We start from the raw sequence: 115,343 nt of genomic DNA, 5'->3' as shown, positions 1-115,343 counted from the left end.
CCCGTTTTCCCTCTTCTGCATACCAAGAGATGAAGCCATTGGCATACTGAACCTCTCCAAGTGCTTCTTTTAGCGGTTTACCCTGTTCAATTGTCATAATCCGTGCAATATCATGCTTGTTTTCTTCAATTAAATTGAACCATTTCATCAGCAACTTGTAACGCTCTTCCGAAGTTTTCTTCGACCAGATTTTGAAGGCTTTATGGGCTGCATTGACAGCCTTTTCTGCTTCATATGCGCCGCCTGTTGGCACGGCACCAATTACTTCCTTTGTTGCAGGATTGATTATTTCTGTTATAACCTCATAATCACTTCCAACCCATTCTCCGTTAAGATACATGGGATAGATTTGATAATTTTTCTTTACAGTATCCATATTTTATTCCCCTCCAACGTATATGGCAGGATCATTTTTATAAACTGCTTCCATTGCTTCTTCGAGAATTTGTAATCCTTCTTCCAGTTGATCATCAGGGATCGTTATGGGCATGAGCAGGCGAATAACATTGCTATATATCCCCGCGCTAAGTAACATCAAGCCACGTTCCCCTGCAGCTTTTACAATTTTTCCAACCGCTTCTTTATCGGGTGTTTTCGATTGTCTATCCTTGACGATTTCCATCGCACACATGGCACCAAGGCCGCGGACATCACCAATTCCTTCGAAACGTTCCGCAAGGAGGTGCATCTTTTCGAGAACGCGGTCTCCTATATTTCTGGCCCGGTCATTCAGTTGTTCATTTTCAATTATATCTAATACTGTCAGTGCTGCCCGGCATCCGAGCGGACACCCAGCATAGGTTCCACCGATTTCACCAACTTCAGCGGTATTCATAATATCTGCCCTGCCAATCACGCCGCTGATCGGAACACCTGCACCCATTGATTTCGATATCGTAATTAAATCAGGGACGACTCCAAAATGATCGATGGCAAAGTATTTTCCAGTCCGCGCGAACCCGGTTTGGATTTCATCGGCAATAAACAAGATTCCATACTGGGTGCAGATTTCCCTTACACGCTTAACAAAGGCAGTATCAGGCACGATAAAGCCGCCTTCTCCTTGCACAGGTTCCATCACGACAGCAGCAATCGTTTCTGGGGCGACTTCTGCCAGAAGAAACTGTTCAAAATGTTCGATAATCATGGCGCTATATTGCTGCTCATTCATTCCTTCCGGGCGGCGGTACCCATAGGGATATGGCGCCTTATACACCTCTGGTGCGAATGGTCCAAACCCATATTTATACGGCTTTACTTTACTTGTCATTGTCATTGTCATTAACGTCCGGCCATGGAACCCTCTTGTAAACGAAACAATTCCTTGGCGCTTTGTATATTTCCTAGCAATTTTTACAGCGTTCTCAACCGCTTCGGCACCACTGTTAAAAAAAGCAGCCTGCTTGTCAAAATCACCCGGGGCAAGCTGGCAAAGCCGCTCGGCTAGTGCTATATACGATTCATACATCATCACATTAAAGCCCGTGTGGATAAATTGACTAGCTTGTTCTTGAAGAGCTCTAACCACTCTTGGATGTGAATGGCCAACATTTATCGTTCCAATAGCACCAGCAAAATCAATATAACAATTACCGTCCACATCTTCGACCAGGGCTCCTTGCGCCTTTTTAACAAAGGAATGGCAGTTATTACTGATTCCTTTGGGGACATATTTATTTCTACGCTCCAAAATTTCCTTAGACTTCGGCCCAGGTATCTCTGTTTGGAGCTTAACATATTTCTTTTCCACTTCTGTGCCCCCCCTTTTTAAAAATATCGTTAGGCATCTAAATGTTCTAATACATCTTTAAAGGTGCTAACCACTTTATTTACCTCATCATAACTAATGGTCAAAGCTGGCTCGATACGAATGGTTTTTGAATTAATCAAAGTCCCTGCTACTAGGACCCCTCTGTCAAACATTCCTTTTGAAACTTCGTAGCCGATTTCATCTTGATGGAATTCAATTCCAATCATTAAGCCCTGACCTCGGATTTCCTGAACCTTATCTTGATGGCCCTCTGCTGCCTTTTTCAGTTCTGCAAGGAAATAGGCCCCCACTTCCGCTGCTCTTTCTGGTAACTTTTCTTCAATTAACACCCCAATCGTCGCAATCGCAGCCGCACATGCTAACGGATTGCCCCCGAAGGTAGTTGTATGCATAAATGGATTATCAAACCAGCTCCTGAATACATTTTCTGTAGCTACAACAGCACCTGCTGGCATCACTCCGCCGCCAAAGGCTTTTGCTAGACAGATAATATCTGGAACAACCTTATACAATTCAGCAGCAAACATTTTTCCAGTTCGGCCCATTCCTGTTTGCACTTCATCAAATATGAGTAAGGAGCCATATTGATCACAGAGCTCACGAACTTGTTTTAAATAATTTTCCGGTGGAAGGATAATTCCTCCTTCACCTTGAATCGGCTCTAAAAGAACTGCAGCCACATCTTCTCCAACGGAAGCACAGACTTCAAACGTTTTTCTCATCATGTCTATATCGCCAAACGGCACATGACGGAAGCCTGGTATTAACGGTAAGAATGGTTTACGGAACATCCCTTTAGCCGTTCCTGACAACGAGCCTAAACTTTTCCCGTGAAATGCACGAGTAGTAGAAATAAATGTTGTCCGCTCGCTGTACATTTTCGCGAGCTTTAAGGCTGCTTCCACACTTTCTGTCCCGCTGTTGGTAAAAAAGGCATACTTTAAATTGCCTGGAGTGATATCGGCTAAGATTTTTGCTAACATCGCACGAAGCGGATCCAGCAAATCCTGACTATGAAGCGCCTGACGTTTTAATTGGTCCGTTACCGCCTTAACCACCTTAGGGTTGCGATGACCAACATTATAGATGCCAAAGCCGCCAAGACAATCAATGTATTCCTTACCATTAACATCCTTAAAGCATGATCCATTATCAGACCATTCCACTGCAGCAAATTGGCCGCCTTCAGTAACTGTTTTGCGGTATTCTAGGAAGCCTGGGTTGACGTTCTCACGGAAGCCGTCAACGGTTTCTTTCGTAATCCAAGCTGCTTCCGCTTCGTTAATTTCCTCTTTTTCTATTAAACTTAGAACCTTATTAATATATTCACTTACATTTTTATTTTGCTCACTTTTTAATTCTCGTTCTAAATCGATACTCATAATTTATATTCCTCCTAGTAGTAAATTAGTTTGAAAACCAGCCAACCGGCTCAACCTGTAAATTGATATTAATCTGTTTTATTTCTTGAAATTCTTCAAGCCCAAACGTTCCAAGGCTGCGCCCAATCCCACTTTGCTTATAGCCTCCCCATGGTGCTTCGTTATAAGTAGGATGGTAGGAATTTACCCAAGTAATCCCTGCACGCAGCTTTTTAATGACCCGCAAGCCCTTTGCACCATTATTGGTAAACACACCACCGGCTAACCCATATACCGTACCATTTGCAAGTTTTATAGCTTCCGTTTCGTCCTTGAATTTCTGAATCACAACAACAGGACCGAAGATTTCCTCTTGGACAATTCTCATTTCTTGGACCACATCGACAAAAACGGTGGGTTCAACAAAATAACCTTTATCTAACCCGTTGCTAACCATCCGCTTTCCTCCGCAAGCAACTGTCGCACCTTCTTGTTTTCCTATTTCAATATATGAAAGAACTTTTTCTAAGTGTTCCTGACTGACAAGCGGACCCATCTCTGTTCCAGATGCATTTCCTGGTCCTACTTGAATTTGCTTAGCTCGTTCGACAAACCGCTGGACGAATTGATCATAGATGCTTTCCTCGACAAGGATCCTTGAACCAGCTGAACAGACTTGACCGGACCCTGCGAAGATCCCAAATAAGGCATAATCGACTGCCGTTTCAAAATCAGCATCGGCAAAAATGATATTGGGCGATTTACCGCCTAATTCTAATGAAACTTTTTTCATCGTCTCAGCTGCTGTTTTCATAATGTGCTTGCCTGTTTTCGTACCACCGGTAAACGAAATCATATCGACCTCAGGATGGGAAGCGATTTCATTTCCAACAACCGCTCCAGCGCCCATTACCATATTAGCCACCCCTTTTGGCAAACCAACTTCTTCAAAAATTTCAAATAGCTTTTTCGGGGTCACTGGTGTCACTTCAGACGGTTTAAAGACAATTGTATTTCCCGCGGCTAAGGCAGGGGCAATTTTCCAAACACTCATTAACAGCGGATAGTTCCACGGAACAATTAAGCCACAAACCCCCACCGGCTCGCGGACAACCATAGCCTGCATAGGATCGGCGACATGATAGGTCTGTCCATCAGGCTTTGTAATCAGGCCGGCATAATAACGGAAGCAAGCAGCTGCGTCACCGACATCAAAGCCTGCTTCTCTCAATGGTTTCCCGTTATCCATCGTTTCCAACTGGGTTAATTCATCGGCATATTCATCAATTTTGTCAGCAATTTTTAATAAATAAGAGGCTCTTTCTTGAACGGAAATCCCGGACCAAACACCTTCTTCGAACGCTCTTCGTGCTGCATAAATTGCAGTACGAGCATCAGTGATCGTTCCTTCAGGTGCATATGAAATAACCTCACCAGTTGCAGGATTAATTACTGGACGTGTTTCTTGATTTTCGGCATCTTTCCACTCACCATCAATAAACATCTTCAGGTTAACAACTCGGTTTTTTATCTCGACCATTTAAATTCCTCCTTTATTCACCCTCAATAACTAATATTGCAAGAACCGTGCCAAAGAATAAAACCTATCAAAATAGTTATCTTTCAAAACATCCGAGTATATACTATTCAATTTTGCATAACCCTATGAATAATTGAATAGAAAAAAGCTGCTTCAGATCATCGAGATCTAAAACAGCTTTGCATTAAAAGGTAGATAAGTTTTCGATTTTAATATTTTTTTCTGTTAATATTTTTTGATACTTTCTGCTTACAGATGACTGGCTGATGCCTAAGGCTTTGGCGGCTTTTGTGGTCGTTTTATATTGATTCATTGCCATCACAATTAACTGCTCCTCAACATGATCAATAGCCTCTTGCAATGGAATGACCCTTGTAATTACTGGCTTCATCATTTTATGTTCCAAGCCGATGGATAAAAATTGGCTGACGAATTCAGCATCAATCGTAGGGTGTTCGGCAGTGACTACTAATCTTTCAATAATGTTTTGAAGTTCCCTGACGTTACCCGGCCATGGATAAAACTCTAGAACATTAATTGCATCAGGGGTTAGATGATAATTCCGCTCATATTTCTCATTCAATTGCTGAAGGAAATGAAAGGCGAGCAGCGAAATATCCTCCGTCCGTTCTCTTAATGGCGGAATGTGGATCGGAATGACATTCAAGCGATAAAACAAATCCTCGCGGAAGGTACCCTCTTCAACCATTTTCTCTAATTTTTTATTGGTGGCAGCGATAATCTGCACATCCACCTTTATTGGTGTTGTAGTTCCAATAGGAATTACTTCCTGCTCCTGCAGTACACGTAACAATTTTACCTGTAGATGGATTGCCATCTCACCGATTTCGTCCAGAAACAAAATACCGCCATCAGCCTGTTTAAAGTATCCTTCTTTCCCATTCTTATCCGCTCCGGTAAATGACCCTTTCGCATAACCGAATAGTTCACTTTCAAGTAAATTTTCTGGGATCGCCCCGCAGTTTAATTTAAGAAATGGCTTTGTCGAGCGTCTGCCTAATTGATGGATCGCCTGAGCAATTACTTCTTTTCCAACTCCAGATTCCCCGTTAAGAAGGACTGTCGAAGAAAAGTCAGCAATTTTCTTGGCTTGATTGATAATCTTCTCCATTTTCGGACTACAGTAAATAAGCTTTTTCAAAAAGCGGTCCTTACTTTTAAAATCGTCCAATTCCTTCTTATATTGTTCTGATATCTTTTTAATTTCTTGCAGTTCATTTTTTAATCGTGTAGTTTCGGTAATATCGCGTGATGCAATGATAATCCGGTCGAGTTCATTTTTTTCATTAAAGACCGGATTTCCGACGGCAAGAATTTTTCTTCCAGCTTTTGTTTCTTGAACAACAGAGACTTTTTTTCCTTTTTCTAAAACAAGTCTTGTGACCGAAGGTGTAAACAGCCCTTGGTCCTCAAGTTCGAGAATATTCTTACCAATCAGTTCTTTTAAATCTACTTTCCAGAAATCTTGAATGATGTTTTCACTGAACCTAATTAGTTCCCCTTTGTCATTCACCACGAGGATTTCATCATATATACTAGACAAAATCGCATGGAGGTCCTTATTTAAATCCTTAATATATTCAATTTCCATGGCCATTTCTTCGACCATAGGCAAATCCTGGGCAACAATGATGATGCCATCGACTTCATTCTCATAGTTTAAGATGGGGCTATAATCGACAAGAATCCCGATTTCATTTTTGATGACCAGATGATTAAGAAGCGTCTTACCGGTTGTAAATACCTGTTCAAGATGGGTGCGGCTAAAAATGTCTCCTGCAGGAAGATTCATAACCTTATCAGCTGTTGAACGAATCATTTTTAATCCGGCTTCATTATAATTAATAATTCGTTTTTCCTTATCCAATACAAAAATCCCCATCGGAATCGAAGTTAGAATAATTTTAAGTAAGTCGACACTTTTATTTTCCTGCTTAAAAAGCTCTGCTAGAACGTCCTCTCTGCGAATATAGCCTGCTGGAATACCATCCTCACCTCTAATGATCGCAAAGGGTTCACCAATTATTTGGAACAAAGCAGGCAAGGAAATTTGTTCGCTAAGATGGCAGATGCTTTCTAGCGATTTCGCTTGTTCAAGTAGAGATGCAATCGAAGCATGCTCTTTTTTATGGTTTTCAAGCAGTACATAAGCAAATAAGTGATTTTGTTTTATTAAAAACAAAAAGGGTTCTTTAAGGTTATTTAAGGTAGATCGAAAAACTTCTTCACTTTCATCCACGTCTACTGAAATAATTGGTTTCACTTTTTCTTTGGCAACGGAAAACATCTTTTACTTCCCCCTTAACACCTTATCAATCTAATACTATCACTTTATTTGCAATATTTTAAATTAAATATGGCAAAAAAAAAGAAGATGTGCGTACCATCTTCTTTTCCTAGCAATTAATCATTACCATTAACAAATAAATCTTCTTTAATATAAGCGAGGACCATCCCTGGAATAACTTTATCACCTTCCTGCACTTCAAGCGATTCAACTTCGCCGCTCAAACTAGTCTGAACCGTTTCTAATTTGCCTGATTCTGTTTTGATCATAAATAAGGTTTCCCACTCATAAATTCTTGACTCGCCCTTAATCGAAATCCTTGCCACCTTTCCATAACAAGGGCTAAGAACTACACCATAATACATGAACATCCCTCTCCCTTATGGTTTAATACTGCTCTTGAAAAGGCCGTGTCTGTAATACTAAACTGAAGAATTCTTGAAATTCAGGGATATCCTCTGCTTGGATTCCCAGTCTTTCTGCCCAATGATCGTCTGAATAGGTGTCCTCTTGGCAAAGTAACACCATTTTCCCAGACTGAATCGAAGTGACCATCGCTTTCCCAAAAAACTGCTCTGAATAACCAATCGTCAAATCATAACGGTGGTTATTTGAAATTAAACAAAAGTAGTGTAACAGCTGCTGTTCTTTTTGTTCAGATAATATATCTAGCTTCATACAAAATGGCCTCCTCTTATTTCAATTGATTTTTTAATATTTCAACCATCCTCTAAGCCTTGAAGCCTCTGCAAGCTTTTGACTTCCTTCAATATAAGCAGCAATTTTCATATTTACACCATACCGTTTAGAGGTATGATAAACCTTTAAAAAGCTGGCTGTCATTTTTTCCTTGAGCCGCTCATCTACGGTTTCCTCCGTCCAGTAATAGCCTTGATTGTTTTGACACCATTCAAAATAAGAGACAATGACACCGCCGGAATTGGCAAGTATATCAGGGACAACCAAGATCTCCCGTTCATCTAGTATTTTAAGCGCATCTTTTGTGGTTGGTCCATTGGCGGCTTCAATGATAATATTACAGTTAAGTTTACTTGCATTATATTTATTGATTACTCCGGAGATTGCTGCTGGAATGAGGATATCACATTCCTTTTCTAATAAATCCTGGTTTGAAATTGAACTATTAAAGCGATTTGACACAATGCCAAATGAATCTCTATTTTCCAAGAGATATGGTATATCTAGCCCCTTTTCATCATATAAACCGCCGAGCATATCTCCAATCCCAATTACTTTTGCGCCAATCTCATATAAATACTGGGCAAGGAAACTACCGACATTCCCAAACCCTTGAATGATGACACGGGTATCTTTTAATTGCAATTTCCTTAATTCACATACCATTTGCAGCGTATATAAAACACCTTTTGATGTCGCTGTTTCCCTGCCCTTCGATCCCCCAAGTGCAATTGGCTTTCCCGTGATAAAACCGGGGGAGTCGAATTCACGGATATGGTCATATTCATCGAGCATCCACGCCATAATTTGCGAGTTCGTATACATATCAGGCGCTGGAATATCCTTTGTTGGACCGACCAGCTGGCTAACCGCTCTAACGTAACCCCGGCTCAACTTTTCCAATTCATCTAAACTCATTTTACGAGGATCGCAGATGATCCCGCCCTTTGCACCACCATAGGGAAGGTCGGTAATCCCGCACTTTAAGCTCATCCAGCCGGCCAATGCTTTTACCTCATCTGCCGTGACGTCTGGATGAAACCGGATTCCTCCTTTGGTTGGACCTGACGCATCATTATGCTGAGCCCGGTACCCCTGAAATATTTCTGTTTGTCCGTTGTCCATTCGAACAGGAATACTAACTTCTAAAAATCTCATCGGCTTCTTTAGAAATTCGAATACTTGGGGTGGGTAGTTCAGGATGTTCACAGCTTCTTTTAACGTTTCTTGAAACTCAAGAAGGGAATTATCCTGTTCTCTTCCTTTCGTATTCTTCGTGTCTAGAGATTTGACTGCCATTCTAACACCTCATTTTTTATTGTTACTTAAGGTTAAAGCAAGTTTCGTGCCAACTAATAAATAGCGTTTTCAATACAGTGATCTAGTAAAGAGGAGCTGAACACTATGTAAAAATGATTGAATTATTCATTGCTGCATACCTTTCAAACCATCATCCTAATAAAATAAAAAAGCCAGGCGATTAGCCTGGCTCAGGTAACTTTCTTTGTTAAAGGGAAGAGGTCTTTTCAGCGTCATCAATATTTAAATCAGCAATTTTGATTTTAAAGAATCTTGTTTGGAAAAGCATATAAATCACACCAATTCCGATCCAAACAATCCCGCCAATGAGTGCATCAAATTGTAAGTTTGCCCACAAAATTCCCGTTAATCCAGCTCCAATGATCGGCATAATTAAATAGGAGAAAATATCTTTAGCTGTTTTATATCTCTTCTGGCGAAAAACGAAATGAGCAATGACTGATAAGTTGACGAAAGTAAAAGCAATTAACGCACCAAAGTTAATAAAGGAGGAAATCAACTCAAGACTTGGGGCAATTGCAAGCAGTGAAACAACCCCGACTAAGATGACATTAAAAACCGGAGTCCGGAATTTTGGATGGACATAACCGAACGTTTTTTTAGGCAGGACCCCATTTCGTCCCATTACGTACAAAAGTCTTGAAACACTTGCATGTGAGGCTAGTCCTGAAGCTACTGTTGCTGCAAAAGCACCTGAGAGGAATATCAGTTTAAAAAGTGTTCCACCCACAAACAATCCGATTTCAGGTAATGTATCATCAGTTACTTTGAAACCTGAAACATCTGGAAATAAGGCTTGGGCGAAATAGCTACAGACGAAAAAGATGGCACCGCCAATAAAGACCGTCAACATAATCGCTCTCGGCATCGTTTTTTGGTCAATTGCTTCCTCTGCATACATAGTTACGGCATCAAATCCGATAAAGGAGAAACAAACCACTGTTGCCCCTGTCAAAATTGCTCCGAGGTGGATATCTGAATGAAAAAGCGGTGTTGTTGTTAAAATCGTGCCTTGTCCCATTCCTTTGGAAAGCTGGACAAGGGCAAGGACAATAAATGCTGCAATTAAGACCACTTCAAAAATAACGAGCAGGGCATTTAAATTAGAGGTTTTCCCCATACTCCAAGCATTAATCGCAGTGACGATCGCAACATAAGCGACAACCCAAATCCAGGCTGGCACCTCCGGAAATACAGATACCATATAAATACGAATAATCAATGCATTTACCATCGGAAGCAATATATAATCAAGCAACGCTGCCCAGCCGACTATGAATCCGAGATGAGGACTCATGGTCTCTCGAGTATACGTATAGGCAGATCCAGCACTTGGAAAAACCCGTACCATTTTTCCATAACTTATAGCGGTAAATACCATAACAACCAATGCTGCTAGATATGCTAATGGGACCACACCATTTGTTTCTTCAGAGACAATCCCAAAGGTATCAAATACTATGGTTGGTGTCATATAACCCAATCCAAGCATAACGATCGCCCATAGCCCAAGTGAGCGTTTAAGAGTCGTATTCTCCAATTTAACCATCTCTCCTTTTATATCCGGATATTTGTTTATTAAAAATTAATTATAAGCATTTACATTTTGTTCTAGCATTGATGAAATAATTAATCTTAAAAAAAACAACTTACTAATCGTAGATCAGCTCCTCCTTCCATTGTACTAAAATCTTATTATTTTAAATAATTGCAATTTTCGTGCCAATTAAATTTCTTCCTTATTAAAATATACTTTTACTTTTCAGGACCAAAAAATTGGCATTACGACTTTTAATCAAATTTGCAATCTATCAAATGAAACTATTATTTTTATGAAAAAATGCATAACCTACTCAGGTTTGCATAAAATTGACGCAATCGACAAAAAAAAGCAGTGGATTCTTCTCGTAGAATCCACTGCTTCCTTAAAAAATAATTCGATTATGCTTCCTCAGCTTTAAATTGCGGTGGTGCTATTCTGAATGCTTTCGTTAGGAAAATTAAGTAAGTAAATCCAACAGCAAACCAAATAACTCCCATAATCAAGGAACTAACCTCAAGATTAATCCAAAGTATCCCAACCGCCCCCGCACCAATTAAAGGCATTATAACGTAATCAAAAAAACCTTTAGGTGTCCTGTGCATTTTTTGACGAACGGCATAGTGATTAATTACAGAAAGATTAACAAACGTAAAGGCCATTAAAGCACCGAAATTAATTAAAGAAGTTGCTGTAACTAGGTCAAAGAACCAGGCCGACAAGGAGATTACTCCAACAAATAACACATTAAACGCAGGTGTTCGCCATTTTGGATGAACGTATCCAAACCATTTTTCTGGGAATACCTTGTCACGCCCCATAACATACAAGAGTCGTGAAACACTAGCATGTGAAGCAAGTCCGGAAGCTAGTGTATTGACAAAGGTTGTACACAAGAAAATCGATTGAAACAGCTTTCCACCAACATATAGTGCAATTTCTGGAAGTGCAGCGTCAGGTTCTTTGAACCTAGATATGTCTGGAAAAAAGGATTGAATAAAAAACGATGTGGTAATAAAAATAACCCCGCCCCATAAAGCTGTAAGCATAATCGCTTTTGGAATTGTCTTTTCCGGATTAGGCGTTTCTTCAGCTAGCGTCGTAACAGCATCAAAACCAAGGAACGAAAAGCAGAGAATCGTTGCACCAGTAATGAGAACCGGCATGTTCATACCTTCAACAAAGAACGGTTGTAAACTAAAAACAGTACCTGTTCCCTCACCTGCGTTTAATCCTTTAACAACTAGTATTATAAAGACAATCATGATGAGAATTTGAATTAAAACAAATAATGTATTGAAATTTGCTAGGATATTTACGCTACGTAGGTTTAGGAAGGTAACAATTCCAACAAACACTAATACCCAAATAAAATCTGGAACTGCTGGAAACAAAGCATTCAGGTACAGTTTTGTTAATAAAGCGTTAACCATCGGCAAAAACAAATAATCAAGTAGAGAAGACCAGCCAACTAGAAAACCTAGATGCTTGTTTATTGCTTTTTGGGTATAAGTATAGGCTGAGCCTGCTTGAGGGAAAACCTTTACAAGCTTCCCATAACTCGCTGCAGTGAATAACATCCCAATCAATGCAATAATATATGCTGTTGGTACATGACCTTTCGTTATACCAGAAACAATTCCAAATGTGTCAAAAACCACCATAGGTGTCATATAAGCTAGTCCCATGATAACGACCTGCCACAGCTTTAACGATCTTTTCAGCTTTACGCCATTTTCCACATATCATACCTCCTCTTTAATTAAAACGCTTTTATTACCGGATAATCCCTTTGATTTCTATAGATTATTACTCCTCCTTAGATTTTGGAAATTCAGAATGTAATCTCGCAATTTTTGTGCCAAGCTATATTCTTGTAAAATTTCACCTTATTACTTATGCAATCCTTAAAGGAAGGTATTTGAAGTTAAATTTATAATTTTTTTAAATCTCCAAAATTATTCATTTGCGCATACATTATTCCAAATTAAGTAGAATTTGTCACATACATTAAGACGATCCGCTTTATTCTTTATTGGCACAAAACTTGCAAAACTAATTATATAAATAAATATGTGGGGGAATTTTAGATGCAATATCCATTATCACCAGATGTCAAACCAGAATTTTGTACCACCGGGACCTTTATGCGATTACCTTCACAAAGAGAAAATGTGAAATTGGCAATCGTTGGTGTGCCGTTTGATACAGCAGCCTCATTCCGTGTTGGGGCTCGGTTCGCACCTCAAGCCATCCGTCAAGCTTCAATGACCTTATTTCCTTATCATCCGATTCACAAGGTCTATCCTTTTGATGCTTGCAATGCGATTGATATTGGTGATGTTTCCGTCATTCCCCATAATATCCATCGAAGCTATGAGATAATTGAAAAGGCAATGATGGACCTAATGGAAAAGGGGATAATCCCAATTGGGCTTGGAGGGGATCATTCCGTTACATTAGCCAATCTTCGTGCTGCTGCAAAAATACATGGTCCTGTAGCCTTAATCCATTTTGATTCCCATACAGATACATGGGATACGTATTATGAAGAAAAATATTGGCATGGTTCCCCATTCATCCGTGCATATGAAGAGAATCTCCTCATTCCAGATAAAGTTTTTCAGGTAGGAATTCGAGGAACCCTAAATCATCCAGGAGATATCGATGCAAGCACAGATCTGGGATATCATGTTATTACAACCCCTGAGCTAAAGGAACGGGGCATAGGAAATGTAATAGCTGAAATAAAAGAAAAAATTGGTGACACCCCTTGTTTCCTTAGCTTTGATATCGATTTTGTTGATCCATCATGTGCTCCTGGAACGGGTACACTAGAAGTCGGTGGTTTAAATAGCTTTGAAACATTGCAAATTATCCGCTCGTTAACTGATTTTAATTTTATCGGTTTTGACTTAGTAGAGGTGTTGCCTCCCTATGATCCAACTCAAATTACTTCCTTACTTGCTGCTACCATCATTCATGAATTTGCCAGCCTCGTAGCACTTAAAATTAATAAAGATTCATTAATTCCTAGTTCGACCAACAATAATTCCTTGTAAAAGCAAAAAGCAGTGGGTTCCATTTTAGGAATCCACTGCTTTTGTGTAAACAATTATTTTTTGGGAAAGCTAGTTTTAATAATTACTTCGCGAAACGGTGGTTACCAATCGTTACCGTTACTTCACGTGAAAAGATCCACTTACTAACAGCTGTTTTTGGATTATAGAAGAATAATGATCCTTTGCCTTGCCCTCTGAAAGCAAGTGCTTCATTTACAGCTCTTTTCGAAGCAGCATCAGCCGCTTGGTTAATCGTACCATTTTTGACAGGCGTGAATGCATAATAGCCATTAGACTTCTGATATACTACTCCATTAACAGTGTTTGGGAAATCAGGGCTGGCTACACGGTTAAGAATAACCGTTGCTACTGCTACTTTACCAGCATACGGCTCACCTACTGCCTCAGCACGGACTAGTCTAGCAATCAAGTCTTTTTCTGCTGCTGTAATAGCAGAGTTCGGGATTACTAGATTTGTTCCTGCATATAAAAGACTGCCAGTTTTATTGTTTGCTTTTAATAGACTATTAACAGGTACACCGTACTTCGCTGCAATTTTCCAATAGGTTTCACCCGATTGTACTTTATGCGTGCTTGTTGCCGCTTCTGTTGTTCCATTTAACGTAAAGGCTGACATTGATAAGATTAGGCCGGTAGCAATTATTAGCTTTTTAAGTTTATTCATATTAATACCTCCAATTTTTGTGTGCGCTTCTCTACTATTAAGGCTAACAGGTGTAACATTCCAATTCATTAACCAAAAAGTGGTAAGGTATTTTTGGCTAAGACAGCGCCCACCATGAAGGTATTTCTCTACCAAATGGAATAATCTTCTATTTCTTAACACTTTCCACTAAATGGACTTGATGGATATGATAGGATTTATTATTACAATCTGTTTCAGGCATGTAACATTCATAAAAGGGCATAACGTCCTTTAACAACGGTTATTCACCAAATTGACATTATATCCCTTGAATTCATACAGGATTTCACACCTAACTTTGGTAATAATATAAGAGAGGTTAATAAAAGGAGGCTATTTTATATGGAAAATCAGTTAGTCAGCATACTTAACAAACAAATTGCAAACTGGTCTGTCATGTATACGAAGTTACATAACTATCATTGGTATGTAAAAGGTGGACAATTTTTCACATTACATGTCAAATTTGAAGAGTTTTATAATGAAGCTGGCCTGCATGTTGATGAATTAGCCGAACGATTGCTAGCAATCGGTGGAAAACCGGCAGCTACGATGAAAGAGTACTTAGAAATTTCATCTATTAAGGAAGCAACAGGTAATGAAACCGCTGATGAAATGGTTGAATCAGTCATCAATGACTTCTCTATTATCATTGGCGAACTTAAAGAAGGCATGAGCTTTGCTGATGAGAGGAACGATGAAACAACAGGAGACATGCTGCTTGCGATTCATTCGGAGCTTGAGAAGCATGTATGGATGCTAACTGCATTCTTAGGAAGATCCATTTAATTTTCATATGAGAAGCAAACAGTCCAACAATTTGTTGGACTGTTTTGTTATTTATAATAATTATTAAAAACTATTGACTTTTATTTAGTAATTACACTATTATTAAATTAAAGATACTTACAAATTGGAGGTTTCCTAAATGTCAACACCTGAAATTATCGTTTATAGCAGCACCGGCTGCCCCTATTGTGAAAAAGTAAAAACATTCCTAAAATATCAAGGCTTTGCATATGAAGAGCGAAATGCTTCCATACATAAGGAATATTTTGATCAATTAAAGGAACGTAAAATTTATGGAACTCCTGCAACACTCATTAATGGAAAGCTGGTCCTTGGCTTTCAAGAGAAAAAATTCAATAAGCTGCTTGGATTATCCGAAGACTTTGCTCCCGCCGTGAGCAATTCAAAACCAGAAACCAGTGAAGAAAGTGCAGATACTATTTTCCAACCAGTTAATGAAAAAATTCTTGAAGACGTTCATGATTTTGTCACCATCGGCGGCGGACCCGCAGGTGCTTCTGCTGCTGTTTATGCTGCACGTGGGAAATTAAAAACACTTGTCATTGATAAAGCTCCAAAAGCAGGCACCCTAGCAATTACTCATAAAATTGCGAACTACCCTGGTGTGCGCGAAGAAGTTACAGGGCTTGAACTGTTAACAAGAATGCAAGCACAAGCAAAGGATTTTGGCGCAGACTTCATCCGTTCCACCGTTCTATCGGTTGATTTTTCGGATGAAATCAAAAAAATTGAATTAGCTGAAGGTACCATCAAAGCTAAAAGTGTCTTCATTGGCGTTGGTGCAAAAGCTCCTTCTGGCAAGATTAAAGGCGAAGAGGAATTTACTGGACGGGGTGTAAGCTATTGTTCAACCTGCGATGCCGCCTTTTATCAAGACCGAGTTGTCGCGGTTGTTGGAGATAATGATGAAGCGATCCACGAGGCCGAAACATTGGCCAAGTATTGTAAAACAGTGAAATTGTTAATTCCAACTGAACTAAAAGGGGACGTGGATCTTTCTCAATTAGAAAATAACTCAAAAGTTGAAATTTATAAACGTCACCGTGTAAGAGAAATTATTGGGACTGATAGTGTTGAGAAAATTGTCGTCCTTACTGATAAAAAGGAGGAACAGGTATGGGATGTCGATGGAATTTTCTTATACCTCGGCGGGATGATGCCAGGAACGGACTTCTTAAAAGGTGCAGTTATGCGCGATGAAGAAGGCTATGTGATCGTAGATGAGTACCTTCGCACCAATATTGACGGCGTCTTTGCGGGCGGTGACGCTAGAAGAACACCAATTAAACAAGCAGTTATTTCAGCAGCTGATGGGGCGATTGCGGCTTTAAGTGCTGAGCAGCACGTCAATAAACGCACCAAACTTCGTCCCCAATATAGTTAATCTTTCAGGAAAAAGACGGCGGCTGCCGTCTTTTTTTCCCGATATTATTAGACTAGAATTGTCTCTTTAACAACTCCATTGATAACATAAGAAGGCGCTTCGCCGTTTAATACCTTAACAATGTTTCCCGCTGCCATATTCGCCATGGCATCTCGTGCTTCAAAGGTAGCATTACCAATGTGTGGAGTTAATACAACGTTCTTCAGATTTTTCAATCCCTCACTAATTTCAGGTTCAAATTCAAATACGTCAATCCCTGCTCCTTCAATCTGTTTCTCTTCTAACGCTTTTATAAGTGCGGCTTCATCAACGATTGGTCCTCGTGCACAGTTAATTAAATAAGCTGTTGATTTCATCATTTCAAATTGACTTGTGCTAAACATGTGTTTCATGGTTGGATTATAGGAACAATTTATGGTAATGAAATCAGATTCAGCAACTAAATCTTCAAAAGATACATATGTCGCGTTTAGTGCATTCTCAACTTGAGTACTTTTTCGACTTGGACTCGTATATAGAACCTTCATATCAAAAGCGGCGGCTCTTTTCGCAACAGCTTGGCCAATTTGACCAAATCCGACAATCCCGATTGTTTTTCCAGATACTTCACGACCGCGAAAATAAAGAGGAGCCCATCCATTGAATCCAACAGTACGGCATACTTCATCTCCTTCAACCACTCTTCTTGCTGATGCTAATAAAAGGGAAAACGTTAGGTCAGCGGTAGCAGCTGTCGATGCTATTGGTGTATTGGTGGTTGGTATTCCTTTGGAAGCTGCATAATCAAAATCAATATTATTATATCCGGCTCCATAGTTCGCAATGATTTTTAAATGGGGTGCTTGGTCAATTACTTCCTTCGTTACAGAGGTAGATAATAAACTTAGAAGGGCATCCTTATCTTTGATGCGCTCTTTTAATTCTGCTTCAGTAATCAATTTCTCTCCTGTAAATACTTCAACCAAGTGATCCTTCGATAATAGTTCTAACCCCTTTTGGGGAATCTCACCTGCTACTAAAATTTTTGCCATTGCCTATCACCACTCCTGAGTAAAATGACTGCCTTTTCCAATAATCCAAATAACTGTATATTATTATACTACAATAAAAAGTCCTATAAAATTATTTATTTATTTATTAAAATTCTGCAAACAAGCTATGCGATATTAAATTAACCCATCATTTTTTCTAGTAGTCAACGTTTGTCCATTTCACTTGCAATGCTTCATGCATACATTGTTATTAAACAACTGAGGGAGGTGATTTCTATGGGACATGGCGGAAGTAACAACTTCGCGTTAATTGTTGTGTTGTTTATTTTATTGATCATTGTTGGAGCATCTTTTATGTACTAATTAAGTAGACACTTTAGAGGCTCTAAAGCAGAAAAGAGCGGGAAACCATTGGTTTCACCGCTCTTTTTTATGGAAGTAAGGATCTACTTTTTGCTGCGAGCTAAAATAATTAAGCTTACAGTAATAATCGTAAAAGCAATCAATGCTAATAACGGAATGGTAATAAAGCCAAGCCAGTTAATATAATCCTTTGAGCAAGGCACTCCGCTTGTACACATTTCAAACTGTTGTAAATAGGGGATTTTTTGTAATAACGTATGGTATCCTGCGATCAGCATCCCGATAATTGACAATGGCAGCGCATATCTAAATATTCCTTTATCATTCCGGTAGACGGCAACCCCTAAGATGATTGCCAGCGGGTACATAAAGATCCTTTGGTACCAGCAAAGTGTACAAGGAATAAAATGCATAACCTCACTAAAATATAAACTGCCAAGTGTAGCTATGATGGCAGCAATCCAAGAGAGAAGTAAGGATTTATTCATACTATTCACCTTTTGCGGCTTTCGCTACCATTTCTTTTAAGTCATCAATGGTTTGTCCCTCGAACTTTTCTCCATTAACAAAAATAGTTGGGGTTCCAGTAACACCTAGTTTTTCAGCGTAATCCATATCCTTATCCCAAGCCTTATCAGACTTCTTGTCCTGGAAGTTTTTCACAACCTTATCGACGTCACGATCGCTAGCTACTTCCTTCAATGTATCAACTAGGAAGCCTTCAGTAAAAAGATCCACTTTTTCATATTTGGTATCTTCCGGCTGCTTTTCGAATAATAGGTCATGGAATTTCCAAAACGTTTCATTACCCAGCTCTTGAAAAACTGATTCAGCAAACTTAGCTGAACGGGTAGAGTCCACATTGATGAACGAATCATTCATGAAATAAAATTTTGCCTTGCCGGTATCAACCAATTCCTGTTGGATGATTGGTACCACATTCTTGTCAAAATTTTTACAATTAGGGCATTTATAATCGCCAAATTCAATAATCGAGACGGGTGCAGATTTCTCTCCAAGGAATGGCTGATTGCTATAATCTATTTCAGTTCCTTTTGTTTCATCTTGTTGTTTTGAATGGTTGCCCAAGAAAATGAAAGCCAAAATGAAAACCGCTACCAATCCGACGACCCAAAAGGTGAATGTAGTTGATGATGATTTTGCTTGATTTTTCTTATTGTTTTTGTTTTTTGCCATGATAATCCCCTTTATATATTAAGGTAAGAATAGAACTTTTAATTCTAGATAGTATAAATATCACTTATCCTATTGAATAATGCAAATAAAAGGATTTTCTTTTATGTAATAAGTAAAAAAGAGAACTGCACTATCTTAAGTACAGTTCTCTATATCTGACTATTTATCCCACTTCTAAAGATTTATGCTGTGATTGATGCAGTTTCCAATAGTAACTCTTGCGACTCATTAATTCTTTATGGGATCCATCCTCTATGATTCTACCTTTATCAATAACAAGAATACGGGTTGCATTTTGAATAGTAGAAAGACGATGAGCAATAATAAAGGATGTTCTGCCCGACAGTAAAGTCTCAAGTCCCTTTTGTAATGCAAGCTCGGTTTCCGTGTCAATCGATGAGGTAGCCTCATCGAGGATTAGTATTTTCGGATTGGCTAAAAGTGCACGGGCAAAGGAGATCAGCTGTCTCTGCCCAGTCGAAAGTCTTGTACCCCTTTCGTTGACCTCTGTTTGATATCCATCTGACAACCCGCTAATAAACGGATGAGCCTGCACCGCTTTCGCCGCTTCAATCACTTCTTCGTCCGTAGCATCAAGCCGTCCATAACGGATATTATCCATAATCGTACCAGAAAAAATAAACGGGTCTTGAAGCATGACACCCATTTGCTTCCTAAGGGATGGGATGGTAACTGTGTTAATATCAACACCGTCTATTTCAATTCGCCCTCTGCTCACATCATAAAAACGGCTAAGCAAACTGACGATCGTTGTCTTCCCCGATCCTGTTGCACCGACAAGAGCAATGGTTTCACCAGGATTTACGCTGAAATTAATGTTATTAAGGATGTTTCCCCCTTCATCATATCCAAAAATAACATCTTGAAACTCCACTTTTCCTTTGATTAAAGGAAGTTCTCCAGCATTGGGACAATTTTTTACTGTCGGTTGTTCATCCATCATTTCAAAAATTCTTTCCAAATATGCGGTCGCATTAATGATTGCATTGTAAAAATTCCCGATATTCGCAATTGGTGCCCAAAACATCCCTATATACCCAACAAAAGCAACTAAAGCCCCAACTGTTACACCATCACCAATAAGAGATATACCGACAACATATATTAAAGACGTCGTGAGGACTGATATATTTTCAATCGAAGGCCAAAGCAAGAATTGAATTCGTACAGCCTTCATCCACGAGCTTCGATAGCTTTCAGATACTTCACTAAAAATGCGTTTATTTTCTTCTTCCCTCGTAAATGCTTGGGTCACTTTGATGCCGTTGATACTTTCATGAATATATGCATTCATATTGGATTGCTTGTTACTTAAATTTTGCCATGCTTTCCGCTGGGCATTTTTAATAAGCAGGATGACCGCAGCAAGAATTGGGAAACCAAGCATTGCCATAAGAGTTAACTTTACGTCAATGGCTAACATAAAACCTATAATAACGAAAAGGCTGAAAAGGTCCGTAATCAAGTTAATTAAGCCATTCGATAATAAATCACTTAAGGAGTTTACATAGTTAACCACTCTCACTAAAATCTTCCCATGCGGCCTGCTGTCATAAAATGAGAATGATAGCCTTTGTAAATGTGTAAACAAGTCTTTTCTAATCTGGAGAATGACACTCTGGCCAATCTGAGACATCATTCTAATCTTATATTTCATACAAATCCCGGTAATAACGAGGGCGATTAAGTAAATTCCGGCAAGTACCCATAAACCTCCAACATCTTTGCTAGGAATTTCCTCATCAATAGCTTTTTTAATCAAATAGGGCCCGATTAAATTTGCACCACTGGCAATTAACATGATAAAAACAGTAAAAAGTATTTTTTTTCTGTAGGGTTTTAAATAAACCAACATCCGCTTAAGATGAATAAAACTGAATGGTGATTCCAACTCTTCATCGACATCAAATTTATTGCGCGCCATTGAGATAGATCACATCCTCACCATCGTGCTGACCATCAAAATTCCCATTTTGGTTTCTAAACACTTTATAGTAATATCCTTTTTTTGCAAGCAGTTCTTTATGCTTTCCTCTTTCAATAATCGTGCCATTTTCCAGGACCAGAATTAAATCTGCCTCTTTTACAGAAGAAATCCGATGGGCAATAATAAAACAGGTTTTCTCCTTTAACATCGACTTTAATGTTCGTTGGATTCTTAGCTCCATTTCCATATCAACAGCTGATGTTGTATCGTCTAGGATAAGAATGGATGGATTTTTTAGAATCGCCCGTGCTAGAGCAATCCTTTGACGTTGACCTCCTGAAAGACCTACTCCTCGTTCGCCAATAATGGTATCGTAACCATCTGGCAATTTGGAAATAAAATCGTGGGCCTCTGCCATTTTGGCCGCAGATTGAACTACTTCAAAGGAGGCCTCAGGATTCCCATACGCAATATTCCCTTCAATGGTATCCGAAAAAAGAAATATATCCTGCATAACCATGGCCATACTATCTCTCAATTTATGAATATCCCAATCCTTTACATTGAGTCCATCCAGCCTTATCCCCCCGCTGGTCACATCATAAAATCTGCTGAGAAGATTTACTAATGTTGATTTACCTGCACCAGTTGGTCCGATAATGCCCACCGTTTGTCCCGGCAGGACTTTAAAGCAGATATCCCTCAAAACAGGTTCGTCACCATAGCTAAAGGAAACATTATTGAAATCCACTACCCCCTTGAAGTGTTTCACATTGAAGCTTTTTACTTCATTGGTTATCTCAGGTCTTGTATTTAACAAATCTTCTACTTTTTCAGCTGAAGCAATAAACCTTTGAACATCATTGATTAACCATCCAGCCATACGCATCGGATTATTTAATGCCCAAATTAAGGAATTAAACGTGACTAATTCACCCAATGAAAGAGAACGATTAATTACCATACTGCCTCCAACTAAAATCATCACAACTGTTAATACTCCTGCTAATGAATCGAGCACCGGTAAATACTTTTCCCAAACTCTTGCGGAGGCAAGATTCTTTTCCTTGAATGCCTCATTTTCTCCTGAAAACTTCTCAATTTCGTAGTCTTCCTTTGCAAAAGCCTTTACCACTCGATTTCCGCTAATGTTTTCCTGCACGACTGAATTTAACCTTGCAAATTGTCCTCTGATTGCAGAAAAAGTGGGTTTGACAGTAAAGGATAAACGAGCAGCAAAATAACCAATAAGTGGTGTCACCACAAGCATAGCTAAAGCTAACGGGGGATGGATATAGAACATAAACCCAATAGCAAAAATTAAAATGGTAAGATTTTCAAAGATCATATAAATAACCCAGGAGGTAAAATGCCTAACAGCTTCCAAATCCCCGGTCATTCGAGCCATAATATCTCCTGTTTTTGTACGATCGAAAAAACTAAAATCTAATTGGTGAAGCCGATCATACAACTGATCTCTAATTTTGAATATAACACTTTGTGAAACCCGTTCGAAGATTAGTTGATAATTATATCGTATAACCGTTTTGATCACAGTTATCCCAATCATGGCCCCCAAAACGGGCCATAACAAACCATCTTGATGACCATAGATAACCTTATCGACGATTTTTCCTGCAAAATATGGATTCAGCATATTTAATACAGAAACCAGTAAGGCTAGAAAAAGGCCGCTAAATAATCTAATCCTAAAGCTCCTTATATACCCCCACAACCAACGTATGCTTCGCATGATATACTTCCTCCTTCCCAATCTGCATTAAACATAAATACATATTATTATCGTTACTTCTCTTATATGTATGGACAAAAGAATAATAGGCCGATTGTAGGTGTAGAAGTTTCAATCCAAATTATCGTGTAATATTCTTTAAAATTAAAAATGGAATATCTAAAAAAGATACTCCATTTTTAAAACTACTCTAGACATAGTTGTTATTTTCATTTACATATTTCCATTCTTTTTTCGATACTCACGTGGAGATAGCCCCGTATACCTTTTAAATTGCTTATTGAAGGCACTTAATGACTGAAATCCGCTTGCAAAGGCGAGATCGATCATACTTTTATTCGTAGAACGAAGTAAATCACTTGCACTTTGTATCCGCAATCGGTTGAGAAACTCATTAGGAGTCAGTCCTGTCAACATACGGAACTCTTTAAAAAACATCGTTCTCCCCAGTCCTACCTTCCACGACAGTTTTTCGATATCTAAAGGCTCGTGGTAATGATCAAGCATGTATCCCACGGCTTCAACTATTTCAGAAGGTGGTAACTTAAGGTTATTCGTAGAAGAGGTTTCTTTAACAAACTGATTCACCTGTAACAAAATATCAATAAAATACATGAATTGATGAGTCGTCCAAGTATCTGTCATTTGCTCCTGAGCTTCCATCGCTAAAGTCGCAGCCTTTCTTATTGCTTTTGCGTAAATCGTGTGAGCAGGTATTAAAGGCTGTAAACCTTGCGCAGTATAGAAGGGCTTAAGCAACTGGTTTCCATCTGGAATTTTATGTACAGCAGAGGGTGTGAACAGAACTAGAATACATTCAAACGGTTTATCAGGCTTAGAAAAACTCCAATGCGGCTCAAAAGGACGGCAGAGGAACACATCTCCTGGCCGGCCGAGGTAGGTATGATCATTGAACCTATATTCCAGCTCGTTTTTAAGCACAATTCCAATTTCTAAACAATCATGAACATGCAAATCATGCTCTTCATCTGAGCCCCAGACTCGGCAAAATGCAAACGATCGCTGCAAATGTAAATGTTCTACGTACATTTTTTCACCCCCTAATCTATTTTATCAAATTTTTCATTGTACAAAATGATGAGTTTTAATCTTATTTTGAGGAGAATCTAATTTTTTGAATGTGGTAGAGTTTAACTATTATTGATAACAGAGGTGAGAATTTTGAGACTATATATAATTGGTGCGGGCGTTATCGGCCGTACACATGCAGAAGCAGCTAGTAAACTTTTAGAACCGATTAAATTGAGAGTGGCCGATATGAATCCTAATGCACTAGCTGCTTTTTGTAATCAGTTCCCTGATGCCATTGGTTTTACTGATATTGGAGAAATGCTCAATTTTGAAACAGCAAAAGAGGATGATATCGTAATCGTCAGTACCCCCCCATTGGCACATTTAGATCCAACAAAGTTGGCACTCGAGTCTGGTCGTCATGTCCTATGCGAGAAACCTCTTGCTATGAATTTGTCACAAGCCGAAGAGATAGTTCAGCTCGCGGAAAAGCATGATCGGTTATTAGGATGTTGCAGCGTCCGTTTTAAAGGTATGCCGCACATGGAAGCAGTTAAAGAAGTCATTCGCTCTGGCCGTCTCGGGGACATTTATCATGTTACCTTTGTAAACAAATGGGAACGAAGTCGTTCCGGGATTGAATATCAACCTGCCAGCCGCTGGTTCCTTGATTCAACCCAAAGCGGCGGAGGTGTCCTAATGGATTGGGGGCCTTACGACTTTGCCACGTTGAACGACATACTTAATCCGAATGTAATAGAAGTAAATTCTGCTTGGATGGCTAAACCAATTACAGAAATTGACCCCACCGATACACCATTTGATGTTGAAACACATGTTGGGGCATCCATGACGTACATCTGCGATAACCATCCGGTCCATGTTCATTACGAACGTGCTTCATGTGCTCATGGTGAGGAGTACGTAAGGGCGGAAATCGAAGGGACACTAGGCTCAGTTAGATGGACTCCCTTTGATTCACGCCAGCCTGTCTTTAGTCGATACGATAAGCAGGGACAAATTGTTGAAGAGCAGGTTGAAACTGGTCCACGGAGTGAGTTCACCATTTTTGATAACCCTCTTGTTCACTTTTACCGGCAAGTGAGAGGCCTAGACTCACACGCTAACGTGAATCAACAAGTTCTAAATAACTTTCAATGCATAACCTCTCTATATACTGCCGCAAAAATAAGTGAAAAACAAACGATCGACCTCGTTCAGAAGGGAGTAATTATTTGAACATTCAAGGATTTTCCTCAAACATGTATGGCTGGGCTGAGCGTTGGAAAAGGGACGGCAAAAAACCTGAATGGGAGGAACTATTCCAGGCCTGCGCAGAAGCTGGTCTAGATGCTGTCGAGATCGATGCGGATACAGAAAAACTTAAAATAGCTCGTTCCTATGGATTGGCCGTCTCAGCCTCCTATATTGGTCTCCCTTTACATGTTCCATTCAACGATCTTGAAGTGGAGCAATCTGTGCTGCCATTTGCTGAACGGTTAGCCGCAGCTGAAGGTTCTGATTTGCTGTTAAATGCTGATCCAATCAATTGGAAACATGTCATTGCCAAGTCGGAGGATCAGTTTAAGCAGCAAGGTGAAAACTTATTTCGTATTTCTGAACTTGTTGCCCCAATGGGGTTAAAGGTTTGCTTGCATAATCATGCCGCTGACAACCACAATGCATTAGGAGACCTGCGATCGGTCATCCAATATGCAGATCATTCTGTAGGACTTTGCGTTGATACCAGTTGGGCCCATGTATCTGGGTGCAATCCGATTGAGTGGGTTAATACCTATCCTGATCGAATTCACGCCTTTCATTTACGTAACCAACAGGGGAACGTGCCATCCGAAGACCTGCTTGAAGGAGATATTAATTTCTCCGCCCTTATGGCTTCAGCCGCGTCAATTCACTATAACGGCTGGCTGGCCCTCGAACTATGGCATCCTGAAAGTATTCAGCCTTGTCGGACGATGGGTGAGGATGTTCAACGATCAATAAACTATTTACGGAGTTTTCTTACTTAAATTAAAGGCATGAATCCATTTAGATGGATTCATGCCTTTAGTGTCGAGAAACCCATATCTTAGGTCCGATTATATACTATCTTTCCATTTACAATTGTCCACAAAACCTCGAATTGGTCATTCATCAGAACTAAATCAGCGTCGGCGCCGGGTTCAATCCTGCCTTTATTAGACATGCCCAGTATATCTGCCGGTGTCTGAGTTGCCATTATAACAGCGTCTTTTAAAGGAATTCCCGACTTAACCGCTTTCTCTAATGCTTCATTCATTGTGACGGTGCTTGATGCAAGTGTACCGTCACTTAATTTAGCAACCCCGTGACTCACCTTAACTTCATGGCCGCCGAATAAATAGGTTCCATCACCCATTCCCATCGCCTGAAGAGCATCTGTAATAAGGACCATTTTATCTGGTCCCTTTTCCCGATAGATCAGCCTTACGATCGCTGGGTGAAGATGTACATCATCCACTATAGCTTGTACACTAACGGAGCTTTCCTCAAATGCAGCGATGACCACTCCTGGGTCACGATGATGAATGGGCCGCATTCCATTAAAACAATGGGTAACATGGCTGGCACCACTCTGAAATGCTAGTTTTGCCTCTTCGTAGGTTGCGTCAGAATGAGCAATCGCCGCAATGATTCCTTTTTCCTTTAAAAAACGGATCATTTCAAGACCACCAGGTAACTCTGGTGCCAATGTCACCATTTTGAGGAGCGAACCGGAAGTCTCTATAATCGATTTCATTTCATCCAGATCAGGATGCCTCAAATAGCGCTCGTTTTGCATCCCTTTCCGTTTCACATTTAGATATGGCCCTTCTATGTGGAGGCCAATTAGCTGAGCCCCAGGTTCTTTACCTGCTACCTCTTTTACATTTTTAATCATTTTTAGAAGGTCATCTAATGTGGATGATACAGATGTAGCTAAGAACGACGTACATCCTGTTCGAGCGCAGGCTCTGGAAACGGCTTCCACACTTTGGATGGTGCCATCCATCATGTCAAACCCTTCTGCTCCATGTATATGTACATCGATCATTCCAGGGATAAGGATTTGCCCATCTCCATCGATAACGGTATCAGCTTTAATTACAAAGGATTCCTCATCATTATGGACTGATTCTATTTGTCCATTCCGAATAAGGAGGCATCGAAGCTTCGGTTCAGCATCGGATAAGAAACGAACGTTACGAATTAAAATAGTATCCATGATTTACTCCCCCCTTTTTTATGGTTTAATATTACTCATTTTTACTTCTTTCAATATCTATACATAATTTAAGCCTTCAGGGAATGGAAGCGGTATCGGAAAAATATCGTTTAAATAACCGTCTAGCTTTGGATCTCCTTGAAGGATTAACTTTTCTAAGGAAATGTTATCTAAGATGATTGACTTTTGATTAAAAATTAGTTTTTTGCTGCTGTTATCCACATCTACTATTTTGACTTTTCCACGGAAGAAAGGCTCTGCTTGATTTAACAACAAATCCAGGTTAGTAATTTTAATCGTCCCTGGGTACGGAGCATCTGTTTTTTCTAAAGAGTTCAGTAGTTTGTTAATCTCTTTTTCATGCATAGGAAATGAACATTTTAGTGATTTTATTCCACACTGGAAAGAATTCACTAAAATGGTTTGGATCGCTTGCGGTTCCCCGCCCCATTCAATGACCCGCGCTAGCTGATCACCAGAACCTAACGAAGAATTAGGAACCGCCAAAATTACAAATCCCTTTATTGCATTTTCAGATTCAGCAACTAATATCTTGTGTTTCATCTTATGAATACTAGCAAATCCAGCTGCCATATATAGGACGGAAAAATCATAAATACTTTGTTCAACATAAACAGGACGAGCATGAAGTAATTTTCGTAAATAAAACCAATCAAACGGGGATAATTCCCTAACAAAGTAGCCTTCAGTACCTAGTAAATCTCCCTTATTTATTTCGTATTTATTTAATTTGCCATAGTAAGAACAGCCTGCTTTTAGATACATTGGTAAATTGCCGGATACAAACAAGATAGATGCTTCAGATTTCTGAACATGGGTCAAAATCTTATCTAAAAGCAAGCTGGCATAACCTTTCTTACGATGATTCGGGTGTGTACAAATAGCTCCAATCGAATAGGCTTGAATCTCCGCATCTCCTAGATGGATGATAGAAGGCACTAAGCCAATATAGGAAACCAGTTCATCATTTATAAAAGCGCCATAGGATTGATTTAGTTCAGGTGAGAATACTTGGGGGAAGGCTTCCCCCATCGATCTATGCTCCACATCCCGGAATACTTTATCAGCTAATTGGATTGCTTGTTCAAACTCGAACTCCGATTTTAGTAATCTAAATTCTACCATCTTGTTCTCCATTCTATTAATGTTGCCCCTTTATCAGTTATCATTATTCCCTACCTGCAAACGTTCATTTTCTGAGTACCGAATATCCCCTTTTAATGCTGGTGGTAACCAAGACTCAGCATGCTTTGGCGATGGTGTTAATCCATTCCTAGTCTGCGGGATATCCTTCCATGTCCGTCCCTCACCATTAAATTGTGGTAACTAAGGAGCAAGTGCTTCAAACATTTCGTCCACCATTCTCCACACTTCCTCCGGGTTACAAACAGCGGCAGTTAAGGGATCGTGTAGAATGGCAAGCTTTACAAGTTCACGGTTTCCCGTTAATGCTGCTTCTACCGCCATTTCTTGAACACTAATACTTGCTCGGCAAGTCGCTGCACATTGCAAAGGTAAATCACCAATATATGTTGGATGGATGCCGGTGCGATCCACATAACATGGAATTTCGATTGTACATCCGTTTGGCAGATTTCTAATTAAACCTTTATTTTCAATATTAAAATGCCCACGATATTGGCGGCCTGTTTCTAAAGCTTCAATAATATAGGAGCCATGCTCTTCTGAGCGATTACCAAGTTGAATATACTCCACTTCTCCACTTATCCATTTTGGATACATTACTCGATATTCGTCGTTCTTCTTTAGACAATGATCAAGATAGCCTGCTGTTAATCCACCAATCCAATCCTCGGAATAAATCCAACGGTCTAATTCATTGTTTCGCTTTCGATACCAAGGTAAATACTCACTTAAATGTCCATTCGATTCAGTTGAGTAATAGCCAAACCGTTTCAGTACGTCTATGCGGCATGGTTCCGTTTTCGATAATTGAGGATGTTTTTCAAAGGCCTCTAGGAGATAAGGCAGCATATCCTTGCCTTGATGTTTAACTTCTATATACCAGGTTTGATGGTTAATTCCAGCACATACAAAATCAACTTCTTCCTTAGACAGTCCTAGGGCGCTAGCGATTTGGCGGTGTCCACCTTGTACTCCATGGCATAATCCTACAACCCGAATACCCCCCGCACGTCTCAAAGCCCAAGTATTCATTGCCATTGGATTTGAATAGTTAAATAGAAGGGCATTTGGACAAACTTCACGCATATTCTCTGCAAGGTCCAATAACACCGGTATTGTACGTAATGCGAAAAAGACTCCGCCTGGTCCTAAGGTATCCCCTACACACTGGTTTACCCCATACTTCAAAGGAATGTCTATATCATGTTTAAATGCTTCTAACCCACCTACACGAACGGTACAAAAAACATAATCAACACCTAATAATGCTTCTTTACGATCGGTGGTTGCGATAATCTTTGCTGGCAATTGGTTCAATTGAATCATCTGTTGACACAAGTTTGTTACCATTTCAAGGTTTTTTTTGTTAATATCCATAAAATGAAATTCTGTATCTTGGAATTCCTTTACTGCTAGAATATCCATCATCAATCTTCGAGTGAAACCAATACTACCAGCACCAATCATTGCAATTTTCAACATAGAACGATTGCCTCCATTATTTTCTCTAGTTTAGCTAACACCATAAATGTATTTTATGGTGTTAGCTATTCTATTTAGTTAGAACCAGATTTTAAATGTCTTAATTTCATATGGAGAGACAGAGAAAGTAAGGGTTTGATTCTGATAGTCCGCTTCCTTTTCTTCTTCTTCTATTAAGTTGCATTCGATCGCTTTTTTTATTGGGTTTGCAAATGTAACATTGGTTGTATTTCTAAATTGCTTATATTCATAGAAACGTACGATGATTGCATCATCGTCTTCTGCTTTTTTGACCGTTTCTAATAGAACATTATCATTATCTATTTCTGCAAATTGATTTGTTGCTGGTAAGCTTCCATTCTGATTAGCTTTAAGTTCACCTACTAATAATGGAACATTTAAATTGTAGGCTTCTTTAACAATATTTCCCTCGCGCCAATCCCCTTTATGCGGCACTAAGCTATACGTAAATTCATGAATGCCGCGATCAGCTGTCTCGTCAGGGCTAATTGCAGATTTGATTAATGTTAAGCGTAAAACATTGTCTTTGACATCGTGACCATATTTACAGTCATTTAATAAACTAACCCCGAAGTTCCCTTCGGACATGTCCACCCATTTATGGCCGACCACTTCAAACCGAGCATGGTCCCAGCTTGTGTTCCAATGAGTTGGACGTTCTATATTCCCAAACTGGATATCATAGGTTGCTTTTGTTGAACGAATATTAACAGGGAACGCGACTTTTAATAGGGTCTGTTTCTCCTGCCAATCCACCACCGTGCGGAAATCAATTCTTGGTGAATTTTTATAAACACTGATATATTGCGTGATCGTAGAATCATAGAATTCCCAGGTGAATTTTAAGCTTCCGCGAATTGGACCTTCTTCATGCACCTCTACTGATGCCAAACGATCAACCTCACGCATTTTTTCTTGGTAATAGAGGTCAATATCCCAAGCATCAAAATTCATCGGTTTATCTTCAAATGTCTGAAGGACGTTCCCCCTTGCCCCTTTAGCAAGGACTTCTCTGGCAAAACGCTTATCAAACAAAGAAGTAATCTGACCTTTTTCATTGAAACGAATTTGATAAAAATCATTTTCGATATAATCCTTTTTCACAACAAATCCGGACTCTGAAACTGAACTTTTACTTAGTTTAAATGTTTTATATCCTAATGCAGGTACGTTTTTAGCTTGAATTAACACCTTTGGGCTATTCTCAGCTTGGATTACTTGTGCTGGTAAAGTATTTCCAACTTCATCAACAATGGTGGTTGTCTCCGTAAAAATTGGCGACACAGGCACTTCAATGAAACCGTCCCGTTCATATGAAAGTGAATTGTAAACAACTATGCCGTCCTGCTCCATTTGAATGTTTTGTTCAATGGAACTTTTTGCTTCATTAAGAACCTTCTCCCCAATGGTTTGCACAGCGGCATAATCCCTGCGTGCATCCTCATTTACTTGGCGAATCGATGAACCCGGCAAGATGTCATGGAATTGATTAAGGAGTAATATTTCCCAGCCTTCATTTAAAGTAGCATGTGGATAATTTGACTGAGCTGTTAATTGATCAGACAGCACACTGAGCCATTCAGCATTATGATAGATAAATTCCGCTTTACGATTTGCCCGTTTTAACGCTGCTTGAGATGTATAGGTCCCCCGGTGGTACTCTAAATATAATTCCCCATCCCAAACTGGTAAGGTTTTATCTTTCACACGGTCTCTTAACCGTTCAAAATAGGGTTCTGCCTTATCCATTTGGACTCTTGGAAGCCCCGGTAGATTTTTCATGGCCTCAGCCGATTCAATCATGTCTTTTGTTGGTCCACCGCCGCCATCACCCCAGCCAAAAGCAAGTAATAGCTCATCATTTACTTCCTTCTGCTGGTAGGCATCCCAAATCCCTTTCACACTGGCCGGTTCAACCATGCCGTTATATGTGTACTGCTTTGCTCCCTCTTCAGGAGTCGTAATAAAATGCGTGAACATTTCGGTTCCATCGATGCCGCGCCAATTAAACGTATCAAATGGGAATCTATTATATTGGCTCCAACTAATTTTTGTAGTCATAAAAGAGTCAATTCCACTCTTTTTCATAATTTGCGGCAGTGCCCATGAATATCCAAACACATCTGGAAGCCACACAACCCTTGTATCCACTCCAAACTCTTCTTTCATAAACCTTTTCCCAAACTGGATTTGGCGAATTAACGACTCTCCATTTGGGACATTTGTGTCAGGCTCAATCCACATACCACCCGTAATTTCCCATTCACCAGTTGCTATCTTGTCTTTTACTTTCTCAAATATTTCAGGATAGTCTTCTTTTAAATATTTGTATAATTGCGGGGATGTATGGATGTATCTGTAATCAGGATATTGGCGCATTAAATGTAATACCGTTGAAAATGTCCGCGATGCTTTTTCACGGGAATGAACTAAACGCCATAACCATGCCATGTCAATATGTGAATGGCCAAGTGCGGTTACTAAAGGTTTTAATTCATCCATTTCCCCAAATTGATCGACCTTTGATTTAAGGAATTTATATGCTTCATGGATGGATTGATAAAAGAATTCTGAACCGGGTTTTAAGAAATCAATTTTTAAAATAGATTCATTTAATAATTGAAGCATCTTTGTTCTTCTTAAGTCATTTTCATCAAGAACTTTTACTGTATTTGCTAGTGTGTGAGCTAAATAGTAGTATTTTTCGGTTGTTACATCTACACAGGCAAGCCTTGCTGTTTTAAATCTTCGGCGGTCAGGTGGATTTAATACACCGCTCCATGCTTTTATCGCAATGTGAATCTCATCATTTTGCAGAAACTCTGGCGGCAGCCATGCTTCTTCATGCCATACATCAATGCCTTGTAATGGAGTGCCATTAACGTATAATAATGATTCTGCCGTTGATCCCCCGCCGTCACGAGGGCCAACTAAAAAGTGTAATACTAATCGTTCATTCTTCCACTCTTCTGGTATTGAAACCGTTGTTCGGAACCAAGCAGATTTATCATAGCCGCCCCAGGACTCACCTTTCTGGAAGTTTTTCCAGTTTCGGTCATCAAAATCAGGTGTATAGGCGTATTTATCCTCTTCACCAAATTCCCATTCTTTATATTGAAAAGCTGGAATTTCTTTTGTTTCTTTGTATATATAATCCTTCAATTCTGCTAAATTTTTCTCGATTTTTTCAACTGTAAAATACAACTTAAACACTCCCTAGTAAGTGGTTTTTAGTCCTTGTGCAAATTGATTGAATCGAATAATTGGCTCTTGTCTATTTATTTGATCTTCTTTTAAGAATCCACCTGCTGCTTTTGGAGCGCAATGAATGGTAAAGTTTTTTGACTCTCCTGGAAATAAAGTGACAAAACTATCATCAGCTTCCATCCAAAAGCCATTTGTTTCTTCCATTGGATGAATATGAAGGGCGACATTTTCTCCAGCATTCGTTACACAATACACTCGATTCCATTCTGAGCCAACCTTATTCCATTGAGTAGTTGACTTAACCGTTAACCTAGAATCAGGTAATGTTAAGGAAGGTGAATATATAGTTTCTTCCTTTGTTGAAAACGTATAGACATTTTCATGGAAAACCTTTTCATTTTCGAGGAGTTGTAAGCGAATGAAAAATAATTCTCCATGTTCTTTTGAGACAGTAAACTCTATTTCGGAGAGCTTGCATGCTTTAAATGGAACCATTTCAAATTTCACGGTTTCTTCCTTTAATAACGACCCTTTGGTTGTAATTATTTGACTCCTTACTACCACTTGTTTACTTTCACCATTTCCATGAATATAAATGGGTGCTGTAAATGAATCTCCGATTTTATAGTTTAGGCTCCTGTAATCGAGCGATACATGAATAGGGGCAAAAGATTTTCGAGCCCAATGAAAGGCCATTTTTTCTTCCCCATAATAATCGACCACATTTGTGCATGAAGCATTTGGCCATGGTTCATTTAACTGCCATATTAAACTGCCGCTATTCTGAAACTCTCTTCTTCGATTTGCTTCTAAAATGAATCGTAGTCCTTCTGCTTGCATCCATTGACTGCAATCAACAAATAGTGAAATATCATGAATAGGACCGAAAATTTCTTGATCCCGGTTATATGTTCCCCACCATTCACCATGGTGACGCCACACGATATGGTCGGACATGGTAGTTGGATAAAGGTTTTCTTCACTCAAAAATTTCCTTAAACTTTTAAGGGAACTAACCCCATCCGTACCAAATTCACTATGAAATAACGAATCTGACTCCCCAAATAGTTTATAATGGGCTGGGTTTCCAGCATATTGCCAATGTCCATGGATATCGTGACTAATACCCTTTTTCTCAGTTACAAATTCCACGGGTCCCGATGCTGAAGTGGGTAAAAAAAATCGCGCTGGATCGTATGTTTCGACAAGCTTTTTTAAGAGGGCGATATTTTCATCTTCATACGTTGATGGTTTAAAATTTTCATCCATCAGCTCATTTCCACCGCTCCAAAATGTTAAAGAAACATGATTTCGCTTTTCTTTAATGGCAGTAATGGCTGTCCTTTTTAACAAGTCTAGAAATTCCGGACGTTTTGAAGGGATATTATCAATTCCAGAACTAGATTGGATAAATTCCTGCCAAACCATTATGCCATGTTTGTCACATAGGTCGTAGAATATTTCTTTCTCAATAATTCCTCCGCCCCAGACACGAACCATGTTTCCATTTGCTCTTTTTACCTTTTTAATTAAGAACTCATAATGCTCCCTTGTTACATTTCCATACAGATGGTCTAACGGGGTAATATTAAACCCTTTTATATAAATTCTTTTACCATTAATGACCACTGTATATGGCAAAGCATCTTTTGGACTATTATCGTTCTTGATGTAGGAAAGTTTGCGAATTCCCACTTGATATTGCTTTTGATTGAAAATCGTATTTTCATCCTTAATCCGTATTAGAAGGGTATAAAGCGGCTGTTCTCCATGTCCGTTTGGAAACCATAATTCAGGGTCAACGATTGTTAATCGCAGATCACTCCGCCCCTCTCCTATTTGTAAAGGGACTTCTTTTCTGAAGGCTTGATCACCTTTCGGATCATAACCCATCACCTCTAGAAATAATAAATCAGAATCACACTTGTTATATTCAATCTCGGCTGAAAGGTTTATCACCCCAAGCCCATCCGTAACATCCGTTACGAGCGAAACATCACCAATCATTGCCTTTTGATGAATAATTAGGTTAATATCGTCCCAAAAACCAATATTTACAAGCCGTGTTGAAAAGTCCCACTTATAATTGAATCGACTCTTTTGAGTCAATGTGTTTGAGGTTTTTCCAATCTGGCCCATTTCATCCGGGGGATGTTTAAACACAACAATTAACTCAAATTGCTCACTTGCTGATATGTAGGATGAAATATCAAATTTGGCAGGATGAAACATTCCTTTATGTTCGCCTAAAAACTTACCATTTAAATAAAAAAGGGCTTCGTAGTCTATGCCTTTAAAGACAAGCTCAAACTTTTCCCCTGTTTCTTTTGGCTTTTCAAAAGTGGTTTTGTACATCCACCAACGATTTTCAATCCATTCACACTTTAAGCTGTTCATTTCAAAATACGGATGCTCAATGAGACCTGCACGGTACAAGTCATAGTGGACTCCCCCAGGAACCGTTGCTGGAATCCAATCCGTTGTTCCAATTAACTTTTTTCCCGTTTCCATACTTTTATCTTTTAACGGTACCCATGGCCAATATCCTTTCAAAAACCATGGCCCCGTTGAAAGGGATATTTCCATTTGACTTTCTCTCCTTGGAATAGTGATATGAATCATGGCAGAAGAACTCTTCCGGTTTCAGCTACTTTGACTCCTGTTATCCTTTTTCAGCAAAGGTCAGCTTTTTACCCTCATTAATTTCACGAATAATATTGAGGTCAACCTTTGGCTTGCGGTCATAGGTTAATAGTCCATTAATTTCTTGCTCGACGTCTGTGATTTGCGTATAACAGAATCCCTGTACAAGTGGTGACTCTAGTAAACTAGAAACAACATTATAGTAGCGTTCAATAAAATCATCATCGTTCGACGCTGAAGTATAGCCCCAACCCTGCCTTGCGCTTTTCTTATAGGCGATTCCACCAAACTCCGTCACCATAATAGGTTCATCATGATATTGAAAACCTTTTACATATAAAGACCGATCTGCTGGAGTAAACTTTAAGACACTCTCAAGTTCTGAATAACGGTCCGTCAAAACATCCTTTTCGCCTGCATAGTCATGGATTGTCAGGATATCTGAAATCGTATGCTCCCAGCCATCATTTGAAATTACTAAACGGGAGGAATCGATTGATTTTGTTAAATAATACATGCTTACTAAATGATTGGCCTGGCGTGGATCCCGTTTTAATCGCGGCACTCCCCAGCTCTCATTTAGCGGCACCCAGGCAACGATTGACGGATGGTTATAATCCCGTTCAATGGCTTCCTGCCATTCCGATGTCATTCTTTTTACTGACTGATCTGTAAATGTATGACTGTTTGCCATTTCACCCCATACGAGCAGCCCTAGTTGATCAGCCCAGTATAAGTACCGCGGTTCCTCGATCTTTTGATGTTTCCTGACCCCATTAAAACCCATTTCCTTCGTTAACTCGATGTCTCTTTTTAAATCTTCATCTGTTGGAGCAGTCAGCAGTCCTTCAGGATAATACCCCTGATCAAGGACAAGCTTCATATAATATGGCTGATTATTGAGCTCGATTTTCCCATCACGTATCGTTATTCTTCTCATCCCAAAATAGCTGTGCACTTTATCTAAAATGACATCATCTTCTTTTAGACAGAAATTTACATGATAAAGGTTTGGAGCTTCTGGACTCCATAGCTTTCCTTCGCCGTTTGCAAAATCCTTTAGAGAAACACTGTGCTTATTTTTCCGCTGAACCGGATGGACCGGGGCTGTTTCATTGGCTATCATTTGGCCATCATAAGAAATTTCTATTGCGAGTTCTTGTTTGCCCGTTCTATTTTGAACGAGGTATTCTATCGATACTTCACCTGTATCAATATTTGGTGTAAGCTTTACTCGGTCAAGGAAGGATGGACTTACCGGCTCAAGCCAAACAGTTTGCCAAACGCCTGTTGTTCTGGTGTAGAAGATTCCGTCCGATTCCACTTCCCAGTATTGTTTTCCACGCGGCTGTTCCAAATCAGTCGAGCGATCCTCTGCTCTGACCACTACTCTATTTTCTCCGTTTATAAGTGCTTCGGTTATGTCGGCATAAAACGATGTATGTCCACCCTCATGGGTCCGAACAAATCTTCCATTAACCCAGACGGTTGCTTGGTAATCAACCGCTCCAAAATGAAGATGAATCTTTTTCTCCTGCCATGCTTCCGGAATGGTGAAGCACCGTTCATACCAAACAACATCATGGAATTCTATTGTATCAATACCACTTAATTTCGATTGAAATGCATATGGAACGGTAATTTTTTGTGAATAATCGTGATGTAAATACCATCCTTCTCTTAACCCGCTATTGTTATTATCAAACTGAAAGTTCCATTGTCCGTTAAGATTTAGCCATTCGTTTCTTGTGAAGTCTGGTCTTGGATATTCCGAACGAGGAGTTACTTTTGTCATTTTATCGAACCTCCGCTAGAAATGTTTAAGAATTAACTTTTTGGGTGAATTAAAATGAGAGATTGCAATCGACTTTTGGGAACGTTCCCAAAAAAACCTTTTTCTGCATCTTTCTATACAGAAAATAATTGTAAACCTATTTTTACTCATGTAAATGCAACCCTTTTTTTAAAAGAAGCGGTTAAAGTTAATTAACCGCTTCTCTTTTCTGAATGCACCAATTAAACAGTTACATTTTCACTTATTTTAATTGCCTCGCCCTTTTCGGCCGACTCATAAAGCCCATTAATGATTTTCTGAAGGTAGACACCTTGTATACCTGTACTTAAAGGTGTTGGTCCTTCTAAACACGCGTCTACAAATCTCTCAAGCTCAGTTTCATACCAGTCTTTCTTTGACAAGTGAGATGGAGTAATATCTATTAATGTATCATGCTTTTCTTGATAGATTTTCAGCGGAAAAACATCTGCCCCCCCTTTATCCCCCATTAAGGAAACATTCATCACATCATGTTTTTCCACATTCGCGGCAAAAGCAGTTTCTAATAGGATCGAAGCTCCATTTTTAAAAGTGATCATCCCACGGGCCATATCCTCGATTGTGAAGTTTTCCCAATCCCATGCTCCCAGGAGACCTACTCCTTTTTTGTTCCCAAGCTTTTGGTATGTTACACCAAATACAGTATCTGGTTCAGGATAACCCATCAAATATAAAGCAGTATCCAGCATGTGTACCCCAATATCAATTAATGGTCCCCCACCCTGAAGCTCTTTGTTTGTAAACACACCCCAGCCTGGAATTCCCCGTCGTCTCATTGCTGTTACGCGTGCAGCATATATATCCCCAAGTTCTCCCCCATCAATAAAGCGCTTTAACACTTCTACATGTGGAGCATGACGGAAATGAAAACCGTAGGTTAAGATTTTTCCAGACTTTAGTGCTGCATCTGCCATTTCCTCTGCTTCTTTTACAGTCATAGCCGGCGGCTTCTCACATAAAACGTGACAACCTTCATTTAAGGCGGCCATTGTGGCAGGGTAATGGACTTTATTAGGTGTACAAATACTCACTGCATCTAGTTGAATGTTTTCAAGCATTTCTTCATAGCTTGAAAAAACATGAGGTATGTTGAATTCTGTTGCTAATTTGTCTGCCTTTTCTTTGATAACATCACATATTGCTACAATCTCTACCTTTTCTCCGCATTTTAAATAATTCGGAATATGTGCAGCTGTTGCAATCCCACCGGCTCCAATAATGCCCACTCTTAATTTTTTCAACATGTTTCCCCCCTGATTTTAACCTTGAATTATTTATTGAATATTTCTGCCGTTTCTACCCTTCGCCCTTGAGCTTGGGATAGTAGTGCGGCCTGATTTATTAACGTTAATCCTTGAACATCATTTTCTGTAATTGTTGGAACTTTCCCTTCAATAATGGAGTTTACCCATTGTTCCATTGGCAGGGGAAGCGCAGCTGGCAGCGCTTCAGGAGTATTCCAGCCCTCACCTAGCTGTTTAGATTTTAAGCGAATCTTATTATCTTCTATTAATAATGCCCCTTCTGTTCCATACAGTTCTAGTTGAAAAGGACTTCCAGCAGAAAGAAACCCTGTTTCAATTGTTCCTAAAGCGCCATTTTCATAATCAATGATTGCAACTGAATTAACATCAATTTCATCCCCTGATTGTGGCACAAAACGAGCTGTCACTGCTTTTACTGGTCCTGCCAAGCGATTTGTTAAGTAAATCGGATGTGCACCTAGGTCAATAAATGCACCTCCACCGCACTCCTCTTTATCAAAAAAGTGTTTAGGTAGCCATCCATTTGGACTCCCCTCAATAGGAACCGCACCATTATGTGCTAGTCGGCAACGAATAGAGGTTAGTTTCCCTAATAGACCTTCACTCAGGATTTGCTCTGCATATAAATAGTAATTCTCAGTTAGCCTAGGTAATGAAACCATTAATTTTACATTATTCTTTTTTACTGCATCAAAAATCTCATTACAATCTTTCACTGTAAAAGCGAGTACTTTTTCAGTAAAAATGTGCTTTTTATTCTCAGCAGAAAGAATAATAATCTCTTTATGAAGGTTTGTGGGTGTATCTACAATGACAGCCTCAATCTCTGGGTTGGTTAATACTTTCTTTAAGTCTTGTTCAAAGGGTACAGCAAGTTTTTTGGCCCATTCTTGACCGCGTTCAACATTTTCATCCCAGACTACTTTGATCTTAATTTGTCCATTATCCTTAGCTTGACGTGCGTAATCGTCCGCATGCACATGCCATTTGCTTAGCAAAGCAACATTAATCATTGGATCCCCTCACTTTTGGTCTTAAAATTCATTTATCTCGTCTGATACAGGTACAACAAGAACTTCCACACCTCTTTTTTCAATTTCCTTAAGAATCTCTTTATCGGCGAGTTCACTAGTAATAAATATATCTGTCTCATCAAAATTACAAAAAGAGGTTAAGCCCGCCTTTTGAAGTTTACTATGGTCAGCTACTACAACAATCTTTTGTCCCGAAGAAACCATCGCACGTTTGATTTCTGCTTCATACAAATCAGAACTTGTAAAACCATGACGCAGTGAAATACCTGATGTTCCAAGGAACACATAATCCGCATTATAATTTCGCAATTCAACTTCTGCCTGTGGACCAACGAGACTCATTGAATTTCGTCTTAATTTCCCGCCTAATAAGTAAATAGAGGCCGTTTCATCCTTGCTGCATTCTTCGGCTACATCAATAGCATTGGAAATGATCGTTAAATGACTGTTATCCGGCAAGTTTTTCCCCACATACCAGGTTGTCGACCCTGCATCAAAAATGATAATTTGTCCTTCTTTTACCAATTGGGCTGCTGCTTTCCCAATTGAATCCTTTTCACGTGAATATTGTAATTTTCGTTTATTTACTGGAGGAATCAAGGAATGGTTCTGGTCTTCTTCAATCAGGATGGCTCCTCCGTAGTTTTTCTCGGCAATTCCTTCTTTTCCGAGCTGGGTGAGGTCCCGTCTGATCGTTTCCTCTGATACATGCAATAAATCGACAAGATCAGAAACTTTGACACTTTTATTTTTTATTAATAGTTCTTTAATAACCTTCCTTCGCTCTGCCACAATCATTTTGAAATACCCCTTCTTGCTCAAATAAGCTTTTTTCTTAATCTTCCCATTCCAGTAAATTGTTTTCAACTATTGATTTGGATTGATCTTTTGGGATCCGGAATGTTTTTATTTCTGATGGTTTAAACTCTGTATTTATCGTTCGATCCCATTTTGGAAGACTAATAACGGCAGTAGTCGCTTCATTGGATGTTTCATAGGCACGCACAATGAGATCCTCATTGCCCTCTGCTTGCTTGATAACACTTACAATGACATTTTCAACATCAACAGACAAGAAGGAATCTCTCTGTGGAAGTGATCCTTTATGATAGGTTTCAATGATACTAATAGGTTTTTGGTTTAATTCAGCAGCACGTTTTACGGTACCTGCTGTTTCCCAATTTCCTGAATGCGGCAGAAGGGAGTATGTGAATCTTTGAATTCCCTGGTCAATAAATGAATAAGATCCGTTCTCCTCCGGAACGATTGGATCATGATGTGCATAGATTGGGCTGCGAAGAACAGTCATACTCATTTCCTTGTTATGTATATCAAAGCTGTACTTGCCATCATTTAATAAGCTTATTCCGTATCCTTCCCCTGTTGAAGGATGAGATCCAGAGGTATCAATCCAATTTTGGCCTGGTTCTTCTTCACCATTCCCCTCTCTGACAATATGTCCGTACGGAGTTTCATAGGTTGATTTTCTAAAAATAAGATTGACAGGAAACTTCAGTTTTAGTGCTTTAAATTGTTCCTGCCAGTTTAATGAGCAATGGACATCAATCTGGTCAAGCTCCTTGTACATAGTAAAGTCCTGAACGAGAGTTGATTTACCAAATTCACTGACAACACGGATCACCGATTTTACTGGCCCATGTTCCACTAACTTCACGCTGACTGCTTTGAATGTCCCCGCTTCTTCATTAAAACGGAGCACATTGTGGGACCATGTGTCGCTCTTATCGTTGATGACGACAGGTCTTGCAGCTGGTCCGCTTAATACTTCCAGGTTATTTTGTTTATCAAATAAGCTAGTGACGAAACCGGTTTGTGAATCTATTTCAACCCGGAAATGGTCATTTTCTAAGATTGTTTCACTTGCTTTGAGTGTTGTGAATTCTTTAATCGCATGACGGCGGACAATTTTATAAACCCGGTATCCCATTGAAGGAAGCTCGGCAATGAAGCTGACACGGGATCGACCCCCTGCTGTTGCTTGTGATTGAACCGTTTGCATTGGAACTTGATTTCCCTCTTCATCTACTAAAATATCTCCTGACTGTAATCCACCTACTTCTTGTTCAACATTTACTTTGCTATTCCAGGAATGAGGATTAAAGATAACGAGAGGTTTCATTCCTTCTTCTTCTTCAATATTAATCCTCCATGATAACGATTGAATCGCGTAGTTTACACCTCTTTTGGCAATCGACATCGCTTCTCCGTGCATATCCCGTGCATCATCATAGGCCACTTCTAAACTTGTACCAGCCAATATGTCATGAAACTGATTGAATAATACATTTTTCCATGCCAGTCCGTATTCAGAAACCGGATATTTTTGTCCTGTCGTCCAATTTGCAAGAGCGGAGAATTTCTCTGCTTTTATCAGTGCATTTTCTGCTTCCCGGTTCCATTTTTTAATTCCGGAATGAACGGCGTAGCACCCACTTGCATGATGCTGAAGATCATCATGCACCACTGGAAACGGAAGATTCTTTTTCATGAGTTCATCAAAAAATTTATTTGGTGTGCTGAATACGAGCTTTGGAAATGATGAGTCTTCATTTAATTGTTTAATGCTTTCGATATTTTCCTTCGTCGGGCCGCCGCCGTGGTTGCCAACCCCGTAAAAGGTCATTAAATCATTAAAAGGTGCTTTTAATTCATTGGCATTTCGACGTATATGTTTCTCAAGTTCCTTGCCCCATGTGCAATATTCAAATGGAATACGGTACGTTAATACACGAGATCCGTCATCTGATTCCCACCAGAATAACCTTCCAGGAAGTCCTTTTTCCTGCGGACTTGGGCGCATGAAGATATAATAATCCATGCCGCTTTTCTTTAAAATTTGTGGAAGCATTCCATGATGTCCAAAGCTGTCGACATTATAGCCAACCTTTGCCGTCACCCCAAATTTCTCTTGGAAATAATGTTGGCCATACAATCCCTGGCGTACAAACGATTCTCCGCTTGGTATATTACAATCAGGCTGGACCCACCAGCCACCGACAATTTCCCAGCGGCCTTCTTTAATACGCTGTTTAATTTCTTCAAACATTTCCGGTTCGTTGTTTTCAATCCATTCATAGTTAGCGGCAGAACTATTCGTGAACACGAATTCAGGATACTCGTTCATCCTGTCGAGTGCAGAGCGAAATGTTGCTTTTGTTTCCTGGAACCCTTCCTGCCATTGCCATAGCCAAACTGGATCTAGATGAGCATTTCCAATCATATGTAAAGTTTTCTCTTTTGTTTTCGGCAATTGTTTTTCTTTTGTAGCAATCGTTTTCTCAGTCATCATTTGTCCCCTCCTAAAATCGTTACAAGAGCTTCAGCATGCTGCCCAAAATGATGTTCCCCAACGGTAAGATCAACAGCAATTCGTTCTCTATAGCCAGTAGTTCCTAGAGGAACTGTAATGTATGTTGTAAATTGTGTTGTTTCCATACTAGTAAATTTAGCTTTGAACTCGCCTTTATCGACGGACCAGTCCATCGGCGTGATCATTTTTGCAAAAACCTCTTTTTCTTCATGAAACGGGTTCTTTATTTCCACGGTTACTGAAAAAGTTTTTCCTGGTTCAACCTCTGTCTGGTAGGGGTGGAAGCTGGCTCCAAAGCCTTCAGCCCCTAAGTCTAACTCATTTAAAGGCAAAAGATCTCGATGGAGTTGTTCAAGTTCCTTCCCTTTTTCTTCAATTCGACGAAGAAACTCCTCTGTAACAATTACCGGTTCCCAATGGCCGGAAATAAGAATGTCTGGATTAACAGTTTTATAGAGCTTTGCACTATCAATGTAATCCCAAATCCTGAACTTGTTATGATACACATAATTGAATTGGCCGTCGTCCTCTTGATACTGATCTCCTATCGCGAGAACTCGTTTCCCATCGACGGTAAATTCAATCGCTGCCGAAAAGAGCGTATGTCCTGCCTGCTCATAAATAGTGAATTCAAATTCTTCCCATTTAATTTTTTGCTTTAACGGCAACTGTCGATCACTTTGATTGGGTCGTACCACAAACAAGGTAAATCATATTTTTGAGGATTTTCTAGGACGTCTGAAAAGTTTTCTGGACACCAAACTTCAGTTCCTTCTATTTCCCTCAATAGATTTATTCCAGCCACATGGTCATCATGGTAATGAGTCGGGATGACAACATCAATCCTTTCCACCCCATATTGTTCTTTTAACTTCGAAAGCGTATATAACCAAGGTCTTCTTGAAGCTCTGTCACTCCCAGCTGCAATCCCGCCTATAAAATCGTATCCAAAGTCAATGAACAGGGCTTTCCCACTTTCCGACAGTACGACATAGGCATTGGACATACTTGTATTATTTTTTAACAAATGAGGTGTTATGGCTTCATATGGATTTTCTCTCAATTTGAATAGCCTTGGGTTTTGCATTCTTTGTTCCATTAGTGCTGCAAACCGCTCAATAAGGAGGTCCATAGCTTTTGATGGGGCCTCCATTATTTGTCCATGTGAAGGTAATAGCTGATCTGGACTTTGCTCTTTTATATCCAAAAGGGAAAGGACACTTAACGCGATACCCTCCCCTCCATTGTATGACCATTGTGTAGCCGCAAGTGACCAAACTTTCCCTGGGGCATAAATAAGATCTCCTGTAAATGCTGTCTTCTTACCATCGATTTCTGCAATGATAGTGATTGAACCAATGCTATGGCCTGGAGTAGGAATAATCGTTAAAGGGATCCCGTTAATAACATGTGTCGAATAATCCTTCAATGTTCCGTATACAGTTACAGATTGGAGAAGAGAAAAACGATCCTGGCGCATATTGTAGTTGTTAGTGATTTCCCTGGCCTTCCAATGTTCATTTATATGATTAAATAAGTCTTGTTCAGTGTGGGGCACCCAAATACGAATCCCTTCCTGAACTGCAATAGGCAGCCCCTGGCCCTGGTCCCTGTGGTGATGGGTCATAAAAATATCCGTCACCTTTTCCACCCCGATCGAGTCCAGGTGTTGAAGAACCTTCCCATCGCCAAAGTCAATTAAGACCGCAGTTTCTCCGGCCTTGATCACATACACATTACATGTATCTTCAAATAAGAAAAGATTGGTTGAAATTTTCCTCATCCCTTGGTACAACTCCGATCATTATCTTCAATTAAAGATATTTACGTATTCCTTTTCCTCATCAACTTTCGACTCAACATACTCAATCAGTGGAAGTAGTATGTTTCCTGCATATCGCTTTGGATGTTTCCGTACTTCACTGACCGATTCCTTCAGCCAATTGAGAGGAGCAGATATATCCTCGTTTTTTTCCAAAGCCCTTAAAACTATAATGGCCCTTCTCCCTGCCCAAGCCCAACTTTCCATCAGTTCAATCCATTGAACAAGATTATTACGCAAGGCGTAATTAGACATTCTGTATTTAAGATGGTACCCAGCTTCATCAAGCGAATCCAGGTAATCAAACAACTTTTGGACCTCCTCACTAACGGATGCGGTTTCACCTGAATGTAGGCTAATAAGTGCCTTTTTGGCTAACTGCTCCAAAGATGCTGCTTCATGATAATCTAGACAGGAATACAAAGAATTCTCAGCAAAGAGCTTTAAAGCTTTGTAGTTTTCCTTTCCGCCCACCGTTTTCAGCGCATTTTCCCATGATGACCATGGTTCATAGCCATCTGGATTTTTGAAATAATCGGCGAAGGTCAGCAAAGCTATTTTTGAAGCCTCGGCCTGGATCATCGTATTGACGATAAACCCTTTACACACATTAGGTAGGCTAGATTGACGTCCGGTTATTGGACCGATATGCATCTCACTCGTCATTGCCAAATCATTAGCTGGATAATTATCCCAAATAATCGGTTTTCTCTTGACTGCTTCTGCAAAGTCAGCGGTATCCTTTTCCGATATGGTTTTAGAACAGATCTCCGGTCCTGTATAGAAGATATCAATCTCCTGGTCTAATCCTTTTCCTAGTTCATGAATATAATCACTAAATGGAGCCCTCCCATGGTAATCAGTTGGACAAAGTGATAATTTGCATGATTTATCGAGCGATTTCAACCAATGGAACAATCTGTTTGCAGTATAAACATGTGCTCCAGCATAACTGTTAAACATTAACCGTTCTTCTTGATGATGAAATTCGGGAGCAATGTCATCGAGCATAATCATAAAATGTCTGACTCCAATATCATAAAACGCTTTATACTTGGAGGTAATCAAGTCGAAATCTGCTTCGGATGCATAATTGATTGAAACACCAGATCCGATAGAGTAGCAGAATTCTACTCCTAGATTCATAGAGTGAGCCACTGTTTCAGCAAACATTTTCATAATGAAATCTGGATAAGGTTCCCGCCAGCGGGCACGATGCTGGCGATCATTTTTGGGTCCGTAAATGTAAAGATTAAAGCCATGATCTGCAATAAAAGAGATTAAATCATCTCGTTCGGGAGCCATGTAGAACAAACCATAAAATCCTTCAATGATCCCTCTTACTGGAAAATGGGATGATCCTGTCATCTAATACCTCCCTTATTAAGTGATTAATCTTTTCCTCTATTTAAGCCTGAAAGCTTTCTGCCTGATTCGCACTTCCCAGAAAGTTCTGAACTTTTTCGATTACTGTTACCTCAACAGCGTTTTGCGCGATTTCTAACTGCTCCGTAGAAAGGGATTTGCATTCCTCGTTCGTCATCCGTTCTTCTTTTCCAAGGGCATTTAGAAGGGAAATCTCTAAATCTGTTGCGATATTAACTTTACTTACACCGCCATTTGGAAGCTTAGTGGCTTCGATGATCATTTCAGCCGGAACACCAGATCCACCATGAAGAACTAAATGAACCGGAGTTAACTTCCGGATTGCCTTTAATCGATCGATGTCCACCTTAGGTTGTCTAACAAGATAGACACCATGGGCTGTTCCACATGAAACCGCCAATGCATCACATCCCGTTTCATTTACAAACTGCAAAGCTTCATCCGGATCCGTATAAAGCTCCTCATCCTTGTCAGTTTCCACAAAATCGGTTGTTCCGATTTTCCCCAACTCCGCTTCAACCGAAACACCTTTTGCATGGGCATAGTCAACAACTTTTTTACTGATAGATATATTTTCTGCAAACTCATGTTCAGAGGCATCTATCATAACGGAGGTAAATCCAGCCTCAATAGCATCCTCAAGCACAGAGATTTGCTTTGTATGGTCAAGGTGAAGTACGACAGGAACCGTAATTTGCTCCTCTTCTACTGCTGTGTAAAATTCTTCTGCAAATTCAAACGGGGTAATCCCATACCGTTCCAATTCTTTTTGTGAAATTTGGACAATCAACGGTGATTTTGTCTTTTCACCCGCACGTAAAACAGGGCGAATCATTGGAGTATATCTTGGGGAGAAAGAGCCGATTGCATAGCCTTTTTTTTCCGCCTCTTCTAAAGCTTCTTTTAGCGTCAGTACATTGATTAAATCGAATTTAGTTGTCATCATTATGGGCTCCTTTAATTAACTTATTATCTTTTTTCTTTTCATTCATTCGCCTGAGGACGATGGAAATCTGCGATAAAAGTTCCGTAATTGTTCCTGAAGGCCCATATAGCCTTCTTCATACAAGCATTTATATTCTTGATGGAAATCCTGATTTGGTACTATTTCCTGGGAGTGTAAAAATTGAATTGCCGAAACGGCTTCCTCCTCGCACTTATAAACTCCGGTACCAATTCCTGCCGTTATAGCCGCACCAAGCAGGGTTGCTTCATTAATTTCCGGAATGGTTAACTGACAGTTTGTAATGTCTGATTTTATTTGCAGCCAATATTTGTTTTTCGTCCCCCCGCCAACTGAAATCATTCGATTGATCCGATGTCCAGATATTCTTTCTGCTGATCTGCGAATGGATTCCAGTTCAAACGCTGTACCCTCCATCATTGCTTTCAAAAGATCTTTACGTTGATGAGATGCCTTGAGACCAATGAAAGCTCCTCTTGCGTATGGGTCGGGCTGTGGTGAGCCACTTCCAGATAAGTAGGGGTAATATAAAATACGTGATGGACCCTCTTTCACATCTGTGCAGAGAGACGTAATATCTTCATAGGACATTTTCTGATTAGAAAACTGTTCCCTGAACCATTCAATTGAACCTCCCGAGGCTGATATTCCTCCCATCCAAAAATAGCGGTCCCTCACGATATGGCAGCCGAACGTCATACCAGAAGCGTAATCCATTTCTGTAAGTTGCTTCTTTTCAAATGCACCTACCATGGTTTCAGCCGTTCCGATAGAATCGAAAACGATTCCTGGGTTTATCGCACCAACGGCAAGGGCTGCAACGAGGTGGTCATGACCTGCAATAGCAACAGGAATCCCAGGGGATATTCCTAGTTCAGTAAGATCTTTTGTTTGGGTAACACCCATTTTGCTTCCGCTCGGCAATGCTTCTGGAAACAATTGTTCCGGTAAGTCAAAATGCTTCATCCAGGGCTGGTCCCATGTTAGTTGATCAATTCGAAATGCATAGGTTCTTGCAGCCAAAGAATAATCAGTAGCAAAATTCCCTGTAAGCCTGTAAGCAATATAATCGGATGCAGACAGCCAAACTGCCCCCTCCAAAATACCTTCATTCTGCTTTTTTATGTGCAATATTTTTGCAAGCCCATATTTGTAGCTATTATGAAGGCCGGTTTTTTGAAAGCGCTGAAAGGAGCTATCCTCTTTCGATATTTCCTCCGCTTCGGCTTCCGCACAACGGCTGAACCATGGAATGAAATTGGTCCTTGGCCTTCCTGTTTGTCTGTCCAGCAGCAGTCCAGTTTCAGCCATACTCGTAATTCCGATTGCCGAAATCTGTTCCTCACACCCAAGTAAGATTTCCTGTATGCAGCTTGCAATATTTCCCCATATTTCTTCGGGAGAAAAAAACGGTTCACCTTGTTGGTTATAATGTTTATTGGTTGGACGAACAGCTATTTTAATGGCTGACCCATTTTCATGAAAAAAACCAGCCTTACAATGAGTTGTCCCAATATCAATACCAAGTAATGCCATTGCTTAAACCATTCCTTCCATGGATTCCTTGTTCAGCATTATCCTTTAGACCCAGCTGTTAAATTCATTCCTTCGATAAAATAACGTTGGAAGAAGAAGAAAAGCATGATAACCGGAAGCAATACCATGAGAGAACCAGCCATCAAAAAGTTCCATTGCGTGTCATTTTGACCTTTAAATATTTGCAATCCTAATTGCAGCGTAAACAGAGACTCATCATTTATGAACAGCAGCGGACCAAGAAAATCATTCCAGGCTCCATTAAAAGATAAAATCGCAACCGTGGCTATCGCCGGTTTTGAGAGTGGAACAAAAATTTTCCACCAGATAATTAAATGATTAGCCCCATCTATTTTAGCTGCTTCAATTAATTCATTTGGTATTGTTAAAAAGAATTGTCTAAGCAAGAAAATGAAAAAAGCACTTCCAAAGAACGCAGGGAGGATTAACGGTATATACGTATTCAACCAGCCCAATTTTGCGTAGAGAACATATTGCGGGATTAATGTAACGAATCCAGGTATCATCATTGTTGCAAGGACGATACCAAACAAAACATTCCGGCCTTGAAACTGGATTTTCGCAAATCCATAGGCAATGAACGAGTTTGCGAAAACATTCCCCAGTACAACAAGAGAGGTTATAAAAAGCGTGTTCATGGTGTATTTCAAAAATGGACCTTTTTGAAGAGTGGTTAAATAGTTTTCCCAATGCCATTCCTTTGGAATAAAGGTTGGCGGGTATGTCATAATTTCTTTCATATCCTTCAAAGAAGTGGCTATCATCCACCAGATTGGAGATAAAATTAACAGGCTTCCCGCAATGAGGACGATCAGTACAATGGATTGGCCCATTTTTTTCTTGAACTTTACACTTTCAAAATAATTATTCTGCTTTTGGGCTTTTACACTCATTTCCGATCCTCCCCTTCATAATGTACCCAGCGCGGGGCAAGCTTTAGGTTGATTACCGTTAACACAAGGATGATGATGAATAAAACCCAGGACATAGCCATCGCATAGCCCATATCAAAAACCTTGAATGCCTTATTCCACATATGCAAATTGAAGAATACCAATGAATTAGCTGGTCCACCTTCTCCATTCTTACTCATTACGTAGGCTTCCTGAAAAATTTGGAAGGCTCCGATTGTACTTGTCACGATATCAAAAAAGATGACTGGGGAAATCATTGGCAAGGTTATATGAAAAAACTTTCGAAACGAACTTGCGCCATCAATCTCAGCTGCTTCATACAAAGACGGTGATACACCTTGAAGGCTTGCAAGGTACAAAAGCATACCTCCACCGACACTCCACATTTTCATAAAAATTAAAGCGTTCTTTGTCCAAGAAGGATCTGTCAGCCAAGCAGGACCATCAATTCCTATAAAGCTCAGCAAAGTATTTACCAATCCTGAAGATGGGCTTAAAAGCTGCATCCAAAGCAAATACACGCCCACACCGGAAAGAACAGCCGGTAAATAATAAATTGTTCGAAATACTCGCATTCCCCGTATTCCCTGATTTAATAGAACGGCAAGCACGACAGCCCCAGCCGTTGTTAAAGGCACAGAGACGGCAACAAAATAAAGCGTATTTCGTAGTGAGAGCCATATGATTGGGTCATTAGTAAACATTTTTTTGAAGTTATCAATGCCGATAAAATCCATCGTCGAAGTAATGTTGAAATTGGTAAAACTGCCATAGAGGGAAAATAACAGTGGTCCAGCCATGAAAAACAGAAACCCAATGATCCATGGTGCAATAAAAAGGTAACCTTGCAATCCTTCTTTTCGCTGTAACGAGGCCTTTACTTTTGATTTTTTTAATTTTTTTGTAATTACTGGTTTGCCTGAAATCATTCTTTCCATCTCGTTCATCCCTTCTTTCAAGGTTAAACAATCAGGGAGCGAAATGAAGTCACTCCCTGAACAATTTACTATCATTATTTGTTACTTTTAACCAACTCTTCCACTGCCTTTTGTGCAGCATCCAATCCTTGTTTCGGTGACTTTTTCCCTAATAGAACCAACTCAAGCTCAGGTTTAATTAAATTGACATAGTCAGGTGCTTCAATTGGCGTTGGCGTTAGCAAGGTTTGTTTCATGTTTTCATTTGCTGACGAATACACCATCTTGCCATCCTCTGTAAAATCTGCACTGCCAGAGGCTTTTTCTGCTGCTTCTTTGTTTGCAACAATATCAAAGTTTTTCACAGCCCAGTATTCTTGTGCTTGAACATCTGTTAAATACTTTAGGAATTCCCATGCTTCATCAGGATGTTTTGCTCCTTTAGGAATTTCAGCCACAAATCCACCGCCCCAGCTTGAATTTCCAGTTCCTGGTTCCATTTCAGGTAATGGAGCAACGCCGAAGTTCATCCCTTGACCATAATCTCTTATTTTCGTGAAGAAATTTGCATTATCAGTAGTCATTGCTAATTTACCAGCAACAAATGGATCTGCCGTTTGCTCACCAAATTCTGCCTTAAAGCTATTAATCGTTTTATCACCGTAATAGTCATAATACTTTTTCATCCATGTTAAAGCTTTTACGTTTGTTTCATCATTGATAACCGGTTTATTTGCATCAAAATCCCAGTAGCCTTTTCCATCTGCATTGATCATCCAGACATCTGATTCAATTCCATAGTTTGGCAGATAACCGATTCTTTCGAATTTATTCCCCTTCTTCACATCTAGCTTTTTACCCATTTCTTCTAACTCTGCCCATGTTTTTGGTGGTGTATTAGGATCAAGGCCAGCTTCTTTAAACATATCTTTATTCCAGAATAAAAGACGTGTATCTGTGTTGAATGGCAAAGCGTATGTTTCCCCTTTGTACTGAGTAGAATTATATAATTCTGGGAAGAAGCGGTCCTTTACTTCTGGGTCCTTCTTCAAATATTTTTCAAGATTCGTAATTTGATTGTTTTTCGCCCGGCTTCCAACTGCGTTTATGTCGTTAATTATTATGTCAGCTGGATTTCCAGCGGCGATTGAAGCTAAGTTTTTCGTCCAAATATCTCCAAATGGCAGATATGTATGTTTTACTTCAATTCTGTCCTGAGATTTATTGAAATCATCAATAATTTTTTCTATGATTGGACGGCGGATCTCAGATCCCCAAAAAGTCCAAAAATCGATGACAACTTTTTCGCCGTTCTTAGATTTGCTGCTATTTTCATTTGCACCAGATTCTTTGCTTGAACAACCAGTCAGGATTAATGAGAAGCTCATTGCTAGCATTAACAGCATCATTAATGTTTTTCTTACTGTTTTCATTCAATTTCCCCCTAGAATATTTTATAATCGGTCACAACCTCACAAACTATTAATATATTTTTATAGTTTTACTCTCCTTCCAATGTTTTCCCTCATATACCTATGGTATTATGACTAATCTTGTGGAATTAATTACTGATTATGTGAGGTTTTGTGGACTTATCACTATTATTATATGAATGCGTTTACATGTCAACAACTTTTGAATATTCTATCAATTTAATTTTGAGATGTCCTTGAAAAGTTGGCACAAAGGGGAGGGAACCGATTAGGCAGCCCCTTGTGAACTTAATTTAGGCAAGCTATTAATGATATAATGAGCAGAAGTAGTACTGATTAAGGCAATTAAACTTGCAAACAGTAATATTCCAATCCCGGTAACAAACAAAAGCAGTAATATAATCAACAAAAAGCCACACGATATTAAGAATGTGACGACAGGTCTACGCACTCCGAGCATAAATGAAAAAAATAGTGTTTTATACCATGGGAATTCGTAGCGCAGAAAAACAGGAAAACTATAGGATATGGCAATTAAAAATAACAAGCTAATTGCTAATACTGCAACCCGAATAATTTCAGCCTTATCAGAAATTGCATTTCTTAGTATCATTAGATCCAAAACTAGCAACCCGCCAATAATCACTATTGAAAGTCCAAGTGGATAGCTTTTTAGAAATAATCTTTTAAACTCACGGAAAAAGACCTTAAAGTCTGGCTCGTCGTCATCCTCTCTCACCAATCGGTCCATTACTCCAAACATAGCCGCAGTTGCTGGAATAATCGTAAAAATGGGCAGTGAAAATAAGAGCCAAATTGCGTTCAGATATAATAGTCTCCACAGCCACTCCATTATAAACATTAGTGATCTACGCATAATAACGCTCTCCTTAAAATGACTTAATCATAATGGAAGACCAAGGATGCCTCAAAATAGCATGACACCCCTAGCCATTCTAAACTATTTATCTAGTTATTTTTGTACTAACTTCGAGTGCATCCATTGCTTTTAGAGCAACTGAAAGAGATTGAATACTGTCTTTATAGGTTGAGAGTACCAATTCAGGATTCTTTTCTTTGATTGCTTTTGCAAACGCCGCTAACTCAAGCTGGTAAAGTGCATTTTCTTCCGTTTGAAAAGCAATCGTTTCTCCCTCCACCTTCCCGGTTACACTTCCCTTTACAAGGTCAAGCGTTAAGTGAAGTTGGTCGGAAATAAGTTCAATTTGTGTAAAAACATCTGGATAGGACCAAGTATGAGTATGGTTTTGTAAAATTCCGTTTTGATATTTCATCGAAAGATTAAAGCTATCCTCAACCGTAAAGTCTCCACCCTTTGGAACAACGAGATTGTCTTGAAAACCAGTTACTCGCTCTACCTCGCCAAGCAGGTAACGGGATAAATCAAAGATATGAATCGCCTGATCAAATACAGGCCCTCCCGATATTTCTTTATTAAAGAACCAGCGCGGCCAATTCGGACGAAGTGCTAACCCATCGAGCATGGCACTGCGAACCAAGGCAATTCTTCTGCCTTTAATCAGCTCTTTTAAATAGGCAACAGCAGGACTGTACCTGTACATAAAACCCACACTATTAATGACACCAGTTCGGTCTAATATCTCTTCAACCTTTTTCGCCATTTCCAGACTTTTTGCAGGCGGCTTTTCAATAAAACAATGGATGCCCCGCTCCGCTGCTTCACGTACAAGAAATTCCCGGACCTCTGGCGGTGTACAGATAATGACCCCGTCGGGTTTGCTTTCCTCGAGCATTTCCACATAGTCTGTAAAACCCTTTACTGCAAATTTATTCGCAGCTTTTAAGAGGGTTTCTTCATTTAATTCACAAACACCTACCACTTCAATTTCTGGCATTTTCTTCATCGTACTTAAATGCCCTTGGCCTTGCCAGCCGGTGCCAACCACTGCAATTCGAACCATTATTTCATTCCTCCTCATTATTATTTATATGTAAACCTAAACAAAGCTCTATAGCCCTGAAATCGGCTGGCTCTCCTTAAGTAAACTCTTTACCCATACAAGAGCTTTAGCGCAGTCATTGGTTGGATCATGTTTTCCTGCTTCATGTTCGATTGATACTGTCCGATCATAGCCGATTTCTTTTAGGGCTTGTACACAATCAGCAATACCAGCAATTCCTGTTCCGAGCGCAACGGGATTATGCTCCCCTATTTCCCTGACATCTTTAAGATGAACATTAAGTAAATAATCCTTTAATTGCCAGATTGCTTCGGCTGCTGAAAAGCCCTGCGTCCCATACCAGCCTGTATCGACGGTCGCACCAAGTAAGTCACCATAATCCCCTATGGCAGCCTTTATCTCGTCTGGGTGCTTTTCTGGATGGTTCTCAACACCAACCTTCATTCCATATTCATTACAAAGGCTATTAATAACTGGAGCTGATTCTTTGGTAATTCCGCTAGTAATTAACTCAATTCCAAGCATTTTGGCTGTTTCAAAACAAAGACGGGTCCATCTTGGATATCGAACGGGATCACCAAGCGAACATGAATATGAATAGACACTTAATCCATGACTCTTCCAAATTTTCTGTAATTCCTCTGCAAAAAAAGGAGTCATAAATTTAGGAAAGGAATGTCCCATCCAGAGTTCGATATCCTGAAACCCTGCACCTTGAATATCCCCGCAAATACGGTCAAATTCAGCTAGGTTAAAGGTCTCAATTACTTTCCGTTCAGCTTCTCCCCACATATCCATACTAGTCTGGTAGTTAGTTGCACGGGCAAAATAGTTTGCCGTTTGAAAGCCAATTATCATCATCAACACCCCTATTCTATTGCTATTTTGCAAGCTACTTATACAGAGAATCCTCCTGCTGTTACTATTCGATGGTATGAATTTCTTCCTAAAGCACCTTCAGGCATCTTCCATGGCGCATCAAAGAAAAGACGTTCTTCCTCTAATTCTTCGATTCTGCTAATGCTTCCATCAAGCCATTGGTGCAGGCGATATTCCACTGTTTCTAATCGAGATAATATCCCTCCGTAGCGAATATCGATTACTTCCCAGCCAAAAGGCTTCAAGGTTATAAACCATAAGGAGCGGTGTAGTTTCCGCAGTTCATCTACCTTGCAGCGTAATAATGGAAGCTGGTCCTTTAAGTGTGTTAACTCCTGTTTATCCACTTGATCATAAGCAGCTTTTAAATGGATGCCAAACTCTGCTTTTATACTTAGTACACGGGCAAGTTGGGTATAAAAAGAAAACAGCTCTGACCAGTTTTCATTCCGTTCATTTGCTTTTTCCATGCGTGAAGCTAAGTTTAAATAATGTTCGTTTAACGGTAAATCGCGTATATTTTCATCATATAAACCGAGTAAAACATCCTGCCATAACAAAAATTTAGATGGATGTGATTCATGAAGATTATCCTTTGAAACACCCGGGGTTTCATCAAACTCATTTAGGGCAAGGAAGTCGTCCCAATTTCCACCGGTACAAAATGAAAAACGTTTTGCTAATCTCTCTTCACTCACTTCCATTCCATATCCATGTTCAGCATATAGCTGCAGTCCAGCCAAACCAGCAAATGGATGTGTTTCTGCCCCGTTATCGCCCCACATGGTAGCGAATACCTCGGTGATTCCTTCTTTTTTACATGCTTCCAAAGCAGCATTTGTAGTTGCTATTGTTTTTCCATAGTTTGGGGCAATCCCATTCCAAGTCCACACGCCGCCTGCAAAGATCGGCTCAGAGCCAAATTCTTTATGCTTTTGCAAGAACGTTCGGTAAAATCCCTCATCTGTATGGTAATAATCCCAATAAACCATCTGGACATCTTTCGGCATTGAATCAATGACATCCGCTGGTATATGGGCATTTAGGTCGTAATAATTTCCTGTTTTCGAGCCAAGTCGAAAATACATATCGCTCCAAATCATTGGTTTTAACGAGTGCTTCTCTGCAAGTGCCACAACCTTATGAAGATGTTCATTCATAATCGAGAATCGTTTTTGATAACCATGCTGCTCCAAATATTTTCCTAAGCCAAGCTGATGTGCTTCATCCATACCTATATGAATACGTTTGCTTCGAAATGGCTTTGAAGCAGACTTCAATAACTCCTCAATAAATTCGTAGGTCTCCTCATTACCAACCAATAAGATATCGCTCGTATCTTTTATGGTCGAAGCATAATTCCATTTCAGTGCCTCGGTTAAATGGGCGAGTGTTTGGATGCAGGGTATCATTTCAATGCCAAAGTAATTAGCATAGTCATCACATGCCCGTAATTCCTCATCACTATATCTCCCACGCATATACCCGAAATAGGGGTACTTTTCGACTGTAAATGTATCCTCTGTATACATCATGACGACATTTAGGCCCATTAAAGCCATTTTTCGTAGAAGATTTTGAATCCCATCTACGGTCATAACCGCATTTCGAGAAACATCGACCATAACACCATTGGTTTTAAATTGAGGCTCTTCACTTACCTGGAAGTCAATGCTTTCCTTAAATTCTTGTATCCACAATCCTAATGCTCGAAAAAAGTGAATTTTCTCTTGAAAAAAAATTCCGCCGCGTTCCGGCTGGCAGTTTACTGTTAACGAACCATCCTGTTGTTTCACATTAATAGGAAACCCTTGTTCACTTTGTTCAATCTTTAGCTCGTTACAAATGATTGCTAATCCTTGTTCAAGACCTTGGATATCGCCGTAAAAGTGAATTTTCATTGGGAAACTACACCTCAAACCAATAGTTTTGATTCAACTTGCTGTACCAATAATAGCTGTCTTTCTTTGTTCTTTTTAATGTTTGATAGTCGACATGAACAAGACCGAAACGCATGCTATAGCCGTATGACCATTCATAATTATCCATCAATGACCAGATACAATAGCCCTTTAAATTAACACCAGAGCTTAGAGCACGACTAATTTGCGTTAAGTGCTGCTTCAAGTATTTGATACGTTTATCATCATGAACACGTCCATCTACTGGTTCTTGGTTGTACGTTGCTCCATTTTCGGTAATGTAGATTGGGACATCACCGTATTTATTTTTAATGTCCATTAGTACTTTATAAAAGCCTTCTGGATAGATCGTGAAATCAATATCCGTATGATCAAATCCGATATCAATGTGTTCACAATCAAACGTTCCTTGACCTTCTTTATATCTGGAAACCGTTCCAGTATAATAATTGATCCCTAAAATATCGATAGGCTGAGCAATGATTTCCATATCGCCTTCCTCGATGTTGACCTTTGCACCTTTTTTTGCAAACCAATCAACTAATATTTGTGGATAGCTGCCTTTAAAGACAGGGTCGAAAAACCATTCCATGAACCAGGCAGATATACGATTGCAAGCCTCAATATCTTCTGGTCGGTTACTAAAAGGTTCATACCAAGTAACGTTAGGTGCAAAACCAATTTCTCCTGGAATTCCAAGCTCTTTAAAACGTTTTACCGTTTTCCCATGGGCAAGTAATAAGTGATGTGCGACATCAAGGGCTGATTGGAGATTTTTTTCACCCGGCGCTTGCTCTCCAATGAAATATCCTAAGAATGAAACACACCATGGCTCATTGATGGTTAACCATGATTTAATTTTTCCAGAAAACTCATGGAACAATAATTCAGAGTACTCCACAAATGCCTCTATGGTTTGGCGATTTTTCCAGCCGCCTTCATCTTGAAGTGCTTGGGGCAGGTCCCAATGATAAATAGTGCATAGCGGTTCAATTCCGTTTTCTAACAACTTATCAACAAATTCATGGTAGTGATCGAGACCTTTTTGATTGACTTCTCCTCGTCCATTTGGAAAAATTCTCGGCCAGGCAATTGAGAAGCGGTATGTGTTTACACCTAATTCTTTTAATAAGGCAATATCTTCATCGATTCGATGGTAACTATCACAAGCGATATCGCCATTGTCTCCGTTTCTGACTTTTCCCGGAATCCGACTAAAGGTATCCCAGATGGACATGCCTCTGCCGTCTTCGTTATAGGCACCTTCTATTTGATAAGCTGCGGTGGAAACACCAAAGCGAAAATCTTTTGGGAAAGTAATAATTGACACGATTGTTAACCCCTTTCGATAAGTTACTTAGTCGCTTTAAGGAAGGCTTAGACACGCTTCCAAAAATGGAGGGAGTAGTGCTGCCTTACCTAATAGACTATAAAGTTATTTTTCTTAGAATCGTTTCATTGTTGTCACAAGGATCTGTATGTACAATATATGGTTGTGGTTTTAAACAAGCTTTTTCACTCTCAAGCCAATCGCTCCAAGCCTTTTTATCCTTATGAAGTAGAAGGGCACTTAACCGCTTTAATTCTGTAAGAGCCTGCTTGCTAAGTAAGGAACGGACATCATCCAGATAGTTGATTAGAATTTCATACCCTTTTGCACTACCGCACCGCGCCAAGGCCCTGCCAATGGCTAATTCCAGAAGTGCTCGTCTTTCAAGGAAAAAGTCTGCTTGATGGCCCTGATAACATTGCTGATTGTTCACATATGGGATGTGTAGTATTTGCTTTAGCACTGGGACCGCATCCACATCACCTAATCGTTCAGCACCAGCACTAAGGGCATGGATATAGTAGAAAATTCCCCACATCGTATCTTTAAAATCTTCTTCTGTTGGATGTAATAAATCAGCCACCCGCTGCCAAACCTTAATACTTCGTTTATCGCTTGTAAGTCCTAATGAGTAGAGTAAGTAACAAGCATCTGACATTGCACCGTGGTCAGGCGGCATCGTTACATACAAAATATCCGCTGTCCGTTTAGGCAATTGTTCTCCTTGAAGCATGGTCATGATTTCAAAGATTAAGGTTGGTACACCTGAATTTGACCCATACATGGCCAATGCTTGTGCGATTCGTACCTTACGAATTCCGTCTGCATCCGTATATGCTTGTTCGAGAAATGGGATGATTCTCTCTCCCGCTGTACAGATTTCAACGAACGGTATCCGCTTTTGATAGATTTCATTCATCCGCATATTAGAGTATTCGTACAGAGGCTCATTCACCTCAATCGAATCAACTAATCTCTTTAATTCCTCCTCCGTATATTGAATAGCCTCCATTTTTCTCTTTAAAATACCTTCAGGCATTAAGCCTTCTTTCACGATTCTTTCCTGTAAAAGCCGGTAATCTATTTGTCTAGGATACTGTTTTCCTTTTACAGCCATCGCAGCAGCAAGTGCTGCAATACCCCCTAAGTTTTCCAAATCCGATTGCATTCGAATAGCTGGCAGGGCATCATGCGTTGCTGATACCGCCTTGCCGACCACTAATATTCCGTCCAGCCCTTTTGGTAATAGCATTCGATAGGGGATTTCGATTTCAAGGTTTGGCGGGATCAAGCCGGCATTTACCCAGTTTGCCTCACTAATTCCCTTCATATCATGGTTGCTAAAATGAATGTTTATACAGTCTTCCCAGCTTCGATGTAACAATTGATCACTCATATTCATGACCACATCACCAATGATATGACGACTTTCCCGAGGGGCTACATAAATGCCGTGGTCATGACATCCATCCACATCAGCGCTCCACCTTCTTCTCCCGGCAAGGATTGCCCTAGTATAGTCTTGGACATCCGACACATTTACCATACTTGTAAAGTTATTTTGTAATTTACCTGGTTCTTTATACTGAGCAAGCGAATACCACATCACCACATGGTCACGAACAGAACCATATTCAAATTCCGCTCCCGCAAATGCCGCAAGATCACCATCACCAGTTGCATCAATCACACAGTCGCCCCATAAGGTACCTGCTCCCCATTTAGTTGCCACCAGACTGCCGCACACCTTGGTTCCTTTTGTGATTGCCCAAAACGTAATCGTGTTAAATAACAATTCAATCCCTAGTCGGTCAGCCATCTCTAACAGAGCAAACTTTTTTGCTTCAATATTCCATTTATGACCTTTGTACTTGATTCTTTTCTGCACATCATGGACGAGTTTCGTAATTCTCTCAGCATATCCATGTCGCTTCCCAAACCAATAGCTGTCCACTCCGCCAAAAGTACCTGTCCCGCCAAGACCTGGGTTCAGGTCCACAAGAATAGTATCGATTTCTTCTTGGGCAGAAACGATTGCTGCTGATGCACCACTAGAACCGCCTCCGGCAACGAGCACCCCTGCTGTTTTAGACAAGAAAATTTCCTGCGCCGGAACAAACCGATAGTCAACATTACGATCTAATAAATCAACAGGGATCCTCATTTCATAACTGGTATCCTCAATTGAGACCTGAGCATTCGTGTGTCTTGAACTCTGCTGATTAAAAGTAAGTTCATTTACTAATTCTGCAAACTGTTCGCCTAATGAAGCGGCTTTGACAGGGTCAAGCCAGTCCGTATTGCCATGCTCATAAAGATCTTGATAAAAACTCCATGTATTTGGATAATTTACTGCTAATTTATCAATTTGAATCTCCTGGTGAGTTTGATTCACTTCATTTTCTTGAAATGGCCCTTTTAGTTCATAGGAGCTGGCACATAACAATGCTTTATTGAAGGCAGGGATGTGATGAACCAAATATTCTGCAAGAGCAATTCCTGCCTTTTGTGCTGTTAATTCACGCTGCTGATTTTCTTCTAGTCGATTATCTGCATTGAATAACATTTGATATTCAACATAGACATGTCCTTTTCCATGATAGCCATTGTAGAGATGAACCTTGTTTTCTTTGATTACTAATTCTGAGGGAACAGGTAATTCTGTTTGGTCTATCTTTTGGACATTGGTAAACTCTAAAACTCGTTTAAAGTAAGCTTTTTTTACTTTCCACAGTTGATTTCAATGCTTCACCGTTTAAAAAGGTAGCGATAGCAGTTTCTGTTGCATCAACAATTCCTTGGCATTGAATCAATTGTCTGCCTGATTTATTGGCAATTATTAAACCATTACAATTGTCAGCAATCCTCGTGATACCAATCGGTAGCGAGGCATACAATAATCGGACACCCGCAGCAAGCAATACTTCTTCCAGGTGTAATTTCAATCGATCGACATGAAAGACAATCGATTGAGAATTACCATTGCTAAAAGTTTTTCCACAAGCGTTTACACAAGCTTCAATTAGTCTTGGCATTGTTGCTTGTGATGAGGTAATCCAAGGACTGAGCGTTGCGGTTAATTCACTGCCTAAATAGGTTCTTGATTCAACCAGCATTACCCGTTTGCCCTGCTTGGCAAATTTTAAGGCACTTGCTAAGCCAGCAAAGGTCCCTCCTATAATGACGACATCTACTTCCGCCAAAATCGGGATGTCTTGAGCAGGTAATCGATGATTTTCCACAATGAAAGCCCCTTCAAATTAGTTCACTTTTTTTATCTCAAGAAACACTTCGCCTTCCACATCGCTGCAATCAATTGTGAAAAGCTGCTCGTTTATAGGATCTTGGTGAATTAATACCAATTCACCATTAACGGTTGCTTCTACAGGGTTTCCTTCAGATAAGAAAGCAAAAACTCCGCCTTCTCTTAAGATTACCTTCATTTCCTTTTCCAGGTTCCAAACCCTTACGATCCCATCATTGCAAATGAGCTTATTTAAAAGACCAATTGGCGTAAATTGCTTTTGAACTGGAATGATTAAAAAGAGGGAAGCCACGTTTTCAGCAATTTCGATACTAATCTTTTCTTCTTTGCTCACAACCGAGTGGTTTTTCCTTAATACATCAAAGATAACAAACGTCTCACCCGCTAGATTTGGAACATCACTTGGGCTGATGGAGCCATGTATCGTTCCAGTTCCTTCATTAATATTAAACGCTGCCACAACTCCAGCACCCTTGCATGAATTCCAAATTTTTAACGGCGTTTTCGCTTGAGTTGGATCAATAAAGAGGCAATCCTCTGTTGGTACTCCAGGCTGTTCACAACGAATGATTTTTCCATCATTATAAATTAACGGCCAAATCATATCGGGATTTGTTTGGTCTACCGCATCACTAAAATAAATCGGTCCACCGCTAACTACCCGTAAAATCATGTTTTGCAGGTCATCATGGTTTTTCGTCCAGTACATATCCCAATCGCCCCAATAGAACGCACCATGGTAAAGTGAGTTATAGGCATTTTGCAAGGCATGTTCTTTGAAGCCGCTCTCTTCTTGTGGGACAAAGTCATCACTATTACGAGAAACGGCTGAGTATGGACGATGCCAAATATTTTCCTCTGCCATTCCCATACAGTTGATCACCGTATTATCAAAATGTAAGGAACAAGATGCTTCGAGTGCTGTATGGGCCCCGCTTGCTGCTTCGCCGACAGCTTGGTTATTGGCCGTAAAGTTTGAGATGGCACTTTGGCTGTCAACTTTCACAAAGTCGATTCCGTCTTTCTTTAATTTGGAATGCCATGCATGCCAAAAACCAAATCCCTCTTCCGCATTTGGTGATGGAATTAAGCTGCCGTTTTTTGCTTTATATAAATGGCTTTCTAATGACTTAGCTAAGGGACCATTGGGTGAAATTCCTTCCCAATAACCTGCAAGGGTATGCCAAACTCCTACCCAATTCACGCTATAGTTATTCTTAAGTGATGAAACGGTATTGGCTAAACCATGGGGAAATTTCTCCTGGTCAGCATCAAAGGAGTGAAGCTTATTATTATCCACTTCGGACCAGCCATCATCAATCATCATCCATTTAACAGGAAGTTTTTTCTGTTTGAGCTCTTCAGCTTTTGATAGGATTCCTTCCTCATTAACGGCATGATAAAAAGCATCCCAGCTGCACCAGCCTAAGTAATCTAAAATCTCTGGATATTTTTTTTCTTCTCTAGGCATAATGCTTTGTCCACAAACAGTTGTCGCTTTCTTAACATTTTTATTCACTAAAGAGAATGGATTATTCCCAGTACCTAAAATGAAGGCAAATGTTGATAAATGATTAAAGCCACCATGGAAAGGGGAAATGGAGATTTGCAAGCCCTCTTTAGTACCTGCTAAATCTGTCCGCGATACTTCATCACAAACAGGCAGTATATGAAAATATTCTTTTTCACTTCTTAATAATAACGATTGTGTCCGTTCTGGCACTTCTTGGATGTTATTCGTGAAAAATGGCCGCGTCCACCAGTCCTTATGTTGATAGTTCACCATAACCTCATACTCTTCCATCATGTTGTTAATGGTTATGTTGATGGCACGCTGCGGAGCAAAAAAGGATTGCTTTTTAAACAATTCTTCATTATTAATATCCGCATCCACAAAGGCGGTGATAAATGAATCGTAACACCTGAATTTTAGATTCATATTCACTGTCTCGGCATGATCACTAAATTCGGAACGATATTCTGTATAAAAACCAAGATGATCTTCTCCAGTACTCTCATCTAGGGTTTTTAACTCTAGTAATTGAATTGATTGATTATCTAGATTCGTAGACACTTGGATTCCGGAAAGAACCATTTTATTATTCAACAGACAATGCAGCTCGTTTTGATTTTGCTGAAATTGAAACATAGTTTCGCTCCTTTAGTTCTTTTTTTGTTCATACGCTTATCCTTCGATTTCAAGGCCATACTTGGCAACAGAGAGTGCAGCCAAATCACCAACACTTTCTCCTAAGCCGGAAGGAACCACAGTACAAACATCGAGGGAATACGAAAGTGCTTCTTTTCGAAGCTCTTCCATTACAACTGGCTTTAGCAATGCTTCTTGTCGCAAATAAATGCTGCCGATGACAATTTTTTCTGGATTTAGCATGTCCACTAACAGTGCCAGACCTCGACCTAATTTCTGCCCAACAATGTTGTATATCTCTTTCGCGAAAACATCTCCTGCCTGGGCAGCTTCTCCAACTGTTTTCGCCGTAATTGCCGCTATCTCATCACGATTAGAACAAATAGAAGTCATTTTCCCTTGAGCTAACCACTCATCCGCCTTCATTTGTGCCAAGCGGGCGATCCCGCCTCCACTACAGAAGCCTTCAAATGAGCCTGCTTTTCCATATCCGATTGGACCAATATTCTCTAACCGAACATGTCCGACTTCTCCAGCCATATCATTTATTCCGGTGTATAATCGTCCATCTAAAATGAGGCCTGCTCCCATTCCTGTACCAAACGTTAGAAAAATCATATTATTCGTGCCTTTTCCTGCTCCCCATTTCCATTCAGCCAACGCACAAGCATTGGCATCGTTTTGGACGGAAACGGGGACATGAAAACGATCTCTGAAAGGTGACAACACATCGATACGATCCCAGTTTGGCAAATTTGGAGGAGACAAAATCAGACCCTTTTTACTATCCAGCGGGCCGCCGCAGCTGATTCCAATTGCTTTTAGTTCAAGTCCTTTTCGTTCTAACAATAATTTTTCTAACTCACTCATCATCAATAAAAGGGCTAAATCAGGCGTGTCCGGAGTGGGAAAACTTTGTTTTGCAACTAAAGTAATCCCTTTTTCATCTTCAACTCCTAATACAACGGCACACTTTGTTCCGCCAATATCTAAACCTGCCAACACGGGAATCATTCGAAGAACGCCTCCTCTAATAAAATGCACAGGGTATGGTAAATCGGGAGATGTCTTTCTTGTATATCAGGTGTGGAATCAAAGGGAACCGAAATCGTTACGTCACATAACCTTTTCATTTCTCCGCCACTCTTACCAGTAAACCCGATCGTTACTAACCCTAGGGCCTTGGCCACTTTTATGGCATGATTAATATTTTTGGAGTTACCCGATGTGCTAAAGCCGATAAACACATCGCCTGCTTTTCCGTATCCAAACACTTGTTGAGCAAAAACCATATCCGGGGCCACATCATTAGAGAATGCTGTCATAAGTGCTGAATGACTTACAAGCGAGATGGCAGGGAGCGCACCTTGTAAATGTTCACCCAGGTAGTCATCTCCACCAGAAACTGAGGTTAATTTATCTTTCATCTCTTGTGCCAATGGACGTTTTGACATAAATCCTTTCATTAATTCGCCCACTACATGCTCACAATCCGCAGCACTGCCGCCATTACCTGCTAATAACAGTTTTCTGCCAGACTGATAAGCCTGGTTAATCGCTTCAAAGGCTTCGACAATACTTGTTTGACATTCTACTAATTCCGGATATTTTCCAAATAGTTTTTCTAAATTAGCATTCATTGCTACATCCCCTATTACAATCGTTAGATTAATTTTCCTTCAGGTGATCAATCGCCTTTGCAAAGAAATCCTTACTTCCAAAGCTTCCTGACTTCAGTACAAGCATCCGCGGTGTTGAATCTAAGCTAATACATGATGGAAGACCTGGTTCGATTTCTTTCCATACTGCGAGTCCTTCAATGCCGAGCCTGCTGCAAACAGAAGCAGATGTTTCTCCACCCGCTAATAACAAACGGTTAACTTTTGTCCTTTTTAAGGTCTCATCCACTACAAACGCTAATGATTCAGATACCATCCTTGAAATCGACGTATTTGTATAGCCTAATCTAGTACCCAGTTGTTTTGTTTCCTTGACTACATCTTGGGTGTTCGAAGAGTGAACAAGAACATCCTTACCATCATTTAATAGCGTGGTGAGATTCATAATAAGTTCCTCTAAATGAGCAGCCTTTTGATCCGAAAATAAGATCACTGTTTTCATTTCGAATACAGGCAGCCCACGCTGTTTCATTTCTTCCACTTGATTAAAGGTCTGCGGCATTAAACTACCTGCCGCGCATAAAATTCCTGCTTCTAATTTTGGTAGTGTAATAGACCGAGTTCCATTTTGATCTTTATTCATTACCAGTGCTAATTCTTCAGCAATCCCTGAGGCACCACAAATAATCTTTTCATCCTTTATTGCTCTAGCAATTATTTGTAAGGAAGACTGATCTTTGACATCAACAATTAAGTACTGACACTGCGATCGCATCTGAGAAATTTCTTGCTTTAGCTTTTCACTGCCTTGTTCAACAATTTCATGATCGACAAGAGCAACTTTCCTCTTTGTTTGAGCTTGTAAAATATCAACCAAATCCGAGTGCAGCATTGGATGAACAGGATCATTACGGAACTCAGAATCTGCTAATTTCTTACCATGAACATAGTGTTGACCATACATGGTAGTTCTTCCGTTTTTCGGAAAACCAAGCACAACCACTGCAAATTCATTCTCGAGTGCATCGAGCATGGCATCAAATTCTGCACCAATATTTCCTCTAAAAACGGAACAGGTTTTATTGAAGAATTGTTCACATCCTAATGCCTGGAGACTTTTGGTACTCGCAAATACTTTCTCATAGGCTTCTTCATATCGATCAAGACGTGAATTTGTATCCATAATCAATACATTAGGTGGGAACGTTCCCATTTTGTTGTAAAGTGGATAGGGAAAAACTTCTGTCTGCCAATCTGCTTTAGCAAACATGATTCCAATATCATTTGCACCAGTAATATCATCCGCGACAATTCCAATCAATTTTCCCACATCCTCCTTGGCTTATATCCTGATTCATGTAGAAAGCTATGTACCTCTTTCTCAGAAAGCTCTTGTAAAACAACACCTGCTTTTTGAGAGATTAATAGCATTCGACAAGCCATTTCTAATGTTTGCAGTGCCATTTTCGCTTCTTTTAAGGACGTATCATAAACAAGGACGCCATGATTTTCTAATAAAAGGATATTCGCCTTTTTCGCCTTTTCTCTAACAAGGTCGCCAAGTTCCATTGAACCTGGGTTTGCATAAGGAACTCGCTCAATCTTTTCTAAATAGTACATACTTTCAACAAACCAAGCCGAAGGGATATCAATGTTAGAAGAAGCAATCAGTGTGCTATATAAAGGTGAAGCATGTAATACTGCACCAATCTCAGGACGAGTTTCATAGATAGCGAGATGCATCGGAACCTCTTTAGAAGGTTTTCTGCCACTATTTATACTCTTACCTGATTCGATCGAGCACTCGGCAAAATCCTCTACATCCAAATCTCCTAAATAGGTTCCGCTTGCTGTGATCAGAAAAGAATTTTCCGCGGTTTTTGCACTGATATTCCCTGAATTCCCCCATGCGAGGTCATATTGCATCATATATTTTCCTGTTTCCCGTAATTGCTTTTTCAGCTCTTGTTTTCTATCCAAAATCATTTTACTCATCCCATTCAATCAAATTTGTTTTCCTGACAGGTTCATCAACATTTTTGGGAACACGGAAGGTTTTAATTTCAGATGCTTTAAAGACAGCCTTGAACGTACGATTAAATTTCGGCAAAGTGATTTCTACTTCAGTGGGTACTTTATTTGTTTCATATAAACGAATGATTAAATCTTCATTGTCTTCGGCCTTTTTTAGAGCACTAACAATCACATTATCGGCACTTACTTTCACATAGGAATCTGATTGTGGTAAGGAACCTTTATGGAAGGACTCAATAATTGAGATTGGTTTACAATTTAATTCTGCTGCTCTTTTCGGTGTTTCCGCTTCTTCCCAGCTTCCTTCGTGAGGAAGTAATGAGTATTCAAAACGTTGAACTCCTTGGTCAATAAATGTATATTCCCCGTCCTCTTCTGGTACGAGCGGATCATGATGGGCGTAAATAGGGCTGCGTAATACCGTTAATGCAAGTTCCTTATTATGAATGCTGTAGCTAGATTTAGCGTCATTGATAAGACTTAAGCCATAAACTCCTTCATGGTTTGGTGTAACACCTGTCACATCAACCCAGCTTTGACCTGGCTCTTCTTCACCATTATGCTCGCGCTCTATCGTACCATATGGAATTTCATAGGTTTGTTTTCTAAAGATGGAATTAATCGGGAAAACAAGCTTAAGCATTTTAAACTTTTCGCGCCAATCAACCGTTACTTTTACATCGATCTGGTCTTTTCCTTGATACATCGTGAAGTCTTGGATTAAGATCGAGCGTCCGTATTCACTTTTCACCCGAATCACTGATTTAACTGGTCCATGCTCAGCAAGATATACTTTCGTTGCTCTGAAATCGCCAACTCTTTCATTAAAATGAAGGGTATCATGGCTCCATGTATCTGTTTTATCATTGATTATTACCGGCTTTGCTGCTGGACCTGCAAATACTTCATGTTCTACTTTTTTATCAAATAGGCTCGAAATCCAACCAGTCTCTGCATCAAACTCTATTCTAAAGCGTTCATTTTCCATCGCATGTGAACTTGCTTTTATAGGTTCAACTACTGATTCACTGCCACTTAATTCTGTATAAATTCTATATACTCGATATCCCATTGAAGGTAATTCGGCTAAAAAGTTTAAGCGGTAGCGTCCCCCAGCTGTTGCTTGTGACTGTATAGTTTGAAATGGGATAGCATTGCCTTGATCATCTACTAGAACAGATGTTGGTTTTATGGTGCCTATTTCGACTTCAACATTCACTTTGCAATCCCACGCATTTGGGTTAAAGACGACAATGGGTCTCATTTTTTCATCTTGCTCAATGTCAATTTTCCATGAAATGGACTGGATCGCGTTATTCAATGCCCGATCAGCAATAGCCAATGCTTCTCCGTATAAATTTCTAGCGTCCTCATAGGCAGACTCAATGCTCGTTCCAGCTAGAATATCATGAAATTGATTAAATAAAACATTCTTCCAAGCCCGGTTGAATTCAGCCGGATAGGGTTGTCCGGTTATCCAAAAGGCGAGTGCTGAATACTTTTCAGCCGTCATCAGCATATTCTCTGCTTTTCGATTGTATTGTTTTACGCCTGAATGGGCCGCATAGCAGCCGCTGGCATGATGCTGCAAGTCATCGTGAACAACAGGTAAATCCTTTGTATCCTTTACTTTTTCAAAATATTCTTCAGGAGTAGAGAAGACTAGATTAGGAAGATCAGCATCCTTATTTAAGCGATAAATACTTTCAATATTTTCCTTAGTTGGCCCGCCGCCATGGTTTCCAACGCCATAAAAAATCATCTGGTCGTCGACGTTTCCTTTAAATTCGCCTTTACACCGCTTAACAATCCGATCTAATTCTTTTCCCCATGAATTATATTCATGCATGATGCGAAATGCCAGCACACGAGATCCATCATCAGATTCCCACCAAAAAAGATTACTTGGCAGCCCTTTTTCATTTGGCGCTGGCCGCATAAATACGTAGGAATCCATGCCGCTTTTTTTCAATATTTGGGGCATCATGCCATGATGACCAAAACTATCGACATTATAGCCAACCTTTGCCGTTACACCAAATTTTTCGTGAAAATATCGTTGACCATAAAGACCTTGACGAACAAACGATTCTCCATTTGGGATATTGCAATCAGGCTGAATCCACCAGCCGCCAACAATCCTCCAGCGTCCTTCTTGGATCCGCTCTTTAATTTCTGCAAACATTTCAGGTTCATTTTCCTCTACCCATTCGTACATGGAGGCAGAACTAGAAGTGAAAATAAAATCTTCGTATTCTTTCATTCGATCCAATGCAGACCGAAAAGTAGCTTTTGTTTCTTGAAATCCTTCTTGCCATTGCCAAAGCCAAACCGGATCTAAATGGGCGTTACCAATCATATGAAATGTTTTATCTTTCATTTCCTCAACCCCTGTCTCATTCTTGTTGTCTTATTGGTTGAATTGAGATGCTTTGTTATTACTTAATAAGTATTGTGTGATCTTTTCTGTTACTGTTTCTTCAACAGCATCCTGCCCCACTTTTAACAATTCATCAGGTAATTGATTACATTCTTTATTGGACATTCTTTCTTCACGCCCGATGGCTTTTAAGAAAGAAATCTCAAGGTCTGTTGCAATATTCACTTTACTTACACCACCATTTGGCAGCTGAAATGCCTTTTGTACCATTTCACTTGGTACACCAGATCCACCGTGAAGAACAAGATGTACAGGAGTTAACTCACGAATGGCCATTAACCGTTCAAAATCAACCTTTGGTTCACGAACCATATACACACCATGCGCTGTTCCACATGATACAGCTAATGCGTCAACACCTGTCTGCTTCACAAATTCAGCTGCTTCAACCGGATCTGTATATAATTCTTCATCATGATCGGTCTCAATAAAATCAGTTGTTCCAATCATTCCAAGTTCTGCTTCAACAGAGACCCCTTTGGCATGTGCATATTCAACAACCTCTTTTGTGATTTTCACATTTTCAGCAAATGGCTTTTCTGAAGCATCAATCATCACCGATGTAAAGCCAGCAGAAATTGCATCCTTAATCACATTCAGCTCTTTCGTATGGTCAAGATGTAAAACTACTGGTACAGTAATTGATAATTTTTCTACCTGTGCATAAAACTCATCTGCAAATTCAAACGGGGTAATCCCGTAACGTTCTAATTCCTTTTGTGAAATTTGCACAATAAGAGGTGATTCTGTCTTTTGTCCAGCTTGTAAAACTGGGGCAATCATAGCGATATAACGCGGTGAAAATGACCCTGTTGCATAGTGGGATTTTTCTGCGATTGCAAGAGCTTCTGTTAATGGGAGTACATTCGTTGGTTTTAATCGATTCATTATTAATCATTCCTTATTTTTTAATTTTTGGCTTTGTTAAACTTGGCTGTTGATTTCCGCTCCAGGCGCTTCGCTTTCCGCGGGCGGTCCGGGGAGCCTCCTCGGCGCTATGCGCCTGCGGGGTCTCCCCTGCCCCGTCCTCCCGCAGGAGTCTTCGCGCCTTCCGCTCCAATCAACTTGGCAATAAAAATCAAAAATGACATTTAACAAAGCCTAATTTTTTAATTTTTTAGTGTGCGTTTTACTGCTTCCATTCCTAATTCAGGACTCGTCACAAAATGACGCTGCTCGTCAGGCGTAAAGCTGGAAACAACCCTGGCCATCGATGCTTGAGCTAGGACAACGATATCTACTTTTTTTGCTAACTCACGTAAAGCAACTGAAAGATCCAAATCATGTCCTTCTTTATCATTTGCGATTAATTTCTGATAGGCCAATGACACTAGAATAGGTTCAAACTCCACATTTTTCTGTTTCTGAGCCGCTTTTTGTTTAAGCAATTCTAAGGTTGGCTTTAGTGTTGTTTCCAATGTCGCTGCTACCCCTATTTTTTCGGCTGAGTTAATCGCGAATTCTGCCATTGCATCATCAATACGAATAATGGGAGTTGCTATCTTCGGTTGGGTAAATGCAACAAGTTCACCAATGGAAGAACATGCATTTAAAATACAATCTGCTCCAAGCTGTTCAGCAACTTTAGCATAACCTTCCCACCTATCAGCGATTTCTTGAACATTTCCGCCATTTTTGCCTAATTGCGGCAGGATTGAATCATCTACCAAATTGATAATTTCACATTCCCCGATCATTTTGTTGGCTAAATCTTTCAACGGCTCAATCGTCACTGGAGTCGTATGAATAATTGCAAGTTTCTTTTTCATGATTTTTTCCCCCAATCATTAATAATTTCACCCTTGAACACAACTAACCATCAGGGTATTGCCCAAGATGGTTAATTGAATTTTCAGGTTAAGAAAGCTGCAAAGAGTTGTTAAATGCTAAGGCTTCTTGGGTTGCATAAAGCACGAGCCCCACACACCAAGAGTGAGATAACGTCAGCATCATTCCCTTTGGCTGAAAACAATTCGTATTATAAAAACGCTCGGTAACCATCCCTTTGTAAGCATTAAAATCGCCATCTTTCCTAGCGATGAACTGTAGGAAACAAGCAATATGATCACGTGTCCTGTCTAAGTAATAGGGATCATCTGTGTACTTCCATAATCGAAGCATCTCTGGAACACAAAATAGTCCATAATTATGTAAATGCTGGTTGGATGGTGAAGCCTGATCAGCACCTCGGGAACGAAAATCGTATTGATGCAGGAATGTGTGCTCAGGGAATGCCAAATTGTAGGTCCACCGGAACGTCATTAACCAATCAGCCGCATGTTTTGCAAGCTTTAACCATTTTTTGTTTTTGTCATTTTCATAGAGTAATACATAGGCAACCACGGCATTATAAGCGTCCTCAGATGTTGGTGTTAAATGGACATCCTCTGGAGCTCCATAAATGTATTCGTCTAGCACGAAATGCTCATAATAATGCCCCGCCTTTTCTGCCGCGAACCGATACTCTTCTTTTTCAAAAAAGTTACTTCCTTCAAGGAGTGAAGCAATCCATAAAATGCCGCCTGCTCCATCCCATTCTTCTACCTCACCTGTTTCAAAGTGGTAATAGGAACCGAAATTACCATCTGAACGTTGATGCTTCACGGCAAAGTCTAAATTGGATTGGACTGCTTTTTCCCAATCCGGATGACTTACCCCTGCTTCCTTTTCAAAGTTTAGGGCACGAACCAAAAACAAAGTTGCTTCAGAGATTGTTCTGGCTTGCAACCATGTATTCTTTGGGTTCCAACCAGTTCCCCAACCCTTTCCGAGCACCCATGACGCCCAAAATGTTCCACTCGGGGCAAGCGCCGAAGCTATATTATTCATAACATCAATGGCGGCATCAACATAGTGTTGATGTCCATTTTTTCTTCCATAGGTAAGCAAAGCGTAAGAATATGGTGCGCCGCTGACCCAGCCCACATGCATATGCGGACGGTCACCCATTCCTTTTACATTATTGTTAAACTCACGGTCAAACGCTGCCGTTTCTGCTAGAATGCTATGCTCAGGCATATAGTGCCAACGATACAAACCATGCGCTGTTAATTCTGATGCCTCCTCAAGACCCATCCAGGGATTTAAGGAATACTCTTGTTGATGCTGCCGATACATTTCACGGACAAATGGATCATATGAATGTAAATCAGGTGAAGCCGTATAGATCTTTACTTGTAAATGAATAGTTTCCCCTGGCTTAAATGTGTACAAAGATATATCCATTGGCTCTGGAATCGGTTCACCAACAAATGTAACCGGTTCTTCTTTATACGGGAAATTAACCCAGATTGATGTTTTCGAGTCATTTCCTCGGAACCCTAGACTTGTTAGCCCCACCTCACTCATTTCCTCTACACAAAGTGCACCGCACATTTCATCATTCCAGGCAAATATAGCTGGGAGAGCGGCACGGTCTGAACGAAAAGACCAATGGTCCGAAACCATCTCCTCATGATTGCCATCCTGGTAATCATATCTTGGATATTTTCGAGTATTATGCTCAAAGCGATTTTCTTTATAAAAAGCACCGGGAATCATCCAAGTTGGCTTTCCGCTGCCTGCTAAATCGGCATTAAACTGTAATCCATAATTGCCTGATGCTTCTTTATTATAGGTAACATTGAGATTAACTTGGATAAAGCCACAACCAGCTTGTTCATTCTTCCATTCCGATTCTACAGAGAAGTACTCTCCATTCCCCGAAATGTGGTACCCCCCAACAATTTCTTCAACTTTATCAATTTGAATTTTTCCTATATTTTTTTCTTCATTATATATATCGAGAAGTGAGTCAATTTGAAGGTATGCATTTCCACTCTCCCGTTCCGAAGAATAGACCTGTATTTCGGTTTGTTTCTTTACGTTTTCATGTATGTTGATAAATGTACCCACTGAAATCACACCTTTAGTTTGTAAAGTTCAATCAAGTTTTCTCTAAAAATCCTTCTAGCAAACTCTACTGCTTCTTTTTCTGTTAACATTTGATCTTGCACTTTCTCTACTAAGACGTCACCCACAATTTTTCGGGCAAGCTTTTGGTGTGCATAAGTTCCTTCAATAAAGTTGTAATCCCCACCAAAACCGAAAATTTTGTTTTGGGGAACCATTTCAATCATTTGATGAAGTATTTGCTTGGCAATTGTTGGAGAAATAGCATACACCCAAGTAAAATCTGCATAAACATTCGGATAATTTTTTACAATACTCAAATACTCCTGGTGGTACGGGATACCACAATGTAAAAGAACAAAATCAGCCTCAGGATATGCTGCCAGAAGCGGAATAAGATCCGTTACCTTCGAGTTTGTAATAATATTTCCATTACCCGAAACACTGGTTTCATGGTGTCCCGTATGAATTTGAATTGGTAATTCATATTTGATCGAGCATTGGATAATGTGATGAATTAAGTAATCTTGTAAAACGACCAATTCTTTTTGCGACATGGGTTCATTTATAATAGAAGAAAGCAGGGTATTAAAGCATTGTTCAGCCTCATGGAAGGTTGGCTTCATCGTTTTCAGCGTCCTCCAATAGGCATGGCCTAACTTAACAGCAACCATTCCTTCTTTAACAAATTTATATAATAAGGCATCAACTGCATGAAGATAATCCTGGAATGTTTGAACATTCTCGCCTATATGTTCTTCAATGACTTGTACATCCTTAATTGTTCTCAAATTAAAGGCATAGTCCAAAAACATGACGGGACGAAAAAGGGAAAAATCAACATTGGTTGTAAAAGGTAATGTAATGGCTAAATCAATTCCCGACTTTTCATTTAGAACCCTCTGATACCATGTATCATCATTTGTAGCGGCTAATACTTTTTCATTTAAAGCTAATATGCCATTAACAGACCAGTCATCCATTCCAAATAAATCGTGTACCGCTGTTTTTAATAATCGTGCATAGGTAGTATTTTTCGTTTTTTGATAATAAAGCAAAAATTGCTCTGCTTTCTCTTCCACACTTAATTTTGAGTTTTCGCTTAAAATTCCACGTTGCATCCCCGCAGTGATTAAGTCTGAATCTAAATAATGAAGAAGACCAAAGAAATCTACTTTATTTTTCTTTCGAATCTCCATTGGATCAATGTGTTCATGTCCATCGATGATGCGAATTTTGTTAATTTCTTCATGTATACTACTCATGGTACTGCTCCCTCCAAAGATAAAGGATGACTCAAAAGAATTCGCCCCCCTCTCTATCACGCCAGAGTGATTATTTCTTCTGGCGTGGCAGGGGCTGCCATTTCATTTTCAAGTCATCCTTTTCTTAAACAAACAACTAATTAGTCAACTTTAAGTTCAGGGAATGTATTCTTAACTTCTTTTTTGAAGTTCTTAATTACTTCCTTAATATCAGCATTACTTTTGACGCCTTGACCTGCAGCTTTTCTCCAAATACTTAACACTTCTTCACCATATTTGTCTGACTTATAGCCAGGAATATCTTTAACGGTTTCGTAATATGGCTTTAAAATATTTTGATCGCCAAACATCGGAGATTTGAATGTTTCTAAGTTGTCTTCATATACAGATAAAAGTCCTGGCATATTGCCTGTTGCTTCTAAATTGTGCTGTTGCCATTCTTTACTTGCAATAAACTCAATAAATTTATAAGCTAAATCTTTATTAGGAGATTTTTCATAGATTGAACGGTATGTTCCACCCATGTAAAATCCTTTTGGAGTTCTAGCAACACCAAACTTATCTTTCGCCTTATCATCTTTGTTATCAACCATGAAGCTTGCCCATGCAGGCATTGCTGATAAAACAACACTTCCATCATTAATGGCATTACCCCAGCCTGCAGAGAAGAATTCTAATTTCGCGTCCACATCATTATTAAAAATTTCTTTTTGTAATTCATAACTTTTCTTCCAAGCGGAATCGATTGTTAATTTTCCATCCTTTACCCATGGCTTTGTATTATAAGCTTCCATGTTATAGATATCGCCATAATGGGAAATTAAATGAACTTTTCCATTGCTGTCTTTATTTACTTTCTTACCTAATTCAATAATTTTGTCATAAGAATCGACCATTTCAGAGATTTTTTCTGGGTCATCTGTTCCTAAATATTTTTTTGCATTTTCTTTGATATACCAGAATCCTCCTGGTGAAGAATGATCTGAAATCGCTTTAACGTCACCCTTAGCATCTCTTCCTAAAGCTTGTACATAGGGAACATAATCTTTCACAATATCTTCCGCACCCATATCAGAAAGGTTTGTTGCATACTTTGAATTGATAAACTTATCAATATATCCTCTTTCTAAGTCAAAAATATCTGGGACATCTTTACCTGATTGAAGTACATTTAAAAGCTTTGTTTTATATTGATCACCAGGGAAGATTTTCACTTCCACTTCAGCATCCGGATATTTTTTCTCAAATTCTTTTGCCATGTCTTCTACTTGACCAAAGAATGTCCAAATGGTTATTTTACCTTCAACTTTATTGTCATTACTTTTTTTAACTGTACTTGATGCAGTCTCATCTTTTTTCGAACATCCCGCAAATAAGGATAAGACAAGGACAGCAGCGAATAGGATTGGAAGTATTTTTTTCATTATGGAATACAGCCCCTTTTTTTGATATAATGAAGGTCTAATGTTTTTCTTATCGTCCTCTTTAAGTGGCTAAGACCGTCAATTCTTTTACACTTAAACGTGAGGATAAGTTAAGCTTTTCTTCAGTGAGGGTTCATTCCTTCACTGAAGGATATTTTTGATCATGATGTATTACTGGACATCACCCCAATCAAGTGGTCACTATTATTTATCCTTTTAATGCTCCTGCAGTAACACCACTAATAATCTTTTTAGAAACGATAGAGAAGAAGATTAAGATTGGTATAACTGAGATAACAATCCCTACATACATTGCCCCAAAATCAGTTGAGAACTGAGACTTAACACTTGCAATCATTACTGGTAATGGCTGCAAGTCATTATCGAAAAGAATAATCATCGGTGTTAAGAAGTCATTCCACTTGCCAATGAATGAAAAGATTCCAAGAGTTGCCACCGCTGGCATTAATAATGGAAGCACCAACCGATGGAATATTTTAAGTTCACCACACCCATCTATTCTCCCTGATTCCAGAATTTCTGTCGGAACACTGGAATCACACATTTGTTTCATAAAGAAGATCCCAAACGCGTTTGAAATAGATGGAAGAATGATTGGCCAATAGGTGTTTAACATATTAAAGGAATCCATAAGCTTAAAAAATCCGATAATTCCTAATTGCCCTGGAATCATCATTGTTCCTAGGACGGCCATGAAAAGAATATTTTTACCTTTGTAATTGAATTTTGAGAATCCATAGCCTGCCAGCGCTGAGAAGTATAAACTTAATATGGTTGATGTAACAGTTATAAACACTGAATTAACAAAGCCTCGCCAAATTGGTACTGTATCCAACAACCGATTATAGTTATTCATAAACTCAGTGCCTGGAAGAAGTAATAATTTCCTGGCAATGTCTGAATTTGCGTGGGTCGAAGTGATCATCATACTATAAAAAGGCAGCAGACAGGTCATTGCGACTATTATCAAGAATACATATATCGCGAATTTACCTAACAATTTTTTAATATTTCTTTCTTTTATCGTTTTACTTTTACCTAATGAAATACTATTGTCAGCAATACTATTACTAGCTTTCATAAAGGATCCCCTTTCTTCTAAGCGGAAAGTCTCCTACTTTTTAAAGTAAAAAGTCATTTTACTGTTCAACTTTATTCATTTTTGAAAACTTAATAGATATTAATGAGAAGATTAATATTATGACAAAGATTGCGTAAGCGATTGCTGCTCCATAACTATAATCAAAGTTTTTGAAAGCTGTTTGGTATAAATACATAACCATTGTTAATGTTGAGTTATCAGGGCCATTACCTAACATTAATGGTGCGTCAAATAATTGCAGACCACCGATAATGGAAGTAATAAAGGTAAATAACAGTACCGGTTTTAACAAAGGCAAGGTAATTTTTGTAGCGATCTTCCAGCGTGACGCTCCATCCACTTCAGCTGCTTCATATAATTCAGGGGATATGGATTGAAGTCCGGCGATAAATACTAAAAGATTGAATCCAAAGTATTGCCACATAATTACTCCTGCAACAATAATCCTTGATAACCATGGACTATTTAACCAATTCACTGGATCGTCAATAAGCCCGATCCCCATCAATAACTTATTAACACTCCCCGTTTGCCAGTCAAACATTAAACTGAACAAAACCCCTAGTGTTATAGGTGTTACGATATGCGGAAAATAATAGACTGCTCGAAAGAAATGTTTCCCACGAATAAATTTTTCATTGAGAATCATCGCTAACAGTAGCGAAAGTACCAATTGAGGAACAATGGAAAGAATCCAGATAATTAATGTGTTCCCAATCGACTTAAAAAAGAAAGTATCGTGCAGTAATCGTGAATAGTTTGCTAAGCCCACAAAGACTGGGTCGGAGAAACCATCCCATTTTGTAAAGCTTAGATAGAGTGAATATATGATTGGTGTTAAGCCAAAAACTAGAAATGAAATGAAAAATGGAACCACAAAGTAGAAACCGTATTGAGATTTATTAATAGAATTTCTCATATTTTCACAGCCTTATATTCTTTTTTGTTACATCATTGAACATGTGTGATTTTCAGGAGTCAACTCCTATGTAGTAAACCTATCAATCTATTTTTCAACCAAATCGATTGATTTTTCTCTTGTTGAACTTAGTTGGATATTGGCTCAGATATTTTTCTGCAAGAATCGCGAATAATTAGTTTTGGTGTTAATAAATGTCGTTCAGAAAAATATTCGATCTTATTTTCCATTCTATTAAATAGTTCAATCGCTGCTTTTGTGCCCATTTCCATAAATGGTTGTTTCACTGTTGTCAATGAAGGATAAACCCAGCTTGACAGTGTAATATCGTCAAATCCAGTAATCGAAAAGTCGGTTGGGACGTTATATCCTCGTTCCTGAACCGCTCTTAATGCTCCAATCGCTGTTTCATCGTTTGAAGCAACAACTGCAGTGAAGTCTCCAGAATTTAATAATTGATTCATTGCCAGATATCCATCCTCATTTGACCAATCTGTCGAAACAATCAAATCTGTTTTAATATCTAATCCTAATAGTTCCATTGTTTCAAGATAGCCAGCTAAACGGCATTTTGTTGCCGCAGCATCTGAAGGTCCTGAAATATAAGCGATTTTTCGGTGGCCAATTCTATTAAGATATTTCACAAGCTCAGAAATACCGTAATAATTATCAACATCAACAGAGACTAAACCATCCACACCGGCAGAATCCCCAAAGACAACAACCGGGCAATCAGATTCCGCTAATTTCAATAAATCCTCTTTATCCCTTTTCCTGAAGCTGATTAAGATAATTCCGTCAACATGACCTTCATAATATAGATTTTGAAAATAAGATTCCTTGTAGTTATAAGAAGTCATACTGTAGAAAACACAATTAAAACCCTTTTCCTTTGCCACCTCTTCAATTCCTCTGAAGATCATCGGATAAAACATATTCGTAATACTGTCAACGACAATCCCAATGGTTTGCGTTTTATTTACAACCAATCTTCTTGCATTTTCATTACGATGATAGTTCAATTCTTTAATAGCTTTTTTTAGCGCTTCTTCTGTTTCTTTTTTTACTGGCTGGCCATTTAAATAACGAGATACAGTACTTTTTGAAGTATTGGCCAATCTAGCAACATCTATAATCGTAGAGCTCACATTTAAACCTCCTCACCCTTGCAAGAAAATTGGAACGTTCCCAATATAATGCAAAAATTTTTTAAAACTATTAAACATCTAAAACATTGATCCTGGTACGGCTCACTCTACCGTTTTGAAACGATCGTAGAAACAGCAAATCTCATACAGTTATTACCATCCTATCGATAGACTAACAGAACTACCAACAAGTAGGCAAGATGATAAACCCAATTACCATCTATAGAAACCGTTTACATTCAGTCGAAAAAATTTTTATTTCACCTTGCAACTGATCCCTATACAGTGTAATTCAATTGGCTTTAAGAAATAGCCCATTGAATTACACTTCACTTATCGGGAACGTTCCCAATTTGGTGCTAAATACTATCTAATCAAATTGTAAGCGCCTGTCTATCTTTTGTCAAACCAAAATATATAATTATCAGATATTATTTCTCGTCATTTTCATCCTTTATTGAAGAAGGTATTCTAGCAATCGTCCGATATATATACCACATCCAGATATAACTAATAATACTACCGCTAAAAAACAGAAAAAGAGCCGGTACTTTCATTGATAAAAAATAGAATAAATAGGTGATGATAAATAATCCTGCTGTTTTGAGTGGTGAGGCAAGACTAAATAAAAAACTATATTTTATATAGGCAAAAAACCTATATTCAAAGTGAACGAAAATCGGGAAAAAATAGATACATGTCGTGATAAATAAATAAGCAATCAATAATGTCATTATTTTCAATACCGTGCTGCTAATAGATACACCTATCGCAAAGTAGTGATAATCAAAATACAATAACCATCCAATTGCTGCTAGTATCAAACCAAGTCCATTTACTTTAAAAAATTCTATTTTATAGTTTTTCCAGAATGTTTTAAATACGGGTGTATCCACTTCTCCTATTACCCATTTGCGGATAACAGAAAACATAGCTGCTGTAGCGGGAAAAATCCCAAATACCCCTAACCCTAGTATCGTAAAAGCAATCCATAACAATTGGAGATACGCAAATTGCATGATCAGTTCGGTTATCCGATAGATAAACTGATGTATTCCTCTAGTTTTCATTGATCATCACCCTTTAAATATTTGGAGAATTAAAAATTACACCACTCATGCTCAGTATTAAAAATATTAACCTTTTGATTTTTCACAGCATTCTCAGCAAACAGATACATCGCTGCCGACCACGATTGGCCTGCATACCCCATAGGTCGTCCTGATTGTCCATGAAACCACTCAGTAAATTCCCATTCATCCTTCTTACCTGCTTTATTCATCTGAGCTAATTTCCCTATTTGATACTCTGCCTCCTCAAACCTTTTGGCCTGGATTAGCGCAGCAACATAGAAACCGCCAATAAATGGCCATGATCCGCCGTTATGATAATGATGCGGCAAATTAAGATTTCGAACCCGATAGTAATCCCGCCAATCCTTTTCACCTTCGCGAATCGCTGGATACAAGGCTTGTACCGGATAAGGCTCATTGATTCCGCAACCATGGATATAATCCAATATTTTATTTGCTTTATCTTCATCAGCAATTCCAAAGACAATCGCCAGTAAGTTTGCGAGTGTATCAAATCGGTCAGCATAATCGCGAAACCCCATATATGGTAAATAAAATGGTCTTTCCACTAATTCCGTTTCGACGCGCTTGATTGGATATATCCATTCTTTCCGTTCTTTTTTAACCCAATCCATTTTCTCCTGATTTTCTGGGGTTATCCACAAAAGGATATTAATCTTCTTTTTTACATCCTTAGCATTGTCATAATAATAGCTTGAAGGAATATCTAGCGCATCTGCCATATGTCCCATGCACTTCCATGCAGCAGCATATAAAACATTATCAAATAGAACATTATAGCGGTTTGCAAATAAATCAGCCCAGTCCATTGCTTCGTGAACTTCCAATAAACCGCACTCATTTGAATCTTGATATCGAAGCCATAGCAATGCCCTTTCTAAATTGCCCCACCATTTTTGTAAAAACTCTTTGTCCTTCATTTCTATATAGTACGAGTAATGGCCAATGATATACCAAATGTTGCCGTCAACACACCCTGCATGAATGGAATCTTCCACAGCTTGACCGTTTTCACCCTCATTCTCTAATTTACCACCGTGTGCGATTAAAGCTGGGTCAGCAACATTCGGAAATCCAACATTATGTGGAATTTTTCCTAGTTCACTTTGGAAACGACCCAATGTTTCCAATGACCTGCGGTGCACCATCTGCCCCATGTCATTATCACAAACTAAAAGACCGAGTCCACAGATCATACTGTCTCTTGCCCAGACTTGTTGGTAAGCGGTACTTGATCCGAGCAGACCAAGCTCTCCCCCGTTCTGTAACAGAATTTTCTCAGCTTTTTCTCTTCCTATTTCAACTATTTTAGCTTCCATCTCAAAGTTCCCCCCCTAGATTTTCAATTAAATTTGTTTCATAAATTGGCTCTTCAGGATTTTTCGGGATGCATAATGTTTTGATTTCCAATGGCCCAAAGTGCAGTTCGAATGATCTACCCCAGTTTTTCAATTCTACTTTTGCAACCGTTTCTGCATTATTCATTTCAAATAAACGAATAATCAAGTCATCATGATTCTCGGCTTTCTTTAAAGCAGAAAGAATAATGTTTGGTTGATTAATCGAAATAAATGAATCTTCTTGCGGCAGTGAACCCTTATGGTAGGTTTCAATAATCAATTGCGGTTTTTGATTTAATTCTAGTGCATGCTTTACAGTTTCAGCTTCTTCCCAACTGTTTTCATGTGGTAACAATTGATACGTAAAAGTTTGAATCCCTTGATCAATAATCGGGTAGTCTTCGTCCTTGTCAGGGATAAATGGTGCATGGTGTGCATAGATTGGGCTCCTTAAAACCGTTAAGTTGATCGTGTTTCCTTTCACATCGACCCCATATTTCCCGTCATTAAGAATGCTTAGGCCGTAAATATCTTCCCTGTGTTTGCTGATTGTCCCCGTTATATCAATCCAATTTTGCATTGGTTTTTCGTTTCCATCCGACTCACGAGAAGTATGCCCAAATGGAATTTCATAGGTGGCATTCCGCTGATTAAAACTTACAGGAAACTTGATTTTTAACGTTTGATAGCTTTCTTGCCAGTTTACTTTTACTTTGACTTCAATCTTATTGGAATGTTTATACATGATAAAATCTTGAACTATCATTGAAGATTGAAACTTTGATGTCACCCGGATAACGCCTCTTACCGGTCCTTCTTCAAGCTTCTTAATTCGAACGGGCTTGAATTCGCCTGCAAACTCATCAAATCGTAGTGTCCCATGTCCCCATGTATCAGAAGAATCATTCATTACAACAGGAATAGCTGCGTCATTCTTAAATACTTCAATTTGCTTGACTTTGTCAAATAAGCTGCTAATTCCACCGGAATCTGGATCAATAACAAGCCTGAAGCGATCGTTTTCCATTTCACAGTCTGTAACTTTTACTGTATCAAACTCATTTGCAGGCTTAACCGCACGAAGTTTATAGGTGCTATAACCTAGTGGCGGAAGCGCTGCCAAAAATACCACTCTTTTTCGATTTGGAATTTTTGCTACTGGATCAACAATTTGGTATGGTATTTCATTTCCATTTACATCTTCGATTATGAACTCTTCTGGAAGTAAGTAATTTACAAACAATCCATCCTCAAGTTCAACATTCACCTTCACCGGCCATGAATGTTGATTAAAGATAACGATTGGCTTCATGCCTTTTTCTTCTTCAATATCAATATTCCAACTCAATGATTGTAAAGCGTAATTCATATTTCTTGAAGAGATGCTGATTGATTCCCCATATAAATCTCTTGCATCATCATACGCTGATTCAATGCTTGTTCCTGCTAAAATATCATGAAACTGATTAAATAAAATCCCCTTCCAAGCTTGGTTCATATCCTCTGGGTATACTTGTCCGGTTGTCCAGTTTGCAATCGATGAAAACTTTTCAGCCATAATTGTAAGATTCTCAGAATATCTATTTAGCCTTTTTACTTCCGAATGAACAGAATAACAACCAACGGCATGGTGGAGCAGGTCATCATGAACAACAGGAAGCTGGTCCTTCAGACTTTCCACATGGTCGAAAAAGTCATTTGGTGAGCTAAAGACAAGATTTGTATCTTCGATCGATCCATTTAATTTTTCAATAATCTCAATGTTTTCCTTGGTCGGTCCACCCCCGTGATTACCAACACCATAAAAGCACATTAAGTTGTTAAAAGAATGTTTCAGCTCTGTTTTGCAATGCATTAAATGGTTTTCGAGATGGTCAAATGTACAATACTCAAAAGGAATACGAAAGGCTTTTACCCGCGAACCATCCTTAGATTCCCACAAAAACAAACGGCTTGGAAGTCCTTTTTCCTCTGGCCCCGGTCTCATAAATACGTAGGAATCCATCCCGGATTTCTTTAATATTTGCGGAAGCATTCCATTATGTCCAAAGCTGTCAACATTGTAGCCAACCGTTGCAGTCACACCGAACTTTTCTTTAAAATAATTTTGACCAATTAAGCCTTGGCGGACAAATGACTCACCACTTGGAATATTACAATCTGGTTGGATCCACCAACCGCCACAGATGATCCATCTGCCTTCTTGAATCCTCGCCTTGATTTCCTCAAACATCTTCGAATCATTTTTTTCAATCCATTCATAATAAGCTGCTGAACTGGATGTGAAAATAAAATGCTCATATTCTTTCAAACGATCGAGTGCCGAACGAAATGTCGCCTTCACTTCTTGAAAGCCTTCCTGCCAGCGCCAAAGCCAAACGGGGTCTAGATGGGCATTTCCAATCATAAACATATTCTTCATATAGAATTTCCTCCTGATTGATTGATAATCTTAGTTGCATTACTTTTATGTTTTTTAGTTTTAACTGCCTCTAGTAATCGCAAAAACAACGCTTACATTTTATTTACTTACGATTGGATTTATTATAGCATCTCAATCTTTGTTTGTGTACCCAATAAACTAAGTATTGTAACTTATTCACCCATAAGGAAACGTTGGCACTATTTAAAAAAATAAAAAAGACAGGAGGAGCTTCAAACTTAAAGCTCCTTCTGTCTTTTTTTAATTAACGATAAATAATGTCATTCCAACGTAATTCGTTATTGAATGCATTTGTGTTCGTGTCATTATTAATAACAACCATTTCGATTCCAGCTAGTTCTGCAAAGTCTCTTAGTTGTTCTGTTGTTACTTTATATGAGAATCCAGTATGGTGGGCTCCGCCAGCTTGGATCCAATTCTCAACAGCTTGACTTAAAGATGGCTGAGTTGTCCATAATACTCTAGCAACGGGGAGATTAGGCATATCTTTCTCTGGCTGCACTGCATCCACTTCATTTACTAGGAGACGGAAACGATGTCCAAGGTCAACAATGGAGGCATTTAAGGCCGCGCCGCCTCTTCCATCAAATACAATTCTCGCAGGATCTTCTTTACCGCCGATTCCAAGCGGATGTACCTCAATTTTAGGTCGAGTAGCTGAAATAGATGGGCATACCTCAAGCATATGGGCACCAAGTACCATTTCATTTCCAGGCTCAAAATGATATGTATAATCTTCCATGAAGGATGTCCCTTCATTGCCTGCAATGATTTTCATCAATCTTACAAGCGCTGCTGTTTTCCAGTCTCCTTCACCAGCAAAACCATAGCCTTGTTCCATTAAACGCTGAGCGGCAAGACCAGGAAGTTGGTTTATTCCGTGTAAATCTTCAAAAGTGGTCGTAAATGCAGTATAGCCTCCCTCAGTTAGGAATGCTTTCATACCAAGTTCAATTCTTGCTTGATATCGGATAGAATCTCTAACTGGACCATCAGTTAGTCCTTCAGGAGTAATATCATATTGCTCTTCATATTCAGCCATTAACTGATCAATTTCTTGTTCCGTTACATCATTCATGCGTTGAACTAAGTCACCCACTCCGTAACCATTAACTGTCCAGCCAAATTTGATTTGCGCTTCTACTTTGTCACCCTCTGTTACGGCTACTTGGCGCATGTTATCACCAAATCTCGCAACCTTTAAGTTTTTGCTTTCCTCAAAAGCAACTGCTGTTCTCATCCAGCTGCCAACACGTTCTTTAACATCTTGGTTTTCCCAATGACCTACAACAACCTTACGCTTTACTTTTAGGCGGCTGGCGATGAATCCATGCTCACGGTCGCCGTGTGCGGCTTGATTTAAATTCATGAAATCCATATCGATAGAATTCCATGGGATATCACGGTTAAATTGAGTAGCTAAATGTAGATAAGGCTTTTGAAGGGCAGACAGACCTGCAATCCACATTTTTGATGGTGAGAATGTATGCATCCATGTAATAATTCCTGCACAATTTTCATCTGCATTGGCCTCTAGGATCAGTTTGCGGATCGAATCAGAATCCTTTACTACAGATTTAAAAACTAATTTATAAGGTACAGCAGAATCGTCGTCCAAACCATTTACGATAGTTTTTGAATTCTCTTCTACTTGTCGCAGTACATCTTCTCCATATAATAATTGACTTCCTGTTACAAACCAAAATTCATAAGCTTTTGTAGTTAACAAGGTAATTCCTCCTAGAGTAAATGAAATATATTTTTATATCAGATTAATTATGAATATTTTATTATTAGCCATCCGTACAAGTCACCTCGGAAAGAGTCATAAAATTGTTGCTGTCTCTATTACCTACTTTTGGCCGTAATAGGCATTCACACCATGCTTGCGAAGATAGTGTTTATCTAGCAGAAATTGGTCAATAGGTTTCATTTGTGGGTTAAGCTGGAACGTGTTTAACGCCATTTTAGCTACTTCCTCTAGAACCACAGCATTGTGAACAGCTTGGCTTGCATTTTCCCCCCAGCTAAAAGGAGCATGGCCTGATAATAAAACTCCAGGCATAGATACCGGGTCAAGTCCTTCTTTTTCAAAGGTTTCAATAATTACATTACCTGTTTCAAGTTCGTATCCACGTTCAATTTCCTCTTGGGTCAAGGTACGTGTACAAGGAATTGCCCCATAAAAGTAATCAGCATGCGTCGTTCCAAGTGCAGGAATTGCTTGCCCTGCCTGAGCCCAGCTTGTAGCCCATGGTGAATGAGTATGAACAATTCCGCCAATTTGACTAAAAGCCCGGTATAGCGCAAGATGAGTTGGAGTATCAGAAGAAGGTCTTAATGTTCCCTCTATGATTCTTCCATTTAAATCTAAAACAACGAGATCATCTATTTTCAACTCTTCGTAAGGAACACCACTTGGCTTAATAACAACAAGACCTTGCTCACGATCAATCCCACTTACATTACCCCAAGTAAAAGTTACCAACCCATGTTCTGGCAGCTGCAAGTTAGCTGCTAAAACCTCTTTTTTTAATCGTTCTAACATACAGTTTCCTCCCTTTTTTCCAAGGAGCTTTCTTTTTTAATCTTTTTCAAGGTTTTCATGACATTGTTTTCACCTCTGCCAAAATAATCATAAAGGCGGGCATATTCGTTGAAAAGTTGATCATACACTTTTGCATTAGCTTTAATTGGCTGGTAGATGTAATCTTTTACACTGCCCATATCTTTGGCAGCATCTGTAATGCTGTCGTAACCGCCGCGGTCTTTTCCTGCTGCAACTGCACCAAACATCGCTGATCCAAGAGCAGGTGTTTGTGAAGAAGCAGAAATCTTAATATCCATATTTAATACATCCGAATAAATTTGCATCATCATCGCATTTTTCTCAGCAATTCCTCCAGCAGCATAAACCTCATTTACTGGAACTCCATTGTTGCGGAAAGTTTCAACAATCATTCGTGTACCGTAGGCTGTTGCTTCAATTAATGTACGATAGATTTCCTCTGGCTTTGTTAAAAGAGTCGCACCTAGGAGAACACCTGTAAGATCCGCGTCAACAAGAGTAGAGCGGTTACCGTTCCACCAATCTAACGCGAGGAGGCCGCTTTCACCAACTTGTAATTGATTTGCTTTTTCTGTTAATAGGTGATGGATGTTTACTCCTTTTTCTTCTGCTTCTTCATGGTAGCTTGCAGGGACACAGTTTTCGGTAAACCATTCGAAATGGTCGCCTACACATGATTGACCTGCTTCATACCCCATAAATCCAGGGATTACACCATCCTCAACCACACCACACATACCCGGAACAATCTTTTCTTCTTCACCTAGCAAGATATGACAAGTTGAGGTTCCCATAATCATTAACAATTTACCTGGCTCAGTAATACCTACTGCTGGGACGGCAACGTGAGCGTCAACATTAGCGACAGCTACTGCTGTACCTGGATTCAAACCTGTTAACTTTGCCGCTTTTATAGTAATTTCCCCTGCTTTAGACCCAATTGGGACAATCTTAGTTGATAGTTTTTCTTCGACTACATTTTCCAAACGTGGATCAAGCGCCTTGAAAAATTCATTGGATGGGTATCCCTCTTGTTTATGCCAGATAGCTTTGTATCCAGCTGTACAACTGTTTCGATTTATTTCTCCTGTCAACTCAGAAATAACCCAATCTGTCGCCTCTAATATTTGGTCAGCTGCTTCATAAATTTCAGGTGCTTCATTTAAAATCTGCCATACTTTTGGCAGCATCCATTCAGAAGAAATCTTTCCGCCATAACGCTGTAAAAACTTTTCTCCGCGCGCTTCAGCAATTTCATTTAAGCGATTCGCTTCATCTTGAGCTGCATGATGTTTCCAAAGCTTTACATAGCTGTGAGGGTGGTTCCTAAATTCCGCATTGAAACACAATGGTGTTCCATATTCATCAATTGGGAGGACCGTACAAGCAGTAAAGTCAATCCCTAAGCCGATTACATCATCAGCAGAAATTTCCGCTTTCTTTAATACTTCTGGAATAGTAACCTGTAATACTTCAAGATAATCATTCGGATGCTGCAAAGCCCAGTCATGTTCTAACTTCGTGATCCCATCAGGTAAAAACTCATCCATTACCCCATGAGTATAATCTTTTACAGCAGTGGCTACTTCTTTACCGCTCCCAACCTCAACAAGCACAGCTCTTCCTGATTGCGTTCCATAATCTACTCCTATCGTATACATAGCCATTAAATTCACCTGTCCTTTAGAATACGTTTACAAAACTAGTTTCTATTTAATTAATTCTATAAAAATATAATTCTATTTTTCATTTTTATGCGTACAGGTTTAAAATAAGAAACTTGAAATCCTTATTATTGATCCTTACAAGATATCTGAAATTCCCTCACTTGTACGTATAACTTTAATTAAATTTTACCACCTATCTGATTTTTTTCAATGCTATTTTGTAATTAATTCATTATTTCTTGAAAAAAGTTATTAAATTTTGAAGAGAATATAAAATAAAAAAAACACCCTATTTGATCAATTTCTGAAATCATAATAGGGTGTTTTTTCACTTAAAATACGAATGTATTAAATGAAGAAGGTTCTAATGTAACTTTATATCTTTCAATTCCTTCTCCGATACAAAGTTCACGTTGATTTTCAAACGGATTTGAAATAACAACTATTCTTGAGCCATCCGGATTTCTAAATGCAACTGCATTTCCAGTCCATGGACCATTTGTTTCAATCCTAACCGCACCAGGTTTAATAAAATGAGAGAAATGCTTCATCACATAAAACTCTGGATTACAAATGACTTCCTTTGTTTCAGGATCTACGGTAATCATAGAATTTTGTTCCCATCCCCAAGTGCTTCGGCCAAACGGTTCCAAGACCATGTTCCAATAAACATAAGAGTTTGCACCATTCACGAAGTAATGTCGAAACAAATTATAGACGTATTGAGCATATTCCCACGTGTTTTTTCCATCTCCACATTCATTTTCTGTCTGCATGTAACGTAGTTCTGGATAGCTCTGTACCGTTTGTTGTATGGCATACTTTCCTGCCCATTGATAGCCGACACCTTTAATGTATTTATAAGCCTCAGGGTCACTTAGGACCGAATTTGCCAGTTGATCATAATCAGATGCTGATTTTTGAAATAATTCATTGACAATTCCATTAATGGTTCCTAGCCATATTTCCGTGTCTAGTCCATGTCGTTCAAAAGCTGGACCTAAATAATCAGAAATGAATTCACGAAGCTGCTCGCCGGTCCAAACACATGAAGGAAATTTCTGATCAGCAACCACTTCGTTTTGGACATGGATTTGGTCAATCTTAATACCCTCTTGTTTGTAAGCCTCTACAAACTTTACAAAGTATAAAGCATACGCCTCCAAAACTTCCTTTTCCCAGCGCAGTTTTCCATAGTTGTATGCTTTAGGGAACTTCATCCATGTTGGAGGGCTCCATGGGGATGCGAACAATTTCATGTTAGGATTACGTTTCAACGCTTCTTTTATAAATGGAATCAAATACTGTTGATCCCTTTCGATATTAAAATGCTCCATATGATAATCATTATCTACTTCGTTGTGACTATACCATTCTAGTGCGTAGTCACTTGCCCCAATTGGAAGCCTGCAGATTTCGAACTTACATTCACCATTTGGATCAAACAATGCATCATACACTTTATTTCTGTCTTCTTCTGTCAAATGTTGGAGAGCGGTAAGTCCCAATTCATTAAAGCAGCCGCCAAAACCATCTATAGTCCGTCCAATCTGATCCGTCAAGGTCAAATTGAGTGAACCTGATTCGGTTTGAAAAACCGTCGTCTCTTTCCAACCACCTAGCTTTGTTGTTGAAAACCAATGTATTTGCTTGTTATTCATTTTAGTAGTTTCCTTTCTTCCGCCTCTTGGTCTTCCTCGATAATGATAACTCCCCAAGGTTCTAAATCCATTGTTTGACCTATATTCACTGCTCTTTCTGTCAACAGTTCCAAACCTTCGTTATGGGGATACTTAAAGACTTTCGTTTCATCAGAATAATTAAAGTAATAATGAAGCATCTTGCCATTTTGATTGATTCCAGATTTAATGATTAATGGAAAGGCTAAATCTTGGTTTACTCCCCATAAGCCAGCCTTTTTAACAGCCTGTTCAAGTACTTTTTTCATAATGACTGCACTTGGTATACAACCAATGTAGGTTGTACTACCCATACCGTATTGATTTTCAGTGATGGCAGCATATTTACCCCATTGTAGGTGGTCATAGTAAGCAAGAACCTCTGCGGTTGTTGGCGTAATTAGCTCCATCCATGTTTCCACAAAATTATTTTCTTCGCCTACCTGAAAAGGATCATTTCTTAGTGAAACATTTTTCGGCTCAACAAACATATTGTAATAAATACCACAAGCTTCATTTATGATGCCTGGTTGATGTGAAGTTCTTACCTTAACATTTTCATCCGTAAAACCACTCTTAAAGGTATAAACAATATGTCCGCCGTTTTTAACAAATTCGTTTAATCGTTCTAATAGATTATTGGAAGCAGTATACAATGCGGGTACCACTAACATCGAATAGTCCCCAAGATTTTCACTAGTTGGATTCAAAAAATCGCAGCCAATATTCAATTTGTATAACTCATCATACATCAGTCGAACAATGTCATTGTAGTTTTTAGAGGTTGATTGATTAAATTTAAACCAATTTAAGGCGGTTAACGACTCATTGCTAACTAGAATCGCAACTTTATTTTTTTTCTTTAAGTTAACTAGATGAGGAGAAAGTCTTTCGAAATCCTTTCCAATTGTCTTCGCTTCATTGTATACAGGATTGGGTTCAAAATCATGACTTAATAAACCTTTCCAATATGTTTCAAAAGAGTTATGGATGGAATGCCAATGCCAGTAGGCTACCATATTTGCCCCAGAAGCAAGATGACTAAATGCCTGCAATCTTAGTTGACCAGGGTATGGAGTCCAGTTAGTAAAAGCTTGAGCCTCAGTTTCTATTACTAAATAATTCTTTCCCTTTGTGGATCTGGCAACATCGCCTCCAAAAGAAATTTCAACTCCTGTTAGATCGTCTTGTGAAGGATGGTAAATATCCACTCCGGTTATATCGAAGGCTCTTGAAGCTTCAAAGTGGTCTACATTCGGTTGGATTCCGTAGGAGTATCCTCTCCATTCAAAGTCAAAATTTTGTGTGACAAACTGACTGGAATGCTTATATTCATTAACAATGGATACTTGCCAGCTAAGGAAATCAGTGACTAGCTTTCGTTGAAACTTAGAAAACTCCGATCCAAGGCTGCCATTAATAGTTCCAACAACGGAGGGAAAGTCCTCCCAGCTGTTTATCCGGTTGCTCCAATAATCGAGACCAAATTTCTCATTTAGACTTTCAATTGTCTTGAATTTTTCCTTCATATATTTTACGAATAATAGTTGGACATTCGGTCCTGCTGTATTATAATGCTTCGTTTCATTATCAGTTTGGTAACCAATTACCGCAGGATGATCTTTTACATGACCAATCAACTTTCGGATGATTCTTTCTGAATAAAAAAGATAGCTAGGATTGGTAATATCCATAATCTGGCGAGCGCCATATCGGCCTGGTCCATTTGGGGTTACCGCTAACACATCTGGGTGTTCCTTGACCATCCAGGTGGGAACAGCATAGGTTGGTGTTCCCACAATAACCTTGATTCCAGCATTGTGCATCGCATCAAGTACCCGATCCACTGATGTAAAATCGAAAACCCCGTTTTGTGGTTCATGGGTACTCCAGGTCGATTCGGCAATCCGAACTACATTGATTCCAGCATCCTTCATCATCTGAATATCTTTATCTAAACGGTCGTATGGCATGTATTCATTGTAATATGCTACCCCGTATAACAATTGTTGCATTAGGTAAACCCCTTCCAGTTAATCTATTAATCATTTGCTTTATTAATTTATATGGCTCTGTTAAACTTGTCTGTTGATTTCCGCTCCATGCGCTTCGCTTTCCGCGGGCGTCCCGGGGAGCCTCCTCGGCTCAAAGCGCCTGTGGGGTCTCCCCTGCCCCGTACTCCCGCAGGAGTCTCGCGCATTCCGCTCCAATCAACAGAGTGTGTAAAATCAACATTTAGCATTAACCCAGCTATTTAATTGCTCCATCGGCTATTCCTTTAAGAATGTATTTTTGGAATATGGCGTAAAAGACGATGACAGGAAGGGCCGTGATAATAAGCCCGGATAGAATTTTTGGCCAATCACTGTTATATTGACCGAATAACATGTTTACCGATAACATTAATGTATAATTATTTACATCGGTAAGCATAATCATTGGCAATAAGAAATCGTTCCATAACCATAGGACATCTAAAATAAGGATGGTTGCAGTAATCGGTTTTAAAAGAGGAAATATAATTTTTGTGAATATTTGGAAGTCGTTGCAACCATCAATTCTTGCTGCTTCCTCAAGTTCTTTCGGAATCGTTTTAACAAATCCATGATATAGAAATATCGCCATGTTAACCCCGAGGCCAATATAAATAAGGCCCAATCCGAATGTGGATCCCTGTACGGACAACCCCTTTGCTACTTTTGTTAGCGTGATCATTATGGAGTGAAATGGAACAAGCATTGATGCTAGGAATAAGGTAAACAAGAAATTGCTTAATTTACCCTTTGTTCTTGCTAGTTTATATCCAGCTAATGAACCGCAAATAACAATTCCTGCCAGCCCGATAACGGTAACAATTATGGTATTCCAAGCACTATTGAATAAATCTAACTCTTCGAATATTCCTGTATAATTTTCAAAATGTAATTTTGTAGGGAGCTTCATAACAGATGTAAAAATCTCCCCTTGTGATTTAAATGAATTGATGACAGCCATGTATATTGGAAAAAATGAAATCGCCGCAAAAATTGCCAAAACTAAAGTTGTACCAATAGAAACCAGTTTCTTTTGCATTATGCTTCCACCTCTTTCTTTTTCAACACTTTTACTTGAATTAGCGTGATGACCAAAACAATCAAGAAAAGAATCATCGCTTTAGCATTCGCATAACCATATCTAAAATTATTGGAAAAGGCTTCTTCATAAATATTCAGCGCCATAACCTGTGTCGATCTTCCAGGCCCGCCTGCAGTAAGTGCATAAACTACATCAAAAACTTTAAATGCACCATTTAATGTTAAGAAAGCGCAAATTGTTATTGCATGCATGATCATCGGAATCGTCACGTGGAAAAGTCTTTGAATTGGATTTGCACCATCAATCATAGCAGCCTCTTTTAGGTGTTGCGGAACTCCTTGAAGCGCAGCCATATAGATAACCATCATATAGCCAATCCCATGCCATAAGGACACGATAAGAATGGAGTAGAAGGAAACGTTGGCATCACCAATCCATCCCTGATCAAGAAATGATAATACAGCCTTTTTGGATAATTCCGGTAGGACGTTGGTAAAAATAAATGAAAACATGAATGCACTAATAATTAAACTCAACATATTAGGCATAAAGAAAATGGTTCGAAAAAAGCCTTTTGTTCTAACTCTAGTTTCAATAAATAGAGCTAGAAGCAACGCAATCACGTTCTGAAAAACAAACATGAACGCTGTATATTTTAAAGTAAAGAAAAAAGAATGGCGAAATGCAGGGTCATCTTTAAAAGCTTCTATATAATTGCTTATTCCAACAAAGTTATAGGTTTGAGATAGAGCAGTCCAATCTGTAAAACTATAGAATCCCGCTCCAATCATTGGAATCAACAAGAATATAGAATAAAAAAGAAATGCAGGTAGAACAAATAGGATTAAACTAATAGAACCTTTATGTTTTTTTAGATTTAAACCACTTTTAGAGCTTACTTTAGATTGTACTTGTTCAATAACCATTTCACCGCTTTGCTTATTTAACTGCGACATTACCTAACACCTCACTGACATTGTTGTTTTGGATAATGATAAAGACAGCTGTAAGCTGCCTTTATCATTCACTGAATTTAAAATTTACTTATTATTTTGGTTGAATTGGTCCCAAGCACGGTCCAAGCCTTTGATGACATCCTTCTGAGATGCATCCCCTGCAAAATAACTTTGTAGTAATTTCTGTGACTCGTCTTTTACAGCAATCGGAATCGGAGGATCTTGGTAAGCCTTTCCTTGAGATACATATTCAGTTGAATCCTTTAACCAAGGAAATGGTTCAAAGGTATGTTTGCTAGAGACAGCATTAAACCCAAGGCTTTTATAAAATTCACTAGAATCTTTATCATCCAAAATATAATTGATTAAATCCTTCGCTACATCTTTATGTTTGCTCATTTTTGATACTGCAAGAGATGTTGATGTAGAAAGGTTTATTTGTGTCGTTGCTGAATCATCATTGACTGGAAGTGGAGCAACGCCAAATTCAAAGTCCTTGTTTGTTTTTAAAATCGAATCTGCCATCCATGGACCTTGGATCCACATCGCAGCTTTACCGTTAGCAAAGTCTGCCGCTCCTTGATCTTGTCCGTTCTCAAAGGCACGTTTTGTGCCATTAGCGTTAGATAAATCCATAATTTTAAACATATCTTTTAACGCGGAGAAAGAGCCTTTTCCTTCATTCATTTCCTTAATAAAGTCAGGATTGTCCTTCGCTTGAGCTGCACCTACTGCTAGCGGTAAAAATAATTGAGGAATATACGCATCTTTATAAGTTAACAAAAATGGAGTTACATTTTTTTGCTTTAGCGTTTTAACAACTTGCTCCATTTCCGAATATGTTTGTGGTAATTTTATATTTAAGTCTTTAAAGATTTTCTTGTTGTAAAGATATCCCCATTGAAGTGTCTCCAAAGGAACCGCTACAACCTTACCATTACTTGTTATCGCTGGTTTGACCGTATCAAACACTTTGTCTACGAAAGGTTCATTTGATAAATCCTCAAGATAACCTGCTTTATCGTAAATAGGTATATCATTGATTGCATGCAGAGCAAATACGTCAGGGCTATCACCAGATGCCATCCTGGTTTTTAATAATTGTGCTGCCTGATTAACACTTGGTAATTCCAATTTGATTTCTACATTAATACCTTTTTCCTTTTTCTCTTTGGCTACAAATTGATCCAAGTATGTTTGATACTGCTGCTTAAAACGTGGTTGTCCAATAAATACTTTCAGTTCAACATTTTTTTCGGCCTTTGATCCATTTTCGTCAGAAGCTGTTTCCTTAGAATTACAACCTGCTAACAAACCGATAGCTAGAATAAAGATTAGCAAAGATGATAACGCTTTCTTCATTTTTTGTGACCCCCCTGAATAATATTTAAAGCATACTTTTATATTAATCGCCCCTCTAGAATTTAAATATTGAAAATATTAACGCTTACATTTGGACTTTTTTAACCTTGTCTCATTTCACCTGGTGAAGTTTTGAAATATTTCTTGAAGACCCGATAAAAGTAAGAGATATCTTCATAACCAACCAACTGGGCAATACTCTTGATTTGAAACTCCTTACCTTGTAGTAATTTTTTTGCATATTCCATACGACGGCTGACGATAAATTCGGTAATATTGCATCCATATACATTTTTAAATGTTTTACTCAAGTATTCTTTACTAACAAAAAACTTATTAGCTAAGACCTCTAAAGATATATCGATATCGGCAAAGTTCCGTTCTATATATTCTTTAATTTCCTCCAAGTTTAACTTGCTCTTCCGCTTATTTATATCAATCATATACTCGATATAGCGTTTTCCTAAATCCAGTTGTTTCTTCATAACTCTATCAAGGGAAAGGTCAAATTCACTATTTAGCTCCCCATTATTTTCAAAAACCTCGTGAACATTAAAATTATTTTTTATCATTAGTTCTTCTAAAGTAAGAATAAATTCATGCTCAATCTTTGCAATTACATTGCTGTCAACCCCAGTCACTTTTTTAAATTCATTAAAATAACGGTGAATGACATTTTCAAAGCCGTCAATATTTAATTCTTGCAAAAATGAGGTAATTGTTTTTTTGTATTCCATAATTAAGGCGGAGATATCTTTGCTAGAAAAAGATATTGGCTTATAAAATTGTGTCTGTGAAGAACTTTTAATTTCGTTGATACACTTTTCTAGCGCTAGATTTAATTCATCTTGATTGATTGGTTTCAGTAAATATTCATTAACCCTCGAACGGATTGCCTGACGCATAAAATTAAAATCGTCATACCCACTTGCCACAATAAGCTGTATCTGTGGGAAACGATCTGCCATGATTTGAAGCAGCTCCATACCGTCAACTCCAGGCATCTTCATATCCGTGATGACAATATCAGGGGAAATTTGTTCAATTAACCTTAATCCCTCTTGTCCATCTCCAGCTTCCCCAATTATTTCTATACCATATTGATCCCATTTTCCAAATTGCTTAATCGTTTCTCTTGTCCATTTTTCATCGTCAACAATTAATATTTTAATCATTAATTACCCTCCATAGCTATCTTAACGGGAATCCTAATTACCACTATTGTTCCTTTTCCGACGGTACTTGAAATATCAAGACCGTAATCATTACCGAAATACAACCGGATCCTTGCATCAACGTTTTTAATACCAATACTTCCTGTTGTATTTAAAGAATGAGTGCTCCTTTTAATTTGCTCCATAAGGTCATCTAATTTCTCCTCAGGAATTCCAACACCGTTATCTGTAATGGTAATTTCAATATCGTCAAAAACTTTTTGAACATCAATCGACAGTTTCCATAATCCCTTTTTTTGTTCAAATCCATGATTAAAAACATTCTCTACTATTGGCTGAATCGTTAACATTGGAATCGTGTAACCCTCTGTACCTTCTTCAATGTATAAATCAGTCTGTACCTTCCCCTCAAAACGCATGTTCTGAATATATAGGTAATTTTTAATATGTTCTATCTCACGGTCAATTAAAACCATGTTTCCTTGCTTTCCTGTTATATAACGAAACATATCACTCAATGCACTTATAACCGAATAAATCTCATTGGCTTTATGAGTCACTGCCATTCCGCCTACCAGTTGAAGCGTGTTGTATAAAAAGTGAGGATTAATCTGTGCCTGCAATGCCATAAACTGCGCGTTTCGTGTTTCTATCTCACTTTTGTACTCTTTATTAATTAACTCATTGATTCGATAAACCATTGATGAAAATCGTTTTTCGAGCAATCCAATTTCATCGATACGTTCTGTTTCAATACTAACATCAAGGTTGTTTTCTCCTACTTCATTCATAGCATGTACTAACTGAATGATCGGCTTTGTCGTTCTTACTGATATAACAATCGATAAAATAACCGTAAGCAGAATCGAAAGAGCACTAATAATTATTCCAACGATAAGCGTTTTCGTGACTCCATTCAAAAGCATACTTTCAGGAACCACCTTTACAATGGCCACTTTATTGTTGAAAGCCTTCTTAAAAAAAACATACCCTCTGTTTATTTTTAGATAGGAGATATTTTTGTTACTATCATTCATTTGTTTGATGATTTTTTGAAAATCAACAGATGTTTTTTTACCTTGATTAGGATTGTAAAGAATATGCCCCTGATGGTCTATCACAAAAACGGAGCTTTCCCGTTCTGATTCCAGCATCTCAATGACACTATCGATTACATTCCAATTCATTTCTAGAGATATTCCACCAACAATTTCTCGATTCTCAAATCTTATGATACTTCTTGTAAGGGAAAAACCTTGATTCAGCAGTTTGCTTTCAAAACTATAATTCGGACGAACCCCTAAATTACTCCAGGTAGTCCCATTTAGTTGATTAATCTTGGATACTTTAAAATCTGCCTCTTTTACGGAGTAGACTGTCTGGCTTTCTTTGGCATATATCGAAACAGCATTCACATGTTTATTCCCATAGTAAATAGAAAATAACTTATCCTGGATATAAGCCAGCGTACTAAAATTTAAAGGAATATTTTCATCATTAATCTGACTAATACTTGGTATTAATTTTTCATCTATTAAACTTCCAAACAAAATATTGTCACTTTCTGTTAACTTTTCATCCAAATATTTACCTGCTAAATTGATTCTAGCCTCGTTTGAATTCACTACTTCTTTTTCATAATTACTTTGCGAAACATTTATAGAAAATACAATTAGTATTAGTAATGGTAAAATCATGACAGCAAGCATCAGGGTCATTAGTTTATAGCGTATATTACTTGCTATTTTACGAAAAAGATTTTGATGTATGTACATCCAAAAAGTATTTAGCGCCTTCATCAATTTCAGCATTCATTTTCTTTCCTTTTCAATAAATTTATAACTTATTTTATATTATTTTATATACCAACTTAACTTTCAAATAGGGGTTTGTCAAAAGTATTTTAATACTAGGTGTACCAAACAAAGAAAGACAGAAGGAGCTTCAAACTTAATGCTCCTTCTGTCTTTTTTTATGCATGTGAAACAATTAATTGGCAATCTCCAGCTATCTCGAATCCCCCAAATCCAACCGGGATAATAAGGTGGGTGCCCTTGTCCAATTGATAGGCTTCCCCTTGATGAACAAGTGTGCCTTCGCCCTTTATCATACTAAGAAGTAAGTAATCATCATGGGGATTAAACGTTGCCTTTCCATTCACATCCCACTTAAATACTGAGAAGAAATCAGATTCTACATAAGTTGTAATGGTTACATTATCCTTTGTTTCTATTTTAGGAACAGTTACGTTTCCTTGATGTGGAACAGTAGTCACATCAATTGCTTTTTCCAAGTGAAGATCACGTAAATTTCCTTCTGCATCTTTGCGGTCATAATCATAGACGCGGTAGGTGGTATCCGAGCTTTGTTGTGTTTCTAATACCAGGGTTCCTTCACACAAGGCGTGGATGGTTCCACTTGGTACATAGAAGAAATCGCCTGGCTTAATTTTAACCCTGCGAAGTAAACCCTCCCATCGCCCTTCCTTCGTTTGCTGGATCAATTCTTCTTTTGTCTTGGCGTTATGGCCAAAAATCATGTCCGCATCCTCTTTACAATCAATGATATACCAGCATTCTGTTTTCCCAAGTTCACCGTTCTCATGGATTTTTGCATAGGTATCATCTGGATGAACTTGAACGGATAAATCCATGTTCGCATCCAATATTTTTGTTAATAGAGGGAAAACGTCTTCCGTTGGATTTCCAAAAAGTTCAGGTTGTTCTTTCCAAAGTACGTCCAGAGTTTTTCCAGCAAATGGTCCATTTCCAATCATCGATGGACCGTTTGGATGTGCAGAAATTGCCCAGCATTCCCCTGTTTTATCGTTTGGTATCGAGTAACCAAATTCTTTTTGTAAGGCGTTTCCACCCCAAATTCGTTCTTTAAAAACGGGTTTTAAAAATAATGGCTGCAATATAATTCCCTCCGTAGTTCATATGTCTATTGGAATTTTCCCCTTTCAAATTTATCATAATCATTTTTTTATGGAAAGCTATTAATTACCGGCTGTTTCCTTAATAATTTCTAATTACAGCATTCATCCAAGGATTGCATAGTTTGAGTAATCACTGGAAATTTTGATAAAATAAACAGACTACATTTTTTAAGGAGAGATCAAATGACAAACAACCAAAAATATATCGGTTATATTGGAACATACACGAAGGGGGACAGTAAAGGAATCTATTCCTTCACACTTGATACTAACGAGGGAAGAATAGCAGATATTAACGAGGCGGCACAATTAGAAAATCCTACATACCTAACGATCAGTAAGGACAATCGCTATCTATATTCCGTTGCAAAAAAAGGGGAAGAAGGTGGTGTCGTTGCTTTTTCAATAGAGGGAGATGGCACATTAACGGAGCAAAATCGTCAGATGCTTCCAGGCTCATCGCCCTGTCATGTGAGTGTAGATAGCAAAAACTGCTATGCATTCAGTGCAAATTACCATAAAGGATCCGTAGAATCCTACTTAATTAACGTGGAGGATGGCACAGTTCAACCGGCTGCCTCAATCATTAAACACGAAGGTTCAGGCCCAGATCCAAGACAGGAAAAACCGCATACCCATTATGCCGGAGTCACCCCTGATGAGAATTATCTGGCCGTTGTTGAATTGGGAATTGATGCACTTATCACCTATGCGGTCCACAGTGACGGCACACTTTCCAAAGCGAATCTTCTTCCTTTAAAAGCTGGAAGCGGCCCAAGGCATTTGGTTTTTCATCCGAATGGAAAATTTGCTTATCTTATGACTGAATTTAGTTCGGAGGTCATTGTGTTAACCTATCACCCGGAAAATGGACATTTCACAGAAAGACAATATATTTCCACACTTCCCGCTGATTTTTCTGAAAATAATCAAGGCAGTACGATTCATATTTCATCGGACGGACGTTTTGTATATGCGGGCAATCGAGGCCATAACAGCATTGCTGTGTTTCGTGTTGATGTAGAAACTGGAGAGCTTAGCTTTGTTGAGCACACATCTACTGAAGGAGATTGGCCGAGGGATTTTATGTTTGACCCAACAGAGAAATTCATCGTTGCATCCAATCAGGAGTCCAGTAATCTTGTTTTGTTTGCGAGGGACGAGGATTCGGGAAAATTAACCCTTATTGAGTCTGATATTGTTGTGCCATACCCAGTTTGTATCAAATTCTTACATGTTTAAAATCAAAGCCAGGAAAGCGATGCGCTATCCTGGCTTAATTTTTTATAAATTGGAGAACTAGGGCGTAAAAATTTACAATCCGTGACAATACTAAGGAAGATGTTCTTAAGATAAAGGATGTGTCTTTATGAGTTTCTTTCATAGTCAAGAAACCCTTAGTTCAATTGAGTGGATATTAAGAGCAGTTATCGGATTTTTCTTTTTGCTTATTGTCGCGAAAATCATGGGGCAACGTGCAATATCCCAATTAAGATTATTGGATTTTGTTATCGCCTTAGTGCTAGGAAACATCATTGCTCATCCATTAACAGATGAAAAACTTGGCATGAAAGGTTCGATGATTACGACCGTTGTATTGGTGGTTTTGTATACAGGAGGATTGTTCATCAGCTTAAAATCGAGTCGCATCGAAAAATTCCTAGACCCCGTCCCATTTCCACTGATAAAAAATGGCGAAATTAATTACAAGGGACTAAAGAAAGCTAGAATTTCCATTGATCATTTATTAGCTGAGTTGAGAAAAGAAAAAGTTGCGGATTTAAAAAAAGTGGCTTTGGCGCTTTGGGAGTCCGATGGGAAAATCTCGATTTTTTTGGACCCAAAATATGAAGCACTGACACCGACAAGTTATCAAAAGAAAATTGAGCCCTTTGATCTGCCAAGGACGATAATAAAAGAAGGTAAAATTGATTTTTCTACGCTACAACAAATAAACGTGGAAGAAGGATGGATTGTTAATAAACTTAAGACGCTTCATCAGGTAGATGTAAGTAATGTTTTGCTTGGTACCATTGATCACCAAAAAAAATTACAGATTTTCCTATATAAATCTTAGATCTATCAGATTAACTTGAATGAGAAGCGTAAGAAAAAAGGTTGTCGAACCCTTATATATTTTGACGAACGAAATTTACTTACAATCTAGATTTTTATTATTATAATACTAAGTATAGGAAGAAGTAATTAGTACGTTGGTAGTATAGCCAAGCGGTAAGGCACAGACCCTGCAAGGTCTGTAACCTCTGGTTCAAATCCAGATACTGCCTTAATAAACCATTAAAGGGACAGGGGAAAATTACCTGTCCCCTTTAATATTAACAAGCATCATTAACAGATTGTTCTAATGTTAGATCACAACATGGAGTGATGATCTTTTTTAAAAAGTTTCGAACGTATTTTTTGTTTTCCCACTATTCAAAATGCGATTTGCAGGAATAGATCTCATTGCCAATTCATTATAGTTACTCTCAGGTTTAAATATAAACACGGGGTTAGAATGTTGTATCATGTGTAAATCCCAACACATACCATCTACCTTGTTATATTGTCCTTGGATAGTCATGATATGGTTGGTATTGTTTGAAGGTTGAATCTGTAAATTTGTGAAAGTGTTACCACTACATTCATTCGGAATAGTTTCACTGCCTTCTAAAACAATATTTTCAATACAATCTTCCAATGAAATTTTATCAAAGCGATTTGCATTTACGTATGCAAATCCACTAGAAGGTTTAGTGGCTTTCAAATAGATACCTTTCGCAAAAGATACAATTTTTATATCTGTAAAGTTTACAAATGAAATCTCATGTCCGCTCCCACCTGAGTACAAAAAGATTCCTGTGCCTGATACTGAGCCTGTCCAATTTACAAGGACAAGATTTTTTAATGATGTATTATTCCAAGTATTGTAGTATTTATATTTCCCGTCCAAATAAATAGCTTCTTTGGTGTAACCGTTGTAATCAACCATAATACTAGCATCCCAAAATGAAGCATCCTTTTGTAGTTCAAATCCTCGAACGTTGGCACCAATTACAAATCTAGTCCCATAACTCCCTTGTAGCTTAACACCTTGTTTAATGATTACAGTTCCCGTTATATAATAATCTTTATCTGCAGCAATGACTGTTTTCCTAGCATTTTGGGAAGCAAAATCAATTGCTGCCTGAATCTTCGCCTGCGGCGTAGTACCTGAAAAATCCTCTACATATACGTTTGTTTCTGGCAAATAACATCCCTCCTTTAATAATATTATAGGTTTCAAATTATTATATTGATTTTTAAAAAATAAGCATGATTAAATCGCACAATGATAAAGAAATTATATAAAGTAATAAAAACAGCCCTAAATTATGAATAAACATAATTTTGGGCTGTTTTTATTACTTTAGGTGGATATGACTTATCCATGTTTTGTTTTGATATTAGGAACTGCTCTGTCACTAATTTTCTTATCATTCATTCCTATAGATATTCTCCCAGCAAAATAGTATCCAAATGGAATTTTATTCAAGATAAATGTGGATGCAATTGACAATAATAAACTAGCAAAGAAATATAATCCTGTTAGCAGGGATGGATGAATTTCCAAAGACAAACGCTTGAAAACTACGTACATCACAGCTAAAAAGACCGGATGTATTAAATAGATCCCGAACGAATACTGGCTAATCCAAACGAAGAATTTAGGTACTTTGGGCATTTTTGTAGCAATATAATAAATCAAAAATATCATACTTGTCGTAAAAAAAACCATATCTACTCTTTTAGATGAAATAATCGGTAAAACTTTTGTCCCATATAAAAATAAACAAATGGATCCTAATATGAATGGACTGACAATAACCCATTTTGAATATTTGTTCAAAAGATTGATAAATAAGGAAAAGTGTTTACCGCAGTAATAAGCAAGCGAAAAATAATACACCCAGCCTAAAAAGGGAATCCAATAGAATTTTTCCCATATATAAACCCCAATTTCCGATGGATACGGTTTAACAAAGTTGAAAAAACCTAAATAGGCCATATTGATCAAAAATGCGCTCCCCATAACTACTGACGGTTTCCATTTTTGCAAATGTTTATTGAAAAAATAATGAAGCAAGTAAAATTGAAAGATAACCAAGATAAAATAGCCATGGAAATCCCCTAATAAAAGATGTCGCCAGAAAAATTGGCCAAACGAACTTAACAAACTAGTTCCTGTACTTAAGGATTGTTCAAAGGCTTTTAATACGGCAAAAAATGTCCCAAACAATACATAGGGAACCATTACATACTTTAGCCTTTTAGCCCAAAAGTTTGAAGGTAGTTCATTTGGGTAGGAACGTGATAAAATGAATTCTGAAATAAAAATAAAGGTGGGCGTACCAAAAGTTAATAAAACTCTTATTAAATTGACTGTATTACTTTCATCAGCGTAAGCTCTTGCAAGTGAATGAAGAAGTAATATACTTAAACAAGATATACTTCTCATTAAGAAAATTTCATTTATCAATTTTTTCTGCAAAATGCCCTCTCCCTTTCAAGGAAAAAATATTTAATAGCACTTTCATTATTCATAAAAGAACATTTCTACATATTGGTATAATTTTCTTTTAGCATCATTTCCATGAACCCCAAAGGTATTTCCAATTATTTTGACATATTCACTAATTGTGATGCCAATGTTATGCTTATTCATCCACCATGCTTTTGGATCATAGGAAGTATCACTAGAAACATAAATTAGCTCAAAATTGTTGCTCTTATAAACTCTATTGAAATTATATTTCACCCTCCTCATATGGAAATCAGATGAGACTATGATTGCAGAACGGTAATTATACTTTTTCATTACTTTCTGAACATAAACTGCGCTTTCAAATGTGCTATCTGCCCTATCTTCTAATATTAAAGAATTCCTTGGCAGAAGTGTAACAGCCTTTCCCCAAAGATTATCTGCCAATCCATTTGATACGATGATTTTACTTGCATACCCCAACTTATAAAGCTCAATTCCTTTTTCGAGACGCCCTTCCCCTCCACTCAATACAACAATCACATCTACTTCTTTTGGCTCTTCATTAATCACCAGATATCTTCCTGCGAAAAATAGGACAAGAATAAATACAAGTACCACTAACAAATAAAGTGTATATCGAAAACTCGTTTTTTTATTGATAGTATTCAGCGTACCTTTGCCTCCCGTCGTTAAACAGTTGCGTGTTCAATAAGGTTATAAATTTCTCCATAGGAATGTCTTCTATCAAATTTTTCTTCTGCTAATCTCCTTGCATTTTCCCCATATGCCGCTCGTAAACCTTCATTATTATAAAGCTGTTCAATTAGGGCGGCTAATTTGACAGGATCCCCTGGATTGTAGTTATAGCCAATATTTTCGACCGTCACCATTTCCAAAAATTCCTTATTTAGGCTGCTATTTAATACTGGTAAACCTGCTGATAAAAAATCTCCAATTTTGTTCGTAATACTTTGTTGAGCACCTTTACTGATTGCATTCGCTGCAATATCTGAACTTACTAAATAAGGAATCATTTCCTCATATTTTAAGTGACCCATAAAATTCACAGGTGCCCCCAGCTGATTGGCCAGCTTTTCAAATTTTGGTTGTAATGGTCCGGACCCAAATACTTTAAAGACAATATTGGGTATCCCTTTATTTTTAAGAATTGAAACTGCACGAATCACTGTCTCCAGGTCATAACTATAGCTGATAGTTCCGATATAGGTAATCCAAAATTCATTAGGATCTTCCTTTACTTGCTTTTCCTTATAGGAATCAAAAACGCCTAGGTCTGTTCCGATATAGATGGGTAAATAACTTCTGGCATTTATATTGACTTTATTTACTCGCTGTACATAACTCTTTGAAACACCTACAACATAATCTGCTAAACTATAAATTTTATTGGCATAGACTGTAAGCGGATATAATATGACATCAACCAATACCTCTGGTAGAGGGATAGCATTCTTGATTGCTTCTGGCCATACATCCTGAATATCCATCACAAATGGTATCTGAAACTTCTTGGCATATCTTCCAACAATAAAAGCAGCATCCATCATAGGATAGGCACAATAAATCACATCGGGTTTTTGCTTAATATTTTTTAAAAAAAGCGCAAGTTGTTTCGAGAAATGTCTATGGCTTTGAATTCGATCAATACCAATATTCTTTTTGTACCCTAGTTCATCTATCATGACGATTTTATACGTAAGACTCCTATTGATTTTTTCTATTTTAGTTTTATCTCGAAAGTTTTTATCACTGTGCTTAAAATTACTCGTAAGTAAAGTGACCTTATGACCCTTGCTGCTTAATTTTTCTGCAATATAAGTAAATCTATTAAATCCTTTTTCCCCTGGAAGTATTGTAAAGGGAGCGACTAAAAGAATTTCTCTATTATTTGTTAACATCCTTCCACTCTCCATCCGACATCTGGTTAGCATAACTTTTTTAGACAACTACTTTCATAGTTTCTTTAGATTGATTGGTCATAAACAACAGTATTTCCTTTAGTGACCTTCTATCTAGATAGTAATAATTCTCAAGTAGATTTGAAATTTTCGTAACATCTAAAGTCACTGATTTACCAACAAAGATTTTTGGATGTACCTGATAGTCCTGTACTTCATTTTTGTTTAGAATTTCTTCAAATAGTTTCTCCCCTGGTCTTATTCCAGAATAAGTAATTTCTATCTCATCTTCTGAATAGCCGGATAAGCGAATTAAATTTTTAGCTAAATCAACGATTTTAACTGGCTCTCCCATATCAAGCACAAAAATCTCCCCACCTTGTGCTAGTGCTCCAGCCTGTAAAACAAGTCTAGATGCTTCAGGAATGGTCATAAAATATCTTGTCATTTGAGGGTCGGTTACTGTTACAGGACCGCCTTTCGAGATTTGATCCTTAAACAAGGGAATAACACTCCCCCTACTTCCCAACACATTACCAAATCGGACTGCCACAAATCTCGTATTGCTTTTTCGATCCAGCTCTTGAACAATCATCTCAGCTATTCTCTTCGTAGCACCCATCACACTTGTTGGGTTTACTGCCTTATCAGTAGATATCATGACAAAAGTCTCAACACCATTTTCCCCTGCTGCTTCTGCTACATTTTTTGTACCCATTACATTATTCTTAATGGCTTCTTCTGGATTTCTCTCCATTAATGGTACATGCTTATGAGCAGCTGCATGAAATACCACTCTTGGCCTATATTCATTCATAATAGCGAAAATTTTATCCCGGTCCGTAATATCTGCAATTTCAGTAACAATTTCAATTTTATTACTTAAAGAGGATTTCAACTCCATCTCAATTGTATATATACTATTCTCTCCATGGCCAAGCAGGATAAGTTTTGAGGGTGAAAACTGAGAGACTTGCCGGCAAATTTCGGAGCCAATCGATCCACCAGCACCGGTTACAAGTACAACGCTGTTAGTAATATATTTTGCAATCGATTGTGTATCTAATTCAACAGGCTCCCTGCCCAAAAGATCACCCGGTTCTACATTGCGTATTTCATTAACAGAGACCTTACCAGTAACTAAATCTTCAAACATTGGCATCATTTGTGTATTAATCTTGGTTTTGGTGCATTCCACATAAATATCGTGCAACTCCTTTTTATTAAGGGACGGAATAGCAATAACGATATTTTCAATCTTTAGATCTTTGACTGCATCATGAAGTTTGTTTAAGCCTCCATGTACTGGTATTCCCAAAATTTCAAGGTGTTGCTTTAGTTTATCGTCATCAATAAATGCGACAGGAATAAGTTCACCGTTACTTTGTTTTAATTGTCTTGCTACAAACATGCCAGCAGATCCAGCTCCAATAATCAGCGTTCTCTTCTTAACTTTATTGTTTCCTTCCAAGTGCTTATCTTTATAAATCCGCCAAGAAAACCGAGACCCGCCAATTAAAAACAAATGCATCATCCATGTCGTTGTTAATATTCGAAAATAAACTTGCTGACCAATAATATATTGAATAATAGCTGCAGTGATTACTGAAAATGTTACGGCTTTTAGAACGGTTACCATTTCATCAACACTTGCATACTCCCAAGCACTTTTATACAACTTATATTTATAAGCGAATATATGATGACTTAAAAGTAAGGTTGTTGATACAAGAGCCAATGGCATAGTGGGGACTACACATCCTGAAAACAAAAGAAAACTACATATATAAACGGATGTGAACACTATTAAGGAATCGACAACTAATAAAGAAACCAACCGTTTATGAAAACTCATGATTAGACATTCCTTTCCGATTCTTTTCAAAAGGTTTATATTCAGCTAACTTTTTCGATGAATATAAACAGAGGTGCAAAAGTTAGATTTCTGCAATTTTACAAAGAATCATTTGTTCTTATTAGCGAACAGATATATAATAGAAATTCGCTATATTACTAGAAAAAACCTTTTTTCAAAGGGATTTTTTCCTACTAACTCGGGAGCTGGATGGAAATATAATTTTTTCTCCTATGATGAGTGATAAATGATTCAATTGTTTGAATAACCCTTGTTTGCTCTTCTTCCGTCATGTTTGTCCCTGAAGGTAAACAAATTCCTCTTTCAAATAAACGGTCAGAGACGCTCAAGTAGTTGGAATGAGGATAGTATTTAAATTGATTTAATAATGGTTGTAAATGCATTGGTTTCCAAATTGGTCTTGCTTCAATATTTTCTTTTTCTAGCGCCTGAATTAACTCAAGTGGAGAAAACAATGGTTGTTCTGAATCTATAAATAGAGTGGTTAGCCAGCGATTATGACGTGTCCCTTGATATTCCGGCATAAAAACAAACTCCTTAAAATGACTTAATTCGCGAACGTATCTGTGAAAAATAGCTTGTTTTTGTTCCACTCTTTCCTCGATAGCCGCTAGTTGAGCAATTCCGATTCCCGCCAAGATATTACTCATCCGATAATTGTAGCCCAACTCACTGTGCTGATAATATGGTCTGTTGTCTCTTGCTTGCGTAGAGAGAAACTTCCCTTTTACAAGTGCCTCTTGGTCATTTGAAACCAACATTCCCCCACCCGAGGTAGTAATAATTTTGTTTCCGTTGAAGGAATACACACCAAATTTCCCAACCGTTCCACTTTTTCTCCCTTTGTAGATAGCACCAAGTGATTCGGCAGCATCTTCAATAATAGGAACCTGATAAAAATTACAAATTTCTACTATTTCATCCATTTTCGCATTCTGCCCATAGAGATGTACGACTATTACTGCTTTGGGCAGGCTTCCTTCTTTTTCCGCATCCAAGAATGCTTTTTTCAAAGCTTTAGGGGACATATTCCATGTATCAAATTCTGAATCAATAAATACAGGTTCAGCTTGTTGATAAAGAATTGGATTTGCACTCGCCACGAAGGTAAGTGTGGAACAAAAAACTTTATCACCAGTTTTCACATCTAGTATTCTTAATGCCAGATGGATGGCTGCCGTACCCGAACTTACTGCTAGAGCACCTTTGGCTCCAACATATTGAGATATATCCTGTTCAAACCTGTCAACATTAGGACCTAAAGGAGCAATCCAATTTGTTTGAAAGGAAAAATCAATGTATTTCTGCTCATTGCCGGTCATATGTGGTGACGAAAGATAGATCCTCTTGTTATTACTCCCCATAAACTCACATCCACTCCTAAATGACGTAATTTCTATTAGACTATATAAAAACTAAGGTTATTGTTTACTAAGGAGATTTTGCATAGCCAAATCCGGATGTCTGTACAAAGGAAAATAACTTTCAGTAACAGGCAGGCTATTAACAAGTTCTTGATAAATTTCCTCATTACGGATTCTTTTTCCAATGTAAAAAGGCAAATCCCCATATTTATTAAAACGCTTTTTAAAACGATATAATGTATCGTTATCTCCAGCATATCCTCCACCTAAATGTAATACTTTCTTTCCTTTAAACTTTGCCCATTCAACAACATAATGAATTAGAGAATTATTAGGTGCGTACTTTAGGTATTCTTCCTCTGAACCTAATAAATGATAATGGATGAAATCACCATAGTGCATAAAAAAGCAAGACATTACGACTTTATCTTCCATCATGACTTCGATTAGTTCCAAATGATCCCGCAAAAGTTCCACATTATTTTCAAAAAAATCTCTCTGAAAATAGTAATAATCATATGCGTTTTTCTTATCCATTGTTTTATAATATAGATCCAAAAAGTTTTCAAATTCGCTTGGAGAGCGATGGACCATCGTGAAATATTCATTGGCTTGCGCCTTCCGTAGTCTATTTCTGTTTTTCTTATCATAATTAGCCCATATTTCTTCTAACTCCAAAGATAAATCAACGTAAATAGTATGACGGTTTAATGTAGCCTCAATATCCTTATAATCCAAGTCATTCCGAATTAATGGATGAAATCGAACAAACTCGGAAATAATATTTTTTTGAAAACAAAAGGAACTAAATGAATCCTCAAATTGTCTGTATAATTGTTTTTTAATGGATCCGTCCTTCGTATTAGTAATTGGGCCTCCATAACCGTATGGAGTTGTTATATCATACAAATCCCCATATTTTCTTCTGACGCCATCTGTATAGGATAAGTCATTAAGCCCTCTTAATAAAAACGGGTAATAGACAAAATTCTCTCCTTTTTCATATATAAAGAGCTGTGCTTTCCCCTCTCCATTTCTCTCATAAATTTCTAGATATTCCGGTGTAAAATATACATCTTTACTTTCTGTCCTTTCTAAAAATTTGTACCAACTCTCTTTTTCACTTAAATCAAATGTTTTATAAACCACCTTAAGTACCCCCAATAATTCTTTTTAAAAAAGTTCAATTCGACCCATTTTCACGATAACCAATCGAAAATAGATGTCGTTTTTATCATATTTACCTAGCTAATCTCTATATTCATCCTGTTGCTTTTACACGCCAATGTGAACTCGGAGTGGTTGTAGAATACTTCACCGGTCAATAAAAGTATTTTCCGTTTTGGGTCAAGCTGTAAGAGGCAGCTTAGGAGATCATGATCATTCAAGGCATTAGAATCCGTTAATCGATAGAATTGATTTTTAATTTTACCAATTTGATAAACTCCCTCTCTAGTTGAACATGTAAATATAGAAAAATCATATGCATCATGCTGGGCTTCAGCATTAGGATAATTCTCTATATAACATTCGTAAGTGGAGTGAGAACGTGCTGAAGCAAGCTGTCCCCCAACATACCAGTATGTAGAATCATTTCTAACAAAGCCGATTTTTTCATACCAACTGATAGCTTCCTCGTTATGATTAAAAACATCTAAGGACATCTTATATTTCCCATATTCATCCAATAAATGGTATCCGTGTTTTACTAAAAGCGATTTTCCAATGTCAGATCTTTGATATTCAGGGAAAACATAAATATTATTTAAAAAAATATCCTCTTCAAAAATACGCCATTCTGTATAGCCGGCTAAACGGTCATCAACAAATGCCCCAAAAAGTTTCACACGTCGATTTTTCTCGGGAACCGCAAGCAAGTTTTTTATATATGCCACATAACCTTCTGAACTAAAAATTGTGAGTGGAAAAATGTCCTTATTCATTCCGGACTTAATCAGCTTGGGAATAAGATGAGCATCTTTAATTTGTAAAGGTTCAATCCTTATATTCATTAGTTTTATTCCACCTCTTGAAGACTAAGCTTTCATCCGTCGTTCCACATCAAAATCTAACATTTGTTGATCAGGTACATTAGCAATCCCGTCACGTTTTAAAGTTTTACTGATTGTCTTGAAAATAATCCTCAAGTCCAAGCCGAAAGACATGTTTTCTACGTATTTAACATCTAATCCCAATCTGCTGTTCCAATCTAACTGGTTCCTGCCCTCCACTTGTGCATACCCTGTAATTCCCGGCCTTACAGAATGCCGTTTTCTTTCTTCTAGAGAATAGTAAGGCAAGTATCGAACTAAAAGTGGACGAGGCCCAACCAAGCTCATGTCACCTTTCACCACATTTAGTAATTGTGGTAACTCATCCAGACTTAAGCGTCTTATCATAAGCCCGACTTTTGTTAATCGAATAGAATCCGGTAAGTAATTTCCAGTTTCATCCTTTTCATTTGTCATTGTTCTAAACTTAAATAAAGTAAAAATCTGCTCATGATATCCAACTCGTTTTTGTTTAAAAAGAATCGGGGAACCTAATTTCACTCTAACGACAATTGCAACACCAAGCAAAATTGGGCTGAAGAGACACAATAGGAGTAAACCCGCAAAAATATCAAACAATCTTTTCATTATTCCCGCCCCAGTCCCATTCAATATAATAGTATTATTATGTTCTTAAAAACGAACAATTTGTGTAAAGAATTGCTTATCCAGGGATAAAAACATTACTATGTTGTTTTAGAATGTTTCTTAAAAGCGTGTAATGAATAATTAACAAAATACCATAAAGCGGCAGCGATATTGATCTTCTGAACCTTTCTATACGTATTCCATGTTTTCTGAGCGGATTTTAGTTTGTTACTTGAGAGTGAATGTACACATTTTCTATAAATAGCCAACTCCTCATTCAATCCATAAGCGTGGATTCCTTTTGAGAGAATGGAAAGCCAAAGCCCGAAATCTTCAGAACAATCCCTATATAATGGCATTTGTACTATCCCTACTTTTCTTTTATCCAACAAGACAGTTAAAGTTCCGATCATAGTATTTTTCAATAGACTTTTATATTCTAGCTTAGGAGGGGCCCGAAATACGACATCAGTTTTATCACCGTTTTCATTCATAATCCTGTAATCAGTATAAGAAAAAGCAAGATCATTTTTTTCCATAAACACTACCTGCCGCTCTAATTTTTGAGGTAGCCAAAGGTCATCACTATCTAGAAAGGCAAGATAGTTTCCCTTTGCAGCAGCAATTGCTCTATTTCGTGCATTGGCAGGTCCCCTATTTTCTTTAAGTTCAAATAACTTGATTCTAGAATCATGAACCATTTCTTGCTTTACAATATCAACCGTGTTATCTAACGAGCAATCATCAACAATAATCATTTCCCAGTTTGTAAAGGTTTGCTCTTTAACTGAATGAATGGTTTCAGTAATAAATTTTGAAGCGTTATAAGTTGGAGTGATAATTGAAACAGCCGCTTCTGTTGAGTATTCCATTTTTTTACCCCACTCTCTCTTTGTATACTTTGAAACGACTCTTCAGACCTCAAAAAGTAAGACTTTCTAATGATTAATTACCTTGTTTTGTTCAAGATTTTTTAGTAATTTCTGGTTGAGAATATTATCTTCTTTTACCCCTTGAGCCTGTTCACGTTGAAGAACAACTCTGATCGTTTGCAATAGGATTTTCAAATCCAACCAAAACGAATAATTGCGAACATAAAGTAAGTCAAAACGTAATTTATCATCTACAGGAGTGGTATAGTTTCCTAACACCTGTGCTAAACCTGTTATTCCTGGCTTCACGGTTAATCGATAAGTGTATTCAGGGAGTTTTTGTTTAAATTGATTAATGAAATATTCTCGTTCTGGTCTTGGTCCTACTAAGCTCATTTCCCCCTTAAGTACATTTAATAATTGTGGAAGCTCATCCAAACGAACCGCCCTTATAAACCTTCCAATTAAAGTAATTCTGGGATCTCTATCTGTGGCTAATACTGGTCCTGTACTCTTTTCTGCATCTTGAACCATACTTCTAAACTTATAAATCCAATATGGATTTCCATTTAGTCCTATACGTTCCTGTTTATAAAGAGCAGGTCCTTTAGAGGTGAGTGGGATTAATAGAAATAAAATTAATAAAAAAGGGCTAGCGATTACTAATACAATTGACGATACAATCACATCAAACATCCGTTTAAAAATTTTTTGACTTACGCTTAAGATTGGAGGTTTTATCGAAATGACGAGCATATCATCTATTTGCTGTGTACCGGCCCCCAGAATCGACAATTCAAATAATTGTGGTACCACCAATATTTCTTTCCCGTAATTGATACATAAGCCCACAATTTCCTCTTTATCCTCTCTGCTAATAGTGGGGCTAAGTAGGAAAAGATCTCCCTTTTTTACGTAGTCATGGATAAAACTTTTTTTAGCTAGGGGAATAAATCCCGATATTTCGAACCACCCTTTATTATGATTTAAGAATTTGTCAGCTAAATACAGTCCTTTTTTTGAATCTTCACCGATAATATAGACTTTCTTTTTACCGAATATTTTTTTGTTTAAATACCAAATACATACACGCGTACAGATTAATAGAATCGTTTGAATAAGGAATGCTTCAAAAATAAAGCTTTGCTGGAAGGATAGATAAGGTGTCCATAGTGAAACCATTGAGATGAGACCTGAGAAGACAACCATCGATAATATAATTGAATATACTAAATGCTGAATACTTTTTCTGCGCCAATCTGCGTATAGTTCATAAAGATAAAAAACAATAAGTGAGGAAACCGAAAGTACAATTAACCAAAAGTAATCGATGTTCACCCCCTTACTAGGGATTGAAAATAAATACGAGAACCAATTCGTCATGAAAAATCCTACAGATACTAACGTAATATCAACGAAAGCCAGAATAAATTTTACATAAGTCCCTCTATAGTCTTCATTCATTTCATTTCTCCTTCCTAGGAAGTTTATTGAATATTATAGATAATTGACTTTTTTAATTTAGATTAGTTACATTTCCAGTACTCCTGTAAAGTATTACTAACCATTTGATCTAGAGAAAAATCCTCTTCTACTTTCCTACGGGCATTTACAATACATTGATTCAGAACCTGTTCTTCAGATTCTATATATAAAATTTTCTTACAGAAGTCATCTACTGAATGATTATTTATTAGAAAACCAGTTTTATTTTCAATAATAGCTTCCTTAATTCCACCTCGATTAATAGATATGATAGGGGTACCAACTGCCATAGCTTCTAAAATAACCATTGGAAATACTTCTCTATAGGACGTTAAAAGTAAGAGATTCATACTTCTTATAAATTCCTCAGGATTATGAACGATACCCACCATCTTTACCTTATGAGAAAGATTTTGTGAGCGGATTAGGTTGTTTAGTTTTTGGTATTCTGGACCATCTCCTGCAATATAAAACATGAGATTCGGAATGTCTCGAAGCTGGTTTGCAATATTAATAAATAGCTCATGATTTTTTTCTTCTGATAATCTTGCTAATATACCAACATTGAAAAATTCCCCTTTTTCTTTTCCATGGAAAACAAACTGTTTTAAATCAACTCCATTGTAAACTGTTGTAATTTTGTTAGGCTTTATTCCGGCTTTCACAAGGTTAAATTTTTCAAAGTCACTTACTGTGATGATTCTTTCTACATATTTATTTAATAAATATGAGAACAAAAATCGACTTTTCTCCTCAAGAACAGTTACATTATGCTTGGTATAAACAATTTTAAAATTTTTTTTAGTCAATTTTTTAATAAAGATACAATACAGAACCATCCTCAAACTATTCGCGTGAATTAGGTCTATTTGTTTATCAATCAATATCTCTTTCAGCTTTTTTATGTTAAGCAAATGCTTAGTCCTACTTATTTCACTAAAGTTATTTTTATGTTTGATTTTCTGGTATAGCTCTCCTGAACCGGCAGCAAAGTGAAAATTTATGTT

The 115,343-nt window shown here is 38.4% G+C and carries 90 protein-coding genes and 1 tRNA gene (1 of these 91 running past the window's edge); 9 read left to right on the top strand and 82 right to left on the bottom strand.

The annotated features are described in order from the left end of the window. The 10 genes from QF028_RS02315 to QF028_RS02270 all read right to left on the bottom strand — a co-directional run. Positions 1–340, bottom strand: partial view of an NAD-dependent succinate-semialdehyde dehydrogenase gene (locus QF028_RS02315; RefSeq protein WP_429472157.1) — the 5' portion only. The gene continues 1,082 nt to the left of window position 1, outside the view; only the first 340 of its 1,422 coding nucleotides appear in the window; the start codon lies at positions 338–340; the stop codon falls past the left edge of the window. A 39-nt stretch (positions 341–379) separates the two neighbouring features. After that, the gene (gene gabT, locus QF028_RS02310; RefSeq protein WP_429463905.1) at positions 380–1,750 is read right to left on the bottom strand and encodes a 4-aminobutyrate--2-oxoglutarate transaminase; all 1,371 of its coding nucleotides are present in this window, start codon (positions 1,748–1,750) and stop codon (positions 380–382) included. A gap of 29 nt (positions 1,751–1,779) precedes the next feature. Beyond that, positions 1,780–3,153 (bottom strand): putrescine aminotransferase, encoded by a 1,374-nt coding sequence (locus tag QF028_RS02305; protein WP_429463903.1) that lies wholly within the window; start codon positions 3,151–3,153, stop codon positions 1,780–1,782. 25 nt (positions 3,154–3,178) lie between these two features. Continuing rightward, the gene (locus QF028_RS02300; RefSeq protein ID WP_429463900.1) at positions 3,179–4,672 is read right to left on the bottom strand and encodes an aldehyde dehydrogenase family protein; all 1,494 of its coding nucleotides are present in this window, start codon (positions 4,670–4,672) and stop codon (positions 3,179–3,181) included. Positions 4,673–4,856: 184 nt separating this feature from the next. Next, positions 4,857–6,980: a sigma 54-interacting transcriptional regulator gene (locus QF028_RS02295; protein ID WP_429463898.1), complete on the bottom strand. Its 2,124-nt coding sequence runs from the start codon at positions 6,978–6,980 to the stop codon at positions 4,857–4,859. 116 nt (positions 6,981–7,096) lie between these two features. After that, complete coding sequence (locus QF028_RS02290) at positions 7,097–7,345, bottom strand: biotin/lipoyl-binding protein (RefSeq protein WP_215002421.1); 249 nt, start codon at positions 7,343–7,345, stop codon at positions 7,097–7,099. Positions 7,346–7,367: 22 nt separating this feature from the next. Further along, positions 7,368–7,658, bottom strand: coding sequence for an SAV0927 family protein (locus QF028_RS02285; protein WP_215002423.1), 291 nt, complete (start codon positions 7,656–7,658; stop codon positions 7,368–7,370). Positions 7,659–7,691: 33 nt separating this feature from the next. Then, positions 7,692–8,978 carry a Glu/Leu/Phe/Val family dehydrogenase gene (locus QF028_RS02280; RefSeq protein WP_429463894.1) on the bottom strand — a complete coding sequence of 429 codons (1,287 nt, stop codon included), beginning with the start codon at positions 8,976–8,978 and terminating at the stop codon, positions 7,692–7,694. 208 nt (positions 8,979–9,186) lie between these two features. Further along, the gene (locus tag QF028_RS02275) at positions 9,187–10,548 is read right to left on the bottom strand and encodes an APC family permease (protein WP_429463892.1); all 1,362 of its coding nucleotides are present in this window, start codon (positions 10,546–10,548) and stop codon (positions 9,187–9,189) included. 392 nt (positions 10,549–10,940) lie between these two features. Continuing rightward, on the bottom strand, positions 10,941–12,281 hold the full coding sequence (locus QF028_RS02270; RefSeq protein ID WP_429463890.1) for an APC family permease: 1,341 nt from the start codon (positions 12,279–12,281) through the stop codon (positions 10,941–10,943). 348 nt (positions 12,282–12,629) lie between these two features. On the opposite strand from QF028_RS02270, the gene speB reads away from it, so the two are divergent. After that, complete coding sequence (speB, locus tag QF028_RS02265) at positions 12,630–13,601, top strand: agmatinase (RefSeq protein WP_215002431.1); 972 nt, start codon at positions 12,630–12,632, stop codon at positions 13,599–13,601. Positions 13,602–13,683: 82 nt separating this feature from the next. Here the strand turns inward: speB and QF028_RS02260 are convergent, their stop codons facing one another. Next, positions 13,684–14,286 (bottom strand): cell wall hydrolase, encoded by a 603-nt coding sequence (locus tag QF028_RS02260; protein ID WP_429463887.1) that lies wholly within the window; start codon positions 14,284–14,286, stop codon positions 13,684–13,686. Positions 14,287–14,649: 363 nt separating this feature from the next. On the opposite strand from QF028_RS02260, the gene QF028_RS02255 reads away from it, so the two are divergent. Both QF028_RS02255 and QF028_RS02250 read left to right on the top strand, forming a co-directional pair. Next, positions 14,650–15,096, top strand: a complete 447-nt coding sequence (locus QF028_RS02255) for a Dps family protein (RefSeq protein ID WP_429463885.1) — start codon at positions 14,650–14,652, stop codon at positions 15,094–15,096. A gap of 139 nt (positions 15,097–15,235) precedes the next feature. After that, positions 15,236–16,501 carry an FAD-dependent oxidoreductase gene (locus tag QF028_RS02250; RefSeq protein WP_429463883.1) on the top strand — a complete coding sequence of 422 codons (1,266 nt, stop codon included), beginning with the start codon at positions 15,236–15,238 and terminating at the stop codon, positions 16,499–16,501. Positions 16,502–16,548: 47 nt separating this feature from the next. On the opposite strand, the gene QF028_RS02245 is transcribed toward QF028_RS02250, so the two are convergent. Next, a complete protein-coding gene (locus QF028_RS02245) occupies positions 16,549–17,532 on the bottom strand; it encodes a 2-hydroxyacid dehydrogenase family protein (protein WP_429463881.1) in 984 nt (327 codons plus the stop codon). A 237-nt stretch (positions 17,533–17,769) separates the two neighbouring features. Here QF028_RS02245 and QF028_RS02240 point away from each other — a divergent pair, with 237 nt between their 5' ends. Continuing rightward, the gene (locus QF028_RS02240; RefSeq protein WP_168246269.1) at positions 17,770–17,856 is read left to right on the top strand and encodes a YjcZ family sporulation protein; all 87 of its coding nucleotides are present in this window, start codon (positions 17,770–17,772) and stop codon (positions 17,854–17,856) included. Between the two features lie 83 nt (positions 17,857–17,939). On the opposite strand, the gene QF028_RS02235 is transcribed toward QF028_RS02240, so the two are convergent. The 5 genes from QF028_RS02235 to QF028_RS02215 form a co-directional block, all read right to left on the bottom strand. After that, a complete protein-coding gene (locus tag QF028_RS02235; protein ID WP_088089384.1) occupies positions 17,940–18,344 on the bottom strand; it encodes a disulfide oxidoreductase in 405 nt (134 codons plus the stop codon). A 1-nt stretch (position 18,345) separates the two neighbouring features. Then, a complete protein-coding gene (locus QF028_RS02230; RefSeq protein ID WP_429463878.1) occupies positions 18,346–19,053 on the bottom strand; it encodes a DsbA family protein in 708 nt (235 codons plus the stop codon). A gap of 163 nt (positions 19,054–19,216) precedes the next feature. Next, the gene (locus QF028_RS02225) at positions 19,217–20,998 is read right to left on the bottom strand and encodes an ABC transporter ATP-binding protein (RefSeq protein WP_429463875.1); all 1,782 of its coding nucleotides are present in this window, start codon (positions 20,996–20,998) and stop codon (positions 19,217–19,219) included. Beyond that, positions 20,985–22,754 carry an ABC transporter ATP-binding protein gene (locus QF028_RS02220; RefSeq protein ID WP_429463873.1) on the bottom strand — a complete coding sequence of 590 codons (1,770 nt, stop codon included), beginning with the start codon at positions 22,752–22,754 and terminating at the stop codon, positions 20,985–20,987. Before QF028_RS02220 ends, QF028_RS02225 begins: the two co-directional genes overlap by 14 nt. A gap of 213 nt (positions 22,755–22,967) precedes the next feature. Further along, positions 22,968–23,804 (bottom strand): helix-turn-helix domain-containing protein, encoded by an 837-nt coding sequence (locus QF028_RS02215; protein WP_429463871.1) that lies wholly within the window; start codon positions 23,802–23,804, stop codon positions 22,968–22,970. 132 nt (positions 23,805–23,936) lie between these two features. Between QF028_RS02215 and QF028_RS02210 the strand changes: the two genes are divergently transcribed. Together QF028_RS02210 and QF028_RS02205 are read left to right on the top strand one after the other, a co-directional pair. Continuing rightward, on the top strand, positions 23,937–25,025 hold the full coding sequence (locus QF028_RS02210; protein ID WP_429463869.1) for a Gfo/Idh/MocA family protein: 1,089 nt from the start codon (positions 23,937–23,939) through the stop codon (positions 25,023–25,025). Next, the gene (locus QF028_RS02205) at positions 25,022–25,816 is read left to right on the top strand and encodes a sugar phosphate isomerase/epimerase family protein (RefSeq protein ID WP_429463867.1); all 795 of its coding nucleotides are present in this window, start codon (positions 25,022–25,024) and stop codon (positions 25,814–25,816) included. The genes QF028_RS02210 and QF028_RS02205 overlap by 4 nt, the downstream gene beginning before the upstream one ends. A gap of 59 nt (positions 25,817–25,875) precedes the next feature. On the opposite strand, the gene nagA is transcribed toward QF028_RS02205, so the two are convergent. From nagA to manA, 53 genes are all read right to left on the bottom strand, one after another. Beyond that, complete coding sequence (nagA, locus tag QF028_RS02200) at positions 25,876–27,030, bottom strand: N-acetylglucosamine-6-phosphate deacetylase (protein WP_429463865.1); 1,155 nt, start codon at positions 27,028–27,030, stop codon at positions 25,876–25,878. A gap of 57 nt (positions 27,031–27,087) precedes the next feature. Further along, positions 27,088–28,188, bottom strand: a complete 1,101-nt coding sequence (locus tag QF028_RS02195; protein WP_429463863.1) for a GNAT family N-acetyltransferase — start codon at positions 28,186–28,188, stop codon at positions 27,088–27,090. 189 nt (positions 28,189–28,377) lie between these two features. Further along, positions 28,378–29,679 carry an alpha-glucosidase/alpha-galactosidase gene (locus tag QF028_RS02190; RefSeq protein WP_429463861.1) on the bottom strand — a complete coding sequence of 434 codons (1,302 nt, stop codon included), beginning with the start codon at positions 29,677–29,679 and terminating at the stop codon, positions 28,378–28,380. A 78-nt stretch (positions 29,680–29,757) separates the two neighbouring features. Beyond that, positions 29,758–32,904, bottom strand: coding sequence for a glycoside hydrolase family 38 C-terminal domain-containing protein (locus QF028_RS02185; RefSeq protein ID WP_429463859.1), 3,147 nt, complete (start codon positions 32,902–32,904; stop codon positions 29,758–29,760). Between the two features lie 12 nt (positions 32,905–32,916). Continuing rightward, entirely contained in the window at positions 32,917–35,493 is a 2,577-nt protein-coding gene (locus QF028_RS02180) for a glycoside hydrolase family 2 protein (protein ID WP_429463857.1), read from the bottom strand. A 76-nt stretch (positions 35,494–35,569) separates the two neighbouring features. Next, a complete protein-coding gene (locus QF028_RS02175; protein ID WP_429463855.1) occupies positions 35,570–37,345 on the bottom strand; it encodes a glycoside hydrolase family 2 protein in 1,776 nt (591 codons plus the stop codon). Positions 37,346–37,566: 221 nt separating this feature from the next. Next, entirely contained in the window at positions 37,567–38,628 is a 1,062-nt protein-coding gene (locus QF028_RS02170) for a Gfo/Idh/MocA family protein (RefSeq protein ID WP_429463853.1), read from the bottom strand. 26 nt (positions 38,629–38,654) lie between these two features. Then, positions 38,655–39,662 (bottom strand): Gfo/Idh/MocA family protein, encoded by a 1,008-nt coding sequence (locus tag QF028_RS02165; protein ID WP_429463851.1) that lies wholly within the window; start codon positions 39,660–39,662, stop codon positions 38,655–38,657. 21 nt (positions 39,663–39,683) lie between these two features. Continuing rightward, positions 39,684–40,481, bottom strand: a complete 798-nt coding sequence (locus QF028_RS02160; protein ID WP_429463849.1) for a DeoR/GlpR family DNA-binding transcription regulator — start codon at positions 40,479–40,481, stop codon at positions 39,684–39,686. Positions 40,482–40,518: 37 nt separating this feature from the next. Continuing rightward, positions 40,519–42,993 (bottom strand): alpha-mannosidase, encoded by a 2,475-nt coding sequence (locus tag QF028_RS02155; protein WP_429463847.1) that lies wholly within the window; start codon positions 42,991–42,993, stop codon positions 40,519–40,521. Continuing rightward, positions 42,990–43,682 (bottom strand): hypothetical protein, encoded by a 693-nt coding sequence (locus QF028_RS02150; protein ID WP_429463845.1) that lies wholly within the window; start codon positions 43,680–43,682, stop codon positions 42,990–42,992. Before QF028_RS02150 ends, QF028_RS02155 begins: the two co-directional genes overlap by 4 nt. After that, positions 43,673–44,797: an MBL fold metallo-hydrolase gene (locus QF028_RS02145; RefSeq protein ID WP_429463843.1), complete on the bottom strand. Its 1,125-nt coding sequence runs from the start codon at positions 44,795–44,797 to the stop codon at positions 43,673–43,675. The genes QF028_RS02150 and QF028_RS02145 overlap by 10 nt, the downstream gene beginning before the upstream one ends. 27 nt (positions 44,798–44,824) lie before the next feature. Beyond that, entirely contained in the window at positions 44,825–46,204 is a 1,380-nt protein-coding gene (locus QF028_RS02140; protein WP_429463841.1) for a protein O-GlcNAcase, read from the bottom strand. 40 nt (positions 46,205–46,244) lie between these two features. Continuing rightward, positions 46,245–47,168, bottom strand: a complete 924-nt coding sequence (locus QF028_RS02135) for a class II fructose-bisphosphate aldolase (protein WP_429463839.1) — start codon at positions 47,166–47,168, stop codon at positions 46,245–46,247. 42 nt (positions 47,169–47,210) lie between these two features. Further along, on the bottom strand, positions 47,211–48,722 hold the full coding sequence (locus QF028_RS02130; RefSeq protein WP_429463837.1) for an FGGY-family carbohydrate kinase: 1,512 nt from the start codon (positions 48,720–48,722) through the stop codon (positions 47,211–47,213). A gap of 38 nt (positions 48,723–48,760) precedes the next feature. Further along, positions 48,761–49,636, bottom strand: coding sequence for a carbohydrate ABC transporter permease (locus QF028_RS02125; protein WP_429463835.1), 876 nt, complete (start codon positions 49,634–49,636; stop codon positions 48,761–48,763). Next, positions 49,633–50,595, bottom strand: a complete 963-nt coding sequence (locus QF028_RS02120; RefSeq protein WP_429463833.1) for a carbohydrate ABC transporter permease — start codon at positions 50,593–50,595, stop codon at positions 49,633–49,635. Before QF028_RS02120 ends, QF028_RS02125 begins: the two co-directional genes overlap by 4 nt. A gap of 74 nt (positions 50,596–50,669) precedes the next feature. Beyond that, positions 50,670–52,007 (bottom strand): ABC transporter substrate-binding protein, encoded by a 1,338-nt coding sequence (locus QF028_RS02115; protein WP_429463831.1) that lies wholly within the window; start codon positions 52,005–52,007, stop codon positions 50,670–50,672. A 268-nt stretch (positions 52,008–52,275) separates the two neighbouring features. Further along, positions 52,276–52,884 carry a YesL family protein gene (locus QF028_RS02110; RefSeq protein ID WP_429463829.1) on the bottom strand — a complete coding sequence of 203 codons (609 nt, stop codon included), beginning with the start codon at positions 52,882–52,884 and terminating at the stop codon, positions 52,276–52,278. An 88-nt stretch (positions 52,885–52,972) separates the two neighbouring features. Beyond that, a complete protein-coding gene (locus QF028_RS02105) occupies positions 52,973–53,950 on the bottom strand; it encodes a Gfo/Idh/MocA family protein (RefSeq protein WP_429463827.1) in 978 nt (325 codons plus the stop codon). Between the two features lie 48 nt (positions 53,951–53,998). After that, a complete protein-coding gene (locus QF028_RS02100) occupies positions 53,999–54,811 on the bottom strand; it encodes a sugar phosphate isomerase/epimerase family protein (RefSeq protein ID WP_429463825.1) in 813 nt (270 codons plus the stop codon). Between the two features lie 35 nt (positions 54,812–54,846). After that, on the bottom strand, positions 54,847–56,730 hold the full coding sequence (locus tag QF028_RS02095; protein WP_429463823.1) for a beta-N-acetylhexosaminidase: 1,884 nt from the start codon (positions 56,728–56,730) through the stop codon (positions 54,847–54,849). A 7-nt stretch (positions 56,731–56,737) separates the two neighbouring features. Continuing rightward, a complete protein-coding gene (locus QF028_RS02090) occupies positions 56,738–58,081 on the bottom strand; it encodes a GH1 family beta-glucosidase (protein WP_429463821.1) in 1,344 nt (447 codons plus the stop codon). A gap of 97 nt (positions 58,082–58,178) precedes the next feature. Next, positions 58,179–60,647, bottom strand: a complete 2,469-nt coding sequence (locus QF028_RS02085; protein WP_429463820.1) for an FAD-dependent oxidoreductase — start codon at positions 60,645–60,647, stop codon at positions 58,179–58,181. Between the two features lie 139 nt (positions 60,648–60,786). Beyond that, positions 60,787–61,323 (bottom strand): FAD-dependent oxidoreductase, encoded by a 537-nt coding sequence (locus tag QF028_RS02080; protein ID WP_429463818.1) that lies wholly within the window; start codon positions 61,321–61,323, stop codon positions 60,787–60,789. An 18-nt stretch (positions 61,324–61,341) separates the two neighbouring features. After that, a complete protein-coding gene (locus tag QF028_RS02075; protein ID WP_429463816.1) occupies positions 61,342–63,495 on the bottom strand; it encodes a Sip1-related alpha-galactosidase in 2,154 nt (717 codons plus the stop codon). Between the two features lie 36 nt (positions 63,496–63,531). After that, the gene (locus QF028_RS02070; RefSeq protein WP_429463814.1) at positions 63,532–64,509 is read right to left on the bottom strand and encodes an ROK family protein; all 978 of its coding nucleotides are present in this window, start codon (positions 64,507–64,509) and stop codon (positions 63,532–63,534) included. Then, the gene (locus QF028_RS02065; protein WP_429463812.1) at positions 64,506–65,135 is read right to left on the bottom strand and encodes a D-sedoheptulose-7-phosphate isomerase; all 630 of its coding nucleotides are present in this window, start codon (positions 65,133–65,135) and stop codon (positions 64,506–64,508) included. Before QF028_RS02065 ends, QF028_RS02070 begins: the two co-directional genes overlap by 4 nt. Before the next feature lie 28 nt (positions 65,136–65,163). Then, positions 65,164–66,444, bottom strand: coding sequence for a four-carbon acid sugar kinase family protein (locus QF028_RS02060; RefSeq protein ID WP_429463810.1), 1,281 nt, complete (start codon positions 66,442–66,444; stop codon positions 65,164–65,166). Further along, on the bottom strand, positions 66,432–67,100 hold the full coding sequence (locus QF028_RS02055; RefSeq protein ID WP_429463808.1) for a class II aldolase/adducin family protein: 669 nt from the start codon (positions 67,098–67,100) through the stop codon (positions 66,432–66,434). The genes QF028_RS02060 and QF028_RS02055 overlap by 13 nt, the downstream gene beginning before the upstream one ends. A gap of 1 nt (position 67,101) precedes the next feature. Beyond that, positions 67,102–69,528, bottom strand: coding sequence for an alpha-mannosidase (locus tag QF028_RS02050; protein WP_429463806.1), 2,427 nt, complete (start codon positions 69,526–69,528; stop codon positions 67,102–67,104). 30 nt (positions 69,529–69,558) lie between these two features. Next, positions 69,559–70,476 (bottom strand): class II fructose-bisphosphate aldolase, encoded by a 918-nt coding sequence (locus QF028_RS02045; RefSeq protein ID WP_429463804.1) that lies wholly within the window; start codon positions 70,474–70,476, stop codon positions 69,559–69,561. Positions 70,477–70,697: 221 nt separating this feature from the next. Further along, on the bottom strand, positions 70,698–71,357 hold the full coding sequence (locus QF028_RS02040; protein WP_429463802.1) for an aspartate/glutamate racemase family protein: 660 nt from the start codon (positions 71,355–71,357) through the stop codon (positions 70,698–70,700). Between the two features lie 88 nt (positions 71,358–71,445). Next, positions 71,446–73,482 (bottom strand): hypothetical protein, encoded by a 2,037-nt coding sequence (locus QF028_RS02035; RefSeq protein WP_429463800.1) that lies wholly within the window; start codon positions 73,480–73,482, stop codon positions 71,446–71,448. Positions 73,483–73,487: 5 nt separating this feature from the next. Then, entirely contained in the window at positions 73,488–74,744 is a 1,257-nt protein-coding gene (locus QF028_RS02030) for an amidohydrolase family protein (RefSeq protein WP_429463798.1), read from the bottom strand. Positions 74,745–74,884: 140 nt separating this feature from the next. Next, positions 74,885–76,168: an ABC transporter substrate-binding protein gene (locus QF028_RS02025; protein WP_429463797.1), complete on the bottom strand. Its 1,284-nt coding sequence runs from the start codon at positions 76,166–76,168 to the stop codon at positions 74,885–74,887. A 208-nt stretch (positions 76,169–76,376) separates the two neighbouring features. Further along, the gene (locus QF028_RS02020; protein WP_429463795.1) at positions 76,377–77,270 is read right to left on the bottom strand and encodes a carbohydrate ABC transporter permease; all 894 of its coding nucleotides are present in this window, start codon (positions 77,268–77,270) and stop codon (positions 76,377–76,379) included. A 58-nt stretch (positions 77,271–77,328) separates the two neighbouring features. Beyond that, complete coding sequence (locus tag QF028_RS02015; RefSeq protein ID WP_098930725.1) at positions 77,329–78,210, bottom strand: carbohydrate ABC transporter permease; 882 nt, start codon at positions 78,208–78,210, stop codon at positions 77,329–77,331. Positions 78,211–78,338: 128 nt separating this feature from the next. Then, positions 78,339–79,358, bottom strand: a complete 1,020-nt coding sequence (locus QF028_RS02010; protein ID WP_429463792.1) for a LacI family DNA-binding transcriptional regulator — start codon at positions 79,356–79,358, stop codon at positions 78,339–78,341. Positions 79,359–79,789: 431 nt separating this feature from the next. Next, on the bottom strand, positions 79,790–80,428 hold the full coding sequence (locus tag QF028_RS02005; protein WP_429463790.1) for a YesL family protein: 639 nt from the start codon (positions 80,426–80,428) through the stop codon (positions 79,790–79,792). A gap of 29 nt (positions 80,429–80,457) precedes the next feature. Beyond that, positions 80,458–81,771: an amylo-alpha-1,6-glucosidase gene (locus QF028_RS02000; RefSeq protein WP_429463788.1), complete on the bottom strand. Its 1,314-nt coding sequence runs from the start codon at positions 81,769–81,771 to the stop codon at positions 80,458–80,460. A gap of 1 nt (position 81,772) precedes the next feature. Next, positions 81,773–84,214: an alpha-mannosidase gene (locus QF028_RS01995; RefSeq protein WP_429463786.1), complete on the bottom strand. Its 2,442-nt coding sequence runs from the start codon at positions 84,212–84,214 to the stop codon at positions 81,773–81,775. A gap of 265 nt (positions 84,215–84,479) precedes the next feature. After that, positions 84,480–85,964 carry an L-arabinose isomerase gene (araA, locus tag QF028_RS01990; RefSeq protein ID WP_429463784.1) on the bottom strand — a complete coding sequence of 495 codons (1,485 nt, stop codon included), beginning with the start codon at positions 85,962–85,964 and terminating at the stop codon, positions 84,480–84,482. Positions 85,965–86,087: 123 nt separating this feature from the next. Then, positions 86,088–86,783, bottom strand: a complete 696-nt coding sequence (gene araD, locus QF028_RS01985; RefSeq protein WP_429463782.1) for an L-ribulose-5-phosphate 4-epimerase — start codon at positions 86,781–86,783, stop codon at positions 86,088–86,090. Continuing rightward, positions 86,777–88,471, bottom strand: coding sequence for a ribulokinase (araB, locus tag QF028_RS01980; protein WP_429463781.1), 1,695 nt, complete (start codon positions 88,469–88,471; stop codon positions 86,777–86,779). The genes araD and araB overlap by 7 nt, the downstream gene beginning before the upstream one ends. 332 nt (positions 88,472–88,803) lie before the next feature. Continuing rightward, positions 88,804–90,132: a glycoside hydrolase family 30 protein gene (locus tag QF028_RS01975; RefSeq protein ID WP_429463779.1), complete on the bottom strand. Its 1,329-nt coding sequence runs from the start codon at positions 90,130–90,132 to the stop codon at positions 88,804–88,806. Beyond that, complete coding sequence (locus QF028_RS01970) at positions 90,129–92,165, bottom strand: beta-galactosidase (RefSeq protein ID WP_429463777.1); 2,037 nt, start codon at positions 92,163–92,165, stop codon at positions 90,129–90,131. The genes QF028_RS01975 and QF028_RS01970 overlap by 4 nt, the downstream gene beginning before the upstream one ends. Before the next feature lie 235 nt (positions 92,166–92,400). Then, positions 92,401–93,225, bottom strand: a complete 825-nt coding sequence (locus QF028_RS01965) for a carbohydrate ABC transporter permease (RefSeq protein WP_098930746.1) — start codon at positions 93,223–93,225, stop codon at positions 92,401–92,403. Then, entirely contained in the window at positions 93,222–94,151 is a 930-nt protein-coding gene (locus tag QF028_RS01960) for a carbohydrate ABC transporter permease (protein WP_215015170.1), read from the bottom strand. Before QF028_RS01960 ends, QF028_RS01965 begins: the two co-directional genes overlap by 4 nt. Before the next feature lie 114 nt (positions 94,152–94,265). After that, the gene (locus tag QF028_RS01955; protein ID WP_429463775.1) at positions 94,266–95,543 is read right to left on the bottom strand and encodes an ABC transporter substrate-binding protein; all 1,278 of its coding nucleotides are present in this window, start codon (positions 95,541–95,543) and stop codon (positions 94,266–94,268) included. Between the two features lie 101 nt (positions 95,544–95,644). Beyond that, positions 95,645–96,718 carry a response regulator transcription factor gene (locus QF028_RS01950; RefSeq protein WP_429463774.1) on the bottom strand — a complete coding sequence of 358 codons (1,074 nt, stop codon included), beginning with the start codon at positions 96,716–96,718 and terminating at the stop codon, positions 95,645–95,647. Continuing rightward, positions 96,718–98,529 (bottom strand): sensor histidine kinase, encoded by a 1,812-nt coding sequence (locus QF028_RS01945; RefSeq protein WP_429463772.1) that lies wholly within the window; start codon positions 98,527–98,529, stop codon positions 96,718–96,720. Before QF028_RS01945 ends, QF028_RS01950 begins: the two co-directional genes overlap by 1 nt. A 161-nt stretch (positions 98,530–98,690) precedes the next feature. Beyond that, complete coding sequence (manA, locus tag QF028_RS01940) at positions 98,691–99,638, bottom strand: mannose-6-phosphate isomerase, class I (protein ID WP_429472153.1); 948 nt, start codon at positions 99,636–99,638, stop codon at positions 98,691–98,693. A 201-nt stretch (positions 99,639–99,839) separates the two neighbouring features. Here manA and QF028_RS01935 point away from each other — a divergent pair, with 201 nt between their 5' ends. The 3 genes from QF028_RS01935 (at position 99,840) to QF028_RS01925 (ending at position 101,944) form a co-directional block, all read left to right on the top strand. After that, on the top strand, positions 99,840–100,898 hold the full coding sequence (locus QF028_RS01935; RefSeq protein ID WP_429463770.1) for a lactonase family protein: 1,059 nt from the start codon (positions 99,840–99,842) through the stop codon (positions 100,896–100,898). Between the two features lie 127 nt (positions 100,899–101,025). Next, on the top strand, positions 101,026–101,733 hold the full coding sequence (locus tag QF028_RS01930) for a DUF421 domain-containing protein (RefSeq protein WP_429463769.1): 708 nt from the start codon (positions 101,026–101,028) through the stop codon (positions 101,731–101,733). 138 nt (positions 101,734–101,871) lie between these two features. Then, positions 101,872–101,944, top strand: a tRNA-Cys gene (locus QF028_RS01925). Positions 101,945–102,054: 110 nt separating this feature from the next. On the opposite strand, the gene QF028_RS01920 is transcribed toward QF028_RS01925, so the two are convergent. The 12 genes from QF028_RS01920 to QF028_RS01865 form a co-directional block, all read right to left on the bottom strand. Then, positions 102,055–102,906, bottom strand: a complete 852-nt coding sequence (locus tag QF028_RS01920) for a hypothetical protein (protein WP_429463768.1) — start codon at positions 102,904–102,906, stop codon at positions 102,055–102,057. Between the two features lie 174 nt (positions 102,907–103,080). Further along, positions 103,081–104,187 carry an acyltransferase family protein gene (locus QF028_RS01915; RefSeq protein ID WP_429463766.1) on the bottom strand — a complete coding sequence of 369 codons (1,107 nt, stop codon included), beginning with the start codon at positions 104,185–104,187 and terminating at the stop codon, positions 103,081–103,083. 45 nt (positions 104,188–104,232) lie between these two features. Then, positions 104,233–104,751 carry a YdcF family protein gene (locus tag QF028_RS01910; protein WP_429463763.1) on the bottom strand — a complete coding sequence of 173 codons (519 nt, stop codon included), beginning with the start codon at positions 104,749–104,751 and terminating at the stop codon, positions 104,233–104,235. A gap of 119 nt (positions 104,752–104,870) precedes the next feature. Beyond that, entirely contained in the window at positions 104,871–106,100 is a 1,230-nt protein-coding gene (locus QF028_RS01905; protein ID WP_429463761.1) for a glycosyltransferase family 4 protein, read from the bottom strand. Positions 106,101–106,140: 40 nt separating this feature from the next. Next, positions 106,141–107,955, bottom strand: a complete 1,815-nt coding sequence (locus QF028_RS01900) for a polysaccharide biosynthesis protein (RefSeq protein WP_429463759.1) — start codon at positions 107,953–107,955, stop codon at positions 106,141–106,143. A 194-nt stretch (positions 107,956–108,149) separates the two neighbouring features. After that, the gene (locus QF028_RS01895) at positions 108,150–109,340 is read right to left on the bottom strand and encodes an aminotransferase class I/II-fold pyridoxal phosphate-dependent enzyme (protein ID WP_429463757.1); all 1,191 of its coding nucleotides are present in this window, start codon (positions 109,338–109,340) and stop codon (positions 108,150–108,152) included. Between the two features lie 57 nt (positions 109,341–109,397). Further along, a complete protein-coding gene (locus QF028_RS01890) occupies positions 109,398–110,489 on the bottom strand; it encodes a GNAT family N-acetyltransferase (protein ID WP_429463756.1) in 1,092 nt (363 codons plus the stop codon). Between the two features lie 95 nt (positions 110,490–110,584). Beyond that, positions 110,585–111,352, bottom strand: a complete 768-nt coding sequence (locus QF028_RS01885; RefSeq protein ID WP_429463754.1) for a GNAT family N-acetyltransferase — start codon at positions 111,350–111,352, stop codon at positions 110,585–110,587. Positions 111,353–111,376: 24 nt separating this feature from the next. Then, a complete protein-coding gene (locus QF028_RS01880) occupies positions 111,377–111,979 on the bottom strand; it encodes a sugar transferase (RefSeq protein ID WP_429463752.1) in 603 nt (200 codons plus the stop codon). Positions 111,980–112,077: 98 nt separating this feature from the next. Continuing rightward, complete coding sequence (locus tag QF028_RS01875) at positions 112,078–112,851, bottom strand: glycosyltransferase family 2 protein (RefSeq protein ID WP_429463750.1); 774 nt, start codon at positions 112,849–112,851, stop codon at positions 112,078–112,080. Between the two features lie 66 nt (positions 112,852–112,917). After that, the gene (locus QF028_RS01870) at positions 112,918–114,315 is read right to left on the bottom strand and encodes a sugar transferase (protein WP_429463748.1); all 1,398 of its coding nucleotides are present in this window, start codon (positions 114,313–114,315) and stop codon (positions 112,918–112,920) included. Positions 114,316–114,377: 62 nt separating this feature from the next. Next, positions 114,378–115,343 (bottom strand): glycosyltransferase (locus QF028_RS01865; RefSeq protein ID WP_429463746.1); only part of this gene is annotated, 966 nt, incomplete at its 5' end.

This window comes from Neobacillus sp. B4I6, assembly GCF_050434045.1.
Taxonomy (GTDB): Bacteria; Bacillota; Bacilli; order Bacillales; family Cytobacillaceae; genus Neobacillus.
The sequence above is the reverse complement of the archived record's forward strand: the minus strand, read 5'-3'. Positions and strand labels throughout refer to the sequence as shown.

Coding starts and splice junctions, on each gene's coding strand:
- QF028_RS02305 (WP_429463903.1), bottom strand. CDS start 3,153: ATGAGTATCGATTTAGAACGAGAATTAAAAAGTGAGCAAAATAAAAAT.
- QF028_RS02300 (WP_429463900.1), bottom strand. CDS start 4,672: ATGGTCGAGATAAAAAACCGAGTTGTTAACCTGAAGATGTTTATTGAT.
- QF028_RS02295 (WP_429463898.1), bottom strand. CDS start 6,980: ATGTTTTCCGTTGCCAAAGAAAAAGTGAAACCAATTATTTCAGTAGAC.
- QF028_RS02290 (WP_215002421.1), bottom strand. CDS start 7,345: ATGTATTATGGTGTAGTTCTTAGCCCTTGTTATGGAAAGGTGGCAAGG.
- QF028_RS02285 (WP_215002423.1), bottom strand. CDS start 7,658: ATGAAGCTAGATATATTATCTGAACAAAAAGAACAGCAGCTGTTACAC.
- QF028_RS02280 (WP_429463894.1), bottom strand. CDS start 8,978: ATGGCAGTCAAATCTCTAGACACGAAGAATACGAAAGGAAGAGAACAG.
- QF028_RS02275 (WP_429463892.1), bottom strand. CDS start 10,548: ATGGTTAAATTGGAGAATACGACTCTTAAACGCTCACTTGGGCTATGG.
- speB (WP_215002431.1), top strand. CDS start 12,630: ATGCAATATCCATTATCACCAGATGTCAAACCAGAATTTTGTACCACC.
- QF028_RS02260 (WP_429463887.1), bottom strand. CDS start 14,286: ATGAATAAACTTAAAAAGCTAATAATTGCTACCGGCCTAATCTTATCA.
- QF028_RS02255 (WP_429463885.1), top strand. CDS start 14,650: ATGGAAAATCAGTTAGTCAGCATACTTAACAAACAAATTGCAAACTGG.
- QF028_RS02250 (WP_429463883.1), top strand. CDS start 15,236: ATGTCAACACCTGAAATTATCGTTTATAGCAGCACCGGCTGCCCCTAT.
- QF028_RS02245 (WP_429463881.1), bottom strand. CDS start 17,532: ATGGCAAAAATTTTAGTAGCAGGTGAGATTCCCCAAAAGGGGTTAGAA.
- QF028_RS02240 (WP_168246269.1), top strand. CDS start 17,770: ATGGGACATGGCGGAAGTAACAACTTCGCGTTAATTGTTGTGTTGTTT.
- QF028_RS02235 (WP_088089384.1), bottom strand. CDS start 18,344: ATGAATAAATCCTTACTTCTCTCTTGGATTGCTGCCATCATAGCTACA.
- QF028_RS02230 (WP_429463878.1), bottom strand. CDS start 19,053: ATGGCAAAAAACAAAAACAATAAGAAAAATCAAGCAAAATCATCATCA.
- QF028_RS02225 (WP_429463875.1), bottom strand. CDS start 20,998: ATGGCGCGCAATAAATTTGATGTCGATGAAGAGTTGGAATCACCATTC.
- QF028_RS02220 (WP_429463873.1), bottom strand. CDS start 22,754: ATGCGAAGCATACGTTGGTTGTGGGGGTATATAAGGAGCTTTAGGATT.
- QF028_RS02215 (WP_429463871.1), bottom strand. CDS start 23,804: ATGTACGTAGAACATTTACATTTGCAGCGATCGTTTGCATTTTGCCGA.
- nagA (WP_429463865.1), bottom strand. CDS start 27,030: ATGGATACTATTTTAATTCGTAACGTTCGTTTCTTATCCGATGCTGAA.
- QF028_RS02195 (WP_429463863.1), bottom strand. CDS start 28,188: ATGGAGAACAAGATGGTAGAATTTAGATTACTAAAATCGGAGTTCGAG.
- QF028_RS02190 (WP_429463861.1), bottom strand. CDS start 29,679: ATGTTGAAAATTGCAATGATTGGTGCTGGTAGTATTGGTTTCACTCGA.
- QF028_RS02180 (WP_429463857.1), bottom strand. CDS start 35,493: ATGGAAATATCCCTTTCAACGGGGCCATGGTTTTTGAAAGGATATTGG.
- QF028_RS02175 (WP_429463855.1), bottom strand. CDS start 37,345: ATGACAAAAGTAACTCCTCGTTCGGAATATCCAAGACCAGACTTCACA.
- QF028_RS02170 (WP_429463853.1), bottom strand. CDS start 38,628: ATGTTGAAAAAATTAAGAGTGGGCATTATTGGAGCCGGTGGGATTGCA.
- QF028_RS02165 (WP_429463851.1), bottom strand. CDS start 39,662: ATGATTAATGTTGCTTTGCTAAGCAAATGGCATGTGCATGCGGACGAT.
- QF028_RS02160 (WP_429463849.1), bottom strand. CDS start 40,481: ATGATTGTGGCAGAGCGAAGGAAGGTTATTAAAGAACTATTAATAAAA.
- QF028_RS02155 (WP_429463847.1), bottom strand. CDS start 42,993: ATGATGACTGAGAAAACGATTGCTACAAAAGAAAAACAATTGCCGAAA.
- QF028_RS02145 (WP_429463843.1), bottom strand. CDS start 44,797: ATGAGGAAAATTTCAACCAATCTTTTCTTATTTGAAGATACATGTAAT.
- QF028_RS02140 (WP_429463841.1), bottom strand. CDS start 46,204: ATGACAGGATCATCCCATTTTCCAGTAAGAGGGATCATTGAAGGATTT.
- QF028_RS02135 (WP_429463839.1), bottom strand. CDS start 47,168: ATGATGACAACTAAATTCGATTTAATCAATGTACTGACGCTAAAAGAA.
- QF028_RS02130 (WP_429463837.1), bottom strand. CDS start 48,722: ATGGCATTACTTGGTATTGATATTGGGACAACTCATTGTAAGGCTGGT.
- QF028_RS02125 (WP_429463835.1), bottom strand. CDS start 49,636: ATGAGTGTAAAAGCCCAAAAGCAGAATAATTATTTTGAAAGTGTAAAG.
- QF028_RS02120 (WP_429463833.1), bottom strand. CDS start 50,595: ATGGAAAGAATGATTTCAGGCAAACCAGTAATTACAAAAAAATTAAAA.
- QF028_RS02115 (WP_429463831.1), bottom strand. CDS start 52,007: ATGAAAACAGTAAGAAAAACATTAATGATGCTGTTAATGCTAGCAATG.
- QF028_RS02110 (WP_429463829.1), bottom strand. CDS start 52,884: ATGCGTAGATCACTAATGTTTATAATGGAGTGGCTGTGGAGACTATTA.
- QF028_RS02105 (WP_429463827.1), bottom strand. CDS start 53,950: ATGGTTCGAATTGCAGTGGTTGGCACCGGCTGGCAAGGCCAAGGGCAT.
- QF028_RS02100 (WP_429463825.1), bottom strand. CDS start 54,811: ATGATGATAATTGGCTTTCAAACGGCAAACTATTTTGCCCGTGCAACT.
- QF028_RS02095 (WP_429463823.1), bottom strand. CDS start 56,730: ATGAAAATTCACTTTTACGGCGATATCCAAGGTCTTGAACAAGGATTA.
- QF028_RS02085 (WP_429463820.1), bottom strand. CDS start 60,647: ATGTTATTCAATGCAGATAATCGACTAGAAGAAAATCAGCAGCGTGAA.
- QF028_RS02075 (WP_429463816.1), bottom strand. CDS start 63,495: ATGTTTCAATTTCAGCAAAATCAAAACGAGCTGCATTGTCTGTTGAAT.
- QF028_RS02070 (WP_429463814.1), bottom strand. CDS start 64,509: ATGATTCCCGTGTTGGCAGGTTTAGATATTGGCGGAACAAAGTGTGCC.
- QF028_RS02065 (WP_429463812.1), bottom strand. CDS start 65,135: ATGAATGCTAATTTAGAAAAACTATTTGGAAAATATCCGGAATTAGTA.
- QF028_RS02055 (WP_429463808.1), bottom strand. CDS start 67,100: ATGATTTTGGATAGAAAACAAGAGCTGAAAAAGCAATTACGGGAAACA.
- QF028_RS02050 (WP_429463806.1), bottom strand. CDS start 69,528: ATGAAAGATAAAACATTTCATATGATTGGTAACGCCCATTTAGATCCG.
- QF028_RS02045 (WP_429463804.1), bottom strand. CDS start 70,476: ATGAATCGATTAAAACCAACGAATGTACTCCCATTAACAGAAGCTCTT.
- QF028_RS02040 (WP_429463802.1), bottom strand. CDS start 71,357: ATGAAAAAGAAACTTGCAATTATTCATACGACTCCAGTGACGATTGAG.
- QF028_RS02030 (WP_429463798.1), bottom strand. CDS start 74,744: ATGAGTAGTATACATGAAGAAATTAACAAAATTCGCATCATCGATGGA.
- QF028_RS02025 (WP_429463797.1), bottom strand. CDS start 76,168: ATGAAAAAAATACTTCCAATCCTATTCGCTGCTGTCCTTGTCTTATCC.
- QF028_RS02020 (WP_429463795.1), bottom strand. CDS start 77,270: ATGAAAGCTAGTAATAGTATTGCTGACAATAGTATTTCATTAGGTAAA.
- QF028_RS02015 (WP_098930725.1), bottom strand. CDS start 78,210: ATGAGAAATTCTATTAATAAATCTCAATACGGTTTCTACTTTGTGGTT.
- QF028_RS02005 (WP_429463790.1), bottom strand. CDS start 80,428: ATGAAAACTAGAGGAATACATCAGTTTATCTATCGGATAACCGAACTG.
- QF028_RS02000 (WP_429463788.1), bottom strand. CDS start 81,771: ATGGAAGCTAAAATAGTTGAAATAGGAAGAGAAAAAGCTGAGAAAATT.
- QF028_RS01995 (WP_429463786.1), bottom strand. CDS start 84,214: ATGAAGAATATGTTTATGATTGGAAATGCCCATCTAGACCCCGTTTGG.
- araD (WP_429463782.1), bottom strand. CDS start 86,783: ATGTTAGAACGATTAAAAAAAGAGGTTTTAGCAGCTAACTTGCAGCTG.
- araB (WP_429463781.1), bottom strand. CDS start 88,471: ATGGCTATGTATACGATAGGAGTAGATTATGGAACGCAATCAGGAAGA.
- QF028_RS01975 (WP_429463779.1), bottom strand. CDS start 90,132: ATGAATAACAAGCAAATACATTGGTTTTCAACAACAAAGCTAGGTGGT.
- QF028_RS01970 (WP_429463777.1), bottom strand. CDS start 92,165: ATGCAACAATTGTTATACGGGGTAGCATATTACAATGAATACATGCCA.
- QF028_RS01960 (WP_215015170.1), bottom strand. CDS start 94,151: ATGGTTATTGAACAAGTACAATCTAAAGTAAGCTCTAAAAGTGGTTTA.
- QF028_RS01955 (WP_429463775.1), bottom strand. CDS start 95,543: ATGAAGAAAGCGTTATCATCTTTGCTAATCTTTATTCTAGCTATCGGT.
- QF028_RS01950 (WP_429463774.1), bottom strand. CDS start 96,718: ATGATTAAAATATTAATTGTTGACGATGAAAAATGGACAAGAGAAACG.
- QF028_RS01945 (WP_429463772.1), bottom strand. CDS start 98,529: ATGCTGAAATTGATGAAGGCGCTAAATACTTTTTGGATGTACATACAT.
- QF028_RS01935 (WP_429463770.1), top strand. CDS start 99,840: ATGACAAACAACCAAAAATATATCGGTTATATTGGAACATACACGAAG.
- QF028_RS01930 (WP_429463769.1), top strand. CDS start 101,026: ATGAGTTTCTTTCATAGTCAAGAAACCCTTAGTTCAATTGAGTGGATA.
- QF028_RS01905 (WP_429463761.1), bottom strand. CDS start 106,100: ATGTTAACAAATAATAGAGAAATTCTTTTAGTCGCTCCCTTTACAATA.
- QF028_RS01900 (WP_429463759.1), bottom strand. CDS start 107,955: ATGAGTTTTCATAAACGGTTGGTTTCTTTATTAGTTGTCGATTCCTTA.
- QF028_RS01895 (WP_429463757.1), bottom strand. CDS start 109,340: ATGGGGAGTAATAACAAGAGGATCTATCTTTCGTCACCACATATGACC.
- QF028_RS01885 (WP_429463754.1), bottom strand. CDS start 111,352: ATGAATATAAGGATTGAACCTTTACAAATTAAAGATGCTCATCTTATT.
- QF028_RS01880 (WP_429463752.1), bottom strand. CDS start 111,979: ATGAAAAGATTGTTTGATATTTTTGCGGGTTTACTCCTATTGTGTCTC.
- QF028_RS01875 (WP_429463750.1), bottom strand. CDS start 112,851: ATGGAATACTCAACAGAAGCGGCTGTTTCAATTATCACTCCAACTTAT.
- QF028_RS01870 (WP_429463748.1), bottom strand. CDS start 114,315: ATGAATGAAGACTATAGAGGGACTTATGTAAAATTTATTCTGGCTTTC.